General features: G+C 70.8%; 105 protein-coding genes and 2 pseudogenes (2 of these 107 only partly in view). 54 read left to right on the forward strand and 53 right to left on the reverse strand.

Going from position 1 to position 114,464, the window contains the following annotated elements:
- The 5 genes from ACN28F_RS21835 to ACN28F_RS21855 form a co-directional block, all read left to right on the forward strand.
- A protein-coding gene (locus tag ACN28F_RS21835) for a DNRLRE domain-containing protein (protein WP_421359489.1) crosses the window boundary here: on the forward strand, positions 1-4,829 show its 3' portion. It extends 1,405 nt beyond the left edge of the window; the window shows 4,829 of its 6,234 coding nt (coding positions 1,406-6,234); its start codon lies beyond the left edge, outside the window; the stop codon is at positions 4,827-4,829.
- A gap of 81 nt (positions 4,830-4,910) precedes the next feature.
- The gene (locus tag ACN28F_RS21840; protein WP_289209772.1) at positions 4,911-5,282 is read left to right on the forward strand and encodes a hypothetical protein; all 372 of its coding nucleotides are present in this window, start codon (positions 4,911-4,913) and stop codon (positions 5,280-5,282) included.
- A 45-nt stretch (positions 5,283-5,327) separates the two neighbouring features.
- On the forward strand, positions 5,328-6,875 hold the full coding sequence (locus ACN28F_RS21845; protein ID WP_421359491.1) for an RHS repeat-associated core domain-containing protein: 1,548 nt from the start codon (positions 5,328-5,330) through the stop codon (positions 6,873-6,875).
- 276 nt (positions 6,876-7,151) lie between these two features.
- Positions 7,152-7,850, forward strand: coding sequence for an RHS repeat-associated core domain-containing protein (locus tag ACN28F_RS21850; protein ID WP_421359493.1), 699 nt, complete (start codon positions 7,152-7,154; stop codon positions 7,848-7,850).
- A gap of 972 nt (positions 7,851-8,822) precedes the next feature.
- On the forward strand, positions 8,823-9,443 hold the full coding sequence (locus ACN28F_RS21855; protein ID WP_289209776.1) for an NUDIX hydrolase: 621 nt from the start codon (positions 8,823-8,825) through the stop codon (positions 9,441-9,443).
- On the opposite strand, the gene ACN28F_RS21860 is transcribed toward ACN28F_RS21855, so the two are convergent.
- A complete protein-coding gene (locus tag ACN28F_RS21860; protein ID WP_289209777.1) occupies positions 9,440-10,579 on the reverse strand; it encodes an XRE family transcriptional regulator in 1,140 nt (379 codons plus the stop codon). The genes ACN28F_RS21855 and ACN28F_RS21860 overlap by 4 nt on opposite strands.
- Positions 10,580-10,735: 156 nt before the next feature.
- Positions 10,736-10,924, reverse strand: coding sequence for a hypothetical protein (locus ACN28F_RS21865; protein WP_289209778.1), 189 nt, complete (start codon positions 10,922-10,924; stop codon positions 10,736-10,738).
- A gap of 654 nt (positions 10,925-11,578) precedes the next feature.
- Here ACN28F_RS21865 and ACN28F_RS21870 point away from each other — a divergent pair.
- Both ACN28F_RS21870 and ACN28F_RS21875 read left to right on the forward strand, forming a co-directional pair.
- Positions 11,579-11,908 carry a DivIVA domain-containing protein gene (locus ACN28F_RS21870; RefSeq protein WP_421361473.1) on the forward strand — a complete coding sequence of 110 codons (330 nt, stop codon included), beginning with the start codon at positions 11,579-11,581 and terminating at the stop codon, positions 11,906-11,908.
- Positions 11,905-14,115: a hypothetical protein gene (locus ACN28F_RS21875; protein ID WP_289209781.1), complete on the forward strand. Its 2,211-nt coding sequence runs from the start codon at positions 11,905-11,907 to the stop codon at positions 14,113-14,115. The genes ACN28F_RS21870 and ACN28F_RS21875 overlap by 4 nt, the downstream gene beginning before the upstream one ends.
- Positions 14,116-14,209: 94 nt before the next feature.
- Here the strand turns inward: ACN28F_RS21875 and ACN28F_RS21880 are convergent, their stop codons facing one another.
- Positions 14,210-14,521, reverse strand: coding sequence for a hypothetical protein (locus ACN28F_RS21880; protein WP_421359496.1), 312 nt, complete (start codon positions 14,519-14,521; stop codon positions 14,210-14,212).
- Here ACN28F_RS21880 and ACN28F_RS21885 point away from each other — a divergent pair.
- The gene (locus tag ACN28F_RS21885) at positions 14,513-15,445 is read left to right on the forward strand and encodes a methylenetetrahydrofolate reductase (RefSeq protein ID WP_421359498.1); all 933 of its coding nucleotides are present in this window, start codon (positions 14,513-14,515) and stop codon (positions 15,443-15,445) included. The genes ACN28F_RS21880 and ACN28F_RS21885 overlap by 9 nt on opposite strands.
- Before the next feature lie 25 nt (positions 15,446-15,470).
- On the opposite strand, the gene ACN28F_RS21890 is transcribed toward ACN28F_RS21885, so the two are convergent.
- Positions 15,471-16,115 carry a LysE family transporter gene (locus tag ACN28F_RS21890; protein WP_421359499.1) on the reverse strand — a complete coding sequence of 215 codons (645 nt, stop codon included), beginning with the start codon at positions 16,113-16,115 and terminating at the stop codon, positions 15,471-15,473.
- 228 nt (positions 16,116-16,343) lie between these two features.
- Between ACN28F_RS21890 and ACN28F_RS21895 the strand changes: the two genes are divergently transcribed.
- The 3 genes from ACN28F_RS21895 (at position 16,344) to ACN28F_RS21905 (ending at position 19,529) form a co-directional block, all read left to right on the forward strand.
- Positions 16,344-17,630, forward strand: coding sequence for an ABC transporter substrate-binding protein (locus ACN28F_RS21895; RefSeq protein WP_421359501.1), 1,287 nt, complete (start codon positions 16,344-16,346; stop codon positions 17,628-17,630).
- Between the two features lie 79 nt (positions 17,631-17,709).
- Positions 17,710-18,663, forward strand: a complete 954-nt coding sequence (locus ACN28F_RS21900; protein WP_289210851.1) for a carbohydrate ABC transporter permease — start codon at positions 17,710-17,712, stop codon at positions 18,661-18,663.
- Complete coding sequence (locus ACN28F_RS21905; protein ID WP_289209785.1) at positions 18,660-19,529, forward strand: carbohydrate ABC transporter permease; 870 nt, start codon at positions 18,660-18,662, stop codon at positions 19,527-19,529. The genes ACN28F_RS21900 and ACN28F_RS21905 overlap by 4 nt, the downstream gene beginning before the upstream one ends.
- A 69-nt stretch (positions 19,530-19,598) precedes the next feature.
- Here ACN28F_RS21905 and ACN28F_RS21910 read toward each other — a convergent pair whose 3' ends face one another.
- Positions 19,599-20,033: a hypothetical protein gene (locus tag ACN28F_RS21910; RefSeq protein ID WP_289209786.1), complete on the reverse strand. Its 435-nt coding sequence runs from the start codon at positions 20,031-20,033 to the stop codon at positions 19,599-19,601.
- Positions 20,034-20,058: 25 nt separating this feature from the next.
- The gene (locus ACN28F_RS21915; protein WP_282229209.1) at positions 20,059-20,487 is read right to left on the reverse strand and encodes a hypothetical protein; all 429 of its coding nucleotides are present in this window, start codon (positions 20,485-20,487) and stop codon (positions 20,059-20,061) included.
- 725 nt (positions 20,488-21,212) lie between these two features.
- Between ACN28F_RS21915 and ACN28F_RS21920 the strand changes: the two genes are divergently transcribed.
- Positions 21,213-21,407, forward strand: coding sequence for a hypothetical protein (locus ACN28F_RS21920; RefSeq protein ID WP_421359503.1), 195 nt, complete (start codon positions 21,213-21,215; stop codon positions 21,405-21,407).
- A gap of 8 nt (positions 21,408-21,415) precedes the next feature.
- Here ACN28F_RS21920 and ACN28F_RS21925 read toward each other — a convergent pair whose 3' ends face one another.
- Positions 21,416-21,610, reverse strand: a complete 195-nt coding sequence (locus ACN28F_RS21925; protein ID WP_289209788.1) for a hypothetical protein — start codon at positions 21,608-21,610, stop codon at positions 21,416-21,418.
- A 349-nt stretch (positions 21,611-21,959) separates the two neighbouring features.
- Here ACN28F_RS21925 and ACN28F_RS21930 point away from each other — a divergent pair, with 349 nt between their 5' ends.
- Positions 21,960-23,246, forward strand: a complete 1,287-nt coding sequence (locus tag ACN28F_RS21930) for a hypothetical protein (protein WP_421359505.1) — start codon at positions 21,960-21,962, stop codon at positions 23,244-23,246.
- Here ACN28F_RS21930 and ACN28F_RS21935 read toward each other — a convergent pair.
- On the reverse strand, positions 23,221-23,850 hold the full coding sequence (locus tag ACN28F_RS21935; protein ID WP_289209790.1) for a winged helix-turn-helix transcriptional regulator: 630 nt from the start codon (positions 23,848-23,850) through the stop codon (positions 23,221-23,223). The genes ACN28F_RS21930 and ACN28F_RS21935 overlap by 26 nt on opposite strands.
- 62 nt (positions 23,851-23,912) lie before the next feature.
- Between ACN28F_RS21935 and ACN28F_RS21940 the strand changes: the two genes are divergently transcribed.
- A complete protein-coding gene (locus ACN28F_RS21940; RefSeq protein WP_289209791.1) occupies positions 23,913-24,833 on the forward strand; it encodes an SDR family NAD(P)-dependent oxidoreductase in 921 nt (306 codons plus the stop codon).
- On the opposite strand, the gene ACN28F_RS21945 is transcribed toward ACN28F_RS21940, so the two are convergent.
- The 7 genes from ACN28F_RS21945 to ACN28F_RS21975 all read right to left on the reverse strand — a co-directional run bounded on the left by ACN28F_RS21945 (position 24,798) and on the right by ACN28F_RS21975 (position 32,321).
- Positions 24,798-25,430 (reverse strand): hypothetical protein, encoded by a 633-nt coding sequence (locus tag ACN28F_RS21945; RefSeq protein WP_289209792.1) that lies wholly within the window; start codon positions 25,428-25,430, stop codon positions 24,798-24,800. The genes ACN28F_RS21940 and ACN28F_RS21945 overlap by 36 nt on opposite strands.
- Positions 25,427-26,278, reverse strand: coding sequence for a hypothetical protein (locus ACN28F_RS21950; protein WP_289209793.1), 852 nt, complete (start codon positions 26,276-26,278; stop codon positions 25,427-25,429). Before ACN28F_RS21950 ends, ACN28F_RS21945 begins: the two co-directional genes overlap by 4 nt.
- 192 nt (positions 26,279-26,470) lie before the next feature.
- The gene (locus tag ACN28F_RS21955) at positions 26,471-29,134 is read right to left on the reverse strand and encodes a LuxR C-terminal-related transcriptional regulator (RefSeq protein WP_421359508.1); all 2,664 of its coding nucleotides are present in this window, start codon (positions 29,132-29,134) and stop codon (positions 26,471-26,473) included.
- A gap of 92 nt (positions 29,135-29,226) precedes the next feature.
- On the reverse strand, positions 29,227-30,138 hold the full coding sequence (locus ACN28F_RS21960) for an oxidoreductase (protein ID WP_289209795.1): 912 nt from the start codon (positions 30,136-30,138) through the stop codon (positions 29,227-29,229).
- Positions 30,139-30,140: 2 nt separating this feature from the next.
- Positions 30,141-30,728: a TetR/AcrR family transcriptional regulator gene (locus ACN28F_RS21965; protein ID WP_289209796.1), complete on the reverse strand. Its 588-nt coding sequence runs from the start codon at positions 30,726-30,728 to the stop codon at positions 30,141-30,143.
- Positions 30,725-31,702 (reverse strand): oxidoreductase, encoded by a 978-nt coding sequence (locus ACN28F_RS21970; protein ID WP_421359510.1) that lies wholly within the window; start codon positions 31,700-31,702, stop codon positions 30,725-30,727. Before ACN28F_RS21970 ends, ACN28F_RS21965 begins: the two co-directional genes overlap by 4 nt.
- Positions 31,703-31,751: 49 nt before the next feature.
- The gene (locus ACN28F_RS21975; RefSeq protein WP_421359512.1) at positions 31,752-32,321 is read right to left on the reverse strand and encodes a TetR/AcrR family transcriptional regulator; all 570 of its coding nucleotides are present in this window, start codon (positions 32,319-32,321) and stop codon (positions 31,752-31,754) included.
- A gap of 115 nt (positions 32,322-32,436) precedes the next feature.
- Between ACN28F_RS21975 and ACN28F_RS21980 the strand changes: the two genes are divergently transcribed.
- The 4 genes from ACN28F_RS21980 to ACN28F_RS21995 all read left to right on the forward strand — a co-directional run bounded on the left by ACN28F_RS21980 (position 32,437) and on the right by ACN28F_RS21995 (position 35,396).
- The gene (locus ACN28F_RS21980) at positions 32,437-32,838 is read left to right on the forward strand and encodes a hypothetical protein (protein ID WP_289209799.1); all 402 of its coding nucleotides are present in this window, start codon (positions 32,437-32,439) and stop codon (positions 32,836-32,838) included.
- 107 nt (positions 32,839-32,945) lie between these two features.
- Positions 32,946-33,545 carry a DM13 domain-containing protein gene (locus ACN28F_RS21985; RefSeq protein WP_421359514.1) on the forward strand — a complete coding sequence of 200 codons (600 nt, stop codon included), beginning with the start codon at positions 32,946-32,948 and terminating at the stop codon, positions 33,543-33,545.
- 8 nt (positions 33,546-33,553) lie between these two features.
- A complete protein-coding gene (locus ACN28F_RS21990; protein ID WP_421359516.1) occupies positions 33,554-34,303 on the forward strand; it encodes a response regulator transcription factor in 750 nt (249 codons plus the stop codon).
- Positions 34,296-35,396 (forward strand): sensor histidine kinase, encoded by a 1,101-nt coding sequence (locus ACN28F_RS21995; protein ID WP_289209801.1) that lies wholly within the window; start codon positions 34,296-34,298, stop codon positions 35,394-35,396. The genes ACN28F_RS21990 and ACN28F_RS21995 overlap by 8 nt, the downstream gene beginning before the upstream one ends.
- A gap of 68 nt (positions 35,397-35,464) precedes the next feature.
- On the opposite strand, the gene ACN28F_RS22000 is transcribed toward ACN28F_RS21995, so the two are convergent.
- The gene (locus ACN28F_RS22000) at positions 35,465-35,674 is read right to left on the reverse strand and encodes a hypothetical protein (RefSeq protein WP_421359518.1); all 210 of its coding nucleotides are present in this window, start codon (positions 35,672-35,674) and stop codon (positions 35,465-35,467) included.
- 130 nt (positions 35,675-35,804) lie between these two features.
- On the opposite strand from ACN28F_RS22000, the gene ACN28F_RS22005 reads away from it, so the two are divergent.
- From ACN28F_RS22005 to ACN28F_RS22020, 4 genes are all read left to right on the forward strand, one after another.
- Positions 35,805-35,954, forward strand: a complete 150-nt coding sequence (locus tag ACN28F_RS22005; protein ID WP_421359520.1) for a hypothetical protein — start codon at positions 35,805-35,807, stop codon at positions 35,952-35,954.
- A 139-nt stretch (positions 35,955-36,093) separates the two neighbouring features.
- Positions 36,094-36,429 (forward strand): hypothetical protein, encoded by a 336-nt coding sequence (locus ACN28F_RS22010; protein ID WP_421359522.1) that lies wholly within the window; start codon positions 36,094-36,096, stop codon positions 36,427-36,429.
- Positions 36,426-36,560, forward strand: a complete 135-nt coding sequence (locus tag ACN28F_RS22015) for a hypothetical protein (RefSeq protein WP_421359524.1) — start codon at positions 36,426-36,428, stop codon at positions 36,558-36,560. Before ACN28F_RS22010 ends, ACN28F_RS22015 begins: the two co-directional genes overlap by 4 nt.
- Positions 36,526-36,861, forward strand: coding sequence for a hypothetical protein (locus ACN28F_RS22020; protein ID WP_421359526.1), 336 nt, complete (start codon positions 36,526-36,528; stop codon positions 36,859-36,861). The genes ACN28F_RS22015 and ACN28F_RS22020 overlap by 35 nt, the downstream gene beginning before the upstream one ends.
- 193 nt (positions 36,862-37,054) lie before the next feature.
- On the opposite strand, the gene ACN28F_RS22025 is transcribed toward ACN28F_RS22020, so the two are convergent.
- Positions 37,055-38,023: an ATP-binding cassette domain-containing protein gene (locus ACN28F_RS22025; RefSeq protein WP_421359528.1), complete on the reverse strand. Its 969-nt coding sequence runs from the start codon at positions 38,021-38,023 to the stop codon at positions 37,055-37,057.
- Positions 38,024-38,208: 185 nt separating this feature from the next.
- Here ACN28F_RS22025 and ACN28F_RS22030 point away from each other — a divergent pair, with 185 nt between their 5' ends.
- The 4 genes from ACN28F_RS22030 (at position 38,209) to ACN28F_RS22045 (ending at position 48,188) form a co-directional block, all read left to right on the forward strand.
- Positions 38,209-38,952 carry a GbsR/MarR family transcriptional regulator gene (locus ACN28F_RS22030; RefSeq protein ID WP_289209804.1) on the forward strand — a complete coding sequence of 248 codons (744 nt, stop codon included), beginning with the start codon at positions 38,209-38,211 and terminating at the stop codon, positions 38,950-38,952.
- Positions 38,949-39,791 carry a ThuA domain-containing protein gene (locus tag ACN28F_RS22035; protein ID WP_353850521.1) on the forward strand — a complete coding sequence of 281 codons (843 nt, stop codon included), beginning with the start codon at positions 38,949-38,951 and terminating at the stop codon, positions 39,789-39,791. The genes ACN28F_RS22030 and ACN28F_RS22035 overlap by 4 nt, the downstream gene beginning before the upstream one ends.
- Before the next feature lie 82 nt (positions 39,792-39,873).
- Entirely contained in the window at positions 39,874-44,514 is a 4,641-nt protein-coding gene (locus tag ACN28F_RS22040) for a hypothetical protein (RefSeq protein WP_421359531.1), read from the forward strand.
- 32 nt (positions 44,515-44,546) lie between these two features.
- Entirely contained in the window at positions 44,547-48,188 is a 3,642-nt protein-coding gene (locus ACN28F_RS22045) for a hypothetical protein (RefSeq protein WP_421359533.1), read from the forward strand.
- Positions 48,189-48,388: 200 nt separating this feature from the next.
- On the opposite strand, the gene ACN28F_RS22050 is transcribed toward ACN28F_RS22045, so the two are convergent.
- The 4 genes from ACN28F_RS22050 to ACN28F_RS22065 form a co-directional block, all read right to left on the reverse strand.
- Positions 48,389-50,116, reverse strand: coding sequence for a family 43 glycosylhydrolase (locus tag ACN28F_RS22050; RefSeq protein WP_421361475.1), 1,728 nt, complete (start codon positions 50,114-50,116; stop codon positions 48,389-48,391).
- A gap of 429 nt (positions 50,117-50,545) precedes the next feature.
- Positions 50,546-50,872, reverse strand: coding sequence for a DUF397 domain-containing protein (locus ACN28F_RS22055; protein WP_353850559.1), 327 nt, complete (start codon positions 50,870-50,872; stop codon positions 50,546-50,548).
- A gap of 358 nt (positions 50,873-51,230) precedes the next feature.
- Positions 51,231-51,629, reverse strand: a complete 399-nt coding sequence (locus ACN28F_RS22060) for a hypothetical protein (protein ID WP_421359534.1) — start codon at positions 51,627-51,629, stop codon at positions 51,231-51,233.
- A 46-nt stretch (positions 51,630-51,675) separates the two neighbouring features.
- On the reverse strand, positions 51,676-52,563 hold the full coding sequence (locus ACN28F_RS22065; protein ID WP_289209809.1) for a helix-turn-helix domain-containing protein: 888 nt from the start codon (positions 52,561-52,563) through the stop codon (positions 51,676-51,678).
- 77 nt (positions 52,564-52,640) lie between these two features.
- Here ACN28F_RS22065 and ACN28F_RS22070 point away from each other — a divergent pair, with 77 nt between their 5' ends.
- Both ACN28F_RS22070 and ACN28F_RS22075 read left to right on the forward strand, forming a co-directional pair.
- On the forward strand, positions 52,641-52,847 hold the full coding sequence (locus ACN28F_RS22070; protein WP_421359536.1) for a hypothetical protein: 207 nt from the start codon (positions 52,641-52,643) through the stop codon (positions 52,845-52,847).
- Complete coding sequence (locus tag ACN28F_RS22075; RefSeq protein ID WP_289209810.1) at positions 52,831-53,358, forward strand: hypothetical protein; 528 nt, start codon at positions 52,831-52,833, stop codon at positions 53,356-53,358. The genes ACN28F_RS22070 and ACN28F_RS22075 overlap by 17 nt, the downstream gene beginning before the upstream one ends.
- A gap of 37 nt (positions 53,359-53,395) precedes the next feature.
- On the opposite strand, the gene ACN28F_RS22080 is transcribed toward ACN28F_RS22075, so the two are convergent.
- The 4 genes from ACN28F_RS22080 to ACN28F_RS22095 form a co-directional block, all read right to left on the reverse strand.
- Positions 53,396-54,403 (reverse strand): ADP-ribosylglycohydrolase family protein, encoded by a 1,008-nt coding sequence (locus tag ACN28F_RS22080; protein WP_421359537.1) that lies wholly within the window; start codon positions 54,401-54,403, stop codon positions 53,396-53,398.
- Positions 54,404-54,435: 32 nt separating this feature from the next.
- Positions 54,436-55,293 (reverse strand): class I SAM-dependent methyltransferase, encoded by an 858-nt coding sequence (locus ACN28F_RS22085; RefSeq protein WP_421359539.1) that lies wholly within the window; start codon positions 55,291-55,293, stop codon positions 54,436-54,438.
- Positions 55,294-55,363: 70 nt separating this feature from the next.
- A complete protein-coding gene (locus tag ACN28F_RS22090; protein WP_421359541.1) occupies positions 55,364-56,023 on the reverse strand; it encodes a hypothetical protein in 660 nt (219 codons plus the stop codon).
- Between the two features lie 14 nt (positions 56,024-56,037).
- A complete protein-coding gene (locus tag ACN28F_RS22095; RefSeq protein WP_289209814.1) occupies positions 56,038-56,577 on the reverse strand; it encodes a SigE family RNA polymerase sigma factor in 540 nt (179 codons plus the stop codon).
- 514 nt (positions 56,578-57,091) lie between these two features.
- On the opposite strand from ACN28F_RS22095, the gene ACN28F_RS22100 reads away from it, so the two are divergent.
- On the forward strand, positions 57,092-58,132 hold the full coding sequence (locus tag ACN28F_RS22100) for a glycoside hydrolase family 11 protein (protein ID WP_289209815.1): 1,041 nt from the start codon (positions 57,092-57,094) through the stop codon (positions 58,130-58,132).
- Positions 58,133-58,322: 190 nt separating this feature from the next.
- Here ACN28F_RS22100 and ACN28F_RS22105 read toward each other — a convergent pair whose 3' ends face one another.
- Both ACN28F_RS22105 and ACN28F_RS22110 read right to left on the reverse strand, forming a co-directional pair.
- Complete coding sequence (locus ACN28F_RS22105; RefSeq protein WP_289209816.1) at positions 58,323-59,522, reverse strand: RtcB family protein; 1,200 nt, start codon at positions 59,520-59,522, stop codon at positions 58,323-58,325.
- A gap of 233 nt (positions 59,523-59,755) precedes the next feature.
- Positions 59,756-60,397, reverse strand: a complete 642-nt coding sequence (locus ACN28F_RS22110; RefSeq protein ID WP_289209817.1) for a hypothetical protein — start codon at positions 60,395-60,397, stop codon at positions 59,756-59,758.
- 182 nt (positions 60,398-60,579) lie between these two features.
- On the opposite strand from ACN28F_RS22110, the gene ACN28F_RS22115 reads away from it, so the two are divergent.
- Positions 60,580-61,995, forward strand: a complete 1,416-nt coding sequence (locus tag ACN28F_RS22115; RefSeq protein WP_289209818.1) for a GH1 family beta-glucosidase — start codon at positions 60,580-60,582, stop codon at positions 61,993-61,995.
- A gap of 167 nt (positions 61,996-62,162) precedes the next feature.
- Positions 62,163-63,152: a sulfite exporter TauE/SafE family protein gene (locus tag ACN28F_RS22120; protein WP_289209819.1), complete on the forward strand. Its 990-nt coding sequence runs from the start codon at positions 62,163-62,165 to the stop codon at positions 63,150-63,152.
- Between the two features lie 3 nt (positions 63,153-63,155).
- Here ACN28F_RS22120 and ACN28F_RS22125 read toward each other — a convergent pair whose 3' ends face one another.
- Complete coding sequence (locus tag ACN28F_RS22125) at positions 63,156-64,022, reverse strand: DUF3152 domain-containing protein (protein WP_289209820.1); 867 nt, start codon at positions 64,020-64,022, stop codon at positions 63,156-63,158.
- A 136-nt stretch (positions 64,023-64,158) separates the two neighbouring features.
- Between ACN28F_RS22125 and ACN28F_RS22130 the strand changes: the two genes are divergently transcribed.
- From ACN28F_RS22130 to ACN28F_RS22145, 4 genes are all read left to right on the forward strand, one after another.
- Positions 64,159-66,384: a glycosyl hydrolase family 95 catalytic domain-containing protein gene (locus ACN28F_RS22130; RefSeq protein ID WP_289209821.1), complete on the forward strand. Its 2,226-nt coding sequence runs from the start codon at positions 64,159-64,161 to the stop codon at positions 66,382-66,384.
- Between the two features lie 48 nt (positions 66,385-66,432).
- Positions 66,433-67,458, forward strand: a complete 1,026-nt coding sequence (locus tag ACN28F_RS22135; RefSeq protein WP_289209822.1) for a FecCD family ABC transporter permease — start codon at positions 66,433-66,435, stop codon at positions 67,456-67,458.
- Positions 67,459-67,477: 19 nt separating this feature from the next.
- Positions 67,478-68,539, forward strand: coding sequence for a FecCD family ABC transporter permease (locus ACN28F_RS22140; protein ID WP_289209823.1), 1,062 nt, complete (start codon positions 67,478-67,480; stop codon positions 68,537-68,539).
- Positions 68,540-68,684: 145 nt separating this feature from the next.
- Positions 68,685-69,716 carry an iron-siderophore ABC transporter substrate-binding protein gene (locus ACN28F_RS22145; RefSeq protein WP_421359546.1) on the forward strand — a complete coding sequence of 344 codons (1,032 nt, stop codon included), beginning with the start codon at positions 68,685-68,687 and terminating at the stop codon, positions 69,714-69,716.
- A gap of 114 nt (positions 69,717-69,830) precedes the next feature.
- Here the strand turns inward: ACN28F_RS22145 and ACN28F_RS22150 are convergent, their stop codons facing one another.
- The gene (locus ACN28F_RS22150; protein WP_421359548.1) at positions 69,831-71,201 is read right to left on the reverse strand and encodes a PQQ-binding-like beta-propeller repeat protein; all 1,371 of its coding nucleotides are present in this window, start codon (positions 71,199-71,201) and stop codon (positions 69,831-69,833) included.
- Between the two features lie 105 nt (positions 71,202-71,306).
- On the opposite strand from ACN28F_RS22150, the gene ACN28F_RS22155 reads away from it, so the two are divergent.
- Positions 71,307-71,999: a SanA/YdcF family protein gene (locus tag ACN28F_RS22155; RefSeq protein ID WP_289209826.1), complete on the forward strand. Its 693-nt coding sequence runs from the start codon at positions 71,307-71,309 to the stop codon at positions 71,997-71,999.
- Positions 72,000-72,189: 190 nt separating this feature from the next.
- Positions 72,190-73,287 carry a cellulose binding domain-containing protein gene (locus ACN28F_RS22160; protein ID WP_289209827.1) on the forward strand — a complete coding sequence of 366 codons (1,098 nt, stop codon included), beginning with the start codon at positions 72,190-72,192 and terminating at the stop codon, positions 73,285-73,287.
- Between the two features lie 67 nt (positions 73,288-73,354).
- On the opposite strand, the gene ACN28F_RS22165 is transcribed toward ACN28F_RS22160, so the two are convergent.
- A complete protein-coding gene (locus tag ACN28F_RS22165; RefSeq protein ID WP_289209828.1) occupies positions 73,355-73,867 on the reverse strand; it encodes a DinB family protein in 513 nt (170 codons plus the stop codon).
- A gap of 122 nt (positions 73,868-73,989) precedes the next feature.
- Positions 73,990-75,567 (reverse strand): S8 family peptidase, encoded by a 1,578-nt coding sequence (locus ACN28F_RS22170; RefSeq protein WP_421359550.1) that lies wholly within the window; start codon positions 75,565-75,567, stop codon positions 73,990-73,992.
- 444 nt (positions 75,568-76,011) lie between these two features.
- Between ACN28F_RS22170 and ACN28F_RS22175 the strand changes: the two genes are divergently transcribed.
- Complete coding sequence (locus ACN28F_RS22175; RefSeq protein ID WP_289209830.1) at positions 76,012-76,539, forward strand: hypothetical protein; 528 nt, start codon at positions 76,012-76,014, stop codon at positions 76,537-76,539.
- On the opposite strand, the gene ACN28F_RS22180 is transcribed toward ACN28F_RS22175, so the two are convergent.
- The gene (locus ACN28F_RS22180; RefSeq protein ID WP_289209831.1) at positions 76,529-77,515 is read right to left on the reverse strand and encodes an acetylxylan esterase; all 987 of its coding nucleotides are present in this window, start codon (positions 77,513-77,515) and stop codon (positions 76,529-76,531) included. The genes ACN28F_RS22175 and ACN28F_RS22180 overlap by 11 nt on opposite strands.
- Positions 77,516-78,622 (reverse strand): LacI family DNA-binding transcriptional regulator, encoded by a 1,107-nt coding sequence (locus tag ACN28F_RS22185; RefSeq protein WP_289209832.1) that lies wholly within the window; start codon positions 78,620-78,622, stop codon positions 77,516-77,518.
- 299 nt (positions 78,623-78,921) lie between these two features.
- Here ACN28F_RS22185 and ACN28F_RS22190 point away from each other — a divergent pair, with 299 nt between their 5' ends.
- The 7 genes from ACN28F_RS22190 to ACN28F_RS22220 all read left to right on the forward strand — a co-directional run bounded on the left by ACN28F_RS22190 (position 78,922) and on the right by ACN28F_RS22220 (position 88,909).
- Complete coding sequence (locus tag ACN28F_RS22190) at positions 78,922-79,920, forward strand: ABC transporter permease (protein ID WP_289209833.1); 999 nt, start codon at positions 78,922-78,924, stop codon at positions 79,918-79,920.
- Positions 79,917-80,843 carry a carbohydrate ABC transporter permease gene (locus ACN28F_RS22195; RefSeq protein ID WP_289209834.1) on the forward strand — a complete coding sequence of 309 codons (927 nt, stop codon included), beginning with the start codon at positions 79,917-79,919 and terminating at the stop codon, positions 80,841-80,843. Before ACN28F_RS22190 ends, ACN28F_RS22195 begins: the two co-directional genes overlap by 4 nt.
- A gap of 64 nt (positions 80,844-80,907) precedes the next feature.
- Positions 80,908-82,557 (forward strand): extracellular solute-binding protein, encoded by a 1,650-nt coding sequence (locus ACN28F_RS22200; RefSeq protein ID WP_289209835.1) that lies wholly within the window; start codon positions 80,908-80,910, stop codon positions 82,555-82,557.
- 88 nt (positions 82,558-82,645) lie between these two features.
- A complete protein-coding gene (locus ACN28F_RS22205) occupies positions 82,646-84,172 on the forward strand; it encodes a GH39 family glycosyl hydrolase (RefSeq protein WP_421359553.1) in 1,527 nt (508 codons plus the stop codon).
- Positions 84,169-84,858, forward strand: coding sequence for a DUF624 domain-containing protein (locus tag ACN28F_RS22210; RefSeq protein WP_289209837.1), 690 nt, complete (start codon positions 84,169-84,171; stop codon positions 84,856-84,858). Before ACN28F_RS22205 ends, ACN28F_RS22210 begins: the two co-directional genes overlap by 4 nt.
- A complete protein-coding gene (locus tag ACN28F_RS22215; RefSeq protein ID WP_289209838.1) occupies positions 84,855-86,891 on the forward strand; it encodes a beta-galactosidase in 2,037 nt (678 codons plus the stop codon). The genes ACN28F_RS22210 and ACN28F_RS22215 overlap by 4 nt, the downstream gene beginning before the upstream one ends.
- A 311-nt stretch (positions 86,892-87,202) precedes the next feature.
- Entirely contained in the window at positions 87,203-88,909 is a 1,707-nt protein-coding gene (locus ACN28F_RS22220; protein WP_421359554.1) for an FAD-binding oxidoreductase, read from the forward strand.
- Positions 88,910-88,983: 74 nt separating this feature from the next.
- Here the strand turns inward: ACN28F_RS22220 and katG are convergent, their stop codons facing one another.
- The 8 genes and pseudogenes from katG to ACN28F_RS22260 all read right to left on the reverse strand — a co-directional run bounded on the left by katG (position 88,984) and on the right by ACN28F_RS22260 (position 95,933).
- Complete coding sequence (gene katG / locus ACN28F_RS22225) at positions 88,984-91,257, reverse strand: catalase/peroxidase HPI (protein WP_289209840.1); 2,274 nt, start codon at positions 91,255-91,257, stop codon at positions 88,984-88,986.
- The gene (locus tag ACN28F_RS22230) at positions 91,254-91,709 is read right to left on the reverse strand and encodes a Fur family transcriptional regulator (protein WP_289209841.1); all 456 of its coding nucleotides are present in this window, start codon (positions 91,707-91,709) and stop codon (positions 91,254-91,256) included. Before ACN28F_RS22230 ends, katG begins: the two co-directional genes overlap by 4 nt.
- An 84-nt stretch (positions 91,710-91,793) precedes the next feature.
- Complete coding sequence (locus ACN28F_RS22235; RefSeq protein WP_289209842.1) at positions 91,794-92,204, reverse strand: type II toxin-antitoxin system VapC family toxin; 411 nt, start codon at positions 92,202-92,204, stop codon at positions 91,794-91,796.
- Positions 92,205-92,208: 4 nt separating this feature from the next.
- Complete coding sequence (locus ACN28F_RS22240; RefSeq protein ID WP_289209843.1) at positions 92,209-92,436, reverse strand: hypothetical protein; 228 nt, start codon at positions 92,434-92,436, stop codon at positions 92,209-92,211.
- A gap of 184 nt (positions 92,437-92,620) precedes the next feature.
- Positions 92,621-93,517, reverse strand: a pseudogene (locus tag ACN28F_RS22245) (ADP-ribosylglycohydrolase family protein).
- Between the two features lie 63 nt (positions 93,518-93,580).
- Positions 93,581-94,729: an RNA polymerase sigma factor gene (locus tag ACN28F_RS22250; RefSeq protein WP_281551444.1), complete on the reverse strand. Its 1,149-nt coding sequence runs from the start codon at positions 94,727-94,729 to the stop codon at positions 93,581-93,583.
- Entirely contained in the window at positions 94,726-95,133 is a 408-nt protein-coding gene (locus ACN28F_RS22255; RefSeq protein ID WP_289209846.1) for a YciI family protein, read from the reverse strand. Before ACN28F_RS22255 ends, ACN28F_RS22250 begins: the two co-directional genes overlap by 4 nt.
- Positions 95,134-95,258: 125 nt before the next feature.
- On the reverse strand, positions 95,259-95,933 hold the full coding sequence (locus ACN28F_RS22260) for a DNA polymerase beta superfamily protein (RefSeq protein ID WP_421359556.1): 675 nt from the start codon (positions 95,931-95,933) through the stop codon (positions 95,259-95,261).
- 73 nt (positions 95,934-96,006) lie between these two features.
- Here ACN28F_RS22260 and ACN28F_RS22265 point away from each other — a divergent pair, with 73 nt between their 5' ends.
- Positions 96,007-96,432 (forward strand): hypothetical protein, encoded by a 426-nt coding sequence (locus ACN28F_RS22265; protein WP_421359557.1) that lies wholly within the window; start codon positions 96,007-96,009, stop codon positions 96,430-96,432.
- Here ACN28F_RS22265 and ACN28F_RS22270 read toward each other — a convergent pair.
- From ACN28F_RS22270 to ACN28F_RS22305, 8 genes and pseudogenes are all read right to left on the reverse strand, one after another.
- Positions 96,417-96,977, reverse strand: a complete 561-nt coding sequence (locus ACN28F_RS22270) for a GNAT family N-acetyltransferase (RefSeq protein ID WP_421359558.1) — start codon at positions 96,975-96,977, stop codon at positions 96,417-96,419. The two genes, ACN28F_RS22265 and ACN28F_RS22270, sit on opposite strands and share 16 nt — an antisense overlap.
- A gap of 16 nt (positions 96,978-96,993) precedes the next feature.
- Positions 96,994-97,206: a DNA-binding protein gene (locus ACN28F_RS22275; RefSeq protein WP_421359559.1), complete on the reverse strand. Its 213-nt coding sequence runs from the start codon at positions 97,204-97,206 to the stop codon at positions 96,994-96,996.
- A 148-nt stretch (positions 97,207-97,354) separates the two neighbouring features.
- Entirely contained in the window at positions 97,355-98,206 is an 852-nt protein-coding gene (locus tag ACN28F_RS22280) for an ATP-grasp domain-containing protein (RefSeq protein WP_289209851.1), read from the reverse strand.
- 264 nt (positions 98,207-98,470) lie between these two features.
- Positions 98,471-99,002, reverse strand: a pseudogene (locus ACN28F_RS22285) (HAD domain-containing protein).
- A 34-nt stretch (positions 99,003-99,036) separates the two neighbouring features.
- Positions 99,037-99,234: a DUF397 domain-containing protein gene (locus ACN28F_RS22290; RefSeq protein WP_421359561.1), complete on the reverse strand. Its 198-nt coding sequence runs from the start codon at positions 99,232-99,234 to the stop codon at positions 99,037-99,039.
- A gap of 36 nt (positions 99,235-99,270) precedes the next feature.
- A complete protein-coding gene (locus tag ACN28F_RS22295) occupies positions 99,271-99,474 on the reverse strand; it encodes a DUF397 domain-containing protein (protein ID WP_421359563.1) in 204 nt (67 codons plus the stop codon).
- 139 nt (positions 99,475-99,613) lie between these two features.
- Entirely contained in the window at positions 99,614-99,814 is a 201-nt protein-coding gene (locus ACN28F_RS22300) for a DUF397 domain-containing protein (protein WP_421359565.1), read from the reverse strand.
- 26 nt (positions 99,815-99,840) lie between these two features.
- Positions 99,841-100,695, reverse strand: coding sequence for a helix-turn-helix domain-containing protein (locus tag ACN28F_RS22305; protein WP_421359567.1), 855 nt, complete (start codon positions 100,693-100,695; stop codon positions 99,841-99,843).
- A 166-nt stretch (positions 100,696-100,861) separates the two neighbouring features.
- Between ACN28F_RS22305 and ACN28F_RS22310 the strand changes: the two genes are divergently transcribed.
- Together ACN28F_RS22310 and ACN28F_RS22315 are read left to right on the forward strand one after the other, a co-directional pair.
- Positions 100,862-101,419, forward strand: a complete 558-nt coding sequence (locus ACN28F_RS22310) for a hypothetical protein (RefSeq protein WP_421359569.1) — start codon at positions 100,862-100,864, stop codon at positions 101,417-101,419.
- Between the two features lie 244 nt (positions 101,420-101,663).
- Positions 101,664-102,227, forward strand: a complete 564-nt coding sequence (locus ACN28F_RS22315; protein ID WP_289209856.1) for a Uma2 family endonuclease — start codon at positions 101,664-101,666, stop codon at positions 102,225-102,227.
- A 43-nt stretch (positions 102,228-102,270) separates the two neighbouring features.
- Here the strand turns inward: ACN28F_RS22315 and ACN28F_RS22320 are convergent, their stop codons facing one another.
- Together ACN28F_RS22320 and ACN28F_RS22325 are read right to left on the reverse strand one after the other, a co-directional pair.
- Entirely contained in the window at positions 102,271-105,141 is a 2,871-nt protein-coding gene (locus tag ACN28F_RS22320; RefSeq protein WP_421359570.1) for an ABC transporter substrate-binding protein, read from the reverse strand.
- A 133-nt stretch (positions 105,142-105,274) separates the two neighbouring features.
- Positions 105,275-107,350, reverse strand: coding sequence for an alpha-glucuronidase (locus ACN28F_RS22325; RefSeq protein ID WP_421359572.1), 2,076 nt, complete (start codon positions 107,348-107,350; stop codon positions 105,275-105,277).
- A gap of 109 nt (positions 107,351-107,459) precedes the next feature.
- On the opposite strand from ACN28F_RS22325, the gene ACN28F_RS22330 reads away from it, so the two are divergent.
- On the forward strand, positions 107,460-107,960 hold the full coding sequence (locus ACN28F_RS22330) for a DUF456 domain-containing protein (RefSeq protein ID WP_421359573.1): 501 nt from the start codon (positions 107,460-107,462) through the stop codon (positions 107,958-107,960).
- Between the two features lie 28 nt (positions 107,961-107,988).
- Here ACN28F_RS22330 and ACN28F_RS22335 read toward each other — a convergent pair whose 3' ends face one another.
- Entirely contained in the window at positions 107,989-109,002 is a 1,014-nt protein-coding gene (locus ACN28F_RS22335) for an aldo/keto reductase (RefSeq protein WP_421359574.1), read from the reverse strand.
- Positions 109,003-109,092: 90 nt separating this feature from the next.
- On the opposite strand from ACN28F_RS22335, the gene ACN28F_RS22340 reads away from it, so the two are divergent.
- Positions 109,093-109,998 (forward strand): AraC family transcriptional regulator, encoded by a 906-nt coding sequence (locus ACN28F_RS22340; RefSeq protein ID WP_421359576.1) that lies wholly within the window; start codon positions 109,093-109,095, stop codon positions 109,996-109,998.
- Between the two features lie 22 nt (positions 109,999-110,020).
- Here the strand turns inward: ACN28F_RS22340 and ACN28F_RS22345 are convergent, their stop codons facing one another.
- A complete protein-coding gene (locus tag ACN28F_RS22345; protein ID WP_421359577.1) occupies positions 110,021-111,979 on the reverse strand; it encodes a heavy metal translocating P-type ATPase in 1,959 nt (652 codons plus the stop codon).
- A 66-nt stretch (positions 111,980-112,045) separates the two neighbouring features.
- Here ACN28F_RS22345 and ACN28F_RS22350 point away from each other — a divergent pair, with 66 nt between their 5' ends.
- From ACN28F_RS22350 to ACN28F_RS22365, 4 genes are all read left to right on the forward strand, one after another.
- Complete coding sequence (locus ACN28F_RS22350; protein WP_421359578.1) at positions 112,046-112,414, forward strand: ArsR/SmtB family transcription factor; 369 nt, start codon at positions 112,046-112,048, stop codon at positions 112,412-112,414.
- 102 nt (positions 112,415-112,516) lie between these two features.
- Positions 112,517-112,696 (forward strand): 50S ribosomal protein L32, encoded by a 180-nt coding sequence (gene rpmF, locus ACN28F_RS22355; RefSeq protein WP_421359579.1) that lies wholly within the window; start codon positions 112,517-112,519, stop codon positions 112,694-112,696.
- A complete protein-coding gene (locus tag ACN28F_RS22360) occupies positions 112,693-114,006 on the forward strand; it encodes a GTP-binding protein (RefSeq protein ID WP_421359580.1) in 1,314 nt (437 codons plus the stop codon). The genes rpmF and ACN28F_RS22360 overlap by 4 nt, the downstream gene beginning before the upstream one ends.
- Positions 114,007-114,065: 59 nt before the next feature.
- Positions 114,066-114,464: the 5' portion of a choice-of-anchor M domain-containing protein gene (locus ACN28F_RS22365; protein WP_421359581.1), read on the forward strand. The gene runs 288 nt beyond the window's last position; the window shows 399 of its 687 coding nt (coding positions 1-399); the start codon lies at positions 114,066-114,068; the stop codon falls past the right edge of the window.

Consider the following 114,464-nt stretch of genomic DNA (forward strand, 5'->3'; position numbering starts at 1 on the left):
TGAGTTGGAAGCGGTTTCACTCGGTCGAGAACACCAAAGATCCGTACGTGACGTTGGTGTACCAGGTTCCGCCGACGGTGACGGCGAGGGCGACGGTCCCGTCCGTCCCGTGTCACACGTCGACGTCGGGCGCGCCCTATATCAACACGAAGACGCCACAGCTACGGGCACAGGTCACCGACACCGAGGGTTCGCAGGTGACGACACGGTTCGAGTGGTGGGTGCCGGCGACCTCGGCACCGATCGGCGCAACCACCGTCGGCCCTGGCGCGTCCGGTTCGTGGTTGGCGACGGTGGTGCCGTCGGGCGCGTTCGCTGAGGGCAATCCGTACTCGTGGCGGGCGCGCGGCTCGGACAGCACGTCAAACGGACCGTGGACGTCGTGGTGCTACTTCTACATCGACACCGTCGCCCCGTCGGCGATGCCGACGGTGTCGTCGACGACGTACCCGTCGGGACAGTGGGCCGGTGGTGTCGGTACGGCCGGGGCTTTCACGTTCGGTGCGTCGGGGGTCGCGGACGTGGCGGCCTACGAGTACGGGTTGAACGCCAACCCGCCGAACCAGTCGGTGAACGCGGCCAGCCTCGGCGGCGGTGCGTCGGTGTCGATCACGCCGACGCAGGACGGCCCACAGACGCTGTACGTGCGCTCACGAGACCGGGCAGGGAACCAGTCGGCGATCCGCAGCTACACCTTCAACGTGGGCAGCGGCGCCGTGACCGGGCCGAAGGCTGGTGACATCGCAGCGGCCAAGACGGCGATCACCGGTGTCGGCCAGACGGCGGCGACCGGCGTGACGTACCAGTGGCGGCGCGCGGACACCGACACCTGGGTCAACATCCCGACCGGGCATGTGTCCCTCGCGGCGGGCGGTGCCGTGACGTCATGGCCGGTGGCGACGACCGGTGGAGGGGCGTTCCCGAAGCTCAACTGGGACGTGGAGGCGACCCTCGCCGCCGTGGACGCGCAGTCGATCGCCCGCAACGGCCCGCTGCAGCTACGTGGGGTGTTCGTCGGCGGCACGGGCGGCACGTCGAGCGCGGTGACGTTCACCTTTGACCGGGACCAGGCGACCGCGGCTTCCTCCAGCATCGGACCGGGTTCGGTCAACCTGATCACCGGCAACTACAGCCTGTCGGACACGGACGTGTCGGTGGGCTCGTATGGCACAGATCTGACGGTGACTCGGTCGTACAACTCGCGCCGGGCGACGGCGACCGATTCGGCGAACATGTTCGGACCGGGCTGGGTGTCGGGTGTCCTCGTCGAGGAGTCGGAGTCGCCTTACACGTCGCTGACGGTGTACGGCTCGTTGGTGCAGGTGGGCCTGCCCGAAGGTGACACGCTCGGCTTCACCAAGCGGACCGCGACCGACTTCGACTCGGAGCCGGGAATGGAGTTCCTACGGCTGACGTACGCGTCGGGGCCGGATTCGTACAGCCTGACCGACGAGGACGGCAACCTGGTGACGTTCACCCGGGTCTCGGGCAGCGCGGCCGGGAAGTACTTCCCGACGGCGGTGACGGTGCCGGGGTCGAGCCAGACCACGACGATCAGCTGGGAGCGTGTGACGATCGGCGGTACGGAGATCGTCCGGCCGACCAGGATGCTTGCGCCGGTCGCCGACGGGGTGGCCTGCACGACGCTGATCCGGGGCTGCCGGGCGTTGACGTTCACCTACGCCACATCGACGACCGCTACCGGGACCACCGAGGCGGGCTGGGGCGACTACCTCGGACGGGTACGGCAGGTGTCGTTCACCGCGTGGGACCCGGACCTGTCGACCCCGGCGATGCGCACGATCGCGGTCGCCGGCTACGCCTACGACAACGCCGGACGGCTGCGGGCGGTCTGGGATCCCCGCCTCGACTACGTCGACGGCACGACGACGCACCACCTGTGGGAAACCTACTCGTACAACCTGGACGGGGTGCTCGCGTCGGTGCGGCCGACCGCGGAGGAGCCGTGGCAGCTGACCTACACGACGCTGCCGGGCGACTCAGGTCTGGGCCGACTGCACCAGGTGTCCCGCAGCGCGCTGTCGGCCGGTACGGCGACCACCACCGTCGTGTACAAGGTACCGACCTCCGGCACGGGCGCGCCGTACGACCTGTCGTTCTCGCAGACGGTGCGGTGGGGCCAGGTCGAGGCGCCGACGGACGCGACGGCGGTGTTCCCGGCCAACCAGGTGCCGTCGGGCAGCCCGTCGACCGGGGCGCTGCCGTCGTCGTACGAGCGGGCGACCGTCACGTACATGGACGCCAACGCCCGCGAGACCAATGTGGCGGTGCCGGGCGGCGGGATCAGCGCCACCTGGTTCGACCAGTGGGGCAACACCACTCGTACGTTGAGCGCTGGCAACCGCAGACGGGCACTGGACGCCAGCGGCTCGGACGACTCGGCGGCAGAAACCGCGCTGGCGTTCGCGCATTCGACGTTGAACATCTACTCCGACGACGGGCAGCGGCTGATCAGCACGTTGGCGCCGGAGCACGATGTGACGCTGCCGGACGGCACGGTGGTGCGCGGCCGTCAGCACACCCGCAACACCTATGACCAGGGTGCGCCGACCACCGGCGGGCCGTACAACCTGGTCACCACGGCCGAGGTGATGGTCCGCTGGTGGAACACCGCCGGGGTGGCCACCGACTCCGACGTCCGTACGACCACGACGGCGTACGACTGGGGGCTGCGGCAGCCGACGGTGGCGACCGTCGACCCAGCCGGCCTGGCCCTCGCTACCCGCACCACGTACGACCCGATCACCGGTCTCGAAGTGACTACGACCGCCCCAGCGGGAGGCACGTCGACCACGACACCATCGACCCGGCGGACGGTGTACTACCGGGCCACCAGCGGCTCCGGGCACAGCGAGTGTGATCTGCGGCCGGAGTGGGCGAACCTGCCGTGCCGGATCGAGCCCGGCGGGCAGGCCGGATCCGGGCCGGAGCTGCCGGTCACGGTCACTACGTACGACATGTTCAACCAGCCGCGTACGGTGGTGGAGAAGACCAGCGCCGGCACCCTGCGCACCACGACCACCAGCTACGACGTCGCTGGTCGGATGCACGAGGTGGCGGTCAGCACCGCGCCCGGGCTGGGTGCGGCGGTGCCGGTCACCCGCAACGTGTACGAGGCTGCCACCGGTCGGCACCTGCGGACCCAGTCGATCGTGGGTGGGACTGTCACGGCCGAGGTGATCCGTACCTTCGACATGTTGGGCCGGCAGACGTCGTACACCGACTCGGACGGCAACGTGTCGACCACGACGTACGACCTGTTGGGGCGGACGGCGACGAGTTCGGATGGTAAGGCGACCCGGACCTACACCTACGATGGCGGCACCGAGCGGCGTGGTTTGCTGACGTCGGTCGACGACACGCAGGCCGGGGTGTTCACCGGCGGCTACGATGTCGAGGGCAATCTGACGTCGGAGACGTGGCCGTCGGGGATTACGGTCGCCCATGAGTATGACGAGACCGGGACGAGTGTCGGTATCACCTATGTCCGGCCGGGTTGTGGTGCTTCGGATTGCACTCTCTACAGTGGGTCGGTGGCGGAGTCGGTGCATGGTCAGTGGCGGCAGCACGCGTCGACCCTGGCCGAGCAGACCTACACCTACGATGCCTCCGGCCGGTTGACGACGGTCGAGGACACTATCGGCGGCCAGTGCACGACCCGCAGCTACGCCTTCTCGGCCAGCAGCAACCGGGACAGTCTGGTCGAGTACGCCCCGGCAGGTGATGGCACCTGCCAGACCGGGACCGCCGCATCGACGGTGACTTTTTCGTACGACACTGCGGACCGGATCACCACGGCCGGCACGGTGTATGACGCGCTCGGGCGTACGACGACGGTGCCGGCGGCGGACACCGCCACCCCGACTGCCGGCAACGCCACGGTCGGCTACCACGTCACCGACCTGGTGGACACGATCACTCAGGCGGGCCGCACGGTCGACTACGCCGTGGATGTCACCGGGGAGCGGGTGCGGTCGTTCACCGACACCGCTGATGGCACCCCGGTGACGACGGTGCACCATTACGACGACGACGGGGACAACCCGGCCTGGACGCAGGAGAACGTCGACACCTGGACGCGGATCGTGTCTGGTGTGTCGGGGATGGGCGGCATCTGGAACAGCGACAACGGACAGGTGACCTGGCGGTTGGCCAACCTGCACGGCGACCTGGTCGCCACCATCAACCCCGACGATGTCGGGCTGTCGGCCACTACCGACGCCAGCGAGTACGGCACCCCCCGCAACCCTGATGCGATCGGTGGTGAACGGTACGGCTGGTTGGGCGCGAAGCAACGCGCCAGCGACCCCGCCACCGGGCTGATCCTGATGGGGGTGCGTCTCTACAACACGACCACCGGACGCTTCCTCACCGTCGACCCTGTGTACGGCGGCAGTTGCAACGCCTACGAGTACACTTGCGCCGACCCGCTCAACAAGGAAGACCTCGACGGCAAATGGGTCAGCCTGGTGATACGCGGAGCGGCAGCAGCCTGCAAACTCGGTCGGAATTGGTGCAAACGGGCAGCGGTGTGGACTGGCAAACAGGCCTGGCGTGGTGCGAAGTGGGCTGGTCGGAAAGCCTGGAGTAGGGCCAAGAGATCCTGGACCGGGACGCGCAACTTCATTCGGAACACGTCGATCCGCTGCCACCGATTCCCCAACGTCGGTGGGTTCGGCTGCGATCTGCGGTACAAGGGAACGAGGAAATTTGGTGTGCACTATCATCGCGTGAAGGGTAAGTATCGGCCGCACTATCACCGGCGTCCGGGAATTGGTAAGCACCGTCCGTGGGAAGGTGGATGGTAGATAATGCAGTCTCCTAGCGTGCTCCCGCGCTTTCCGCTCCGTTATTCGGAAGTCGATGTTGGGTCGGAGATGCTCCACGACGTGGAAGCCATCGAGACGACGGCGGAGTATGTTGACGACCATGACCCCGAGTATGTCTGCTTGGACATGGAGGGTAAACGAGTCCGGCTCATTGTTTGGGCGCTTGAGCTGTTGGTCTGTCAAACTGTTCCCGACAATTTCGATCCAGCTGGGTTGCGGATAATGGAAGGGGTCGAGGGTTCCGAGCTGCTTCTTGTTGAGTGCTTTGGCTCAACCTCGCTTCGAATGTTGCGGGGTGCGGGAAGCGCACTGCCGGCTAAGTGGGACCAGCTGGGCGATCTTCCTGATATTCCCGCATTAACTGAATCTAGAATCTCAGTGAAGGACTTCCATGAGACGTGGATGAAGGCGAGGCTTGGCAAGCGGTACTAACGTTTGTTGGGTCGGCAGACGTCGTACACCGATGTGGACGGTAACGTGTCGACGACGACGTACGACCTGTTGGGGCGGACGGCGACGAGTTCGGATGGTAAGGCGACCCGGACCTACACCTACGATGGCGGCATGGAGCGGCGTGGTCTGCTGACGTCGGTCGACGACACCCAGGCCGGGGTGTTTACCGGCGGGTACGACGTCGACGGCAACCTGGTCACGGAGAGCTGGCCGTCGGGGATCACGGTCGCCCATGAGTACGACGAGACGGGGACGAGTGTCGGTATCACCTATGACCGGCCGGGTTGTGGTGCGTCGGATTGCACTCTCTACAGTGGGTCGGTGGCGGAGTCGGTGCACGGCCAGTGGCGGCAGCACGCCTCCACCCTGGCCGAGCAGACCTACTCCTACGACGCGTCGGGTCGGTTGACGACGGTCGAGGACACCATCGGCGGCCAGTGCACGACCCGCAGCTACGCCTTCTCGGCCAGCAGCAACCGCACGAGCCTGGTCGAGTACGCCCCCGCTGGTGACGGTGCCTGCCAGACCGGCACCGCCGCCTCCACCGTCACCCGCTCCTACGACGCGGCCGACCGGATCACCACCGCTGGTACGGTCTATGACGCGCTCGGGCGTACGACGACGGTGCCGGCGGCGGACACCGCCACCCCGACGGCTGGTGACGCCACGCTCGGCTACCACGTCACCGACCTCGTCGACACGATCACCCAGGCAGGTCGGACGGTCGACTACGCCTTGGATGTCACCGGCGAACGCATTCGGTCGTTCACCGACGATGCTGACGGCACGCCGGTGACGACGGTGCATCACTACGACGACGACGGCGACAACCCCGCCTGGACGCAGGAGAACGTCGACACCTACACCCGGATCGTGTCTGGCGTCTCCGGCATGGGCGGCATCTGGAACAGCGACAACGGGCAGGTGACGTGGCGCCTGGCCAACCTGCACGGCGACCTGGTCGCCACCATCCTGCCCGACGACGCGGGTCTGTCCGCCACCACCGACGCCAGTGAGTACGGCACCCCACGCAACCCGGACGCGATCGGTGGCGAACGGTACGGCTGGTTGGGCGCGAAGCAACGCGCCGCCGACCCCGCGACCGGGCTGATCTTGATGGGCGTACGTCTCTACAACACCACCACCGGACGCTTCCTCACCACCGACCCTGTGTACGGCGGCAGCTGCAACGCCTACGAGTACACTTGCGCCGACCCGATCAACAAGGAAGACCTCGACGGCAAACGTTCATGCAAGAGGTTTCGGTGGCATTGTCGAGTATATAAAAAGGCCAAGTCCCGAGTGCGTAGCTACTATCAACGCGCCAAATTCGGCGTGAAGGTTTCCTGGAAATCGGGTGAGTGTCGGCGGTTCAGGTGCGCACATGGAAGCCCGCATCACTACCGCCGCACTCGGGCTGGCGCTAAGCGTTACGAAAACTGGTATTGCAGTAGGGGGGCGCGGACGCGTTCGTATATAACAGTTGCTAGCTTTGTGGCCGGATTCTCTATTGCAGGGATTCCTTTTGCGGCGCATGTAACCTTTATGGAAGTTAGGTGTGCGCATCGATGATCGAGGGTGACGGATTTGAGAGTTGAAAGAAAACTCAAGTGGGCCATCTTCCTGTTCGGTCTTGTTGTTTGGGTGATATGTATAGTGCTGGCCGAATTCGAGATTATTGCCTGGGAGACCGTGATCTGGATTGGACTGGTTTGCAGCGTGCCGCTCTGGCTTGTCACACTCATCGGCACAGAGCGGAACTGAACATCTGGGTTGGATGGCCATCGACGGCACGGTCTGTTAGGCGGTCGCACGGTCGACTACGCCTTGGATGTCACCGGGGAGCGGGTGCGGTCGTTCACCGACACCGCTGACGGCACGCCGGTGACGACGGTGCATTACTACGACGACGACGGGGACAACCCGGCCTGGACCCAGGAGAACGTCGACACCTGGACGCGGATCGTGGCCGGTGTGTCGGGGATGGGTGGTATCTGGAACAGCGACAACGGGCAGGTGACGTGGCGGTTGGCCAACCTGCACGGCGACATGGTCGCCACCATCCTCCCCGACGATGCCGGTCTGTCGGCCACCACGGATGCCAGCGAGTACGGCACCCCCCGTAACCCCGACGCCATCGGCAGCGAACGCTACGGCTGGCTGGGCGCGAAACAACGCGCCACCGACCCCGCCACCGGCCTGATCCTGATGGGCGTCCGCCTCTACAACACGACCGCCGGACGCTTCCTCACCGTCGACCCTGTGTATGGCGGCAGTTGCAATGCCTACGAGTACGTGTGTGGCGACCCGGTGAATTCATTCGATTTGGACGGACGTAATTGTCGAACCTGGAAATGGGTAATAACCTCGTCCTGTCGTCCGTCCGGCAGTCACCGCGAGACGATCCATGCTCATGTTTCTCTAGCTGCCTGGGTCGTTCCCGGTGGTGCTGCATATAAGGGCGCCCGGTTCGCCTATAAGTTCGGAAAGGCTTCCTGGAAGGCAAAGAAGAGATTCACGAAGGCGAAGTGGAAAAACTGCAGGTAGGGATGGCAGAATTGTGCAAGGAAAGCATCTTCGGGAATTGGAAAGGCTGCCTTCCAGGCGTATTTTGGCGGCGACTGGGATAATGCAAAAACTGCCGGTCGTTTCTGGAGGGATTCCACGCATGACAATCGCGCGAAAGCGCAGAATGTAATATGTGGGTCGCTTTACAACTTGACTCGAGGGACGTCGCGAACCTCGTGCCCGATGAGGAAATATAGGAGGAATTGGCGATGGTGAAACGCGAGAACTCGAAGAGTGGGGTGATCACAACTGGTGTGATGCTCCTGCTGGGGGCTTGCCTGCTTCCAGAAATCATCATTGAAGGCTCGTGGCGCGCATGGGGTGCAGTGCCGACAATGATACTGGTTCTATATCTATTTCTTCACGAGGTTTCCGTCCTGGTGCGAAAACGGAGGCGACCGCCATCGGCTGAATGAGATCGGCCATGGTGCCAGGGCCTTGTGTAGTTGAATGAGGTGTCTCTGACCTGGGCATGCGCGATCTCGTTGCCTGATTGAAAGGTGACGTGGGACTGGTGCGGCCCAAAGGTGATCATAGAGTTGCTAAGACCGCATGATACTGACAAGGACCACGCTCGCGCGTGTCATCGATCGCTGATCGACGTGATCCGTCGGCACGTCCCAGCCCGGGCTCTTGTGGAGGAGATTCAGTATCGCCGCCAATGGCAGTCGCCAAGGTAGTGGGGATCACTCGGTCGAGGGCGGTGCGCAGCCAGTTCCGGCTGGGTGCTCCGAGTGCGGCGAGCACGAACGGCGCCTTGACGATGTTGCGGCGGGCTACGCCCAGACTTTCCGGGGTTGGACATGAGTTCGCATCCTCTCCATGGCTACTTCGGACGGTGCAGTTCATTCCCCTACATGGATATGGCCGTGTGAGGTCCAACGTTCGACGTCCTTGTTGCGGATCGGGCGCATGGCTGGTGTGAACGGCTGCGTCGATAGGCTGGCCGGTATGGGCGATGCGACGGGTGGAGCCGATGGGCTGCTGTGGGGTCGGACCGACGACGGCACCAGCCCCGAGCAGTCCGATGCCCATCGCTGGCAGGTGTTCGGGGCGCGGACCGTGTATGAGCGGCGGCCGTGGGTCAGCCTTGACCTGGTCGACGTCCAGCCGCCCGGCGGCGAGCGGTTCGAGCATCACGTCGTACGGCTGTTTCGGGCTGCGATCGGCGTCGTTGTCGACGATCGGGACCAGGTGCTGATGCTGTGGCGGCACCGATTCGTGTCGGACCAGTGGGGCTGGGAGCTTCCCGGTGGCATCGTCGACGACGGCGAGAGCCCGGCGGTAGCCGTGGCCCGCGAGGTCGAGGAGGAAACCGGCTGGCGGCCGACGACCATGCGGCACCTGATCTCGTATCAGCCGATGGTCGGCATGATCGATTCGCCGCACGACGTCTACTACGCCGAGGGGGCGACGTTCATCAACCGGCCAGCGGCATCTGACGAAGCCGGCGAGGTCGCGTGGGTGCCACTCGCCAGTATCCGAGGGCTGCTGGACCGGAACGAGATCCTCGGCTCCGGCTCGATCGTCGGACTGCTACACGTGCTGGCGTTCGGCGTACCAAAGGGCTAGACAACTGCGGTGATTCGGGTCATCAGTTGGTTGAGGCGTCGCTGGTTCCTCAGCGATCCGGTCCGGCTGGCCAGCGCCCGCGCACGTCGTGCTTCCTGCTCGGCTTCGCGCAGGTCGCCGCTGGCCAGGTGGGCATGAGCGAGACCGATCCGGAGACCGGCCTCGGCGCGAGTGAAGGTGCCGTCCATCGCGGCGAGGGCGGCATGCAGGTCTTCGACCGCTGCGCCTTCACCCAGTAGGGCATGGGCGTTACCGCGCCAGCGGGTCAGGTGGGCCTCGTTGAGGAAGATTCCGGCGACCTCCTCGTCTCGCATTTCCGCACCGCTCGGCAGTGTCGCGGCGGCCCGGTCGAGTGCGGCGTGGGTTGCCGGTGCGTCCGACAGCATCGCGGCGAACTCGGCGTGGGCGGCATGCAGCCAAGCCAGCAGCCGGGCGGGGGCCTTCCGCTCGGCCACGGCCAACGCCTCCAGGATCAGCGCGCGGGCAAGCTCCGGCTTTCCGGCATCGACCAGGACGTACGCCTGTTCGCCCATGGCGTGCGCGACCAGTGCTGGGCTCGCGGCTTCGACCGCTGCTCGTCGCGCCAACTCGTAGCAGCGCCAGGCGCGGTCGACCGCGCCGACGTCGAGCGCCTGCCAGCCGGCCAGCGTCGCGGCACCGGCGAGCGCCCGCGCGACGGGCCGTCGCGCAGCCGGCAGTACGGAGTACGCCAGGGCATTCTCCAGCGTCTCGACGTGGGTGCGCATCTGATCGCCGAGCGTGGGAGCGCCCATCTGGCGATCGATGGAGCGAAAGAGCTCGGTCTGCTGCGTCAGCACGCCGACCAACCCGACGTCGACCGACTTGGACGCCTCGATGCGCTTGGCCAACTCGGAGTACGCGTTGTCCAGCGTCTCGCCTGGCGTTGCGGTCGGTCCGAACAGCTCGGCGTCGGTCAGCCCGAAAATCGCTCGCAGGACCGCGCGATACTCGTCGCTGACCGACCGTCGACCGTTCTCCCACTCGGAAACGTAGACCTTGAGGCTTGCCCGCGTGGCCGTAGCTGCGCCAGCGGCGGCGCGCCGCCGAGCGATTTCATGAACGAGCCGTGCCTGCGACCATCCGCGCGACTCGCGTGCTGCCTTGAGCGCGTTCATCCCGCCTCCGTCCGGTCACGCTCATGATGCCTCACCTGGACCGGGAACGACAGGGGTTAACAGGGAGGAGTTAACCATTGTGGTCTGTCCTCTTGCGGTGCTGAGCCGGTTTAGTCGATGACGACAGACAGCGTTGGTCGGCCACAAGATCGAAAGCTAATCGTCGAGTTGGGAAGGGCGATGCTGCATGATCCACTCGGCAACCGCCTCGCGGGACCAGATACGCCCGGTGGTCAGGGAATCCAGGGGTGCAGGGAAGGTGGGCCGTTTGACGATCTCGGATGCACGCTGACGCGAGATCCCGCCGAGCATTTGTTGTATCTCCGCCATGGCAGCCAACCGCATGCGGAGAAGTTAAGGACTTGACGGGCGTCAACCCCGTCAACTTGACAGCCCTTACATCTGCGTCGACGAATGTCTAATCATACGCTGAATCCACGAGCGAGCATCACCAACTGATGGGAGGCGAGCCCCACCATGACCCAGATGGACGACGACCGGTGGCGGGAGTGCGGGTCGGACTGGCGAGACCCGGGCAGTGGCCCCGGAGGACTGCCAGACGACGCACCTGTACCCGCGCCCGTGCCCGTGCCCGACGACCGGTCCGCTGACGACGACCCGAGCAGCCGCTTCGGCACCCGTACCGCTGCTTGGAGCGCGACCGGACCGACCAGCCCGCGCCCCGACCTGGGCGACTGCGCCTGACCCGGCACTGACACAGCGCACGTAATCGCAACCCATGATCTGCCCCGGTCGCCGTACCGCCAAGGAGGGCTGCGGTGATCGGGGCGGGGGTGGCCCTGCCCGAGTCGGCAAGGGGCCGGGCCACCCCCATCCAGTAGGCACATCAGCACACGCAGCAGGGGAGGAGCATCGATGATGCGCAGGATGTGGCAACGAATCCGGGTCCGCTGGGGACGCCGACGGATGGCGTCGACCCCACCCAGCCAGTGGCCGGCCGGCAGCAGCCCCGGCGTGCACCGGGTGCCCGGCACCAACATGCGCTCGGCGGCGTACCGGCCGATCCGGCCCTGGCAGGTGCGCAACCAGCGGTTCCGCCCGGCCGGCGTCGCGACCCGCGGCCTCGACCCGGCCGACGTCAGCGCGTTCCTCGACCGCGTGGCCCACGACCTCGGGATCCTGTACGCCGAGCTGGACCGCACCTGGGAGCAGAACAACCGGATCAAGGAGGCACTGCGCCGCTGGCAGACCACCCAGGCCATGATCAGCCAGGCCGCCGCCAACCACACCGCCGCCCAGCAGGCCGCAGCCCAGCAGGCCACGATCGGTCAGGCCGCCGTCCACTACAGGGCGGGTGCCGCCCGGTGACCGACCAGAACGACAGTGACGCCACCGTCGTCGACTGCACCAGCTGCGACGGCGGTGGCGTCACCTCCCACCGGTGCAGCTGCACCTGGTACGGCGACACGCTCATCGTCGACGACGACCGGTCGAGCGCACCCCCGGGCGGGTCGGCGTACCGCGATTGTCAGGTCTGCGGCGGCACCGGCGCGACCTGCACGACCTGCCTGTCCTGCGGCGGGCTCGGCCGCCGCCGCGCCCAACTGGTGCTGACCGTCGCCAACGTCGACACCGCCGCCGTCGCCTCCGTCACCGTCGTGCCCGGCGCGCTCGACCCGGTACGCCGCGACGGTGACTGGCTGCTCGACCTCGACGCCGTCGTCACCGACCTGGCCGGCCGGGTCGACGCCGCGCACCTCTACGAACCGGACGCCCCCGACCGCGTCATCTACGCCGGCAGCCTCAGCCTGCCCCACGAGTGGCGGCCCGACCTGCCCGCCGCGCGACGGCACGCCCTGGAAGCCGCCGCGATCGCCGAGCGTGCCACGTACCCGTGGCGGGTCTGGCTCGGCCGCACCACCCGGCCGCCGCGCCCCGAACCGGCCCGCCACCTCGGCGAACTCTGCGCCCTCGCCGAACTGCTCTGCCTCGACCTGGTCGTCGAAACCCGACCAGACCCGTACGGCGACGGCCGCCACCGCTGGCAGCTGCGCCTCGAACTGCCCGACACCGACGTCGGCGACACCTTCGCCGGCAGCATCGCCGGCGCCGACACCCTCGACGCGGCGATCGCCGCCGCCGACCTCACCGGCCTGGCCGCCGGCCTCGCCGACCGCAGCCGCGACGCCCCCGCCCACTTCCTGCACCCCAACGAGCGCGGCGGCCTGCCGATCGGACCGCCGAAACTCGACCTCGACCAGCTCGAACGCCGCATGATCGCCGACTGCACCACCCTCGTCACCGGCGCGCCGACCCCGGGCGCGCAGGCCATCTGGCGCGACGGACGCTGGTGGCACACCAGCCTGCGGGTGGTCGCCGTCGTCGAGGAACTCACCGAAGGTCAGACCGGTCAGATTCGCCGCCGTACGGTCGACAAGCTCGCCCGCTCGTGGCAACCGCCGCCGCCCAGCTGGCAGGGGCCGGCGATCCCGTACGAACCGTGCCCGTACTGCGTACCCGAGCAGGGGCTGCGCCGCTGCATCTGCACCATCGGTGCCGCCACCGCCGACCCGCAGTGCCGCCACTGCGGCGGTGCCGGGCTCAGCGGCCGGCACGGCTCCGGCCTGCTGCGCTGCTTCAGCTGCGGCGACACCGCCCAGATCCGGCACGGCGTCGTCGTCACCGTCACCGACGGGCAGCACTGGGCGCGGCACCTCAACTGGGCCGTGCCCGCCGCCGGCTCCGCCGTGGCACCGCAGATCGGCAGCCAGCCCGGCGGTAAACCCATCCACCAGGTGCCACCGCCGTACCGGCTCCCCGCACACCTCGGTGGTCTGGCCGTACGCGGACAGCCGGTCAGCCTGGCGCAGCTCACGCCGCTCGACGACCACGCCCGCGTCTACCCCGAGGAGCTGTGGCACGGCTGGACCACCCTCGACCACCCTGGGCAGGACCCGCTCACCGCGTACCTGGCCGACGTCGCCAACGGCCACCCCGGCGGCCGGCTGCTGCTGTACGCCGCCGAGCCCGACGCGCCGTCGCTGGCGCGGGTGCTCGCCCTCGCCCACGGGCTTGGGCTCGCCCTGGTCGTCACCGTCGCCGACCACCGGCACAACGCCGGTACGCCGTACCAGGTGCAGGGGGTGTCGTGGGGTGCCTACTTCGCCCCGCCCGGTGCGGCCGGCGCGTCCGGCGCGGCTTTCGGTCTCAAGGCGTACCCGGACCGGCGCACGATCGGGCAGGCGTTGGCCCGTGCCGTCGAGTATCTGTCGGTCGACACCAACGCGGCGGTGCCGGCCGAGCCGGGCACCCCGATCGCCGTACCGCAATCCGCGCCGACGCCTGCGGTCTACGGTGGTCCTGCTGTCGACGACGCTGAACCGGACGACGGACTGGTGCCGTTGTTGTCGCTGCTCGCGGCGCACTACGCCGGCGAGACGGTGATCGTCGTGCTCGCCGCGTCCCACTGCGCGGTGCACGTACGCGAAGGTCCGGAAAACACCCGTTGTCTCGTCACCGCGGCCGACCTGCGGGCCGCCGTCACCGCACTACGCCTGCACCCACCCGCAACCTGACGCCCCCTGCCCGCTGGGGGTCTGCGTCGATGTGAGGCTGAGATACCCTACGCCGCAATCATTCGGTATCTCAGCCTCACATCGACGAGGTGGTTCAGCCGAGCACCGCCTCCCAGGCACGGAGAATGCCCAAGTGATCGATGCACAGGTCCCCGACCGCGCTGCACTGGCCGCACGGTCGCCAGCGGAGCTTGCCTTTTACCTCCGCACGCAGGGTTGGACGGCGCAGAACCAGTCGGACACCGGCGTTCAATGGATCAAGGTGGTGGACGGCGAGGAGTTCGAAGCACTCCAGCCGGGGAAGTCGATGCTTCGTGATTACCCGGCCCGGGTGCGAGACGTCATCCAGGTGCTCTCCGTCGTTGAGGGCCGATCGCCGGTCGATATTCTCGCCGACATGGCCCACACACCCCACTCGCTGTTCGGCGGAGGGTCGGACGGGCTGCTGCTGTTCGGCATCACCCCGCCGCGTCGCGACGCCGCACCAGAGCGGATGCGCGAGATCGCCCAGGTCACCCTGGATCGGCTCGCGTCGCTCGACCTCGACGCCCTGGTGCTCTACGACATCGACGACGAGGCGGACCGTAACCCGGACGAACGGCCGTTCCCGTACCTGCCGACCGCCGACCCGGCGGAGTTCCACGCCGAACACCTCGGTGCCTGGCGACGTCCGGTGATCATCTACCGCTGCGTCGGGAAGTACCAGGAGTCGCAGTTGCGGTCGTGGTTGACGTCGGCGGACACCGACCAGGTCGGCGCGGTCTTCGTCGGCTCGTCGTCGCGCGACAAGCCGGTGCACACCAGCCTGACCCGGGCGCACGAGGTACGCCGTGAGACTCGGCCGGATCTATTCGCCGGCGCGGTGACCATCACCGAGCGGTACACCCGTGGCCGCGACGAGCACCTGCGCATGTTGGCCAAGCAGGAGCAGGGCTGCGCGTTCTTCATCTCCCAGGTCGTCTACGACGTCGATGCGACCAAGAGCATGTTGTCGGATTACTACTACGCGTGCCTCGATCGAGGTGTGGCGCCGCGTACGGTCGTGTTGACCATGTCGGTGTGTGGGTCGCTCAAGACGTTGTCGTTTCTCCAGTGGCTCGGCGTCGACGTTCCCCGCTGGCTGGAGAACGCGCTGCGGCGCGCCGATGACCCACTCGCCGAGTCGTACGCCCAGTGCCTGCGCAACGCGAGTGACCTGCTCGACTTCTGCCGCCGTCTCGGGTTGCCGTTCGGCTTCCACGTGGAGAGCGTGTCGATCCGCAAGGTCGAGATCGAGGCCGCGGTCTCCCTCGCGACTGAACTGCGGGCGATGCTCGACCGGAACCGTTGACGACTCAACTGACCGATTACCGGACCTAGCTGACCGCCTGCCAGGCGAGGCGGACGGCGAGTAGCCCGATGATGCCGTTGCCGACCAGTGCGGTGATCAGCCGGCCGCGTGGACTGGTGAGCACGCGGCCGAGGATCGCGCCACCGGTGGCCAGCAGCAGTTGCCAACTCGCCGAGGCGACGAACGCCGCCACGACGAACACCGTGCCGACGAGCACTCGACCATCGGCCGAATCCGCCGTGTGCCCTTGGTAGCCGACCACGAGGGCGGCGAAGTAGACGATGGTCATCGGGTTCAGCAGCGTCAGCCCGACGAAGACGGCGTACGTCCGGGCGGCCGACCCGGTCGGCACCGGCTGCGTCGCGTCGGCCGCCGCGTGACGGGCCCGCACTGCGGTGAGGATTCCCCGTACGGCGATCGCGACGAGCACCACGGCGGCGGCGGCCCGCAGGACGCCGATTGCCGGTTGGAGCAGCCGGGCGATCGCCGCGCCGCTGACCACGGCGGCGACGGCGTACAGCCCGTCGGCGGTGGCGGTGCCGAGCCCGGCGGCCGCACCGTGGCGCAGCGACACCTGTGCGGCAAGGGTGACGATCAGGACCCCGATCGCGCCGACCGGGATCGCGATGCCGTAGCCGGCGAGCAGCCCGGATGTCAGTGCCTCGATCACGGCAGGACTATGCCGACCCGCCTGATCAGGCGGCAACCAGTTATGCCGCCCCGTCCGGTCCGGGGCGGCGTACGGGTGCCCGGCCAGGGGCCCGGCACCGATGCGTTGACGAGGTGGACTGTATTGACTAACGTCACTCCCAGTCTGGGGATGTTAACGTTCGTCAATGTTTTGCGCGTAGGGGTGATCACGACAATCGCTCAAGCCGCCGCAGTTGACGACCACCGTATGGAGGGCCGCTTTAAGCGCGTCGTCACCACCGCCACCGCCGTCGCTGCGGCGGCGGCCATGATCCTGACCGCCGGCTGTACGCCAGGGTCAGGCGGCTCCGGATCATCGGACCCGAACACCTTCGAGTTCTGGTCGTTCACCGGGATCAACCAGCAGGCATCCGTCGATGCGTACACCAGCGACCATCCGGACATCGAGGTCAAGCTCACCGAAGTGGGCGACACCAGCGAAACAGCCCAGGCGCTCACCGCCGCACTGGCCGGTGGCAAGGTGCCCGACCTGGTGCTGATCCAGGGCGACAACATGCCGAAGTTCATGCAGGCCCCGGAGAACTTCGTGGACCTGACCACGCCCGGCGCCGACCAGATGACCGGCGACTACCTCGACTGGGTCATTTCGCAGTCGACCACCGAGGACGGCAAGGTCATCGGAATACCGACGGATGTCGGTGGCATGGCGATCGCGTACCGGACCGACCTGTTCGCCGCCGCCGGCCTGCCCACCGACCGGGACGAGGTCTCCGAACTGTGGCCTACCTGGGACGCGTTCCTGGAGGTCGGCAAGCAGTACGTCGCGGCAACCGGCAAACCGTTCCTGGACAACACTCCGACGAGCATCTTCTTCCAAGCGGTCAACCAGGGCTCGGAACGCTACTACGACGCCGACCGCGAGCTGTCGTACGACAAGAATCCGCAGGTCAAGGCGGCGTTCGACCTGACGCTGGAGATGTACGAGGCGGGCATCTCCGGTCGGATCGCCTCCTGGACGCCCGGCTGGACCGCCGGAATGAGCAAGGGCGACTTCGCGGTGATGTCGGCACCGTCCTGGATGCTCAACGCGATCAAGACCAACGCCCCGGACAGCGCCGGGAAATGGGACGTCGCCACCATTCCCGGTGGATCCGGGAACTGGGGCGGCAGCTACCTCGCCATCCCCGCGCGGGCGCAGAACCCGGCGGCGGCCTGGGACTACATCGCCACGATGCAGTCACCCGAGGGCCAGCTCGCGCACTTCCTGGAGCACGGGGCGCTGCCGACCACGCCGTCGGTCTACACCAACCCGCAGTTGATCGCGAAGACCGACCCGTTCTTCTCCGACGCGCCGATCGGCCAGATCTACACCGAGTCCGTGGTGAACATCGAGCCGTTCTACATCGGCCCCGACGACGCCACCATCGGCACCGAACTGCTCAACACGCTCACCAGCGTGGAGCAGGGCCAGGTCGCACCCGACGAGGCGTGGGAAACCGCGCTCACCAACGTCAGGAACGCCCTCCGCGGCTGAGCAGACGACCCACGTGCGGCGGCCGCCGGAGCATCCGGCCGGCCGCCGCGTGTCACGGAAGGTGAGCGCTGTGACCACCATGCTCAGCCCGGCCACGGCTCGCCGGACCGCCGGCCGGCCGGGCCGGTCCCGTCACATCCAGCAGGGCGTACGGGAACGACTGGCGCCGTACGTGTACGTCGCGCCGTTCTTTCTGCTCTTTTTCGTCTTCGGGCTCTTCCCGCTGCTGTTCACGTTCTACATCGCCCTGTTCGACTGGAATCCGATCGGCGAACGCAGCTACGTGGGGCTGAAGAACTTCTCCGACCTCGTCGACGACCCACGGTTCTGGGGTGCACTGCGCAACACGTTCAGCATCTGGCTGCTGTCGACCGTTCCGCAGCTGCTGATCGCGCTCGGCATGGCGCACGTGCTCAACCACGTACGGCTGCGGGCGGCCACCCTGTTCCGGATGTCGATGCTGGTCCCCTACGTCACCTCCGTGGCCGCGACGACCATCGTCTTCGCCCAGCTGTTCGACCGCGACTACGGCCTGCTCAACTGGCTCATCGGGCTGCTGGGATTCGAGCACGTCGACTTCACCGCGTCGCCGTGGGGCAGCCACTTCATGATCGCGGTGATGGTCGCCTGGCGGTGGACCGGCTACAACACCCTGCTGTACCTCGCCTCACTGCAGGCGGTGCCCCGCGACCTGTACGAGGCCGCCGCAGTGGACGGCGCCAACGGCTGGAAGCAGTTCCGGCACATCACCGTTCCCTCGCTGCGGCCGATCATCGTGTTCACCGTCATCACCTCGACGATCGGCGGGCTGCAGATCTTCACCGAGCCGCTGCTGGCCAACCCGGTGGGTGGACTCACCTGCGGCGCGGCGCGCCAGTGTCAGACCCTCACCCTGTTCCTCTACGAGCAGGCCTTCGGCCGGTTCCACTTCGGCTACGGCGCGGCCATCGGCGTCGCGCTCTTCGTGATGGTCGTGATCATCTCCGCGATCAACTACCTCCTGGTCACCCGGATCCGCTCGGAGCGCCCATGAACCCCGCCCCCTCGACCAGCGGGCGCACGCCGCACCGGCGGCGTCGCGCCAACCGGATCCACCCGGCCGTGTACGTGGCGCTCTGCGGCATGGTGTTCTTCAGCGTGTTTCCGCTCTACTGGATGTTCGTGGTGGCCACCACCGACTCGGCCACCGCGTACAACCTGCCGCCGCGTGTGCTGCCCGGCGGCAACTTCTTCCACCTGGCCAGCCTGGTCTTCGAGATCGTGCCGTTCGTGCAGGCGCTGATGAACAGCCTGGTCGTGGCCACCTCGATCGGCGTGGGTCAGGCATTCCTCTGCGCGCTGGCCGGGTTCGCCTTCGCCAAGCTGTCCTTCCGGGGCCGCAACACGTTGTTCCTCATCGTCGTGTTGACGATGACGGTGCCGACCCAGCTCGCCGTCGTACCGCAGTACCTGATCATGTCCCGCTTCAACTGGGTGGACACCCTGCAGGCGTTGATCGTCCCCGGGCTGGTGAGCGCGTTCGGCATCTTCTGGATGCGGCAGCACATCGGCAACGTGGTCGACGACGAGCTGATGAACGCCGCCCGGGTGGACGGGGCGACGACCTGGCAGATCTTCTGGCGCATCGCTTTCCCGGTGGTCCGCCCGGCGGCGTTGATCCTGGGCCTGTTCGGCTTCGTCTACGCGTGGAACGACTTCCTGTGGCCGTTCATCGTGCTGAAGTCCCCGGAGCGCTACACCGTCCAGATCGCCATCAAGGCACTGCAGAACAACCGGGACATCGACCTGGGCCTGGCCATGTCCGGCTCGTTCCTGGCCACGTTGCCGGTGCTGGTGTTGTTCGTCTTCGTCGGCCGGCGCCTGGTGCAGGGAATCATGGAAGGGGCGTTCAAGGGCTGACCAGTTCCCGGGCCGCTGCCAGGTCAGCGGCGGGTGGCGGCCCCGGTCAGCGGCGGGTGGCGGCCCAGGTCAGCGGCGGGTGGCGGCCAGCGCCCCGGCGGCGGTGGCGCCGAACCCGACCGCCATCAGCGGTAGGCCGAGCCCGAACGGCAGTTCCCCGACCCAGTTGATGTTGCTGCGCTCCGGCAGGCCGCCGAGGGTCACCGCGACGACGGCAGCGGCCATGAACAGGCCGGCGACGGCGGCGCCGGCACTGAGCAGAGCGAGCTCGACGCTGCGCCGGGCCCAGAGACTGGCGAGAATCGCGACGGCCAGGAAGACCACGACCCACCAGACCCAGCCGCCCCCGCTGCTGACCGTCAGGTAGCTCCAGCCCGAGTACCACCACTGGCGACGTTCCGTGGCCTTGAACCAGGGGAGCAGGAAGCCGAGCAGTGCGGTGACCGTCCCGACCAGCATCAGCGCGTCCGGTGCGGGGCGGTACGACTTCTGCGGTGTCTCCACGAACGGCGACGTTAGCAGCGTGGTGCTATTTCTTCCGCCGGGTCCTGCGGGCTCGCCGACTCCGCCGGCTGTCGGTCCTGCCGCTGGTGGCGGCGGTCTCGGTGACGCTGCGCCGGATGCGTTCGACGGTGTGCCAGTTGAAGGTCATGCCGGCCGCCAGCATGATCAGGAACGCTGCGGCCGCCGTCAGCATGGTGGCGACGTAGCCGCCATCGGCGGCGATGCTGATCGTGGCGAAGATGGCGCTGGCGGCGAGGGCGAGACTGGCGATGACGCCGAAGGCGAGCGAACCCTGGAGGCGGTCCGCCGTCCGCAGACCCAGTGACAGTCGCACGATGTCCCGGACGCCGAGTTTGATGTCCACGGTGGTGGGCGTGCGGCCGATGTACGGATCCTTTGGTGCGGGCTCACTCTGCAGGTCGATCGACCGGGTCACCCTGGCTCGTGCTGCCATCGTGCCACCTCGCTGATCGGCGGGGTGGAGGTGTCTGCGCGGCCACCTCCAGGTCGGTGATCCAGCCGACCTGCTCTCACGTTAGCAGCATGTGAGTGATGTAAGCATTAAGCGAGTAGCATCTGATGGTCATGAACTGGCAGACATGCACACTGCTGGGCAAACAATGGGCTGGCCTTTGCTAGGGTACGGCGGTCGGTGGCGATCCGGCAATGTCGGTTTTGGCCGGTGATGCGAAGCTGTACCCTGCTATCTACCAGGCATGTATCCTACCTTCAGGGGAGAGGTGTTCCGCTGATCGATGGATAGCGAGGTACCTGCGTGCAACTTGACGACTACCAGCTTGAGGGGCAGCATTGCTACATGCATCGTGGTGATAGTACGCAGACGCCGAGGTCGCGCCAGACCTGACCCATCCGCGGGAGCCGGCCCATCTGACCACCCAGGTCGAGATGGCGGTGAGCCGTGGCTTCATGCGTTCATGGACGTATGGTCGACAAGGCAATCAGTGTGGCGGTGAACCGTGACCGCGCGCCGGAAGGCGCACCCGGTCGGGCGTACCGCCGCCGACGGAGGTGAGAACTGTCATGAGCTCTAAGAGTCGCCCTGCGGCGGTCAGGGAACCCGCCACCAGCTCACCGCACACCGATCCTCCGCACGGTTCTCCGGCAGCGCCCGAGCCGCCACCGCCTGCCGCGCCAGGTGGGGCAGGCGGGCTCGTCCGGGTGACGGTCAACCTGACGCCACGCTCGGCGGACGCGCTCGACAAGATCAGCGTGACGACCGGCCTGTCGAAGACCGACGTGATCAACCGGGCCCTGCAGATCTATCAGGTGGTCGAGGATCTGCTCGACCGTGGCGAGGGCAGCATCCTGGTACGCCACCCCAACGGCGAGCACGAGCGGGTGTACATCATCTGACCCGTTGGTCAGTCGTCCCGGTCGACCCGATGTCGGCGCAGCCGGACTTCGGCGTCGCTGCTGGGCCGTTCGACGTCGGCAAGGTTCAGCTGTACCCCGGGCCGACCTGTCGTCCGCCGTCGCGACGAATGATCGACGACAATGTCCGCCCGAGGAGTCGGCTCCTCGTCGGAGAGGTCGATCCGGCCGGTACGTTCTGGCATGGGTCGTCCTTCCGTCGGCGAGCGTTGCTGCGGGGATTCGACGATCGTCGTCGCCACACTGTGCCAGAACTGGGCCGGCCGGTCGGTGCTCCTTCCGGTGCGACGTAACGGACTTTCAGCCGGTGCGGCCGGCTACCCGGGTGTCCTGTCCTGACAGTCGTCTGTGTAGACATCGTGGTTCGGCCCGTCGTTCCGGGTGTCAACGGCATCGGCTGATTGTCAACTCTGTCGATGTGACGACGGTGTCGGCGTACCGGTGCGAGGAGCATCTGGCGTACCGGCGGCGGTCGCCGATGCGCGAGAGGTGCGCGCGAACCGACCGCCGCGACGAAGACAGGGGTTGGTCGCCATGCTGCGCACACATCGACGACGACTGCGGCGGCGCACGCTGGCCGCCATCCTGGCCGGCGTACTGCTGGCCGCCGGCCTGACGCCACTTGCCGCGACGGCCGCGCCGCAGGCGGCCGTATCGCAAGCGGTGTGGCAGGTGGATCGGCTCGGCTCACCGGTGCCGGACCCCACCTCGATCCTGCTCGTCGGGGCGGTCGCGGTGCGGGACGCTCCAGGTGCCAAACAGCGGCCGTACGTGTTCAACGTCGTCGACGGTGAACTGTGGCTGAACTGGTGGAACGGTGACCAGTGGATCTGGACCGGGTTCGGTGGCGTGCCGTCGGGCAGCCCGATCGCCAAAGCCGTCGGGGCCATCACGGTCCAGAACAGGTCGAACGGGGCGGACTACCCGTACGCCTTCGTCAGCACCGCCGACGGGCACCTGTGGGTCAACCGGTGGACCGGCGACAGATGGCTCTGGCAGGACCTGGGCTTCCCGTTCGACGGCGTCCGGGTCGGCACGCCAGTCGGCGTCCTCACGGTCCAGCAGACTCCGGACGGGCCGCAGGTGCCGCAGACCTTCGTGGTCGGCTCGGACGGCAACCTGTGGCTGCACAACTGGATCAGCGGCACGGGCGACTGGCTCAACTACGGCACCCCGCGTACCGGCACGTTCGACAACCTCCGGGACAGCCGGGTGGTCGGCGTCGCCAACCTGCGTACCACCGCCGCCGGCCCGGACCGGGCCCAGACGTTCCTGCTCGACCGGCAGGGCAACCTGTGGCGCGGCGCGGACACCGGCTATTCCTGGGCCTGGACCAACCACGGTCTGGCGCCGTTCCCGAACGCCGGGGCGACCAACGGCGTCGGCGCCGTGACGATGCTCGGCGCACCGGGCGAGGGAACGTTCCCGTCCGCCTTCGTCGGCAACCTCAGCATCATGTACGCGTTGAGCTGGACCGGCAGCGAGTACAAGTGGACGGCGCAGGGTGGTCCCGGCTCCGTGGTCTATCTGCGGCGCACCGGTGCGGTCGCCGTCGCGGACACTCGGCTGGTGCGGCAGCGGCCGTACGTGTTCACCGTCGATCTGGAGGGTGGCGTGATCGAGTGCAACTGGTTCACGCCGCAGCAGCAGTGGACCTGGTCGGCGCAGGAGGGTACGGACGCCCTCGGTATCGACCCGACCGCCGGGGTCGCCGTCGGCATCCAGGACGCCCCGCTGCTGCCGCAACGGCCGTACGTCTTCTACTGGTCCCGGCAGGGCCCCACCCAGCTGATGGTCAACTTCCGGGGCCTGGTGCCCTGACCTGCCGGTCGGCGGCGGTGCCCGAGGTGGCCGCCGCCCAGTCAGCGAGGGCTTCGCCGACCCGGTGGAAGCCTTCGCCGGCGGCGCTGAAGGCGTAGCTGCCGTCGGCGAGCCGCTGGATCAGCCCGCGCTGCTCCAGGTCGGCCAGGCGCTGGGTCAGGGTGACCTGGTTGACGCCGGTGTCGCGGGCCAGGTCGGTGAAGCGCCGTGGGCCGACGAGCAGCGCGCAGTGCAGCTCCAGCATCCAGCGTTCCTGCATCAGGGCAAGGAGACCGTCGAGCTGGCGGTCGCGGACGTCCGGGTCGCTGGTGTCGCCGGCCCAGGCCGCCAGCTCGGCGAGGACCGGGCGCAACCCGATGCCGGTCGCGGTCAGGGCGTAACGGGTGCCCGGTGGGGTGGTGTCGATCACCGTACGGCTGACGATGCCGGCCGCCTCCAGCTCGCCGAGCCGGCGGGCCAGGGTGCTCGGCCCGACGGCCGGGACGGCCCGGCGCAGGTCGTTGAAGCCGGCGGGTCCGTCGAGCAGTGCGTGCACGATGTGCAGCGTCCAGCGGCCCCGCAGTCGACCCACGGCGGCCAGCAGTACGCCCGCATCGGCCTGCACGTCGCCACTGTATCCAGCGGCACACTTGTTAAAGCGCGGTAGCTAGTACTATTTTTTTAGTCATGACCGAATCAATCAAGCAGGCCCTGGTCACCGGCGGCACCGGCGGGATCGGCCTGGCCACCGCCCACGCACTGGCCGGACACGGCTACGCCGTCACGATCGTCGGCCGCGACCCGCGCCGCGGCGACGCCGCCCGCGACCAGGTCAGCGCCGCCGGCCCCGCCGCTGCCCGATTCATCCGGGCCGACCTGTCGTCGCTGGCAGCCGTGCGCGCCCTGGCCGACGAGATCCGCGCCGCCGGCCCGCTCGACCTGCTGGTCAACAACGTCGGCGGGGTCTACCGCCAGCGCTGGTACACCGCCGACGGCATCGAGGCGACCTTCGCCATGAGTCACCTGACCGGCTACCTGCTCACCGAGCTGCTGGTCGACGACATGATCGCCGCCGGCCAGGGGCGGATCGTCAACCTGACCTCGGGTGCGATCCGGTTCGCCGACCGCACCCCGCTGGACCGGGTCGAGGTCGCCGGGCGCTACTACGGCTTCGCCGCGTACGGGCGGGCGAAGCTCGCCAACCTCGCGTACACGATGGGTCTGGCCGACCGACTCGCCGGCACCGGCGTCACGGTGCTCGCCGCCGACCCGGGGGCCAGCGCCACCGACATGGGCCGGTCGATGCGCGCGGACCTGTTCCCGATGCCGGCCCGGCTGGCCTTCCCGCTGATCTACCTCAACCTGTTCCGGACCAGGCCCGGCGACGCTGCCCGCAGCTCGATCGCCGCCGCCATCGGCGGCCTGCCGGCCGGCGGCTTCCCATCCGGTACGGTGCTCGGCCCGAAGGGCACACCGGTGCGGCCGGACGCCCGCGCCACCGATCCGACGGTGATCCGGGCCGTCACCGCGCTCAGCCAGGCGACCTGCGGATACGCCCGCACCGACAGCCGGTCAGTGGCTGCGGGAAAGGATGCGTTGCCCGAGTAGCGTCACATGGATCAGGTCCGCGGTCTCGTCCGTGCCATCGCCGGTCTTCACGGCGAGCAGCAGGCCGGTGTCGGCGGCGGTGAACGCGGCCGTGACGCCGCCGCGTTTCGCCACGCCGATGCCGACCGTTCCCGGGAAGGTCACCGAGCCGGCGCCCAGGCCGGTCACGCCGTCGCGGGCAGTGAGCTGGTCGATGTAGTCGGCCTGCAGGTTCTCCGGTGGCACCACACTCAACCGGACGAGTTGCCCGGCCGGGTCCTGCCACACGCATTCGGCGAAGCCCGCCCCGTAATCGGTACCGGTCGGCTCGGGTACGCCGTCGCCGAAGACGGTCGCCAGCTCCGGCCGGGTCGGCAGGGTGCACGGGTCGCCGAAGTCCGGCCCGTCGTCCGCGTCACCGCCGACCGGCGCCGAGTTCGCAGTGGAGCCGACCGGTGCCGAGTTCGCAGTGGAGCTGGCCGGCGGTGACGGCCGCTCCCCACCGGCTGGCCCGCTCGCAACACCGGCCGCCGGGTCCGCCGCGTCGGTGCCGCACGCCGTGAGGGACGCCAGCAGGGCAGCGAGCAGACCTGCGGCGAACCCGCGTGCCGGAATCATCGGTCACCTGCCACGAACCGGATGCGCCGCCGGTGCAGCCCGGCGACCAGGGCCAGGCCGGCGGCGACCAGGGCGACACCGCTGACCGCGTACGCGATGCCGGCCGTCCCGGTCACCGGTAGTTCGCCGCCCGCGCCCCCGCCGCCCGGCGTCGCCGCAACGGTCGGCGAGGCCGGCGCGGGTGACGTGGTCACCATGGTCGTCGGAGTCGGGCTCGGTGCGTCGCAGGCCGAAGGACGGGTGTACGTTCCGGCCATCCAGGTCGGAGCGTCGAGGGCGAACGGCCCGGTGATCAGTTCGTACCTGGCGCCGTCCGGCAGCGCGAAGGCCAGCTCGGTGGTGCCGGGCGGGACCGGTGCCAGTGTTTCCCCGACCGGGAACGTCTCGGCCGTGACCAGCAGCAGGTCGTCGACGGACCCGGTGCCCAGGTTGGTCACCGTCAACTCCGGCCCGGCGCACCCGTCGTCGGCGCTGACCTGCAGGACCGGACTGTCGGCGCAGCCGTCCGGAGCCCGGAACGGTACCGGCGGGGTGTCCCGTTCGCCCGCGCGACGGATCACGAAGATGTCGCCGTCTGCCGCACCGTAGCGCCGGAATCCGCTGCCGAGCATGGTGAACTGCTCCACCACCACGTCGTTGCGCAGCACCACGGTGTCGACCGGCTCCACGTCGTCGTCCAGCGGGTCGGATGTCCACCGTACGTCCAGCGCACCGCACACCATCTCCACCGCCAGCTCCGGCGGGACGGCCTGCGCCGGGGAACCGGCACCGAGCACGAGACCGGCGGTGGCGACCGCGACTGCGCCGCCGACGGCGGGCAGCCGTCGGATCAGCTGACGTGAACACATTGCGGTACTACCTCTTCCAGATAAGAGACTGTCAGGCAAACGACCGGGACAGCGGCCCACGCCGGCGGCCGGTCGACGAAGTTGATCGAGCGGAGGACACAGTCCAGCACGGCGGATACCGGCCCGGCGTGAGCGATGGTCTACTCAATTTGCCGGAGCGGGACACTCAGCACGGCCGTCCGGGGTGTCGGCTCACCGGGGGGTGAGCACCGCATGCAGCTCGGCCCGACCGGCGATGCCCAACTTGCCGTACGCACGGTGCAGGTGGTTCTCGACGGTCCGGGTCGACAGGTGCAGTCGAGCGGCGATCTCCCTGGCGGACTCGCCACCGGCGGCTGCGAGCACCACTTCCCGCTCCCGGCTGGTCAGCCCGGCGGTCGGCCCGCCCTGGCGCAGGGCCGGGCTGGTCGGCCGTTCACATCGGGCCAGCTCCCGGTCGGCGAACAGGCGGGCGACGGCCGTCACCCGGCCGTCCCCGCCACCCGCCGCGCCGGCGGCCGCCGCGAGCGTCGCCGCCTCGGCCGCATGCAGCGGCATGTCGTACCCGGCGAACGTTCTTGCGACCCGCAGCAGGACCTCGGCGTCGCGGGTCGCGGCTGCGGTGGCGTAGTCGACCACGGTCCGCCCGAGCACCCACCCGTGCGGTGGCTGATGGTCAGCGAGGAGCCGGACAGCGACAGCGGCACCGCCGAGCCTGATCAGGTCGAGAGCGCCGAGGGTGCCGGCTCCGACAGCTCCGGTCGTCCCGTGCCGCACCACTTCCTGTTCCAACAGCCGCAACGCCCGGTCGGTGTCGCCGGTCAGCGTGGTCAGCCAGGCCCGGCCCCGGGCGAGTTCGATGTCGAACAGACGCACCCCGTGCGGCCCGCCCGGATGTCGGTCCAGGTCCGCGGCCGCCTGTCCGGCGGCCGCCCGGTCGCCGAGCTGGGCGGCGGCCTGCAGCCGCAGCCCGGCCGCCCACCGGCGTACCCCGCGCAGCTGGACATCGTCGGCGACCAGGTACGCCTCGTTCGCCCAGCGGAGCGCGGTCGTCGGCCGCCCGCGCAGTAACGCGATCTTGGCGAGGAAGAACGCCGCCAGGGCCTGACCGACCCGGTCCGGCGGTTGCAGGCTGGTCTGGTACGTCGACTCGGCGGCGGCCTGTGCGCCCGCCACGTCGGGCAGGTCGACCAACAGCGACGCGATGGCGGCCGGGAAGCCGTCCGACTGCACCTGGCCGGGCCCGATGTGTCGGCGCGCCACCGGGACCACGTCCGCCAGCAGTTGTTCGGCTTCGGTGAACCGCCCGGCGAGCAGCAGTCCGCAGCTGGCCGCGCCAGCTGCGGCCAACCGCAGCTCGACCGGCCCGTCGGTGTGGAACAACGTCAGTGCCGGTGCCACGACGGAGCAGTCAAGCTGGTACGCACGCAGATAGAGCCGGACCGCGTCGATCTGCTCGCGGCAGCCCGGATCCGCCGCCGCGACCGCGTCGAGGGCGGCGTGCGCGGCTGCCACGTCGTCGGCGCCGTGGACCAGGATCACCGCCAGTTGTATGGCGATCTGGGTCCGTTCGGCGTCGCCGTGCCCCGCACCGCTGGTCGCCGAACTGCTCAGCGCGGCGCAGCGGCGTACCGCCTCGTCGAGCCGGCCCAGTTGGAACAGTGCGCGTACCGCCGCGAGTCCGGCGGCCACCTCCCCGCCGGCCTGGTACGCCCGCTGGGCGAGCCGCGCCGCCAGCTCGTACTCCCGCAGGTAGGCCGCTTCCCGGGCGGCGGCCAACATCAGGCCGACGTCGACGGTGCCGCCGCCGTCGAGACGCCACAACGCGACCCGCATGACGTCCACGCCGCGCAGTTCCCCGGCAGCTTCGATCGCGTCGGCGAGTTGGCGGCTGTGCCGCAGCCGGGCAAGCTCCGGCGTGCCGGCCCGCAGCAGCTCGGCGTACAACGGGTGGCTGAGCTGGACAACCTGTTGCCCGTCCGTGGTGATGACGGCGACCAGGCCGCGCCGCTCCAGCGTTTCCAGCGTCACCGACCCGGCTACGGCTACAGCAGCCGGCAGCGGCAGATGCTGGCTGAGGGCGAGTAGTTCCAACGCGTCGCGTTCGGCCGGGTCGGCGCCCGTCAGTCGGCTGCCCAGCAGCTCGGTGAGGCGTGGCGTCGCATCCAGCGGCCCGGCCAGCCGCCAGAGGCCGGCCGGACGGTCGAGCAGTCCGGCCTCCCGGGCCGAGGCGATCAACTCACGCAGCAGCAGCGGGTTGCCGGCGGCCGCGTCCCTGAGCCGGCGCAGCGTCCGACCCTCCACCGGACCGCCCAGCACGGCCACCACCAGCGCCTCGGTCTGCGGCGGGCTCAGCGGCGCAAGATCGATTCGGTGTACGCCGGCGTCCTTCCACAGTGCTGTCACCGCCTCCGGTACGGGCTTGTCGGCGCGTACCGTGACCAGTACCGGCACGGTCCCGTCTGCCACCAGCTGGTGTACGACGGCGGCGGAGGCCTCGTCGAGCAGGTGCGCGTCGTCGATGACCAGGACACTTCGAGCCCTGGCTGCTGCTGCCCTGAGCCCGGCCAGCGCGTGCCGCACCGGGGTGGGCGGCGGCAGCGGTGTGGCCGATGCCGGCGGTGGGATCAGGCCGGCGAGTGCGGCCAGCGGCAGGCCGGTGCCCGAACCCGAGGCGTGGGCCCGCAACAGCCGCCAGCCGGCGACGGCCAGACCCGCTGTGACCTCCTGCGAGAGCCGGGACTTGCCGACACCGGCCGACCCGGCGATCAGTGCACCGTGCCTGCCGGCGGGCGGGCCGGTCAATGCGGCCCGGACGGCCCGCAACTCGGCCTGCCGGCCCACCATGGGCGGTTGATCCACCTCCTTGTGACTCATGTCAACAGGCTCGCAGGTGGCGGCCACCGCCGACTACCTGACCGGCCCCGGCAGGTGCGGAACCCGCTGGCCCGGCCGACAGCGTCCGGAGTCTAGGCGGGGGCCGGGAAGCTGACGCCGGTCAGCTGCTCGCTCTCGGTCCACAGGCGGCGCGCGGTGGCGTCGTCGCGGGCGGCCGCGCTGCACCCGACGGCGACCGGCGGTCCGCTGAGCCCCAGCGGCCTGCCCGGCCCCCAGTAGCTGCCGCCGGCGGCGGTCGGGTCGGTCGCGGCCCGCAGCGTCGGCAGCGCACCGTCGTGCGGGGTCATCGCCACCAGCTGGCCGATCCGGGCGGCGACGCTGACCGTGTGCCGGGTCAGCTCGGTCGCGGTCCAGCCCGGGTGGGCGGCGGTGGCCCGCACCGGTGACCCGGCTCCGGTCAACCGGTGCTGCAGCTCCCGGGTGAACAGCAGGTTGGCGAGTTTGCTCTGCCCGTACGCCGCCCACCGCCGGTAACGCCGACGCTGCCAGTTGAGGTCGTCGAAGTCGATCCGGCCGGCCCGGTGGGCACCGCTGGACACGGACACCACCCGGGCACCCGGGCCGGCGGCCAGCAGCAGCGGCAGCAGCCGGCCGGTGAGCGCGAAGTGCCCCAGGTGGTTGATCCCGATCTGCAGTTCGAAGCCCTGCCGGGTGCGCCCCAGCGGCGGAGCCATCACCCCGGCGTTGTTGATCAGCAGGTCGAGCCGGTCGTGCCCGGCCCGGTACGCCTCGGCGAACGCGGCCACCGAGTCGAGGTCGGCCAGGTCCAGCGGGGCGCAGGTCACCGTACCCGGCACCCCGGTGGCCCGGATCCGTTCGGCCGCGCCGGCGGCCCGGTCGGCGTCCCGGCAGGCCAGCGTGACCTGCGCGCCTTTCGCGGCGAGCATCCGGGCGGTCTCGAAGCCGATGCCGGTGTTCGCCCCGGTGACGACGGCGGTCCGGCCGCTGTGGTCGGGGATGTCATCGAATGTCCACTGTGCCATGGTCACTCCTGTTCCACTGCGGTGCCGCCATCGAGGACGATGGTCACGGCGGTGTTCAGACCGGCACGGTACTCGTCGATCGACGACACCTTGTGCTTGAGGCCGAAGGACGTCGCGTGCAGATGGTCGGCCAGATCGCGGGCGGAGAGCCCGACCGACCGCCACCGGTCGGCCGCCCCGCTGTCGGCCAGCACCTGCTCGATCCCGTCGACCAGCCCCGCCTCGATCCGGCCGGCCAGCGGGCAGTTCAGGGTCGCGGCGGCGCTCAACAGCTCCTCGAAGTTGCCGTGCACCGCGGCCCCCACCCCCGGTGCCTGGCAGGCTTCGAACGCCCCGAGGATCCGCTGCCGCACGTCGAGGTCGGTGCGGTCGAAGGCGGCCCGGGTCGCCGTGCACACCGCGCTCACCATCCGCTCCACAGCGGCGACGAACAGCTCTTCCTTGGTCTTGAAGTGCAGGTAGAGCCCCTGCCGCGAGATGTTCGCCGCCCTGGCCAGGTCGTCCATCGAGGTCTTCTTGAACCCGTAGCGGATGAACACGTCGATGGCGGCGTCGGCGATCGCGTCCCGGCGGGCGCTGCCGGAGGTCACGCCGGATGCTCCGCGCGCCCCACCGCCGCGAACGGGTACGTCACGCCGGTCAACCGTTCGCTCTCGGTCCACAGCCGGCGGGCGACGACGGTGTCCCGGGCGCGGGCCGAGGCGCGGGCGGGTGCCGGGGGCCCGTACGTGCCGAATCGTCGGGCCGGCCCCCAGTAGCTGCCGCCGGTGACGGTCGGGTCGGTGGCGGCCCGCAGGCTCGGCAGCGCCCCGTCCGGCGGCTGCATCCGGATCATCCGGTCGATGCGCGACGGGTTGTCGCTGGCGGCGCGGCCCTGGTGGCGGCCGATGTCGGTGGAGGTGAGACCCGGGTGGGCGGCGACCGCCCGGACCGCCGAGCCGGCCTCGGTCAGCCGGTGCTGCAGTTCGAGGGTGAACAGCAGGTTGGCGAGCTTGCTCTGCCCGTACGCCGGCCACGGCCGGTAGCGGCGTTGCCGCCAGTTGAGGTCGTCGAGGTCGATGCCGCCGGTCCAGTGCGCCACGCTGGAGACGGTGACGACCCGCACGGCACCTGCCCGGTCGGCTCCGGACCGGTCGGCGCTTGCGGCCGCGTCGAGCAGCGGCAGCAGCTCACCGGTGAGCGCGAAGTGCCCCAGGTGGTTGGTGCCGAACTGCAGCTCGAAGTCCTGTCGGGTGCGCCCCAGCGGCGGCACCATCACCCCGGCGTTGTTGATCAGCAGGTCGAGCCGGTCGTGTGCGGCCCGGTAGGCGTCGGTGAACGCCCCGACCGAGTCGAGGTCGGCCAGGTCGAGCAGCGCCCCGGTGACCTCGCCGGCCGGTTCCTCGGCGCGGATCCGCTCCAGGGCGGCCGCGCCCTTGCCGGCGTCCCGGTAGGTCAGCGTGACGTGGGCGCCCTTGTGCGCCAGCATCCGGGCGGTGTGGAAGCCGATGCCGGTGTTCGCGCCGGTCACCACGGCGGTCCGGCCGGTCTGGTCGGGGGCGTCGTTGTACGTCCAGTGCGTCATTGCCCACCTGTCTTTGGTTGACTGATGAGACGAGCTTTACTCAATAGCTCTAATCTGTCAACCGCGTCTGATCCCTGAACAGCAGGCGGAGCACCCCGGCGGCAGTGCTCGAGGCGTCCTCGTCGGGGTCGTGCGGTACCGCGCCGGACAACCAGAGAGTGGCGAAGCCGTGCGCGATCGACCAGGCCGCCAGCCAGGCGCTGTCCCGGTCGTCGGCCGGGACGCGGGGGTCGGCGAGGGCGTCGCGCAGCGCCTGGCCGGCCCGCTGGCGGGCGGCGGTCAGTTCGGGCGCGTCGAACTGCAGCAGGCCCGGCTGGAACATCACCTCGAAGTGCCCGCGGTGCTCGACGCCGAACCGGACGTACGCCTGGCCGGCCGCCAGGATGTCGCCGCCGGCCGCGTCCAGCCGGTCGGCGAGCAGGTGCAGGCCCTCGGTGGCGATCGCGGTCAACAGGCCGGTCTTGTCGCCGAAGTGGTGGGTCGGCGCGGCGTGCGAGACGCCGACCCGGCGGGCCAGGTCCCGCAGGCTCAGCGCGGCCGGACCGCTCTCGGCGATCGCCTCGGTCGCGGCGATCAGCAGCGCCCGGCGCAGGTCCCCGTGGTGGTACGGCTGCGGCATCGGCCGAACTCCCATCTTGTCGTTGACAAGATGCTACCCGACATGGCTATCTTGGCAGTGTCAAGATTTGACCGTACGCCCGCGCACCCCGCGCCGACCCCGAGGAGAAGGCCCCATGAGTACGGCCGACAAGTGGCTGACCGTGATCGCACTGGTCAGCGTTCCGACGGTGATGTTCGGCGGCTACTCGCTGATGCGGCTGACCGCCGCCGGCAAACTCAACGACTTCCAGCGCTCCCTGTTCAAGGCCGGCCACGCCCACGCCGGGGTGCTGCTGGTGCTGACCCTGACCGCGCTGACCATCGCCGGCCGCGCCGGGCTGTCCGACCCGTACACCTGGGTGGTCGGCGGGCTGCTCGCCGCCGGCACGATCAGCCAGTCCGGCGGGTTCTTCCTGCACGCCGCGATCGGCCAGCCCGGCAAACGCTCGTTCGGCACCACGCTGACCGTGCTCGGCGCGGCGGAGCTCGCCGTCGCCCTGCTGCTGCTCGCCTGGGGCGTCGCCACCGCGCCGTGAGACAGCCACGCCGCAGGACGCTCGCGCCGTCAGGCGTTCGCTCCGTAAGACTTTCGCAAGGTGCCGACCGTCCCGGGACCGGCGGCGCCGGCCGTAGGCTGACCGGCGTGTGGAAACGCCTCGCAACCAAACCACTGACCTGGGTCCTCGCCGTCGCCCTGCTCGGCGCGGTGGCCTTCGGCGGCTACTGGTTCCAGCCCTGGAAGCTCGTCACCGACGAGGTCGTCGACGAAGCCGTACCGGTGGCCCAGGTGCCGGCTCCGCAGACCACGGAGCCCGACACCGACCCGGCCGACCCGGCCTCGGCCAGTCCCGAGCCGACCAGTTCCGCACCGGCCAGCCCGTCGCCGGCCGGCAACCAGCTGATCGCCGCCGGCGAGTTCGTCACCCACGAGCACGAGACCACCGGCACCGCCCAGCTGATCCGCCTCGCCGACGGCGGACACCAGCTGGTGCTGCGGGACTTCGCCACCTCCAACGGCCCGGACCTGCGGGTCTGGCTCTCCGACCAGCCGGTGATCGACGGCCGCGACGGCTGGTTCGTCTTCGACGACGGTCGGTGGGCCGAGCTCGACCGGCTCAAGGGCAACCGGGGCAACCAGGTGTACGACATCCCCGACGACGTCGACCTGGACGCGTTGACCAGCGTCAGCATCTGGTGCAAGCGGTTCTCGGTGTCGTTCGGCGCCGCCGACCTGAGCGCCTGAGCCAGCCGATGACCACCCCCCTGGCCGCCGGCCCGCCCGCCCGGATCCTCGTCGTGGACGACGACCCCACCGTCTCCGACGTGGTCCGCCGCTATCTCGAACGGGCCGGCTGCCAGGTCGACCAGGCCGCCGACGGGCACACCGCGCTGGCCACGGTCGACCGGCACCGGCCCGACCTGGTGGTCCTGGACCTGATGCTGCCCGGGCTGGACGGGCTCGAGGTGTGCCGACGACTGCACCTGCAGGCCCGCGGCGTACCCGTGATCATGCTGACCGCCCTCGGTGAGGAGGCCGACCGGATCGTCGGCCTGCAGATGGGGGCCGACGACTACGTCACCAAGCCGTTCTCCCCCCGGGAGCTGGTGCTGAGGGTGCAGTCGGTGCTGCGCCGCGCCGGAACGGTGACCGGCCCGGCACCCGCCCCCGTCGCCGCCGACGGGCCCGTGCTGGTCGGCGACGGTGACCTCACCCTCGACGTGCGCCGCCGGGCCGCCTGCCGGGGTGGCACCGACCTGGCGCTGACCGTCCGCGAGTTCGACCTGCTGCTGCACCTGGTCCGCCATCCCGCACGCGCGTTCCGTCGCGACGAGCTGCTCGCCGAGGTGTGGGGCTGGAACTTCGGCGACCAGTCGACGGTCACCGTCCACGTACGACGACTGCGGGAGAAGATCGAACCGGATCCGGCCCGCCCCCGGCGGATCGTCACCGTCTGGGGTGTCGGCTACCGCTACGAACCGGCGGGAGCCGACCATGCCTGACCTGCCCGTCGGTGACATCCTCGCCGTTTTCGGCATCGGGCTGGCCGCGTCCCTGCTGGTCGCCGTGCCCGGCGCGGCCACGCTGCAGGTCCTGCGTCGGCGCAGCATCGTCGTGCACCTCACCATTCTGCTCACCGTCACCGTCCTGGCCGTCCTCGCCGGGGTCGTCGGTGCCGCCCAGGCAATGTTCCTGTCCGCCCACGACCGCGATGTCGTCGTGCTGGTGCTCGTCGCGTCCGGAGTGGTCAGTCTGGCCGTCGGCGGATGGCTCGGTGCCCGGCTGGCCCGCCAGGCGGTCTGGGCCGACCAGCTGCGCCAACGCGAACGCCAGGCCGAGGCGAACCGGCGGGAGCTCGTCGCCTGGGTGTCACACGACCTGCGGACGCCGCTGGCCGGGCTGCGGGCGATGGCCGAGGCACTGGAGGACGGCGTCGTGGCGGACCCGGTCACCACCGCCGAGTACCACCGGCGGATCCGGGTCGAGACCGACCGGATGACCCAACTGGTCGACGACCTGTTCGAGCTGTCCCGGATCAACGCCGGGGCGCTGCGGCTGTCGCTGCGTCCGGTGCCGCTGGCCGACGTCGTCTCCGACGCCCTGGCCTCCGCCGCGCCGCTGGCCCGGCTGCAGGGCATCCGGTTGCGGGCCGCCGAACACGGCTGGCCGGCGGTCGTGGCCAGCGAACCGGAGCTCGCCCGCATCGTCGGCAACCTGCTGCGCAACGCGATCCGGTTCACCCCGTACGACGGGGTGGTGCAGGTCAGCGCGGGCAGCGCGGACGGGTGGGCGTGGCTGGCGGTGGACGACACCTGCGGCGGCATCCCGGAGGCCGACCTGCCGCGGGTGTTCGACGTGGCGTTCCGCGGCGAACCGGCCCGTAGCCCGGCAGCGGTCGGCGCGACGCACGGCCCGGCAACGGTCGGTGCGGTGCGTGGCCCGCTCGGTTCGGCCCGCGCCGAGCCGGTGCCGGCCGGCGGCGGGCTCGGCCTGGCGATCGTCCGGGGTCTCGTCGAGGCACACGGCGGCCGGGTCGAGGTGACCAACGCCGGTCCCGGCTGCCGGTTCCTGGTCCACCTGCCGGCCGCCGGTTGACCAACGGTGGCCGGCCGGCTGCCGGCTGCCGCCTGTTGGCCTGTTGGCCTGTTGGCCAACGGTGCGGCTCAACCGACCGGCAGGTCGCGGCGGCGCAGCCCGACCAGACCGGCGGCGGCGAACCCGGCGGCCAGCAGGACCAGAACGACCAGCGGTACGGCGGACACCTGCCCGCCGGGCAGGGTCGGCAGATGGCTGAACGGGGAGAGGTCGCGCACCGCCGACGGCAGTCGTAGCAGCGCGCCGAACAGGGTCAGCCCGACGGCCACCACCAGCACCGGCCAACCGGGGTGCCAGCCCCACCAGAGCGAGGGCGAGCGCCGCGAGCAGCCACACCGCCGGCAGCTGCACCAGCGCGCCGGCCAGCACCCGGGCCACCTCCCGGCCGGAGTCCGCAGCGACCAGGGCATGCGTCGCCCCCATCGCCAGCCCGGCACCGGCCAGCACCACGACCGGACCGAGCAGGACGAAGATCAGCTGGCCGGCCGCCCAGCGGGTCCGCGACACCGGCGCGGCGAGCACCGGCTCGACCCGCCCGCTGGTCTCCTCGACCCGTAGCCGCCCCACGACGGCGATCGCGTACCCGGCGGCACCCATCCCGAACAGCCCGAGCATCGCGGCCAGGAACAGATCGACCAGCCCGCCGGCCCCGCCGAGCCGGGTGAACAGCTCGCGCAGCGTGGCATTGTCGGTCAACATGTCCCCGACTCCGCCGGCCACCCCACCGAGCACCACCCCGGTGAGTGCGAAGCCGACCGTCCAACCGACGAGCGGGCCCCGGTGCAGTCGCCACGCCAGCGTGACCGGGCCGGTCAACCGGGGTCCGGCCGTGGCCGGACCGCTGCCGGCCGCCAGCAGGCCGGACCCCAGGTCACGGCGGCCGTGCAGCACGGCGGCGACCGCGACCAGCCCGGCGGTCGCGGCGACGACCGGTCCGAGCATCCACCAGGCGTCGTCGGCGTACGGGCGCAGCCGCAGCACCCAGCCGAACGGCGACACTCCGCTCAGCCAGCCCAGCGGACCGCCGGTGTGACCACTGACGTCCCCGGCGACCCGGCCGAGTACGGCGGCCCCGAACGCGGCGACGGCGATGCCCCGGGCAGCCGGGGCGGTGGCGGCGAGCTGGGCGGTGACCGCGCCGACGGCGGCGAACAGCCAGCCTGACGCGGCGAACTGGGCTCCGAGGGCGAGCGACCCGGCGACCGGCAGGCCCTGGCCGGCCAACCCGGCGGCGACCGCGCCGGCGAGCAGCAGGTTGGCGGCGAAGACGACGGTGAGGGCGGCGGCCGGGCCGGCGTACCGGCCGGTCGGGGCGGCGCCGAGCAGCTCGCGCCGGCCGGCCTCCTCCTCGGCGCGGGTGTGCCGCACGACGGTGAGCAGGCTGATCAGCGCCACGATAACCGTGACGATGCTGATCCGCCAGGCGACCAGGCCACCGGGGTCGGCGGTGTGCACCGGACCGTAGAGCGCGACCAGCGCGGCGTTGGCGTTGCTGGTCTGCGCGAAGGCCGACCGGTCGGCGGCGGTGGGGTAGAGGGCGGGAAAGGCGGCGGCGAAGTTCGCCGGCATCACCGACAGCCAGACGATCCACAGTGGCAGGATCAGCCGGTCGCGGCGCAGGATCAGCCGGACCAGTTGGCCGGTGCCGGTCAGCGCGCTCACCGCCGTACCCCGCTGCTCTGGTAGTGCCGCAGGAACAGTTCCTCCAGCGTCGGCGGCTGGCTGACCAGTGTCCGTACGCCGGCCTCGGCGAGCTGGCGCAGCACCGGTGCGAGCGCGTCCGGGTCGACCTCGCACCGCACCCGGTGGCCGTCGACGGTGAGCCCGTGCACCCCGGGTACGCCGCCGAGCCCGGTCGGGTCCGCCCCGGCCGGGCTCAGCCCGGCGTCCGCCCTGGTCGGTCCCGCGTCGGCCGCCTCCGGCAGGGCGCCGATCTCCGGCAGGTCGGCGACGATCGTGGTACGGGTCAGGTGGCGCAGTTCGGTGAGGGTGCCGTTGGCGACGGTCCGTCCATCCCGGACGATGGTGACCCGGTCGCACAGCGCCTCGACCTCGGCGAGGATGTGGCTGGAGAGCAGGACGGTGCGGCCCTGCCGACCCGCCTCGGCGACGCAGTCGCGGAACACCGCCTCCATCAGCGGGTCCAGTCCGGAGGTGGGCTCGTCGAGCAGCAGCAGCTCCACGTCGGCGGCGAGGGCGGCGATCAGCGCCACCTTCTGCCGGTTGCCCTTGGAGTAGGTGCGGCACTTCTTCGTCGGGTCCAGCGCGAAACGTTCCAGCAGGTCGGCGCGGCGGTGCCGGTCGAGGCCGCCGCGCAGCCGGCCGAGCAGGTCGACGACCTCGCCGCCGGTCAGGCCGGGCCAGAGGCTGACGTCGCCCGGGACGTACGCGAGGCGCCGGTGCACCGCGACCGCGTCCCGCCACGGGTCGCCGCCGAGCACCTGCGCCTGCCCGCCGTCGGCGCGCACCAGGCCGAGCAGCACCCGGATGGTGCTGGTCTTGCCGGCCCCGTTCGGCCCGAGGAAGCCGTGCACCTCGCCGGCCGACACGGTCAGGTCGAGCCCGTCGAGCGCGGTACTGCGGCCGTACCGTTTGGTGAGGCCACGGACCCGGATCGTCGTTTCCATATTCAGAAAGCTAAGTTGCGTTTGCTCTTCCGTCAATAAAGAACCTGGTCAACGACACAGAACGCGAGCTCGCGGGCGCAAATCGTTGCAATGACTCTTGCGGCTAATGCAATGGAAGCAGAGGATGAGTTGCAATGGAATGGAACTGAACGCAGTGGAGGGCGGGGCGGATGCCCGGAGGACGGTTGACCTATCAGGACCGGCAGCACATCGAGCAGGCTCTTGCCGACGGCGCCGGCTACGCCGAGATCGCCCGGCGACTGGGGCGGCCCACCTCCACCGTCAGCCGCGAGGTGGCCCGCAACGGCGGGTCCCGCGGCTACCGGGCCCTCGCGGCCAACCGGGCCACCGCGCACCGGGCCCGCCGGACCGGCCCGGTCGCCCGGCCGCCGGTCGAGCAGACCACCGGGTACGGCCGGGACCCGGCCGCCGTGGCCGCCTTCGAGCAGCGGTTCGTCGCGATGATGGTCGAGTCCGGCTTCCCCCGGATGACCGCCCGGGTGCTGGTCAGCCTCTTCGTCAGCGACAGCGGCGCGCTCACCGCCGCCGACCTGGTCGCCCGCCTGCGGGTGAGCCCGGCATCGATCTCGAAGTCGATCGCGTTCCTGGAACGGATCGGTTTCGTCGCCCGGCAGCGCACCCCCGGCCACCGCCGCGACCGGTACGCCGTCGACGACGGCCTCTGGTACCGGGCCTGGTCGCTACGGGTACACGTCTTTCGGACCTGGGCGGACGCGGCGGCCGAAGGCGCCGGGGTGCTCGGCCCGCAGACTCCCGCCGGTGACCGGCTGCAGCTGATGGGCGAGTTCTTCGGCCTGGTCGTCCGGGACGTCGAGCGGATCACCGCCGAGTGGCAGGCGTTCCTGTCCGCCCGTGGCCAGCCGTTGCCGCCGCCGGCCGCCGCACCCGTCCCGGAGGCGGCCCGGTGACCGCGTGGAGGCCGTCTGCCGTCACCCGTCGCGGGGTCGGCGCCGGTCTGCTCGGCTGCCTCGCGGCGTTGATGATGCTCGGCTGCACCGGGCCGGCCGGCGGCCCGAGCGACCCGCCGACGTCAACCGGCCCGGCCCCGACGGCGACGAACGCCGCGTACCGGGTGCTGGTCTACAGCCGGACCACCGGGTACCGGCACGAGTCGATCCCGGCCGGGATCGCCGCTGTCGGCGCGCTCGGCGCGGCGCACGGCTTCGCTGTCGACGCCACCGAGGACCCGGCCGCCTTCACCCCGGACAATCTGCGCGGCTACGCCGCCGTCGTCTTCCTCAACACCAGCGGCGACGTACTCGACGACGCCGGCCGGGCCGCGTTCGAGGGCTACATCGGTGCCGGTGGCGGATTCGTCGGGGTGCACGCGGCCGCCGACACCGAACACCAGTGGCCGTTCTACGGTGAACTCGTCGGCGCCTACTTCGCCCGGCACCCGCCGGTGCAGCCGGCCACCGTCGAGGTCGTCGACCGGACCCACCCGGCCACCGCGCACCTGCCGGCCCGCTGGGAGCGTACCGACGAGTGGTACGACTACCAGGCCGACCCGACCGGCGCGCGGATTCTCGCGGTGCTCGACGAGACCAGCTACACCGGCGCCGGTACGGGGACCGCGCACCCACACGCCTGGTGCCGGTCGTACGCCGGCGGCCGCGCCTTCTACACCGGCGGCGGCCACACCGTCGAGGCGTACGCCGAGCCGGCCTTCCGCGCCCACCTGCTCGGCGCCATCCGGTACGCCGCAGGTCAGCTGCCCGCCGACTGCAGTCCGGCGGACTATCCATGATCTGATTGAACACGGAGTGTGATCTGGCGCACGCTGCATACCGGCCACGTCCGACAGCAGCAGCCTCCCCGAGGAGCAGCGCGTGTCAGAGCCATTCCGTACCGCCCTGCACCATCTCGCGGCGTCGGTCGCCGCCCGGTCCGCCGCGCAACTACCCCGGGACGCCCGGCTGGTGCACCGCCGCGACGAACGTGAACAACTCCTCGCCGGCAGCTTCGTCGACAGCCTCACCGGGCTGGCGCCGGCCCGCCGGGTCGGCCCGCTGCGTACCCCCGGCGGCGTCGACGTCTGGTACGAGGCGTTCGTCGCCGCCCGCCGGCTGCAGGTGCGCGAGGCCGGTGCCACCGCACCCGCGTTCGTGGTAACCCAGGCCCGGCCGCCGGTCGTGGGGCGGACCGGCACCGTCGTGGAGATCGAAGCCGGCACCGTCTGGATCCGGGGCGACCTGTTCGGCGGCCTGCCGGCCGGCGCGTACGCCGGCCTGCGGGTCACCGGCGGGACCCTGACGCTGGGCACCGCGACGGTGCACGGCGACGTCATCGAGGTGCCGGCGCCACTGAGCGCCGTGCTACGGCTCGACCCGGCCCCTGACCCGCCGCCGACCGGTGCGGCGGACGGCTGCCGCGGCGCCGAGGCCGGCACCGCGCTGCCCGCGTCGGTGACCTTCCGGTTCCGGGCCGGCGCGGTCGAGATCGTCGGCGACCCCGGTGCGGCCAAGGCCTGGCGGCAGGAGTTCCGGTTCGGTCCGGCCACCGGGCGCACCACGTTCGTCGAGCGGCTCTGGACCCTGGTGCTCGGCTACGTCGTCGAGCCGACCACGGTGGACGGTACGCCGATCGGTGCCGACCCGGCCGGCGACCCGTTGATCGGCGTCACCGGCACCGGCACGGTCCGCGACGCCGGGCTCGGCCTGCCGGTGGTGGCTGCCACCGACCCGGCGATCCTCGGCGAGGCGTCGACCGCGGCGACCTGGCTGCTGCAGGTCACCGGGCTGGCTGCCCGCTGGTACGCCCCGGACCTGCGCGAGCACCCGCTGGGCGACGCGTGGATCGTGATCGCCGCGTCCGGCGCGACGGTGCTCGCCGACCCGGTCGCCCCGTTGGCGCCGCCGGTCGCCCATGACATCCAGTTGTGGGCGATCGCCGGCGGCGGCGGGCACCGGCTGCCCTGGCGACAGCGCTACGCCGCACCGTTCTGGCTGTTCTACCGCTGCGACGCCGTCGACGGTGAATACCTGATGGTCACCGGGCACAGCGAGGTGGCCCTGGACCGGCCGGTGACCACCGCCGGGCAGCCGGTGCCGACCCTGACCGACGCCGGCACCCTGCTTCTGCACCGCCACGGCGGCGGGACCACCGCCCTGCTCGGCGCGGCGATCCCGGCCAACGCCCGACGCCACCATCAGTTCGCGTTGCGCAACGTGCTGCTGTGGACGACCGTACCGGCGTTCGTCTACGTCCGGGGAGCCCTCGCGGGGCCGGCCGGGCCGAGCGCCGACGGGCCGCTGCTGATCGACACCGGCAGCGCCCAACTGGCGTTCGGCCTGCACGGCTGGGCACCGACGCTGCCCGACCCGTACGTGTCCAACGGCGCCCTGACCGCGCCCCGGATCGGCCGGGAACCGCCACCGGCGGCGCTGGTCTGCCGGATCGACTGGACCACGCCGGACGACGTGACCGTGGCCTTCGACGGTCCACTCGGACCGGCGGTGGCCGTCACCGGCCGCCCGGCCTCACCGGGCACACCGCAGCCGCCGCCGAAATCCTCCGGTCCCGATATCGGGCCCAGCCAGGTCGAGCAGGGCAGCGTCGGTCTGGACAAGTCGACCGGTGCGCAGTGGGACGCCGCCCGCCGGCTGGAGCTCGAACTGCGCGGCCAGCGGATCCAGGCCGCCGCCCGGTCCGACGCCACCTCCACCTCGATGGTCGACGGCTACCTGGCCGAAGTGGTCGGACGGGTGCCGAACCTGCTGCTGCTGGACGTCTCCACCAACCAGGACCTGCTCGGCGTCGGGCTCGGCGTCGGTCCGAACCACCCCGACACCCACTACACCGTCGCCGGCCTGGCCAGCCAGGCCGAGGTCGGTGCGCTGCGGGTGACGGCACTGCCCCAGGTGCAGTGGGAACCGGTCCGCACCCTGGACACCGACCAGGACATCATGACCCTCGGCTGGTTCCCCACCCCGCTCGCCTCGGCCACCGACGGTGGGGCCACCTCACTCGGCGCCCGGTCGCAGCGGCTCGTCCCGGTGGTGCCCGCCGACGCGGTCGACGGCACCCTGGACGCCTTCGGCGACGGTACGCCGGTCGGGGTGCGCACCACGTTCCCGTTCGGCCTGATCGCGGCGGTGCTGGTGCAGCCGCACGGCAGTGGGCCGCGCCCGGCCGACCTGCTCGGGCTGACCCGCCCCGAGTTCGGTGACGCCCGGGGCGGCATCCAGATCACCGCGCGGGCCGAAGGCGGCCGGCCCGACGGCGGCGGTGTGTCGGCGACCTTCGCCGGCCGGATGCGACAGCTGATCAACGGCGTGGACCTGCCCAGCGGTGCCCCGCTGGGGCTGTCGGTGCTCGGTGCCACCGCCGACCCGGGCGGCAGCGTCGAGACCGTCTTCAACACCGACATGGCCACCGACCCCCGGGTGCCGGTGACCCGGATCGACCTGTCCGGCTACGGCGGTTCGAACTTCAGCGACTGGAACAACCCGTTCGCCGCGTTCGCCGAGGCCGCCAAGGTGCAGTTCCGGGTGATGATCGGCCGGACCGCGCTGGAGGTCGTCAAGGTCAACAGCGTGCTGCACCCGTGGGGCATCCGGGTGACCCGCTCGGTCACCGTGGAACGCCGCCCCGGCGGCGGGGTGATCCGCCGCGACAGCGGCTGGCAGCCGTTCACCCCCGGCCTGTTCGACTACCGCTACCGCGACGCGGGGGCGGTCACCGTCGCCCCGTACACCTTCGACGCCGGAGTGTTCCGGGGCCTGTTCGGGGTGCGCAACATCCGACCGGCACCGGGTGCCGAGTTCGGCCACGGCGGCGCGCGGCTGGTGCCGTACCACTTCGACGCGGACCTCGCCCTCGACGGCGCCGCCACGACGACGCCGGCGCTCGGGGTGCTCGGCTGGCTGCAGGTCGCGCCCAGCGGGGTACCGGCCGGGCCGGACGCGCTGCGGGCACTGATCGAGGCGCAGGGGCCGGTCGGCGGGCCGGTCGACACCGTAGTCGACGTCGGCGGCAGCGGCCTGCCGATGCGCGCCCAACGGATCGAGGTCGGCCTCGCCGACGACGCCGGCACCCCGGTGTTCGTGGCGACCCTGCGCGGCACCCCGCAGCTGCCGACGACCGGCTCCTGGTCGATGGCGGTCCGCCCGGTCGCCACCGCGCCGCCCGGCGGCGGCGAGGCGACCGGAGTCGCCGACACCCGGGGTACGCCGTTGATCCGCCGCTACCCGGTCGCCTACCCGGCCGACGAGACGCCGATCGGCGTACCGCCACTGGCCGGCACACCGGGGGAGTACCGGTTCGCCGACGCCGCCGACCTGCTGCGCCCGACCGACCCGGCCACCGAGTACGCCTTCGTGCAGTCGACCCCGACCCACGCGTTCCTGTTCCCCCGCCCGGTGGTGCCGGCACCCGGGGTGCCGCGCATCGAGTCGCGGCACCGGCCCGCGCTGGCCGACATCCTGGCCCGGTCGACCTCCAAGGGGGCGTTCCCGCCGCCGCCGAACACCCTGGAGACCGCCCCCGGCACACTGCACCTGGACGTCGGACCGGCCGGCACCCTGGCGTTCAGCAACCCGTTGACCTTCACCAACCCGCCGACCGCGCTGCAACTGGCCGGCACCCCCGGACACGGCTCGGCGCTGCGCTACGACGGCGCGACGCTGCGGCTGGAGGTCACCGGGGACCGCTGGTCGGCCGACTTCACCGGGCTGCGGATCTGGACCGACGTGGCCGGCCTGGCCGAACTGACCGGATCCGAGCTGCACATCGTCGGCGGCACCGACCAGCGGCCGCAGGTCGCCCAGCTGCGGTCGCTGCTGCTCGCCGAGATCGAACAGATCCTGCAGTACCTGCCGTTCGTCGCCGACCGGGGGGTGCAGGGCCCGATCGACCTGGCGGCGGCCAACGCCAAGCACGAGCTGAAGTTCGAGACGAAGCTGAAGGTCGACCTGCCGGACACGATCGTCCCGCTCGGCGACTACTTCAAGCTCAGCCTGGCGGTGGCGCTCAGCGCCGGGGTCAGCCTCACCGACGGCAAGGCCAAGGGGGCGGCCAGCCTCGGGATCGGCCTCGAAGGCAAGATCCCGGTGCTGTCGGTCGGCGTCGCGAAGGTCTTCATCATCGTCTCCGGCAGCATCACCTTCTCCATCGCCCTCGTCTCCGGCACGGTCACCAGCGAGAAGCTCGAACTGGTCGCGTTCGCCGGCGTCGGGGTGCAGGGCCAGATCGGCCCGTTCAAGGCGTACGCGTTCCTCGGCATCGGCTTCGTGCTCGTCTACGACGCGATCGCCGGCCAGACCAAGTACGGCGGACTGGTCGCGCTGGAAGCCGGGGTGGACCTCAAGGTCGTCAAGGTCAAGATCCGGGCCGAGCTCAAGGGCCTGGTGTACGACGACGCCGGCACCACCAAGTGCGACTACTCCGGCTCCGTGAAGATCCAGGTCGATCTCTTCCTGATCATCTCCATCAGCGCGTCCTACCAGGTCACCGAGACCGCGACCCTGTGAGCCAAGGGTCGGGTCGGCGAAGGAGTCGGACAATGGCAACCCCGCACAAACTCACCCTGGTGCCGTACCTGCGGCGCTGGGACCACACCGGCCGCACCCTCACCGTACGGCTGCTGGTCGCCCCGGCCACCGACCCGCTCGCGCCTCTGCTGCCCGCCCCGGCCGGGGTGCCGGCCTTCGCCGACGCCCACCTCGCCTTCGCGGTGTCCATCTCGGACGCCGTCGGAGCGCTGCCGCAGCGGGACCGGGTCGACCAGACCGTCGCGCTGCCCGCCGCACCGGCGACCCGGCACGCCCCGCACGCCCGGCCCATCTTCACCGCCATCGGCGCCGCGCTGGAGATCCCGGCCGGACCGGCCGGTGACACGTTCGCCCCGCAGGGCCGCGACACCACCCGGCAACTGCGCAAGTACCTGCCGGGCAGCTACCGCCGGTCGTTCGGGTTCGTCCGCCCACGTACCCCGCTCGCCGTCACCGACGCCAGCTACCACTGCCTGATGAAGTGCCCGCCGGACGCGGCACCGCCGGCACCGCCGATGGTGATCGGCTGGGGCGAGGCGATCGCCTACGCGCTGCGCCGCCCCCGGCTCGCCGAAGCCCTCGGCCTGGTCGTCACGCTCGACGTACCGGTCGACGCCGATCCGCGACTGGCCGCCGGCGGCTGGCTCTGGGTCGACCTGGCCGACCACAGCGACTACGCCGACGCCGTCACCGCCGACCCGACGCTGCTGCGCGCCTTCGCCACCCGGGTGCCGCCGCTGCCGGCCGACGGCACCCGGCCCATCTTCACCCCGGTGACGTTCCCGGTCAGCGCCGACGCCACCGAGTCCGCCACCCTCGGCAACTACGACAAGGTCTTCGCCGAGGCGCTGCGCTTCGACGACGGCTTCGCCAAGATCGTGCACGCCCGGCAGCCGGTCAGCGCCGACCTGCTCGACGAATCCGGCGACGGCGCGCCGATCGCCCGCGACGAAGGCGTCCAGCTCGGCTGGGACGACGAGGACATCCTCGAAGGCCAGAACCGGGCGCTCGGCGCCCCACCCGACGGCGAGGACCCGGTGCTCGCCCCCCGGGGCGTGCTCGGCTACCGGGTCGACGTACGCCCGGCCGGCGGCACCGACTGGACGTCGCTGTCGTTCGTCGACGCGCCGCTGACCATCGGCGTCGACCTCGGGACGGCCCGCGAGGAACGCTGGAGCGAGGTCGCCCCGGCCGAACACAGCGGCCAACTGTGGCTGCCCGCCTGGTTCGTCCGCTGGCGCGGCGGTTCCCTCGTCGTCGACACCGACGACGAGCAGCGCCTGATGGAGGTGGCACCCGGCCCGCCGGAGGAGGCGGTGCCGGTCGACGCCGACACCGTGACGCCGCGCTACGGCCAGTCGTACGAGTTCCGGGTCCGCCTCGCCGACACCACCGGCGGCGGACCGCCGGTCGACGCCGCGCCGAGCGGCGTCGGCGAGGCCCCGACCGCGCTGCTGCACCTGCGCCGGCACCGGCCGCCGGCCCGGCTCAGCTACGAGCCGTACGCCCCGGAACCGGACGGAACCCTCGCGGCGCTGCGGGTGCACCGCCCGCGTCTGGGCTACCCCGAAGCGGTGTACGCCGCCGGCCCGGCGGCCCGCGCCGACCTGCTCGCCCAGATCGCCGCCAACGACGCCGCCCCGCCGGAGGCGGTGACCGTGCCCGGCATCGCCGACCCGGACGCCGTACTGCTGCAGGTGCGAGTGCTGCTGAAAGCGCCGGCCTTCGACCCGGCCGCCGACGCCGACGGGTACGCCGAGTGGTACACCACCACCCGGCTGTTCCCCGACGACCCGGCGTCGGCGTACGACCTCGAACTTTCCTGGGTGGACGCCGGCGACTACCGGTCGGTCGACGTCACCGACCAGCTCGGCCCGGACGGGCTGGTCGACGGCCCGGTCACCGTCGTCACCGGGCGGGACCTGCGGCTGGAGGTCCGGGCCCTCGGCCGCGACGACCTCGGCTACTTCGGCAGCGACGCCGCCCGGCACGGGCCGGTCGACCGGATCGACCTGCACGGACTGGCCGACCCGGCGGCCGACGCCGACCTGCTGCGCCCACTGCCGCCGGCGGACACCCTGCGCTCGGTGTTCCTGCGCCCCGACCCGGCCGGTGCCCCGCCGGCGGCCCACGCCGTCGCCGCCCAGGCCGCCCCGACCCCGGCCCTGCTCGGCCGGCTGGCCGGCGCGCTCGGCCTGGTCGCCGACGGCCCGACCCTGCTCGGCGTGCCGGGGGAGCGGGTGGTGTTCGGCTGCGCCGGGCTCGGCCACCACCTTGCCCCGGACGGTGGCAGCGTCGAGTTCACCGACCCGACCGCACTCGCCGGGCAGTGGCTCAACGCGGTGACCCTGGTGATCGACCGGGACTGGACCTGGCGCGGTGCCGGCTCGCCGACGGTGACCCTGACCCGCACCGTACGGCTGCCGGACGTCCCCGGTTCTCCGGACCAGGTCACCGAGGTCGGCGTGCTCGAACTGGTCGGATCGGTGAACGTGCAGGCCACCCGGGGCACACCCGACCGGGGCCACGTACGGATGATCTTCCTGGACGCGTTGGCCGCACCGCCGGGCCCCGACGGGCTGCCGTACGAGCCGCAGGTCGAGTACCAGCTGGCGGTGCGCCTGGAAACCGGCGACGTGGTGCGACAGGCGATCTCGTCGACCCTGCCGATCGTCACCCCGCCCCGGCAGGTGCCCCGGGTCGTCGCCGCCGGTGTCGCCCTCACCCCGTACGGTACCGACGCGGCGTACGCGACGACCACGCCCCGGATCCGGCGGCTGTGGCTGGAGTTCGCCGAGCCGCTGGCCGACCCGCGCGACGCCTACTTCGTCCGGCCGCTGACCGTCACTCCGGACCCGATGCTGCTGCCCGGCACCGAACCGGTGGCCGACCCGGCCACCGTGCCGACGCTGCCGCTGGACCCGGAGACCGTCCGGGTGATCACCCCGGGCCAGGTCCAGGACCTCGCCGGGTACGCGACCATGCAGCGGATGGAGCCGGCCGCCGACAGCGACCGGCACTTCCTGGTGCCGTTGCCGCCGAACACCGACCCCGGCTCGCCGGAGCTGTTCTCGTTCTACACCTACGAGATCCGGGTCGGTCACGACCGTGGGCCGGCCGACGATCCACTCTGGTCCACCGCGCAGGGCCGGTACGGCGAACCGCTGACGCTGGAAGGCGTGGCTCACCCGGCACCGGAGCTGGCGGCCACGGTGCTCGCCGAGCCGGACGGGGCGGTCCGGGTGCGGGCCCCGTACGCCACCCCGTACGTCGGACTGCGCCGGGCGCTGCCGTCACCGCCGAACACCCGGCTGTGGGCGGTGCTGTACGCACGGGTGGTGCAGGCCGACGCGAGCACCCGGCGCAACGTGCAGATCGGCCTGCGCCAGCTGACGATCCCGCGACGCCGGGTCGAGCTCCGCTCGGTGCCGCTGCCGGTGGAGGGGGAGACCGCCTGGTCCGGCGCGGAGGTGCGGGCCGCGTTGGCAGCCGCCGGGCTGCCGGCCGGGCTGCCGGTCAGCACCCTCGTCGTCGAGGTGCTGCCGGAGCCGAACGGCAGTTTCGCCGACCCGCTCGGCGGTGACCTCGGCCAGGTGCGGATTCTGCGGACGTCGCCGCTGTCCGCCGTCGAGCGTGACTGCTGCGTGTCCTGACCCCGTCGACCCCGCTGACCCCGTCGACCCCGTCGACCCCGCCGGCCGGTGGTCGGCGGTCGGGCGGATGGTCGTGGTGGTCGGCGGCGGGTAGGTCGCGGAGTTCCCGGGCCGGGGCGGTCGTCGGCGTCGACCGCCCCGGCCCGGGAACTCCGCTGGCTCATCGGGTCAGCTGGCCGGCCGGCCAGCTGACCCGGGGGTCAGCTGGCGGTGCAGGTGACGTTGCCCGGTGGCGGACCGCTGCTGCCGCCGGTCGACGCGATGAAGCCGGCGGTGGTGGACGACCCGGGTGCCAGCTGCCCGTTGTAGCTGGCATTGGCCACCGTCACCTGGGTGCCCTGCTGACTGAACGTGCCGCTCCAGCCCTGCGTCACCGTCTGCCCGGCGGGCAGGCTGAAGGTCACCCGCCAGCCGTCGATGGTCGCCGCGGTGCCGTTGGTGACCGTCAGCCGCCCTTCGTAGCCGCCCTGCCAGATGGCCGGGACCGTCACGGCGGCGGTGCAGGACGTTCCCGGATCGCCGGGCGTCGGGGGTGCGGTGGTCGGGGGTGCGGTGGTCGGGGGTGCGGTGGTCGGCGGCGTGGTCGTGGGTGGTGCCGTGGTCGGCGGCGGGGTGCCGCCGGTGGAGAACTGCCACCAGTCGGCGTTGAGCAGATACCCGCTGCCTCCGGTGAACCGCAGGTACAGGTCCTGGGTGCCGGTGGTACCGGTGACCGGGCAGCTGACCGTGGTCCAGGTCTGCCAGCCGCCGGTGCCGGGCACGGCGCAGGTGCCGACCCGGGTGCCGGTCGGGCCGCCCAGGCGAAGTTCGATGCTCCCGCCGCTGGAGCCGGAGGCGACCCGCGCCGTGAACGTGCTCGCCCCGGTGCCGAAGGCGACGCCCTTCACCTTGATGTAGTCGCCGTTCTCGAGCCAGCCGACGTTCATGGTGCCCTCGCTGGACGGCTCCGTCTCGATCCCGGCCGACCAGGCGACGGTCTCGGCCTCCTGCCGGACGTACGGGTTCAGGGTGCCGATCTGGGGAGCGCCGGCGGTCGTCATGTTCATCGTCGGGATCGTGCCGTCGGCACGGTAGCTGAACTTCTCCACCGCGACGGACCGGGTAAATCCGCCGCCGCCGGGCAGCGCCCGGTTGTGGTAGAAGAAGTACGACCCACCGGCGAAGTCGACGACACCGGGATGGTTGGTGAAGCTGGCGCCCTGCCGGGGCATGACCGTCCCCCGGTAGGTCCACGGGCCGGTCGGCCCTGGGGCCGTCGAGTAGCCGATGAACTCGGAGCAGCATTCGGCGGCGAAGACGTTGTAGTAGATCCCGTTGCGTTTGTAGACCCAGGGGCCCTCTTCGTACAGCGTTGGTCGGTCCGGATTGCCGGTACGGGTGCCGAAACCGGCCGTGGTCAACGGGATCCGGGTGGGGCTGCCCGAATACGAGATCATGTCGGCGTTGAGCCGGATGTACCACAGGTTGGGGTTTCCCCAGTAGAGGTAGGCCTGCCCGTCGTCGTCGATGAAGGCGTGCGGGTCGATCTCGCCGTTGGCCACCAACGGTCGGCCGAGGGCGTCGCGGAACGGGCCGGTCGGGCTGTCCGCGACCGCCACCCCGATGGCCATCGAGTTGGTCGCCCTGGCCTTCACCGGTACGTACCAGTAGAACTTGCCGTTGCGTTCGATGACGTGCCCGGCCCAGGCATCGGTGCTGGCCCAGCTGAACGTGGTCAGGCTCAGCGGCGAGCCGTGGTGGGTCCAGTTGACCATGTCCGCGGAGGAGAACAGTTGCCAGTCGCGCATCGTGAAATACGTCGAGCCGTCCTCATCGTGGCTGGTGTACAGGTAGACCCGATTGTCGGCCCGGGCCGGCGTGGCGACGAGGAACGTCGCCAGGCACAGCAGGCTCGTGACGACACCGACGGCACGGTTGCGTCTCGTGATAGTCACCGGGACTCCTTGGTGGAGCGTCGATGTGGGCGCGGAGATCGACCGGTACGACTGCCGGCGGACGGTGCCGGCCGTCGGGACCACTACCTGGTCGTATCGACAGGGGTGCCCGGACGCCATCGGGCGATGCCGTCGACGCGTACGGTCCGTCGGTCGTGACCGCGGTGCGTCGAAGCGTGCCCTCGCTCCCGCAGCCGAGGATAGCTGTTATCGATAACATCAGCAATCCATCGACGATGACCTGTCTTCTGTTGGAGTCGACGCGGCGCTGCGGGTGGGCTGTGGAAGGGGCTGGTCGGCCGGTACGAATTACCGATGTTTTCGCTAACACGGCACCGGGCCGGCGGTCGTGTCGGGTGGGTGCGGACGCACGACAAGGGCGCCCGCTCCGGGGTCGGGCGGGCGTTCGGGTGGCTCGGGGAGCTACCGCAGCGAGTGCAGCAAGCGTGTCCACTGTGGGTGGCCGAACCGCAGGGTCGCCGTGCGGCTCTTCGAGTCACGGACGTACACCAGGCGACCGTCGTGCGCGACCTCGACACACGCGTCACTGCCGCTGTAGGTGCTCGTCCGCCAGTTGACTGGTTGCGGTGTGCCTGCCACGGTCTCTCCCGACTTGTCGCGAGGGATCGACCCGCCGTGTGTGGGTGTCGACCCACGCATCATGATCCGGGTCGCCTGATGTGCTTGAGCCGCTCGGCATCGAGCAACCAAAGTATAGGCAGTCGCGTATATGTGTGCCATCGGGCACATCGAGATCAACTGGCGAATCGCGATTGATTGCGCGTCATGTCCAATTTGCAGGGGCTGAAAATGCTAACATCAGCTCCGCCTGGCCGCTGTTCGGCCGCGCTTGTGGTCCACCGCGACGCTGTTTGACCGGATCATGTGCAGGGTGAGGAGGGTGCCGGTGGCCGGTGACGACCCACGGATCGGTTCCGGTGCCGATGTCGGCCCATCGGCCGGTGCCGGCGATGGCGCTACGGTGGTGCCATCGCGACGCAGACTGTTGACGTACGCGGCCGTCGCGGCGCCACTGGTGGTCGGCCTCGCCGCCGCCGCCGGAGCCGGTGCCCGACTGATCGACGGGCGGGCCGAGTGGCCGGCGCAACTAGTGGTCGCCGGCGTACTGGTGATCGCCGCTGGTGGCGTGCTTCACCGCCTGGCCGTCCGCGCGGGGCGCGGTGGACCGTCGTGACAGTCGCCCGGCGACGGCCGGCAGCACCCGACTGGCAGTCGGCCACAGTCGCGCGCTGAAGTAGACGGCGACCAGCGTCACGGCGGTCCACGCCCACCGGGCGGGATGCAGCTGGAGATAGAGCACCACGGTCAACAGGCTCGTCATGGGCGTCGCGGTGAGCGCCACCGGCTGCCACTGCACGCGCAGGCGAAGCGCCGTGGGCAGGCCACGTACCGTAGCCCACGACGCCCGGCCAGCGTGCGTGCCCGGAACCAGGCCGGCAACGGTCGACGGTTCCATCTGCTCATCCGCCGGGCGTGAGGACGTCATCCGCGTTCCCCTTAGTCGACCTGGTCGCACCCGGTGCCACCAGTTGTCAGTTGTCGGCTGTCGGTGTCAGTTTCCGATTGCGCTGCATCTCTGCGATGAGCTCATCCATGACCTCGTTCAGCCGAGCCTTCGGCGTGGCGAGATCCTCGATCTGGAAATACTTCTCGATGTAGACCGCAGCGGATTCACCGCTGAGTGTCTGCGCGGTGGCCGACTCGAGGTAGACCAGGTCGTCGTCGGCGGGGTCGGGGAAGTCGAGAATCGAGAACGGGCCCTGCATCCCAGGGTGCTCACCGGCGCTGAACCGCACGATCTGGATCGAGATGTTCGGCTGCGCGTTGAGGTCCTTGAGCTTCTGCAGTTGCCGGACCATTACGCTCGGCTTGCCGACCGCCCGGCGGACCGCGGCCTCGTCCATCAGGCAGGAGATCTCCGGCGGGTCGTCACGGGTCAGCAACTCCTGGCGTTCCATCCGGGCCTGGAGGATTCGATCGACGTCCCGGTCCGACCGCGACGGCGGGGAGTAGGCCCGGATGATCGCGCGGGCGTACTCCTCGGTCTGCAGCAGGCCGGGGATCAGCAGCGGCTCGAACTGGCGGATCCGGGACGCGGAGCTCTCGTAGCCGAGGTAGAGCATCAGTGCGGGGCTCAGTACGTCCCGGTACGACGACCAGGTCTGGTGCTTGGCGGTGCGGGCCATCCCGACGAGTTGCTCGACGAGGTCGGGATCGGTCACCTCGTAGTGGGCGAGCAGGGCGCGCAGGTCGCTGACCGCGATGCTCGACTCACCGGTCTCGATCCGGATGAGCTTCGACGTCGACCAGTCCAGCTCCCTGGCCACGTCCTTCTGGGTCAACTGCCGAGTCTGCCGGAAGTCGCGCAGCTGGATCCGCAAGCGGCGACGCTGCACCTCGGGATCAGCACTCTTGATCATCGCGGTTCCCCTAAGATCAACTAATGTGTGATGTAGCACCAGGTTAGCTGTCCCATCACCGGATCGCACTCAGCGACATGGTGGAGCATGGCGTCTCCTGGCGCTGGCACGCGCAGGAAAAGCGTCTCTTTACGCTCAAATCAGGGCACGAACAGCCGCCGACCCATCACATCGCTCTGCACTATCTGAGAATCTGCGACATCGCAGAAGACTCGCTCGTCTTCGGAGACATTGCCGAAGGTGGCGTACGGTCGTTACCGTTGGCCTATGAGCCGGCAGCATGACGTCACCGTGGACCCGCCGCATGGCGCTGTCGCGGACCAGCCGCAGCCGGTCGGGCAGGACAGCGGCAACCTCGGTCGGAAGCTCGTGGTGCTCGCGGTCGGCGGGATGCTGGTCGGCCTGGCCATCACCGTCGCGGTCGACCGGGAGCAACCAACCGCCAGCTCATCCTGGGTCAGCACGATCCTGCTGCTCCTGGCGGTGGTCATCGCCGCCGGCGCCGGATCGTTGATCACCCGCACGGTGGCGGTCACCGGCCAACGGGCCCAGCGGGCAGCGGTCGAGCTCGGACAGGCCTCGCACACCCTGGACGACGCCCGGCGGGAGGTCGAGGCGGCCACGGTCGACGGTGCCGCCCCGACGGTCCAGGCCGAGGTGGACGCCGTCGCCCGCCGACTCGACGGCCTGAACGAGGAGCTCACCGCCCTGCGCCGATCGGGTAACCGCACCGCCTGGGCGACCTTCCTGCTCGGCACCCTGCTCGGCGTGGTCACCCAGGTCACGCTCGGTTGACCGCCGACCGGCTCACGCCCAGGCCCGGCTGACCGGCTCAGTCCCAGGCCCGGCCCAGGGCACGCAGTTGGTCGGCGTACTCGATGCGGTCCGACCACGACGACGGCCAGGCCGCCATGCCGTACGCGGCACCGACGAACGCCCCGGCCAGACAGGCGATCGAATCCGAGTCCCCGGTGGTCGCCGCGCCCCGGGCCAGCGCCCCCACCGGGTCGTCGGCGTGCCACAGGGCGCACAGCAGCCCGGTGGCCAGCGCCTCCTCGGCGATCCAGCCCTCCCCGGTCAGCCGGCAGGCGTCACCGCCGTCGTCCCCGGCGGCGAGTGCCGCGTCGAGCCGGTCCAGTGCTGCCAGGCACTCGTCCCAGCCCCGTGAGATGAACCCGGTCGGACTGTCCACGCCGGGCCGCTGCCACAACGGGCCGAGCCAGTCGACCCGGTAGACCTCCCGCTGCCGGTGACAGTGCTCCCGCAGCGCCGCCGGCAGGTCGGCCAACGGCGTACCGGTGCGAAGCAGTCGGACCGCGACGGCGGTCAACTCACTGGCGGCCAACGCGGTCGGATGCCCGTGGGTCAACCCGGCCTGCAGTTGGGCCAGCCCGGCAACGGTGTCGTCGTCGTAGCCGGCGACCAGGCCGACCGGGGCGACCCGCATGTTCGCCCCGCAGCCCTTCGAACCGGCGACGGTCGCCTGCTGCCACGGCACCCCGGTGGACAGTTCGCCACAGGCCCGCAGGCAGGTCATCCCCGGTGCCCGGTCGTTGTCCGGGCTGGCCGCCCAGGCCAGGAACCGGGCCCGCAGCAGCGGCTCGACCACCTGCGGCGTCGCCGTCGGGGCGTCGTGCAACGCCCAGCCGACCGCCAGCGTCATCTGGGTGTCGTCGGTGACCAGCGCCGGCTCGCCGACCAGCTCGCGCGGGCCGGTCGGGCCGTACCGCTGGCGGATCTCGGCGGCCTGCATGAACTCGGTCGGCTTGCCGAGCGCATCACCGTACGCCAGCCCGAACAGACACCCCGACGCCCGGTCCGCCGTCGCCACACCACTCACCGCGCTACCTCCCCGCCCCGACCGCCGGCAGCCTAACCGGCATGGTCAACAGCGGCACCGGCCGCAGCGAGGTCGACGACGGTGCCGGCCGCGACGGTGCCGGCGGCGAGCAGATGTGCGCTGGCACCGAGCAGCGCCGGCTCGTGACCGTAGATCCGGGCGAGGGCGAGCGCGTGGTCGAACACCACGTCCGCGTCCGGAGCGTCGGCCGATGCCTCGGCCGCCGTCCATCCGGGGCCTTCGATCCCCTGTACGGTGACCCGCGTCAGGCCGGCGGCCTGCAGCTCGCCGGTCAACTCCTCGACCCGGTGGAAGTAGGCGACGGTGAATCCGATCCCGGGGTCGTTGCGCCCGTCGGCGGCCAGCGCCCGCGCCTCAGCTGCCATCGTGTCGCTCCACCGGCGGGTGGCGGCGAAGTGCAGTGGTCCGGCGAACCGGGAGATCGCAGCGGCCACCACCAGGCCTCCGGGTCGGGTGACCCGCACCGCCTCGGCCAACGCGGTCCGCCGGTCCGCCGGCTCCGGCAGGTGGTACAGCGGCCCGAGCAGCAGCGTCACGTCGTACGCGTCGTCCGGCTCGGGCAGCGCGCGGGCGTCGGCGACCGCGGCGTCGATCGCAGGCCGGCCGGCGCGGGCCTGCGCGACGTGCGCCGGGACCAGGTCCAGCAGCCGGACCCGGTGACCGGCGGTGACCAGCCGGCGGGCGTACGCACCGTCGGCACCGCCGACGTCGAGGATCCGGGCCGGAGCCGCCGGCAGCAGTTCGTCGAGCAGTTCGCAGGTGCGCCGCCACTCCAGGCGGTTGCACGGGCGCGACCGCAGCCGCTGGTCCTCCCGGTACCGGAACGTGTAGTAGTCGACGATGGTCGCCGTCGATGCGTTGTCGGCCATCGACTCATCATCGGCGAGCGCCGGCGCACCGGCGACGTAATATCCCGCCGGCACCTGCCGCCCGTGGAGGTCAGCCGTGGGTGATCTTGGCATCCTCGTGTACGTGGACGCCGGCGGCGAACTCGACGATCTCGGCCTCGGTCCAGTTCAACCCGTCCCAGAACTGGACGGTCAGGTAGCGATCAGGGCCCACCTCGACGAAGAGGGTGCCGGGATGGGTGGTGTCGCGCATCGTGGCCAGAATCCCCGGTCGACCGGCCACCTGCACCTGGCTGCTGACCACGTCGGTCGGCACGAACTCCTGCAGCCAGAGGCAGATCTTCCCGACACAGCTGCGGACATTCTGATCTGCCGCGTCGGTACTGGCCAGGACCACTGTCCATTCGTCCTGGCCCTGCACCTGCCAGCCGTCCGGCACCCGGTCGAGGGTGAAGCCACTCGGCTGCTCGCCGGTGTAGGCGACGAGCTGGGTGATCGCTCCACCGCCGGTGCTGACGCGGCCGGGATCGCCTCCGGGACCGTCGCCGGGCCGGTCGAGAACGGCTGCCGGCAGGGCCAACGCGGCGGTGAGCACCGCGGCCACGGCGACCGCGGAGCCGGTGACCAGTTGAGCGGTACGGCGACGGCGCAGCGCACGCCGCCCCCGGGCAAGGTCGGCGTCGAGCATGGTCGGCGTCGGCGGGGCGACCGGCCCGGCGATCGCCTGGAGACGGGAGTGCAGGTCAGTCATTGGTCGAACACCTCTCAGAAGGCCGCAGGCAGGCTGGTGGTGGGGGAGGAGAGCCGGTGGCCGTCGGCGCTGCCGAGTGCGGCGCGCAGCCGGTCCAGTCCACGGGCGGTCTGGCTCTTGACCGTGCCCTGCGAGCAACCGAGCGCCTCGGCGGTCTCGGCCACGTCGAGATCGTGGAAGTAGCGGAAGACGATCGCGGCGCGCATCCGTGGCGGCAGCGCGCGCAGCGCACCGCGCAGCCGCTCGTCGGGGCCGCCGTCGCCCACCGGTGAGTACGCGTGTTCGGGCAGGTCGGGTGTTGTTCTCTCGCGGCGCCGCCAGGGTCGTCGCCACTCGTCGCGCAGGGTGTTGACCAGTGTCCGGTAGACGTACCCACCGGGGTTGCCGGATCGTCGGAAGGCCGGCCACGACACGTACAGCTTGGTCAGTGCCGACTGGACCAGATCCTCGGCGAGATGCGGGTCGCCAGCGGTCAACAGCGTCGCGGTCCGGACCAGATCGGTACGCCGGGCCAGGACGAAGTCCCGGAACTGCTCGTCACGCTCGCTGCTCAAGAGGGTCTCCTTCCGCCGTGACACCCTAGTGACGGAACCGGCCGCCGAGAGGTTGCACGGGCGAGCCGGGTGGCCGTACGAGGTTGCACGGGCGGGCCGGGTGGCCGCCGCAAGGTTCCGGAACTCTTCCGGAACCTTGACCGACATCGACCGGGCCACGTGATCGCCCAGCCGAGGTGGAGGCTGCTGCCCGTCGGATCGCCCGCCGGTACTGGACAGTGGGAACGCCTCGCTCACGCAGGGTCTGTCGGTCGACGGTGTTTCCGTAATGTTTCCGAAAGTCGTTGACGAGTCGGTCGATGGACCAATACTCTCGGCCATCGACAGTACTCAATCACTGTCGATGCCACCCCACGGCGATCCACTCCGACCGGTCGGGCAGCACGACCGGTCCCCTCACCACCACCGCGTGGTGCGACGCCGATGACCGGGGCCGTCACCTGGCCGCGGGGAGCTGTCGGGTCGTACCGCATCGCTGGCCTCCTGCCAGCCGTCACGAGAAGGACGCGACTACATGAACGACATCCCCACCACCCGGAGGCGCCGCGGTCGTCTGCGGCTGCTCCTCGGTGCCGCCTGCGCCGCGGCGCTGGTCGCCGGCGGTCTGGTGATCGCCCCCAGCGCGCACGCCGAGGCCGACCGGTACCTCAGCTCGAACCAGACCGGCACGCACAACGGATACTTCTTCTCGTTCTGGAAGGACAGCGGCAACGCCAGCATGACGCTGCGCGAGAACGGCCGCTACTCCAGCTCGTGGGACCGCAGCACCAACAACTGGGTCGGCGGCAAGGGCTGGGCCACCGGTACCCGCCGGACGATCAGCTACTCGGGCAGCTACAACCCGGGCAACAACAACACCTACCTCGCCCTGTACGGGTGGACGCGTAACCAGCTCATCGAGTACTACGTGGTCGAGAACTTCGGCAGCTACAACCCGAGCAGCGGCGCCACCCGGATGGGTTCGGTCACCACCGACGGCGGCACCTACGACATCCTGCGCAGCCAGCGGGTCAACGCGCCGTCGATCGACGGCACCCAGACGTTCTACCAGTACTGGAGCGTCCGGCAGCAGAAGCGCACCGGCGGCACCATCACCACCGCGAACCACTTCGACGCCTGGGCGCGTGCCGGCATGCAGCTCGGCTCCAACCACAGCTACCAGGTGATGGCGACCGAGGGCTACCAGAGCCAGGGCAGCTCCGACATCACCGTCTGGGAAGGCGGCACCGGCAACCCCGGTCCCAGCCCCACCGGCAACCCGGGGAACCCTGGCAACCCGGGTAACCCGGGTCAGAGCAACTGCACCGCCGTTCTGTCGGCCGGTCAGCAGTTCGGCGACCGGTTCAACCTCAACGTCTCGGTCCAGAATGTCAGCAACTGGACGGTCACCCTCAGCCTGCACGGCGGCCAGAGCCTGCAGAACAGCTGGAACGCTGCGGTCAGCGGCACTACCGGAAACATCACCGCCAGGCCGAACGGCAGCGGTAACAACTTCGGTGTGACGATCATGCACGGGGGCAACTGGACGTGGCCTACGGTCACCTGTCGAACATGATGACCCTGACCGACTGAGGAACGAGACATCCCGTACGTGAGCGGGCCGACCCTGCTGGGGGGTCGGCCCGCTCCGCGCTGCGTACCACCGGCACCGCCTGCTCCCCGGCGATCTTGCGCTTATCGTGGAACAAAGTGGACAAATACTCTCGATAAGCGCAAGATCGTCGGGAAGGGGGGTGGGTCAGCGGTCAGCCCTTGACGCAGACCACCTGCCGCAGGTGGGCCACCACCTCGACCAGGTCGGCCTGCTCGGCGATCACCTGGCCGAGATCCTTGTACGCCGCCGGAATCTCGTCGACCACGCCGGCATCCTTACGGCACTCCACACCGGAGGTCTGCGCTGCCAGGTCGTCGACGGTGTAGGTCTTTTTCGCCTTCGACCGCGACATCCGCCGACCGGCACCGTGCGACGCCGAGCAGTACGCCGCCTCGTTGCCGAGACCACGCACCACGTACGAGCCGGTACCCATCGACCCGGGGATGATGCCGAGCTCACCGCGCCCGGCCCGGATCGCCCCCTTGCGGGTCACCAGCAGCGGCACCCCGTCGTAGGTCTCCTCGGCCACGTAGTTGTGGTGGCAGGAGATCGGCTCGTCGAAGCGGGCCGCCGGCACCGCCCCACGCAGCACCCGGCACAGCAGCGCCAGCATGATCGCCCGGTTGCGGGCCGCGTACTCCTGGGCCCAGGTCAGATCCCGCCGGTACGCGGCCATCTCCGGGGTGTCGGCGAGGAACACCGCCAGGTCCCGGTCCGGCAGGCCGGCGTTGTGCGGCAGCGTGCGGGCCACCGCGATGTGCCGCTCGGCCAGCTCCTTGCCGATGTTGCGGGAGCCGGAGTGCAGCATCAGCCAGACCCGACCGGCGTCGGCACCGCCCTGCTCGACACAGACCTCGATGAAGTGGTTGCCGCCACCGAGGGTGCCCAGCTGGCGCTGCGCCCGTGACTCCAGCGCGGCGACCCCGGAGTGCAGGCCGGTGAACCCGGACCAGAACCGGTCCCAGCCGGCGGTCGGCAGCCCGTGCACCCGGCGCGGGTCGACCGGGTCGTCGTGGGCCTGGAATCCGACCGGGATGGTGGCCTCGATGGCGTTGCGCAGCGCCCCCAGGTCGTCGGGCAGTTGCGCGTCGGTCAGGTTGGTGCGTACCGCCGACATGCCGCAGCCGATGTCGACGCCGACCGCGGCCGGGGCCAGTGCCTGACGCATCGCGATCACCGAACCGACGGTGGCACCCTTGCCGTAGTGCACGTCGGGCATCACCGCGACGCCGTGCACCCACGGCAGCGCGCCGATGTTGCGCAGTTGCTGGCTGGCCTGCGGCTCGATGGTCGACGGATCGGTCCAGACCTTGACCGGGGCCCGGGTGCCGGACAGCAGGGTGGGACTCATGGGGACTCCCGTGAGTGGACGGTGTGGGACGGCGACGGCCACCGGCACCGGCATCGCCGGGCTGGTCGGTGTGCGGGCGCCGCAGCGGACGGAGCAGGCTCAGCCGCGTGCAGCGGCGGCGGGTTTCGCCAGTTGGCGCATCGGTGGCTCCTCGTCACTCGCTGTGCGGTCCACGCTAGGCGGGTACGGTCGACGGCCGCAACCGGTTTGATCGCTGCGGCTCGCCGCCAGGATCACGGCCGGCGTCGCGGGTCGGGGGCGATCAGCACCTCGGCGCCGATCGGGATGAAGCCGGCGGCCAGGAAGGCACGCAGGGATCTCGCATTGCCCGGGGCGACCGCGGCGAAGACCGGCTCACCGGCCGGCACCAGGGTCAGCGCGTCGGCGAGCAGCGCCCGGCCGGTCCGCCGGGCGGGTCGGGTCACCTCGATGCTGAGCTCCCGGCGGCCGGCCAGCCCGTCGGCGAGGGTGACCACGCCCCGGTCGTCGCCGTACGCGACGACCCGCTGGCGCAGCCGCCGCGCCCGGCGTACCCGTGGATGTTCCGCCAGGTCGTCGCGGGCAACGAGCCGGTCGGGCCCGCCGTCGGCGCCCCGGCCCCGGGCGACCAGGGTGACGTCGAGACTGTCCAGCCAGCCCTGCGGGCCGGCAAGCCAGCGCAGGAAATCGGGGGCGTGGGCACCGCCGAATCCGTCGGGGGAGTGGGCGAGGACCTGCGCCGGCGGTACGGCGGTCGCGACGATCGCGTACCCGGTGAGGGCCAGGACGCACTCCCAGCCGCCGGGCAGTGCCCCGGTGACGTCGACGCCGCCGGTGTCCGCCGGGAAGTCGCCGTCGACTGCCCGGTGCAGGACGGCGAGCAGCGGGTGGACCACGTGTCGACGATATCCGCGCTGACATGTACCGGCTGAGCCGGCTGGCACCGGGGCGCCGACGGCGCCGTGTCCGAGGTCACCTGGGTCGGACGGCGGATCCGGGGCCGGTACGCAGGCGGTCGGCAGGCATCCTGGGAGCCGAACAGCTCGAGATCGTGCTCAGCGCGTAAGGGGAGTCCCACATGTCAGCATCCGTACCGTCCGGTCGCACCTTCCCGGGAACCTTCCTCTGGGGGACGGCGACCGCGTCGTACCAGGTCGAGGGGGCTGCCGCTGTCGACGGCCGGACGCCGTCGATCTGGGACACCTTCGCGCACACCCCCGGCCTGGTCACCAACGGCGACACCGGCGACGTGGCCTGCGACCACTACCACCGGCTGGAGGCGGACCTGGACCTGCTGGCCGACCTGGGTGTCGGTGCCTACCGGTTCTCGATCTCCTGGTCGCGGGTGCTGCCGCACGGCGGCAGCCAGCTCAACCGCAAGGGTGTCGACTTCTACTCGGCGTTGATCGACGGCCTGCGGGCCCGGGGCATCGCGCCGGTGGCCACCCTCTACCACTGGGACCTGCCGCAGGAGCTGGAGGACGCCGGCGGCTGGCCGCACCGGGACACCGCGCAGCGCTTCGCCGAGTACGCCGGCCAGATGGGGGAGGTGTTCGGTGACCGGGTGCACACCTGGATCACCCTCAACGAGCCGTGGTGCTCGGCGTACCTGGGTTACGGCTCCGGGGTGCACGCGCCGGGGCGGACCGAGCCGGCCGCCGCGCTGGCCGCCGTACACCATCTCAACCTGGGTCACGGTCTGGCGGTACGGGCGTTGCGCGCCACCATCGACCCGGCGGCGCAGGTCAGCGTGACGCTGAACCTGCACCACGTCCGGGGCGAGTCGGCGGCCGACGCCGAAGCGGTACGCCGGATCGACGCCCTGGCCAACCGGGCGTTCCTCGGCCCGATGCTGGACGGTGCCTACCCCCGGGACCTGATCGACGACACCGCCTCGGTGACCGACTGGGCGTTCGTGCGGGACGGGGACGAGGCCGCCGCGCACGCGCCGCTGGACCTGCTCGGGGTGAACTACTACAACCCGGTGCTGGTACGGCAGTGGGACGGTGTGTCGCCCCGGTCGACCGCCGACGGCCACGCCGACGGTGCCGCGTCGCCGTGGATCGGGGTGACCGACGTCGAGTTCGTCGCCCAGCCGGGCCCGTACACCCAGATGGGCTGGAACATCGACGAGACCGGGTTGACCGAGTTGCTGCTGCGGCTGCACCGCGACTACCCGGGGCTGCCGTTGATGATCACCGAGAACGGGGCGGCGTTCGACGACGTGGTCGACCCCGACGGTCGGGTGCACGACCCCCGGCGGATCGACTACCTGCACCGGCACCTGACCGCGGTGGCCGAGGCGATCGAGGGCGGGGCGGACGTGCGGGGCTACTTCGTGTGGTCGCTGATGGACAACTTCGAGTGGGCGCGGGGCTACGCGAAGACGTTCGGCATCGTGCACATCGACCGCGAGACGCTGCGGCGGACCTGGAAGGAGAGCGCGCACTGGTACCGCCGGGTGGTCGCGGCGAACGCGCTGCCGGCGGCCTGAGGCGAACGCGCTGCCGGCGGCCTGAGGCGAACGCGCTGCCGGCGGCCTGAGCCGGACGCGCTGCCGGCGGACTGACCGGGAATCGACCTGATCCGGTTTACCTATCGCCTTGATAATCCCGATCGACAAGCTAGACATTGCCGGTCCGGTCCGGCACCCTCGGTGGGGTGGACTGGGTGTTGGTGCTCGCCGGCTGCGGCATCGGGATCATCGTCGGGCTGACCGGGATGGGCGGCGGGGCGCTGATGACCCCGATGCTGGTCATCTTCTTCGGCGTCCCGCCGCTCGCGGCCGTCTCCAGCGACCTCGTGGTCAGCGCGGTCATGAAGCCGGTCGGTGGGCTGGTGCACATCCGACGTCGGACCGTGCACTGGTCCCTGGTCGGCTGGCTCTGCCTGGGCAGCGTGCCGTGCGCCTTCGCCGGCGTCCTGCTGCTGCGGGCGCTCGGTGACGGCGAGAGCCTGCAGCACGGGATCAAGGTGGCCCTCGGGGTGGCCCTGCTGCTGGCCGCCGCCGGCCTGGTCTTCCGCACCTACACCCGGATGGTCGAGCACGCCGCCCGCCGCCGGGCGGTCGCCGCCGGCACCGAACCGGCGGTCGCCGCCCCGGCTGAGGCCCCGCTGAAGGCCCGCCCGCTGCCCACCGTGGCGATCGGCGCGGTCGGCGGGCTGATCGTCGGGATGACCAGCGTCGGCTCCGGCTCGCTGATCATCATCGCGCTGCTGATGCTCTACCCGCTGCTGCGCCCGGCGTTCCTGGTCGGCACCGACCTGGTGCAGGCGGTTCCGTTGGTGATCGCCGCAGCCATCGGCCACCTGCTCTTCGGCGACTTCCGCCTCGACCTGACCGCCTCGCTGCTGCTCGGCGCGGTACCGGGGGCGTGGATCGGTGCCCAGCTCTCCTCCCGGGCCCCGGGTGGGCTGGTCCGCCGGGCGCTGACCCTGGTCCTGCTGGCCAGTGCGCTCAAGCTGCTCGGCACCCCGGACATCGCCCTGCTGGCGCTGCTCGTGGTGGTCGTGGTCGCCGGCTCGGTCGGCTGGATGGCCGCCCGCCGCCGGCACGGGCTGCCCGCCCTGGCCCGTACCGAACTGCGGATGTCGCCGCCGGCCGACGACCGGTCCGCCGAACCGGCGCGGGTCGGTAGCGGCGGCCCGTGACGGTCAGGACGGCCGCCAGGGGCCGCTGACGAACCGGCCGTCGACGTCGAACGGGTACGGGTTCGGCAGGCAGCCACCCAGGTCGGTCGTCTGCAGCCCCATCACCGGGGCCAGTTGGCCCGCGCCGGCGCACCCCATGTGGTCGAAGCCCAGGTAGTGGCCGACCTCGTGGTTGATCACACTGGTCTGGTAATCGTCGATGGTCACCGGGTAGCCATCGGCCCCCTGCAGCCACCGGCGCAGGTTGATCATGATCGTGGTGCCGGTCCGGCAGGAGAAGACGCCGGCGGTGTCCAGCCCGGCCCGGCCGCACAGCCGGTCGACGGTCTGCGGGGTGGCCAACCGGATCCGGACGTCGTAGCGGTCCCCGCCGACCCGTCGGAACGACCAGGACGCCTGGTTCAGCCCGACGCTGCGGTCGGTCACCGGGTGGAACCCCGACTCGGTCCAGCCCTGCGACGCGGCGAGGATGCCGTCCACCCGGTCGGCGAACCGGCTCACCGTCCACGGCTCCAGGTCGCCCCAGTCGATGTCCCGCTCGACCTCCACCCGGTAGGTGACGATCCGGGTGCCGATGCCGATCCGGCCCGGCGACCCGGCGGCGGCGTCGAAGCTGCCGGCACCGGAGCGGGGGATCGCCGAGTCCGGTGGTGTCGTCGGCGTCGGGCTGGGGGTGGGGCTCGGTGGTGCGGTGCTCGGTGGTGCGGTGCTGGGCGCGCCGTCGCTGGGGGCGGCCTGGCCGCCCGCCGCGCCCGGTGCCGGCTGCCACACGGGCGTCGCGGGGGCGGTTCCGCATCCGACCAGGACGCCGGCAGCCAGCAGCGCCGCCAGCAGTCCGGCGGTCGTGCCCCGATTTCGACCGATGTGCACCGATATCACTCCCCTCGGTGACGTCAGGCCACCTCATCACAGAACGGATCCGGCGCCGCAACCGGTGAGTGCACAGGTCCAGATGGCAGGAACACTAGGCGGTTGCCGTGTGGCGGACGTTGGCTAAGGTCGATCGGTGCACCGGATCGAGGACACCGCGCCAGCGGCCCGCTGGGAGGACGCCTTCCTCACCGGCAACGGCGAGTACGGGCTGATGGTGCACGGCGACCCGGTCGCGGAGCGGATCGTGGTCAACCACCACCGGTTCGTGCTGCCCAACGGCACCCGCGACCGGCGGCCACCGGAGCTGGCCGGCGTCATCGAACAGGTCCGCGAGCTGATCCTGGCCGACCGGCGGGCCGAGGCCGGCCGGCTGCTCGCCGACGGGCGACAACTGGAGTGGACCCAGTCCTACCACCCCGGGTACGCGTTGACCATCGACAGTGTCGCCACCCGTGCCGACCCGTCGCCACCGGCCGACTACCGGCGTACCACCGATTTCGCCACCGGCGAGGTCAGCGCGACCTGGGACGGCGACCGCGCCCGGCGGGCCTTCGTCTCCCGCGCCGACGCCGTCGCGGTGGTCGCGCTCGCCGCCGGGCCGTGCCTGCTCGGCGCGACCGGCGACCTGCCCGGCCGGCCGGTCGCCGTCGGCTACGACGTCGCCGCCTACCGGCACGACGGGTACGCCGTCCTGCGGGTCCGGGGCAGCTACCCGCCCGGACTCGGCGCGTACGGGTTCGAGGGGCTGACCCTGGTGGTCGGCGACACCGAGATCGTCGGCGACCGGATCCGCATCGGCGGGGACGCGCTGACGCTGACCGTGCTCGACCGCTACGACACACCAGGCTGGGGCACGGCGGCGCTGCACGCCCGGCTGACGGCGCTCGCCGGCGACGACTACGACCGGCTGCTGCGACGCCACGTCGCGCTGCACGCACCGATGTACCAGCGGCTCGACCTGCGGCTGCGCGTCGACGACACCGACCGGCACCATCCGGTCGGCCAGCTGCTCGACGCCCAGCGCGCCGACGACCAACGACTGTCACCGGTGCTGCTGGAGCGGCTGTTCCACGCCGGCCGGTACCTGCTGATCAGCTCCAGCGGTGTGCTGCCGCCCCGGCTGACCGGCCTCTGGCTGGCGTCCTGGGACGCGGCCTGGGCCGGTGACTTCACCACCGACGCCAACCTCAACCTGCAGATGGCCGGGGCCGCGATCGGCGCCCTGCCGGAGGTGACGGCGGCGTACCGGCGGCTGATCGCCGGCCAGGTCGACGACTGGCGGCGCAACGCGCGGGCGGTGTACGGCGGCCGGGGCCTGCTCGCCCCCGGCCGCACCGACGGCGAACACGGCCACCTGTTCCACTTCTGCGACGAGTGGCCGTGGCCGGCCTGGCTGCCCGGAGCCGACTGGCTGCTGTACCCGCTCTGGGAGCATCACCTGGTCACCGGGGAGCCGCTGGGCGCGGCCGCCGGGTGGCTGGTCGAGGCGGCCGAGTTCTTCGCCGACTTTTTGACCCGGGTCGACGACGACGGGGGGTTCGTGTTCGTGCCGTCGTTCTCCGGCGAGACCGGTCCGCTCGATGAGAACGACCAGCCGGTCTACCTGGCGGTCAACGCGACGATGGACATCGCCGCCGCCCGGCACGCGATGGGCCTGGCCGGCGCGCTGACCGGGTCGCCCGAGTGGGCGGAGCTGGCCGCACGGCTGCCGGAGTACCTGGTCGACGACCGGGGAGCGCTCGCCGAATGGGCCTGGCCCGGCTACCGGGCCGACGACGACCACCGGCACGTGAGCCATCTCTACCCGGTGTGGCCGCTGCACGAGATCACCCCGGACGGCACGCCGGAGCTGGCCCGCGCGGCGCACCGGGCGCTGGCCGTACGCGGTGACGAGAACCTTTCCGCGCACGGCAGCCTGCACCGGGCGCTGGTCGCCGCCCGGCTGCGCGACGCCGACGGGGTCGCTGCCAACCTGCGGAAGATCATTTGTGCGGACATGTTCTTCCGGTCGCTGATGAGCGCGCACAACCCGGGGCTGCAGACGTACAACGCCGACGCGGCGCACGCGCTGCCCGGCGTACTGATCGAGGCGCTGGTCGACTCGCGGGTCGACCCGGCGGACGGGTCGGTGGCCCTGCACCTGGTGCCGGCCTGGCCGGCGCAGCTGCCCGGCGGCACCCTGCGGGGGGTCACCTGCCGGGGGCGGATCACCGTCGAGGAGCTGACCTGGAACGCGGCCTCGGTGCGGGTCCGACTCCGCTCGGCGCTCACCCAACGGGTCACGGTCACCAGCCCGTACGGGGTGCTGCCGGTCGACCTGCCCGCCGACGAGCCGGTGACCCTGGACCTGCATACTTAGGGAATGCTTACCTCACCTCGGCGCGGTCGAGGTGAGGTCGACGACTCCTTGGTTACCGAAAGTCGGCGACGATTCACCATCGGTCGAAGGCTCGGTGGCCTGCTGATCGCCGTCGCGCTGCTGGCCGGCACCATCTTCGCCAGCCTGGCCCTCGGGGCCCGCGACATCGCCCTGCCGATCGTGCTCGACGCACTGGCGCACCGGGATCCGACCATCGCCGACCACGTGGTGATCTGGGATCTCCGGCTGCCCCGGACCGTGATCGGGCTGCTCGCCGGGGCGGCCCTCGGCCTGTCCGGCGCGCTCATGCAGGGGCTCACCCGTAACCCGATCGCCGACCCCGGGCTGCTCGGCGTCAACGCCGGGGCGTCCCTCGCCGTCGTCGTCGCGATCACCTGGCTCGGCATCGGCACCACCGTCGGCTACATCTGGTTCGCCTTCGCCGGGGCCGCACTGGCCGCACTGGCCGTCTACGGCGTCGGCTCGATGGGGTGGGGCGGCGCCACCCCGGTGAAACTGGCCATCGCCGGTTCCGCGTTGACCGCGGTCCTCACCTCGCTGATCACCCTGGTGCTGCTGACCAACCTGCAGACCCTGGAACGCTACCGGTTCTGGCAGGTCGGCTCGCTGGTCGGGCGGGACCTGTCCGCCGCCCGTACGGTGCTGCCGTTCCTGGTCGTCGGCGCCGTGCTGGCGGTGGCCTCCGGCCGGCTGCTCAACGCGCTCAGTCTCGGCGACGACGTCGCCCACGGGCTCGGGCAGCACGTGGTCCGCGACCGGGCGTCGATCCTGCTGGCGACCGTGCTGCTCTGCGGGTCGGCGACCGCGCTCGCCGGCCCGATCGTCTTCGTCGGTCTGGTCGTGCCGCACGCCGCCCGCTGGGCCACCGGGCCCGACTACCGGTGGATCCTCGCCTACAGTCTGCCGCTGGGCGCGGCCCTGCTGCTGGCCGCCGACGTGGTCGGCCGGCTCGTCGCCCTGCCCGGCGAGGTCGAGGCCGGCCTGGTCGCGGCGTTCCTCGGCGCTCCGGTGCTGATCGCCCTGGTCCGCAAGGCCCGGATGGCCGCGGTATGAAGGCATGGATGGCTGTGGAATGACCGTCACCGGAACCCGCCACGCCGAGGGGGAGTGGCCGGCGCTGCGCCGGCTGCGCTGGCGTCGCCGCGTCCGGGCCGCCGTGGTGGTGTCGACGCTGGTGGTGGTCGCGCTGCTGTTGGCGGCGCTCAGCCTCAGCCTCGGCTCCTACCGGGTCGCGCCCGACGATCTGCTGCGCACCCTCGCCGGGCAGGGCACCGGCCGTGACGAGTTCATCATCCTCGACCTGCGGCTGCCTCGGCTGATCGCCGGGATCCTCACCGGGGCGGCGTTCGGCCTCGCCGGCGGGATCTTCCAGACCGTGCTGCGCAACCCGCTGGCCAGCCCGGACATCATCGGCGTCACCGGTGGCGCCAGTGTCGCGGCGGTGGCCGCGCTGACGATGTTCGGTGTCGGCAGCCTGGGTGTCTCGGTCGCGGCGTTCGTCGGCGCGACCGGTACGGCGACCGCCGTCTACCTGCTGTCCTGGCGGAACGGACTGACCGGATACCGGTTCGTGCTGGTCGGCATCGCCGCCGCGTTCATGGCCCACGGAGCGCTCGGCTACCTGCTGACCCGGGGCGAGGTACGCGAGGCGCAGACCGCACTGGCCTGGATGGTCGGCAGCCTCGGCGCCGCCCGGTGGCCGGAGATCGTCGTCCTGGCGGTGACCCTGGCCGTGCTCGCCATGGTGCTGTTGGTGGCGCGGGCGACGCTGGAGCTGCTGCAGTTCGGCGACGACACCGCCACCGGGCTTGGCGTACGGCTGGAACGCGGCCGGATCGTGCTGCTCGTGGTCGCGGTGACGCTCGCGGCGGTGGCGACGGCGACGACCGGTCCGATCGCGTTCGTGGCCTTCGTCGCCATGCCGATCGCTCGGCGGTTGATGCGCTCCGGCGCTCCGGTGCTGCTGCCGGCCGCGCTGGTCGGCGTGGTCGTGGTGACCGGCTCGGATCTGATCGCCCAGCATCTGCTGCCCGGCAACGTGAAGGCACCGGTCGGCATCGTCACCGCGGTGCTGGGGGGCCCGTACCTGCTGTGGCTGCTGGCCACGACGGGCCGGGAGGGGCGCGGGGCCTGATCGTGCGCCGGGACGGGCGCGGGGCCTGGTCCGGTACGGGCCGGTATCACGGCTGGGTAACCGCGATTACAAAGGCTAGCCAAACCTAACTTACCCATGGTTGCATGGGTCGACTCGCGGACCGACCGCGCCTGTAGGAGAGACAGTGAACAGCAGAATACTCAGCCGCGTCCTTGTCGCCGTACCGCTCGCCCTGACCCTGGGCCTGGCCGCCTGCTCTTCCGGCGACGACTCCACCGGCGACACCGACAACGGTGGCGGCACCGCCGGTTTCCCGGTGACCGTCTCGCACGCGTTCGGCGAGACCACCATCTCCGACGCCCCGACCCGGGTCGTCGCGTGGGGCTGGGGCAGCGCCGACGCGGCCATCGCCCTCGACGTGGTGCCGGTCGCCATCCCGTTCCAGAGCTACGGCGGCGATGCCAACGGTGTACTGCCGTGGATCGCCGAGAAGCTCGACGAGATCGGTGCCGAGGTGCCCACCGTTCTGCCGGACGCGCAGGAGCCGCCGTTCGACGAGATCGCCGCCGCCGAACCCGACCTGATCCTCGCCGTCTACTCCGGCATCGACCAGGAGCAGTTCGACCTGCTCAACAAGATCGCGCCGACCGTCGCCTACCCGGACGAGGCGTGGGCCACCCCGTGGCGCGACCTGATCACCACGGTAGGTACCGCGCTCGGCAAGAGCGCCGAGGCGCAGGCGCTGCTCGACGACATCGACGCCCAGATCGCCACCAAGGCACAGGAGAACCCGCAGCTGGCCGGCAAGAGCGTCGCGATGGTCTGGGACTCCGCCGACACCTTCTACGTCTACAAGGAAGCCGACCCGCGGGTGGAGTTCGCCCTCGATCTCGGCATGACCGGCGCCCAGAGCGTCAACGACCTCGGCACCGACGAGTCGACGTTCTACTTCACCATGAGCTACGAGCAACTCGACCAGCTCACCTCGGACGTCCTGGTCTCGTTCGCCACCACCCAGGAGGAGCAGGACGCCTTCCTGGCCTCGCCGGCCGCGCAGACCATGCCGCAGGTTCAGTCCGGGGCGGTCGCCTCGCTGGTCGGGGCCGAGTTCATCGCCTCGGTGTCGCCGCCGACCGCGCTGTCGGTGACCTGGGGCCTCGACGACTACGTCGCCGCCCTCGCCGCCGCCGCGGAAAAGGTCGACGCCGCCTCCTGACCGCTCCCTTTCCCGCCCCCTTTCCCGACGATCTTGCGCTTATCGAGAGGATATGTCGTATTCGTCCAACGATAAGCGCAAGATCGTCGGGATCTTGGAGGGCGTGGTCGGGGGTCAGAGTTGGTAACGCCAGATGGTGATGCCATCGGCGCCGCTGCGGCAGACGATCGTGGCCTCGTCGGCGACACATCCGCCGACCGGTCCGGGCGCGACCCCGACGAGACGTAACACCTGGGTGGTGGGGGTGAGCACGGCGAGCCAGGCCGGGCCGTCCTCCACCGGCTGGCGGTAGCCGACGAACGTGGCATCGCCCCGCCCCTCCAACTCGGTGTACCACGCGCTCATCGGCAGCAGCGTCCGCCCGGTCGCCGGGTCCACGATCCGCCCACTGCCCGCCCCGGCCCCGCTGGTACCGCCGCTGCCACCGCTGGCGCCGGAGCCGCCGTCCGCCGCCGGCACACCCGCCACGCTGTACGCCACCAGATAGCTGTCGAAGTCGACGACCAGGTCCGCGTCGATGCGCCACACCAACTCGCCGGTCAGCGGATCGACCGCCTCGATCTGGGCCCCGGCCGGGAAACAGATCAGCTCGCCACACTCGGTGATCCGGCCGGGCCCGTACGGCACCGGCCGCTGCCAGAGCTGCCGCAACGTCGTGGGGTCGTAGCCGACCATGCCCAACTGGCCGCCATTGGACTGGCGCATCACCAGGGTGCCGCCCATGCTGTCCGGCCGGGACACCGCACCCAGTTCGGCGGTACGCCGTACCGCGCCGGTGCGCCCCTCGCGGACCTCGGCCCGCCCGTCGGCGCCGACCAGCAGCACCTGACCGGCTGCCCCGGCGAGCACCTCGGTCGAGGCAGCCAACCCGGTGCTCCACAACTCGTCGCCGCTGCCGACGTCGACGGCGACCAACGTCGACGGGACGCCGGTGGACTCACCCGGCTCCGGGAGCAGAGCGGTGCGGCCGTCGTCGGTCAGCACCAACCCGTCCGGGGCGACCCACCGGGTCTGCCCGGTGGCGGCGTCCAGGACCATCGTCGCCCCGGCGCCCGGCGTGGAGCGCGGATCCACGAGCACCACGTCACCGGTACGGCGTACCTGGCGCAGCCGCCAGCTCGCCGCGTGCAGCGGTACCGTCCAGAGCAGATCGCCGGCGGGGATCGCGTACGCCGAGAGCTGCCACGTCGTGGTCGAGCCCTGGGCGGCGGCCGAGGTGACCAGCAGTCGGTCCCCGGCGAGCACGATGTCGCGGGCCTTCACCTGGTGCGCGGCGACCGGGACCAGCAGCGGGCCGTCCGGCGGCGCGGCACCGGTCAGCCCGAGCAGCATGGCCAGGCCGGCCAGTACGGCGTACGGGCGCGCCCGGCGCACGGGCGACCAGCCGCCAGCTGCCGGGCCCGACGGTCGCCGCCGCCACCAACCACCGGCCGTCGTCGGCGGCGGTGCCTGCGGCTCGCGGGTCAGGCCCAGCTCGATGACCATGCGTTCCACACTTCTCTCTGCCGCTGCGGGTGTCCAGCATCCCGGGTGCCTGGACCGGGATGTCCGCGTCGGGGCGCGACGGAGCCCGTCGACAATACTTACGGGATGGACGACGCCCCGGCTCATCAGTCCCGACGCTCACGTTGGCTGCGCCGCAAGTTTCTTCTCGTCGCCGTGGTCGCGGTCGCGGCGGCGCTGCTGGTCACCGCCAGCGGGTACTGGATCCGGGCGTCGGCCGCCGCGCACGTGTACGACCTGGCGGACGTGCCGGCCGCGCCGGTGGCCCTGGTCCTCGGCGCGCAGGTCCGCCCGGACGGTACGCCGTCGGAGTTCCTTGCCGGCCGGTTGGAGGTGGCCCGGCGACTGGTCGAAGCCGGTCGGGTGCGGGCGGTCCTGGTCTCCGGGGACCACCGCGAATGGGACTACGACGAGCCGGGCGCGATGCGGCGCTGGCTGATCGAGCGGGGCGTGCCGGCGGAGCGGATCGTGCAGGACCACGCCGGCCTGGACACCTACGACTCGTGCCTGCGGGCACGGCAGGTCTTCGGCGTACAGCAGGCGATCGTGGTGACACAGAGTTTCCACATCGACCGGGCGGTGACGGTCTGCCGGCGGGTCGGCGTCGACGCGGTCGGCGTCGGTGACGACTCGGTACGCCGCTTTGAGCGGGCCTGGCGGTGGGGGGCGTTCCGGGAGCGGCTGGCGGCGGTCAAGGCCGCGTACGACGTGCTGGTCGGCCGGGAGCCGGCGCTGCCCGGACCTCGTGAGACCAGCCTCGACGACGCCCTGCGCAACTGACGGCGCGACCTGCCGGTGCTGCTGCCGGTGAACGTGCCCGCTGGTGAGTCGTACTCCTGCCTTTCTGCTGTGCTGTGCCGCTCGGCGCAGGGTGCCGGCCGTTCGTCGCCGGACCGTCGGGACGCGTCGCTGCACTCCACAGGAAAGCGTCTACATTCACGATCTTAGATGTTTTCGGAAGGAGTTCTTCATGACCGTGTCCATTCGTCGATGTACGGCGGTGTTGGCGGCCGTGCTGCTCGCGGCGGCCACCTTGCTGGTCGGCAACAGCGGCCACGCCCAGTCGGCCACCCCGGTCCGGGTGATGCCGCTCGGTGACTCGATCACCGACGGTTTCAACGTGTCCGGTGGCTACCGCATCGACCTGTGGCAGAAGTTCCAGGCCGGCGGCCACTCGGTGGACTTCGTCGGCTCCCAGTCCAACGGGCCGGCCAGCCTGCCCGACCGCAACCACCAGGGCCACTCCGGCTGGCGCATCGACCAGATCGACGCCAACATCGTCAACTGGCTCCGGGCGTCGAACCCGCAGACGATCCTGCTGCAGATCGGCACCAACGACATCACCCAGAACCGTGACCTGCCGAACGCCCCGAACCGGCTCGCCGCGCTGATCGACAAGATCACCACCAACGCACCCGACGCGTACCTGTTCGTCGCCACGATCATCCCGGCCGGCTTCGCCGACGCTCAGATCCGCAGCTTCAACGCGGCCATCCCGCAGATCGTGCAGAGCCGGGCGAACGCCGGCCGCAAGGTGCACCTGGTGAACATGTACGCCGCGCTGACCACCGCCGACCTCGCCGACGGCGTCCACCCGAACGCCACCGGGTACGGCAAGATGGCCACCGCCTGGTACAACGCGCTGACCGCCGTACCGGGCAGCCTCAACCCGGGTGGGGTCACCCCGTCGCCGTCCACGCCGGGGCCGACCACCACGCCGGACACCTCGCCCGCGCCGTCCACCCCGCCACCGGTGACGACCCCACCACCGGGCAACGGCGGCTGTACGGCGGCCGTCACGCTAAATCAGTGGAACGGCGGCTTCGTCGCCACCGTACGGGTGACCGCCGGCTCCGCCGGCACCAACGGCTGGACCGTCGCGATGACCCTGCCCGGCGGGGCGGCCGTCACCAACGCCTGGAACGCCGACCGTAGCGGCAACAGCGGGGCGGTCCAGTTCCGCAACGTCAGCTACAACGGCAGGATCGCCGCCGGGCAGTCGACCGAGTTCGGCTTCCAGGGCACCGGCAGTGGTTCCGGCATGACCCCGTCCTGCACCGCCAGCTGACCTGACACGTTCGTACCGGTGTGGGTGGCCTACCGTCCCCCGTCACGCACACCGGCGGGTCGGCAGGTCAGTAGTAGCCTTTGCGCCCGTCCAACAGTTCCCGGATGACGTCGAGGTGACCGGCGTGCCGACCGGTCTCCTCGACCATGTGGATCAGCATCCAGCGCAGCGACGCCGCCGCCGAGCGGAAGTCCGGGTGCCGGCCGGTCTGCTCCAGCGGATGCGCGGCGACGATCTCGTTGGAGATGGCGCACTGCCGCTCGTAGTCGGCGAGCAGCTGGGCCAGCGGCACACCGTCGACCAGCATGTCGGCGTCCTCACGGGTCTCGTCGAACTGCGGCCCGTCGGCCGGTCCGCCGAGGAACAGCACCTCGAACCAGGTGTGTTCCACCCAGCGCAGGTGCGAGACGATCCCGGCGACGGTCATCAGCGGGGACGACGGCAGCAGCGGCCGGTGGGCGTCGTCGTCCGACAGCCCTTCGCACTTGAGGTGCACGATGGCGCGTTGCAGGTCGAGCCAGCCGACCAACTGGGTGCGCTCGTCGGCATCGAACGGCGGCCGGACGCGTTCAGGTGTCATGCGCGGCAGGCTAGCCGTCGGGCCGCTCGGACCGCACCGCGATTACCGCTGTCGGGAGCCTGGTCGGACCGGGGCCGTACGCCGTCCGCGTACGGCCCCGACCATCGTGAGCGACCGTGGGATCAGCTGGTCAGGTAACCGAGCAGACCCTCGACGATCTGCCCCTCGCAGTTGCTGGTGGTGGAGTCGAAGTGGTCCCCACTGGACATCCGGCACCGGCGTACCGTGAGATACGACCCGGCCGGCGGCGCGGTGTACGCGTACCCGATCAGACCGACGACCCGCTGCCCTTCACAGTTCGAGTCGAGCGACGTCATGTAGTCCCAGCCGGAGACGAGGCACTGGTAGAGCGGGCGGGTGCCGGCCTCCGGGCTGGTACGGACCGAACCCAGCGGGCCCTCCCGCTGGTACCCGGCGATCGAGGTGGCGGTGCTGCTGATGTGGTCGCGGCCGTTCCAGAAGCGGTAGAGTACCGACGCCGGCGGCGGTGGACCCTGGGCGACGAACAGCAGCAGGTTCGGCGACCCGGTACCCGGGTTGGTGATCTTGTTCGGGGTGGCGGCACCGAGCAGTACCCTCGCCACCTGCGCCGGGGTCAGGGCCGGGTTGTCGGCGAGGATCAGGGCAGCAGCGCCCGCGACGTGCGGGGCGGCCATCGAGGTGCCGCTGATGGTGTTGGTGGCGGTGTCGCTGCTGGCCCAGGCCGAGGTGATCCCGTCGCCCGGGGCGAAGACGTCGGTGCAGGTACCCCAGTTGGAGAAGGACGCGCGGGCATCGGTGCGGGTGCTCGCGTTGACGGTGATCGCCTCGGCGACCCGGGCCGGGGTGAAGCCACAGGCGTCGGCGTTGCTGTTGCCGGAGGCGATCGCGTACACGATGCCGTCGGCGATCGAGTTGCGGACCGCATCCTCCACGACGGCGCTCGTGCCGCGCCCACCCAGGCTCATGTTGGCGACGGCGGGCGCTCCCGGACCGTGGTGGGCGGTGACCCAGTCGATCCCGGCGGCGATTCCGGCGAAGGAACCCGATCCGGCGCAGTTGAGCACCTTGACGGCGATCAGCGAGACCGCCTTGGCCACGCCGTACTGGGAACCGCCGATCGTACCCGCGACGTGAGTGCCGTGGCCGTGACAGTCGGAGTTGTTGCCGTCGCCGGTGGTGTTGGTGCCCCACGAAGCGCGGCCGCCGAAGGTGGTGTGGGTGGTGCGGATGCCGGTGTCGAGGACGTACGCACGTACGGCCGGTGCCGTCGTCGGGTAGGTGTAGCTGTTGTTCAGCGGCAGATCGCGCTGGTCGATGCGGTCCAGGCCCCAGGACGGCGGGCTGGGCTGGGTGTCGGTCACCTGGACCAGGCCGTCCTGCTCGACGTAGGCGACGTCCGGTCTGGCCGCCAGCCGCCGCGCGGCGGATTCGCTCATCGTCGCGGCGAAGCCGTGCAGGGCGTGCGAGTAGACGTGCCGGATCTTCGCCCCGTACCGCCACGCCACATCGGTGCCGTGCGTCCGGCTGTCGGCCGGGACACTGTCCTTGAACACCACGATGTAGCTGCCCGCGATGGCGTCCTGGCGGTCCGCCCCGAGGATCTCGCCGGTGGCGGCGAAAGCGGGTGACGGTGCTGCCGAGATCAGCGTGGCGGCCGCTGCGGCCACCGCGCTGTGTCTGGCGGCCCGGCTGAGCCAGGGCGAACGGGATCCACGCATGTGCATTCCCTTCTCGAGGTGTCGGCGACGCCGACCGACCTGTGCTGCGGTTGTGCCAACCGAAGGCAGGGACGGGCCAGGCGATCAGGTCGCCTGGCCGGAACTGCTGAGGGAGAACGGGACGCGGTGTGAGACTTCGATGTACGTCTCTGAGTGATCGCAGATTATCTCAGCGTGACTTCGATGTCCAGCGGGGTGAATATGTGGTGGATAGTGCCAGAAGGAGTCATTTCCCGCGCGGCGTTTCGTTTGCCGGCTGGCAGTGGAGGCCAGCCGTTATGCATTAACTGCCGGAAATGCGGCGGAACCGCTGGCTCGATGCCGTTCCGCCGGCCGCCCTCGACGTAATTCTCGGCACCTACCCGTAGATCCGGAAAACGTCGTGGCGGCGACGTCCTACCATCAGCCGGGCAAGCATCCGGCCAACTACAAGGGATCGTGAAGGTGGGTCACTGGCGTGGCGTCGGCTGCCTGGCCGCCGGCCTACTGTTCGCGGCGATCGGTCTCACCGTGCTCGGCGCCGGCACCGGCGGGTTGGGTGTCGGTGCGTTCGGGGCGCAGACCGAGACGTTCACCCGGATCGAATGCAACGAGCAGCGCGTGGCCAAGGGCGGCAGCGCCTGGCACTGCTTCGGCGAGAGCCCCGAGCAGGCAGCGGCGAACGACGAATCGGCCCGCCGGGCGACCCTGCCGTGGATCGTCGCCAACCCGGATCAGCGGGACCGGCCGCCCGTGCAGCGCCAACGCACGCGTATCACCTTCGCGGCACCGGACGGGCGTACCGATCCGGACCAGATCACTGCCACCAGGATGGCCCCCTTCGGCGACCGCTGGATCGCTCATTCGGCCGGCGTGCGTTCCGCCGGGTCGCTGCTCCTCGTCGTCGGCGTCGGGCTCGCGGCCGCCGGTACCTGGCTGCTCGGGCGAGGCCGGCCGCGGGGCGCAGCCATCGCGAGGCCGGTCAGCCGATGAGGGCACGCAGCCAGCGCAGCTGCCGACGGACCTGTTCGGCCTCACCGCCCTCATGGCCGTTGAACGGGTAGACGTGGATCTCCCGCCGTGGTGGCTCCGTCAGCTTGTCGCCGTAGTGGTTGTACGCGGCGAAGACGGTGCTCGGCGGGCAGACCGTGTCGCGTAGCCCGACACCGAAGTGCGCCGGTGCCGATGCCCGCCGGGCGAACGTCACTCCGTCGAAGTAGGACAGGGTCCGGCGTACGCTGGACTCGGCGTTGCGGTGTACGGCCAGGTAGCGGGCCACGTCACCGTACGGCTCGTTGTCGGTGATCTCGATCGCCCGCTGCCAGTGGCAGCCGAACGGCGCGGTGCTGACCAGTGCGGCCAGGTCGTCGACCAGGCCGGCGACGGCAAGGGCCAGCCCACCGCCCTGGCTGTTGCCGGCGGCGGTCACCCGGGTCGCGTCGACGCCGGGCAGCGCCCGGACCGCCGCGACGGCGCGCACGGCGTCGGTGATCAACCGTCGGTAGTAGTACCGGGACGGGTCGGTGATGCCCCGGGTCACCGGACCCGGCCCACCGGCGGCGGCCGGGTGCGGGTCGGGGGTGTCGCCGCCGTTGCCGTACTGGTCACCCTGGCCGCGGGAGTCCATCAGCAGGTGGGCGTAGCCGGCGGCGGGCCAGGTGAGCCGCTCGTGCGGCAGGCCCCGCCCACGCCCGTAGCCGAGGTACTCCACGACCGCCGGCAGCGCGGTGTCGACCCCGGCTGGGCGGGTGTACCAGGCGTGGACCGGGTCGCCGCCGAACCCGGTGAAGGTCACCTGCCAGGTGTCGAACAACCGCAGGTCGGTCGGCTCGGGTCGGACGTCGACCAGGATCTCGTGCGCGGCCACCTCATCGAGAGTGGACTTCCAGAAGGTGTCGAAGTCGTCTGGTTCCGGCAGCGACGGGGCATAGGACTGCAGTTGTTCCAACGGCAGGTCGAACTGGGGCATTCATCCTCCTTGACGGACAGCTCGGGCGGGGGCGGGCGGGGCGGTGCTCTCCCGGATCACCAGCTCGGTGACCAGGTCGATCCGGCTGGTCGACAACTCGGCGCCACGGGCCAGGTCGAGCAGCATCTGGGCGGCGGTGCCGGCCATGTCGCGCAGCGGTTGATGGACCGTGGTCAGGGCGGGGACCGTCCAGGCAGCCACCGGCACGTTGTCGTAGCCGATCACGGACAGGTCGCCGGGCACGTCCAGACCGAGTTGCCGGGCGGCCCGCAGCACTCCCAGCGCCTGCATGTCCGAGCCGGCGAAGATGGCGGTCGGCCGGTCCGGCCGGTCCAGCAGCGCCATGCCGTGTGCGAAGCCGGCGTCCACGTAGAAGTCGCCGTGCCGGATCAGGTCGGCCGGGACCGGCAGGCCGGCTTCGTCGTGGGCCGACCGGAATCCGGCGGTACGGGCCTGTGCGCACAGCACGTCGCTGGGACCGGAGATGATCGCGATCCGCCGGTGGCCCAGTTGCAGCAGGTGCCGGGTGGCGATGAGTCCACCGTTCCAGTTGTTCGAGCCGACCGTCGGTACCGAGGCCGAGGTCGCGCTGTCGGTGTCGATCACCACGAACGGGATCAGCTGGCGGGCCAACAGGTCCCGATGTCGTTCGCTGAGGTGACAGAGCACGAAGAGCACCCCGAGTGGCCGACGCGCCAGGGTCGCATCGAGCCACTGGTCCGGCGGCGTGTGCCGGCCGCCGAGTTGGCTCAGGTGCAGGCCGATTCCGGCGGCGCTGGCCACTGTTTCGACCGCTTTGATGATCTCCATTGCCCAGAGTGAGTCGAACTGGTGGAAGACCAGGTCGAGCTGATCGGTACGGATCGGTGGGCGACGGGCCCGCCGCCGGTACTGGTGTCGATCGAGACTTGCCTCGACCCGGGCCCTGGTCTGTGGCGCGACGTCGGATTTACCATTGAGGACCTTGGATACGGTGGTGACCGAGACGCCGACCTCGTCGGCGATGGTGGCGATGGTGGCCGGCGACGGCTGTCCGCCGGCGTCGTGCGATGCCCGGGTTGGTGGGCCGGCTGGTGGCGGCGGGGTGGCCGGTGGTGCCTCTGTCATGCGTACCTCACGAAAAGTTGCCGAAACTTCCGGAGCTCATTCTGCTGGTGGACCCGGTTCCGCCGGCCCGAAGGCGTGGTGCGCGTGCGACGATGAGACCTCCCGGACGACCAGGCACACACTCTATGCAGTTGAAGGTCCGGTTCGGCGACTCTTGACACAACGATGCCGGGGAATCTAGGTTCCCCGCAAGGTAACGCGCCTATTTCCGAAAGTTTCGAGTTTCGTGTCGCGTCGGGGTGTCTCCTGCTGCCCGGAGACTGTCCGACGCGCACTGGACATGAGGGGTGGCGACTGGGATGAGTACACCCAGCGCGGTCGATGCGTCCCCGCAGGCGCAGGTGCCCCTGCCGCCCGTCGACGACCTGCCCCGACGGGGGCGGAGCCGACCCCGGTCACGTACCTGGCGACGCGCGCTGCGGCGGGACTGGCAGCTCTACTCGTTGATCGTCCTGCCGTTGTTGTTCTTCCTGATCTTCCGTTACCTGCCGATGCTCGGCAACGTCATCGCCTTCCGTCGGTTCCAGCCCGGCGGCAGCGTCTTCGGCGAGTACTGGGTCGGCCTGCGCTACGTACGGATGTTCCTCGCCGACCCGACCTTCTGGCAGGTCTTCACCAATACCCTCATTCTCGGCACACTCACCCTGGTCATTGTCTTCCCGCTGCCGATCGTCCTGGCGCTGCTGCTCAACGAGGTGCGGGCCCGGCGGTGGAAGCGCTTCGTCCAGTCGGTGTCGTACCTGCCGCACTTCCTGTCGATCGTGATCGTCGCGGCGATGGTGATGCAGATCCTGTCGATCGACGGCACGGTCAACACGATGATCCGGTCGCTCGGCGGCGAGGCGATCCCGTTCCTGCAGCAGCCGGGCTGGTTCCGCACCATCTACGTCTCGTCCGAGGTGTGGCAGACCGTCGGCTGGGGAACGATCCTCTACCTCGCCGCGCTCACCACCATCGACGAGGACCTCTACGAGGCCGCCCGGATCGACGGCGCGAACCGGTGGCGGCAGACCTGGCACGTCACCCTGCCCGGTATCCGGCCCACCATGATCACGCTGCTGATCCTGAACATCGGCACCTTCATGGCGGTCGGGTTCGAGAAGATCCTGCTGCTGTACAACCCGCTGACCTACCCGACCGCCGACGTCATATCGACGTACCTCTACCGGATGGGTGTGGTCTCCAGCAACTTCAGCTACGCCGCCGCCATCGGTCTGTTCGAGGCCCTGATCGGGCTGACCCTGGTGCTGTCGGCCAACCTGATCGCCCGCCGCGCAGTAGGGACGAGCCTGTGGTGACCGTCGACACCTCGCGCAAGCTGTTCCCGCCGACCCGGCGTCGACCCCGCGGCCCCGACGACACCCGTGGCTACCGGATCTTCCGGATCGTCAACACGGTCGTCCTGACCGCCGTCGTGATCGTCACGCTCTACCCGTTCGCCAACATCGTCGCCCGCTCGCTCAGCGAGGAGGGCTACATCCGCTCAGGCCAGGTCAGCATCATCCCGCGCGGGTTCAACCTGGACACCTACCGGCTGGTGATGTCCGACTCGATGTTCTGGACCAACTACCGCAACACCATCGTCTACACCGTGGTCGCCACCGTCATCTCGATCGTGCTGACCACCTGCTACGCGTACGTGCTGTCGAAGAAGGACCTCAAGGGCCGGGGTGTGCTCGTCGGCATCGCCGTGTTCACCATGTTCTTCTCCGGCGGGCTGATCCCCAACTACGTACTGATCACCAGTCTCGGACTGAAGAACAGTCTCTGGGCGATCGTGCTGCCCAACGCGATCAACGTGTTCAACCTGCTGGTGATGAAGGCGTTCTTCGAAAGTCTGCCGACCGAGTTGGAGGAGGCCGCCGCCGTCGACGGGCTCAACACGTACGGCATCCTCTGGCGCATCGTCATCCCGCTGTCGAAGGCGATCATCGCCACGATGGTGCTCTTCTACGCGGTCTCGTTCTGGAACTCGTGGTTCTCCGCGTTCCTCTACATGGACCGCTCCGAACTGTTCCCGGTGACCGTCTACCTGCGCAACCTGATCGCCGGGGCCACCACCGCCACCTCCACCGGAAGCAGCAGCGACAGCCTCGCGCAGGCCGCCGCGAACATCCAGTCCGTCACCATCATCCTGACCGTTCTTCCGATCATCATGGTGTACCCCTTCATCCAGCGCTACTTCGTGTCCGGCATCATGCTCGGCGCCGTCAAGGGATAGCGCTGCGGGACAGGATCGCCCCATTCACCTGAATGCCTTTCCCCACGCACCGAAAGGAAGTCCGATGTTCACACGATCCCGGCGCCGCTACGCAGCGGTCGCCGCCGGGCTGCTCGCCCTCTCGCTCAGCGTCGCCGCCTGCGGCAGCGACGAGGAGCCCGATGCCGAGGACCTGGACGGCAACAGGGTCGGCGCCATGGAGAGCTACGGCGTCGGTGACCAGTTCACTGCCACCGAGGCACTGAACTTCTCCCTGCTCTACAACAACCACCCCAATTACCAGATCGACAAGGAGTGGATGTTCTGGGAGGAGCTGGCCAAGCGGACCAACGTGTCGCTCGAAACGGTCGAGGTGCCGTTGAGCGACTACGAGCAGAAGCGTGGCCTGCTGATCGGCGCCGGCGACGCACCGTTCATCATCCCGAAGACCTACCCCGGCCAGGAGTCGGCGTACGTCTCCAGCGGCGCGATCCTGCCGGTCAGCGACTACGTCGAGCTGATGCCGCACTTCCAGGACAAGGTCGCCAAGTGGAACCTGCAGGGTGACATCGACTCGCTGCGCCAGCAGGACGGCAAGTACTACCTGCTGCCCGGCCTGCACGAGGACGTCTGGACCGACTACACCATCGCCGTGCGTACCGACATCCTCGCCGAACTCGGCCTCGAGGAGCCGACCACCTGGGACGAGTTCCGGGACATGCTGCGGGCGATGAAGACCGCCTATCCGGACGTGTACCCGATGTCGGAGCGGTGGAGCATCCCCACCCCGCTCGGTGCGTTGCAGAACATCATCGGCCCGTCGTACGGCTACGACACGATGGGTGGCTGGGGCTACCAGAACGCCAGCTTCGACCGGGAGGCCCAGGAGTTCGTCTTCACCGGCACCATGCCGGAGTACAAGGAGATGGTGGAGTTCCTGCACTCGCTGGTCGACGAGGGGCTGCTCGACCCGGAGAGCGTGACCCAGGACGACGACACCGCGATCCAGAAGCTCGCCACCGGAAAGTCGTTCGTCATCAGCACCAACGCGCAGACCCTGGTCAACGACTACCGGCCGGCGCTGGCGCAGAACAACCCGAACGCCACCATCTCCAAGATCACCCGGCCGGACAGTGACGTCGGCTCGGTGAAGGCCGGGTCCCGGCTGGAGAACGGCATCATGATCTCCAGCGAGGCGCGCAAGAGCGAGAACTTCGTCGCGATGATGCAGTTCATCGACTGGCTCTGGTACTCCGACGAGGGCCAGGAATTCGCCAAGTGGGGCATCGAAGGCGTCACCTACACCACCGACGCCGACGGCAAGCGGGTCCTCGACGCCGACATCGACTTCATCGGGCTCAACCCCGACGGAAGCAAGCACCTGCAGAAGGACTTCGGCTTCAGCAACGGCGTCTTCGCCTACGGCGGCACCACCGACCTGCTGCAGTCCACCTTCTCCGAGGAGGAGCTGACGTTCCAGGAGGCGATGGGACAGAAGGAGACCCTGCCGGTGTCCCCGCCACGGCCGTTCAGCGAGGAGGAGCGCGAGCAGGCCACCCTCTGGGAGACCCCGCTGAAGGACTACGTCCAGCAGCAGACCCTGCAGTTCATCCTCGGCCAGCGGGACCTGTCCGAATGGGACGCCTACGTCGCCGAGGTCGAGGGCAAGAACGCCCAGCAGTTCATCGACCTCGTCAACGGTGCGTACCAGCGGTACAAGGAAGAACACGGCTGACCACCCGTACCGCCCCCGCCGGTGCCGGTCGCGTCCGAAGCGAGGACGCGACCGGCACCCGGCACCAGCACGTGAAACAGGAGTACGGATGCCCCGGACCGTCGTACCCGAGCAGAGCAGCGGCCCGCTGCCGGACGCCTGGCGCGCCTGCGTCGGCACCGGCCGGCTGGAGCTGGCGCTGCGCCGCGACTACCAGGAGTCCCTCGCCCTGGTGCAACGGGAGATCGGCTTCCGCCACATCCGCGGCCACGGGCTGCTCAGCGACGGCGTCGGCATCCACCGCCCGTACGAACACGCCGGCCGGCGCGGCGTGCACCACTCGTTCACCTACGCCGACCAGATCGTCGACACCTACCTCGACCTCGGCATCGCCCCCTTCATCGAGCTCGGTTTCATGCCCGAAGCGCTCGCCTCCGGCGAACAGACCGTCTTCTGGTGGCGCGGCAACGTCACCCCGCCCCGCTCCGAGACCGAATGGGCCGACCTGGTCCGGGCCACCATCGGCAACCTCGTCGACCGGTACGGCCTGGAGCAGGTCCGCACCTGGCCGATCGAAGTGTGGAACGAACCCAACCTGGACATCTTCTGGGCCGGTGCCGACCAGGCCGCCTACCACCGGCTGTACGAGGTGACCGCGCACGCCGTCAAGGACGTCGACGCCGGCCTGCAGGTCGGCGGACCGGCAATCTCGCCCGGTGCCGACGAGTGGCTGGTGCCGTTCGCCGAGTACGTCACCGACCGCGAGGTGCCGGTCGACTTCGTCAGCCGACACGCGTACACCTCCGGGCCGGCCCAGCACGTGCCGTTCGGTACCCACCAGACGCTGATGCCCGCCGACCACCTGCTGGAGCAGTTCGCCAGCCCGCGCAAGCACCTCGCCGGCACCGCCCTGGCCGACCTGCCGGTGCACATCACCGAGTTCAACTCCTCCTACCGGCCGGACAACCCGATCCACGACACCGCCTTCCACGCCGCGTACCTGGCCCCGGTCGTGGCCGCCGGCGGTGACCTGGTCGACTCGTTCTCCTACTGGACGTTCAGCGACGTCTTCGAGGAGGTCGGCATCCCGGCCGCGATCTTCCACGGCGGCTTCGGGCTGCTCACCCACCGACAGATCAGAAAACCCACCTACCACCTGTACGCCTTCCTGGCCCGGATGGGCCGTCAGGTGCTCGCCCGGGGCACCGACCACCTGGTCACCCGCGACGACACCGACGGCCGGGTCACCGTGCTGGCCTGGGCGCCGGTCGACGTCACCGACCTGGAGGGCTCGCCGCAGCGGCACACCGTGCAGCTGTCGGTGCCGGTCGCCGCGTCGGCCGGCTCGGCGTTTCTGCTGCGCGCGTCGGTCAGCGACGAGGCCGGCAACGCCTGGCGGGCCTGGTGCGAGATGGGCCGCCCCCGCTCACCCCGGCCGGCGCAGCTCGACGCGCTGCGTACCGCCGCCGAACCGGCCCGCAGCCACCGCGCGCTGCCGGTCGTCGCCGGCCGGGCCGACGTCGACCTGACCCTCGCCCGGCACGAGGTCACCCTGGTCGAGATCACCCCGGTGGTCGACCAGACCCCGCCCTGGTGCGACGACCGGCGGCTGCTCGGCGGGAACGGCCCGGCATGAACGACCTCGTCGCCGCGCAGCGGCAGTTCGGCACCGGCCCGCTGTCGCGGGTCGCCGCCATCGTCTACCGGCTGATCGTCGTCGAGCTGCTGCTGCTCGCGGCTGTCGCGCCCGGACTGGTGCCGGCGCTGCTGCTGGCCCGCGACCCCAGCAACATCCCGCTGTACGCGCTCTGCGCGGTGCCGCTCGGCCCGGCACTGTCCGCCGCCCTGTACGCCCTCGCCCAGCACCGTCCGGACATCACCGACCTGAACCCGGCCGCCGACTTCTGGCGCGGCTACCGCACCAACCTCGGCGCGACACTGCGGCTCTGGCTGCCGCTGCTGGGCGGACTGACCGTCGTCGCGGTCAACCTGGCCTACTTCGACGCGGCCGGCGTACCGACCTGGTGGGCGGTGCTGCTGGTGCTGATCGCGCTGGCCGCGACGGTGTGGGGCGGTACCGCCCTGGTGATCACCTCGCTGTTCGCGTTCCGCACCCGGGACGTGGCCCGGCTCGCCGCCCACTTCCTGACCCGTACGCCGAGCACCTCCCTCGGGGTGCTGGCGCTGACGGTGGTGGCGGCCGGAATCACCGCGTACACCTCGGAGGCGGTGCTGGCGCTGGCCGGTTCGGTGCTGACCCTGCTGCTGCTGCGCACCAGCCGACCGATGACCACGGCGATCGAGAAGGAGTTCGTCCGGTGACGCTGCCCGACGTCGCGAAGCTCCCGTACGGCGGCGACTACAACCCGGAACAGTGGCCCGAGGACGTCTGGAAGGACGACTACCGGCTGTTCGACGCCGCCCGGATCGACACCGTCACCATCGGGGTCTTCGTCTGGGGGCTCAACCAGCCCGGACCCGGGGTGTATGACTTCTCCCGCTTCGACCGCATCGTCGAGCGGGCGGTCGCCGAAGGCCGGCAGATCTGCCTGGCCACCGGCACCGCCGCCCACCCTGCCTGGATGGCCCGCGCGCACCCCGACGTGACCCGCGTCGACTTCTCCGGTCGCCGGCACCGGTTCGGCCAACGACACAACTCCTGCCCGTGCTCGCCGACGTACCGCCGGCTCTCCACCGAGCTGGCCCGCCGCGTCGCGCAACGCTACGCGCGGACCCCGGGCCTGGTCGCCTGGCACGTCAACAACGAGTACGGCGGCGCCTGCTACTGCGAACTGTGCGCCGCCAACTTCCGGCTCTGGCTGCGCGAGCGCTACGGCAGCCTCGACGCGCTCAACGCCGCCTGGTACACCACTTTCTGGTCGCACACCTTCACCGAATGGGGCCAGATCGAGCCGCCGTCGGCGTTGACCGAACACTGGCGCGGACCCGACCACACCGCCTTCCAGGGCATCACCCTCGACTACCTGCGGTTCATGTCGGACGCGATGCTGGCCAACTTCGTCGACGAGAAGGCGGCGATCCGCGAGGCCAGCCCCGACGTCCCGGTGACCACCAACTTCATGGGCATGTACCGGCCGATCGACTACCACCGGTGGGCCGAGCACCTGGACTTCGTGTCCTGGGACAACTATCCGCCCGACGACCGGTCGGCGGCCCGGATGGCGCTCACCCACGACCTGATGCGCGGGCTCAAGGGCGGCCAGCCGTTCTGGCTGATGGAGCAGACGCCGAGCGTCACCGCCTGCCGCGACGTCAACCCGCTGAAACGCCCCGGCATTCTGCGGCTGTGGAGCTGGCAGGCGGTGGCGCACGGTGCCGACGCGGTCCTCTACTTTCAGCTGCGGGCCGGCCGGGGCGCCAGCGAGAAGTACCACGGCGCGGTGATCGGCCACGCCGGCCGCGCCGACACCCGGGTCTTCACCGAGGTGGCCGCGCTCGGCGCCGAGCTGGACCGGCTCGGTGGGGCGACCCTCGGTGCCCGCACCCCCGCCCAGGTGGCGATCCTGTTCGACTGGGACAGCTGGTGGGCGTTGGAGATCTCCGACGGCCCGTCCCGGCTGGTCCGCTACCAGCAGGTGATGCTCGCCTACCACCGGGCGCTGTGGGACGCCGGGATCGACGTCGACGTCGTCCCGGTCACCGCCGACCTGACCGGCTACGACGTGGTGCTCGCGCCGGCCCTGCACATGGTCAGAGACGATCTCGCGGCCCGCCTGGCGGAGGTGGCCCAGCAGGGTGGCACCGTGCTGGGAACCTACCTGTCCGGGCGGGTCGACGAAAACGACCAGGCGTTCCTGGCCGACGTGCCGGGGCCGCTGGCACCGCTGATGGGAATCCGGATCGACGAGTGGGACGCCCGCGACGCCGACGTGGTCAACCCGGTGGCGTTGACGGTGGACGGCGCGGAGCCGATCGTGGCTGCCGCCACCCTGCTGTTCGAGTTGGTCGTCCCGCAGGGGGCCGAGGTGGTCGGCACCTATCAGGCCGATTTCTACGCCGGCACCCCGGCGGTCACCCGCAACCGGTTCGGCGCCGGCGAAGGCTGGTACGTGGCCACCGGGCTCGACCAGGCCGGGGTGTCCTGGGTGGTCCGCCGGATCCTCGACCGGCACGGGCTGCTCGGCCCGTACGCCGAGGTGCCGCAGCTGGAGTCCACGGTGCGGGTCACCCCGGACGGTGCCCGGATCCGGTTCCTGCTCAACCACGGCGAGGAACCGGTCGAGCTGTCGGCCTGCGCGGCCGGGGTCGACCTGTTGACCGGGGACCGGGTCGCCGCCGGCGCACCGCTGCACCTGGACCGGTACGGCGTACTGGTGCTGCGCGAGGAGAACTGACTGGTCGGACCGGGTCCCGCCGTCGCGGCGGGTGGAAGGTGGTGCACCCTACCGCGCCAGCTAGGGTGCACCACCCTCCACCCGCCGCGACGACCCCGCGACTGGATGATCCACATCGCCCTTTCGAACCGACACGCCGAGGCCCGGTCAGCCGAAGCGCTGTGGATCATGAGCGCTGTGATCGGCGTACGCCGGACGGGTGACGTGTGGTCTGCGGGGCGGGCGGGACAGCTGACCGGTGGCAGGGTCGGTGCGGTGGCCGGGGCGGCAGGGACCGCACAGACCGGATGATGCCAGCGGGGGAGCAGACGATGGTGAGCAGACGGACGGCGTTACGGGCCGGAGCGGTGGCGGGTCTGGTCCCGACGGTCGGGCTGCTCGGGCGGCCCGCCGGGGCCGTACCGACCCCGTCGGGTGCACCGCTGCCGGCCCCGTCGGACCAACCGTCGCAGGTCCGGCCGCAGGACCCGGACATCGGGGTCCGCCCCGGTGACCGGCCGTTGCCAGACCTACCGGAGGCGCAGTGGGACGCGCTGCAGCGGCGGCTGTCGCCGGCCGCGACCCTCTACCGGCGGGGCGGGGCGAGCTACGAGGCGCTGAGCATCCCGTTCAACCACCGGTACGCCAACGTCCGACCGGCGGCGATCCTGGCCGCCGGCACCCCGGACGACGTCGCGGTGGCCGTCAACTGGGCCCGCGACGTCGGCATGCCGCTGGTGCCCCGGTCGAGCCTCGGCCACAACTACGCCGGCTACTCGACCACCCCCGGCCTGCTGCTGGTGGCGAGCCGACTGCGCGACATCGCCGTGGCACCGAACCCGGCGCCGGCACCACCGCAGCGGTACGGCCCGGTCGAGGTCACCCCGGACGCCGGACTGCTGACCGTGGCGGCCGGTGTCGTCAACGCCGATCTGCGTCCGCTGCTGCAACGGCAGGGCATCTTCGTACCGGCCGGCCGCTGCCCGACGGTCGGGGTGGCCGGGCTGGTCCTCGGCGGCGGCATCGGGTTCAGCGACAAGATGTTCGGGCTGACCTGCGACCGGCTGGCGGCCACGGCCGTGGTGCTGGCCGACGGCACGACGACGACCTGCGACGAGAACACCGAACCGGACCTGTTCTGGGCCTGCCGGGGCGGGGCCGGCAACAACTTCGGCGTCAACACCGCCTTCACCTTCCGGTACGTGCGGTTGCAGGGCGAGGTCGCGTACTTCCAGCTGCGCTGGGGCGCCGACAGCATGGCGGCGGCGTTGGCGGCGATGCAGCACGTCGCCGCAGCCCGGGTCGCCGACCGGCGCTTCGACTGCCGGATCGGCGCCGGGGTGACCCTCGACGCGGACGGCAACCGCCAGGTCTTTGCCGACGCGCTCGGCCAGTTCTACGGGTACGCCGACGAACTGGCCGCGATCCTCGCCCCGGCGTTGGCGATCGGCACCGCGGCCGAACGCACCGCCAACCGGGCCAGCATCCGTCAGGTCACCCCGGCCCAGGCGGCGGAGCTGCTGTCGGCGACCACCCCGGTGCAGCAGTTCGCGGTCAAGTCGGCGGTGCTACGCGCCCCGCTGGACGATGACCGGTTGGCGACCCTGGTGGCCGGGCTGCGGCAGTGGCCGGGCAGCCGTAACCCCGACGGTGCCGGGGTGGCACTGTTCTGCATGGGCGGGCGGATCAACGACGTACCGCCGGACGCGACCGCGTTCGTGCACCGCGACGCCCTGTTCATCATGGCCGCCGAGGCCAGCTGGGCCGACGACGACCCGCCGGCGACCGAGGTGGCCAGCGTCAGCTGGTTGACCGCGCTGTACGACGCGCTGCTCGTCGGGCAGCCGCCGCATGGTGCGTACCAGAACTTCCCGGACCCGGACCTGGCCGACTGGCGGCGGGCCTACTACGGCGACAACTACCAGCGGCTGGTCGAGGTCAAGCGCAAGTACGACCCGACCGACTTCTTCACCTATCCGCAGGGCATCGGTTCCTGTGGTTCCGTCGACGGCTACGCCAACCGCTGGTGTCCCCGGTGAACCGACGTCGCAACGGCCGTCGCCCCGCCGACCGGGGGCCGGTCGGCGGGGCGACAACTGGCAGATGCGCGGGATCAGGCCAGGTCGAAGCGGTCCAGCTCCATGACCTTGACCCAGGCGGCGACGAAGTCGGTGACGAACTTCTCCCGGGCGTCGCTGCTGGCGTACACCTCGGAGAGGGCCCGCAGCTGCGAGTTCGAGCCGAAGATCAGGTCGACCGCGGTCGCGGTCCACTTCACCTCGTCGGTGGCCAGGTCGTGGATCTCGTACACGTGCTCGTCGGCCGACGCCTTCCACCGGGTGCCCGGGGAGAGCAGGTTGGTGAAGAAGTCGTTGGTGAGCACGCCGGGCCGGTCGGTGAGCACGCCGTGGCGGGCACCACCGACGTTCGCCCCGAGCGCACGTAGACCGCCGACGAGCACGGTCATCTCCGGCGCGGACAGGCTGAGCATGTACGCCCGGTCGACCAGCAGCACCTCCGGCTGGGTCTTCTCACCCGGCCGCAGGTAGTTGCGGAACCCGTCGGCGCGCGGCTCCATCACCGCGAACGACTCGACGTCGGTCTGCTCCTGGCTGGCGTCGGTGCGACCCGGGCGGAACGGTACGGTCACCTCGACACCGGCGTCGCGGGCCGCCTTCTCCACGGCGGCCGAACCGGCCAGCACGATCAGGTCGGCGAGCGAGATCTTCGCCCCGCCGGCCGCGTTGAACTCCTGCTGGATGCCTTCCAGGGTGCTCAGCACCGTGGCGAGCTGCTCCGGCTGGTTGACCTCCCAGTTGCGCTGCGGCTCCAGTCGAATGCGGGCACCGTTGGCGCCGCCACGCTTGTCGGTGGAGCGGAAGCTCGCCGCCGACGCCCAGGCGGTGCTCACCAGCTGGTCGACGCTGAGACCGGAGTCGAGGACCTTCGCCTTGAGGGCGGTGACGTCGGCGTCGCCGACCAGCTCGTGGTCGACGGCCGGCACCGGGTCCTGCCACAGCTGCGCCTCGGGAACCCACGGCCCGAGGAAGCGGGCGACCGGACCCATGTCGCGGTGCAGCAGCTTGTACCAGGCCTTGGCGAAGGCCAGCGCGAACTCGTCCGGGTTGGCCAGGAACCGGCGGGAGATCTTCTCGTACGCCGGGTCGAAGCGCAGCGACAGGTCGGTGGTGAGCATCGTCGGCTTGTGCTTCTTCGCCGGGTCGTGCGCGTCCGGAATGATCGCCTCGGCGTCCTTGGCCACCCACTGCTTGGCGCCGGCCGGGCTGGTGGTCAGCTCCCACTCGTACCCGAAGAGGATCTCGAAGAAGCGGTTGCTCCACTGCGTCGGCTTGTCGGTCCAGGTGACCTCCAGACCACTGGTGATCGTGTCACCGCCCTTGCCGCTGCCGTACGTGCTCAGCCAGCCCAGGCCCTGAGCCTCCAGCGGTGCGCCCTCCGGCTCCGGGCCGACGTGCTGGTCGGCGTTGCCGGCACCGTGGGTCTTGCCGAAGGTGTGGCCGCCGGCGATCAGCGCGACGGTCTCCTCGTCGTTCATCGCCATCCGGGCGAACGTCTCCCGGATGAAGTGCGCTGCGGCGAGGGGGTCGGCGTTGCCGCGCGGACCCTCCGGGTTGACGTAGATCAGACCCATCTCGGTGGCACCGACCCCGGTGGACATCTCCTTCTCGGAGAGGTAACGGGCGTCGCCGAGCCAGGTGTCCTCCGGACCCCAGAAGATCTCCTCCGGCTCCCACACGTCCTCCCGGCCGAAGCCGAAGCCGAAGGTCTTGAAGCCCATCGACTCCAGGGCCACGTTGCCGGCGAGCACCAGCAGGTCGGCCCAGGAGATCTTCTGGCCGTACTTGGCCTTGACCGGCCAGAGCAGTCGGCGGGCCTTGTCCAGGTTCGCGTTGTCCGGCCAGCTGTTGAGCGGGGCGAAACGCTGCCCACCGTCGCCGGCGCCGCCACGGCCGTCCTCGATCCGGTACGTGCCGGCGGCGTGCCAGCTCAGCCGGATCATCAGGCCGCCGTAGTGGCCGAAGTCGGCCGGCCACCAGTCCTGCGAGGTGGTCAGCACCTCGACGATGTCCCGCTTGAGGGCCTCGACGTCGAGCTTGGTGAATTCGGCGGCGTAGCTGAAGTCCGGGCCGAGCGGGTTGCCCTTGGGGGAGTGGGCGTGCAGCACCGACAGGTCGAGCTGGTTGGGCCACCAGTCCCGGTTGGTCCGCGGCCGACCGCCGGTCTTCGGCGTCGGCGAGTCGATCGCCGGGTTCTCGCTCTCGCTGCCGTGCGAGGTGACCGAGTCGTGGGCGACCGGGCAGCCGGCCGCCGACATCTTTTCCACACCCTGGGCGCTGGTGGGAGCGTTGTCCTGCATGTCGCTCATCTGTTCCCTTCCGGATTGGTCGATGACGAGGGAGCGCTTTCGGTCGTGCAACCGGGGCAGGTGCCCCAGTAGACGACCTCCGCCTCGTCGACCACGAAGCCGTGGTCGTCGGAGGCGGTGAGACAGGGGGCGGAGCCGACGGCGCAGTCGACGTCGGTGATCGCGCCGCAGGAGCGGCAGACGAGGTGGTGGTGGTTGTCCCCGACCCGCCGTTCGTAGCGGGCGGTCGCGCCGGCGGGCTGGATACGGCGTACCAGACCGGCGTCGGTGAGGACCCGCAGCACATCGTAGACCGCCTGGTGGGACACGGTCGGATGATCGGCGTGCACCAGGTCGATCACCGTGTCGGTGTCGACGTGCGGGTGGTCGTGCAGCGCGGCGAGGACCGCCAGCCTCGGTCGGGTCACCCGCAACGAGGCCGCCCTCAGCTGCGCCTCGAGGTCGGATGTCACCGGGCCACGATAGGCCGTTTTCTGGAATCATTCAAGTTTCGGTACGGGGTGCCGTCGACCTGCGGCGACCGGTAAACCCGCAGGTCAGGGCAGTAGAGTGAACACCGGGGTGTGGGCCGGTCTGACAACGGTGAAGTGACGACGGTCCAGGGTCGCGACCTGCCTGACTGCGAAGCGTTCGGCTAGCGCGATGACGCTGGCGTCGGTGCCGCCGAGTGGAAGATCGCGGTATCGGTCGACCAGTTCGCGGATCCGTATCCAGTCCGTGCGCGTCAGGGTCTCAACCCGAAGGTCACCCTCGATGATCGCTGTGTAGAGCGACTGCTCAGCGGTTGGGCCGAGTTCGCGGGTGATGAGATATGCGGCTTCGGCGACGATCATCGGCGAGGTGACCAGCGGGCCCGCTGCGGTCTCCAGGAGTTGCGCACTTGACTCGTGGTGCGGGTCGTTGCGGTCTGCGGCCGCGACGATGACGCCGGTGTCGACGATGAGCACGATGTCAGTCTCGACCGAACCCCTCGTCGAGTAGTTGATCCATTCGGCTGGTGATGCCGGACGTGGAGGCACCCGAGCCGACAAAGGCGATACGTCGGCGGGAGGGCTGATCGGCTGGAAGCAGACGCGTCGCGAGATCCGCCACCACGTCAGCCAGCGCGACACCCCGCCGCGTCGCCTCGGCAGTCAGCCGTTGCAGCGCGTCATCGGGCAGGTCCAGGGTCACGCTCATGTCGACGAGTTTACGCCCGTGAAGGCCGGGCGTCTCTTACCAGACGGGAGTCTCTGCCTGCGATGGGCGAGGTCGCCGGACCGGAGGAACGTCGTAGCCGACTTGGCGTAACCGAATGCCCTGTACGTTGCGCCGCCTGCTGCGGCGGCCGGATCCGCTGCTCGCCGTGTGACAGGCAGGCCCATCACCGGCGTACGCGGTCGGGGAGTGGCTCGCGGCGGGCCAGCCACCGCGCCGGGATCCCGCCCGGTCCGGAGCAGGTGTACGCGGCCACGACGCCGCCGACGATCGCCGCGGTCGTGTCGACGTCGCCGCCGGCCTCGACACAGGCGTGGATCGCCGCCGGGTAGTCGTCGAGCCGGGTCGCGGCGACCCACAGTGCGAACGGGACGGTGTCGAAGGCCAGCACCTGCGAGCCGTTGCCCAACTCGTACGCCGCCTCGGCGACGCCGACCCCCAGCAGCTGCCTGGCCCGGACGATGCCGGACATCAGCCGGCCGTCGATTAGATGGCCCAGCACCACGTCGAGCAGCTCGGCCGGCTCGGGCCGGGACCGGGGCAGCCGGGACCAGCCGGCTTCCGCCGCCGCGACGGCGACCGCGACCGCACCCAGGATCGCCTCGGGGTGGGCGTGGGTGACCTCCGCCGACCGCCAGGCCTGCAGAGCGGCGGTACGGTTGTCGCCCGCGTGGAAGGCGCCGAGTGGGGCGACCCGCATCGCCGCACCGTTGCCCATCGACCCCTGGCCGTCGAACGCCGCACCTGCCGCGTCCCGTCAGGCGACGCCCTGCCGGATCTGGCGTAGCAGGACCACCGCGCCGGCACCGTAGCCACGGTACGGCTCGAAGCGCTCGGCGAACCGGGCCGCTAGGCGGTCCTGGTCGATACCGTCGCGCTCGCGCAGCTCGGCGACGATCGAGCAGGCCATCTCGGTGTCGTCGGTCCACGGCCACGGCCCGGCCGGTGGGTCACCATCAGGTAGCGCGGCGGAGCTGGTGCCGGGGACGAAGAACTGGGCGCCGAGGGCGTCACCGACGGAAAGGCCGTCAAGACTGTCATAGCAGAGGTCGAGCATCGTCATGTCGCAGCAGACTCTGCCAGTTGCGGCGGCCGTCGGGAAGGCCGGAGCCACTGCGGGTCACCGTCAACTTCGCAGCTGCGCGTTGAGCCGGGCGGCCTGTCGCGTGAGGTGGTCGCGTTCGGGCAGGTTGGGCGCTGACCGGGCGGCCTGCGCGTACAGCCGTGCCGCGGTCGCCGGATCCCCGTCGCGCTCGTGCAGGTGTGCCGCAACGGCGGCGTACCGGGGCAGGGCCGGGTCGAGCTCTGCCAGGGCGGCCAGACCGGCTCGCCCGCCGTCGGCCTCGCCGAGCGCGACGGCCCGGTTGAGTCGTGCCACCGGGTTGTCGGTGAGGCGTACCAGTTCGTCGTACCACTCGACGATCTGCACCCAGTCGGTCTCCTCAGCGGTCTGCGCGTCGGCGTGCAGCGCGGCGATGGCAGCCTGGGCCTGGAACTCGCCCAGCCGGTCGCGGGTGAGGGCGGACTGGAGCACGTCGACGCCCTCGGTGATGAGTGCGGTGTCCCACCGGCTGCGGTCCTGCTCGGCGAGCGGCACGAGCCGACCCTCGGGACCGGTGCGGGCCGGACGCCGGGCGTGGTGCAGCAGCATCAGCGCCAGCAGGCCGGCGACCTCCGTATTGTCGATCATGCCTGCCAGTTGGCGGGTGAGCCGGATCGCCTCGGCGGCGAGGTCCACGTCACCGGAGTACCCCTCGTTGAAGACCAGGTAGAGCACGCGCAGCACGGTGGCGACGTCACCGGGCTGGTCGAACCGGACGCCGGCGACGGTCCGTTTGGCCCTGCTGATCCGCTGGGCCATGGTCGCCTCCGGCACCAGGTAGGCCTGCGCGATCTGCCGCGTGGTCAGCCCGCCGACCGCGCGCAGCGTGAGCGCGACCGCCGAGGCCGGGGTCAGGGCCGGGTGCGCACACAGGAAGTACAGCGCCAGCGTGTCATCCGTCGCCGCCGCCCCCTGCTCGGGCGCGGGCTCGGCGTCGACCAGCTCCTCCCGCCGCCGCCGGGAGGTGTCGGCGCGGACGGCGTCGAGGAACCTGCGCCAGGCCACCGTGACCAGCCAGCCCTTGGGATCGCGCGGCAGGTCGTCGGGCCATCCGCGTACCGCCTCGACCAGGGCGTCCTGCACGGCGTCCTCGGCCGCCGCGAAGTCGGCTCCGCGGCGGACGAGGACGCCGATCACCGCGGGCACCAGCTCCCGCAGCAGGGACTCGTTCACTCGGTGGCCGTGGGCTGCTCGGCGTAGAACGGCCGCACCTCGATCCACTCGTGGATCGGCTTGCCACCGGCACCGGGAGCTGCGGACAGCTCGCCGGCCAGCTCGATCGCGCGCTCGTAGTTCTCCACGTCGATCACCATCCAGCCGGCGATCAGGTCCTTGGTCTCGGCGAACGGGCCGTCGGTGACCGGTGGCCGGCCTTCGCCGTCGTAGCGGACGAAGGTGCCCTCCGGGGAGAGCGCCTGACCGTCGACGAACTCGCCGGTGCCCTCCAGCCGGGCGGCGAAGTCATTCATGTACTGGATGTGGGCCGTGACCTCCGCCGGCTCCCACTTGTCCATCGGTACGTCGTTGACTGCCGCCGGCGCGCCCCGGTAGTGCTTGAGCAGCAGGTACTTGGTCATCATGTTCTCCTTGGTGAGGTACGGCCCATTGTGGCCGTGTTCGCACCTGGGACGGAGCCGCTCCCGGGTTCTCGACATGCCGGCGCGGAATTTCTCCGGGAAACTTCAACGACCCCGCGCGCCGGTCACCGCAGGTGCCTTTCCCGTACGGCGATGAGCAGCCGGTCGACGGTGGCCCGGTCGGGTTGTTCCGGTAGTGCGGTGCCGGCCGCCGCGTCGTCGAGCTCGGTCAGCAGGTCCGCTGCCCACGCGGTGACCGCCGCCCACGGCAGCTCGCCGCGCCGGAGGGCGAGGAGCCGGTCCCGCAACGGTCCCACGTCGACCAGGACCTGCCCGGTCCGCAGCACGTGCGCACCGGCGGTCAGCAGCCGGATCATGTGCATTGCCTGCTTGTGGTTCGTCTCGCCGGTGCGTTCCCGGCGGGCCGCCACCCGGTCGAGCTGGTCGCGGGCATAACCGCCGTACGTCTGGGCCAGCCGCGTCGACAGGAACGCCTGCCGGGCGGCCCGCAACTCCTCGCCGTCTTCGCGCAGCGTCTCGACCAGCGGTGACCAGAGCACCTCCAGGACCGTCGGATTACCCTGCAGCGCCAGGGTGCAGAAGCGTTCGAACTCCCAGGAGAACTGCTCCGGCGCCGGCCCGTCGAGGTGGGTGGGCGGCTTGTCCAGCTGCCAGAACGCCCGGGTCGGGGCCACGTACACGCCGCGCCGGTCGTAGTCGGAGTCCGGCCCGTGCAGCCCGTACGCCCGGGATCCGACGACGACGGCGAGTACGGTGTGCCGCTCGACAAGCTCGCTCACGCCCGGCACGTTACTCCTGGCCAGGTGGTGCCCCGGCGGACCCGGTGTTGCTCGACCGGGCGAGGATGGGGCGATGGTGGATTCGTCCTGGGCGGCGGTCGGCCCTCGGCCGTATCTGGACCGTTTCCTGTGCGAGTACGGGCTGACCGAGGCAGGCCTGGGCGATCGGCTCCGCGCCCGTCCGGCGCGGTCCTGGATCGACGGCGAGACCTTCGACGACGAATATCTGGTGCACGATTCGGTGTTGCATCCGCACGGCGAGTTCCCGTGCGCCGGTGACGCGGAGGCTCTTGCCTTCTGCGAGGAGATCGCGGACCTGATCGTCTCCCGGTACGGGTCGACGCGGGACGCGGCGGTGGCGGTGGTCAACCGGCAGTGGTCCGAGGCCGAACCCGGGGAGCGTTCACCACGGGTGTGGATCGTCGGCTCCGACATCGTCTACCACGAGACGCCGGAGTACTGGGCCGAGTTCATCGTCAACCGTCACAGCGTGAGCTGAAAATAGCGGTATCGGGTGTCGCCCGGGCCGGGGCGGCTGTGGCCGTCGGGCCGCCAGCCCCGAGCGGCGTAGAAGCGCTGGCCCCGATCGTTGTGTTCCCACGCCTCCAGCACCCCGCCGGTCCGACCGGTCCGGCGCAGGTACGCGATGAAGGCGTCGTGCAGCAGCCCACCGATTCCTCGGCCCCAGCAGTCGGGAAGCACGTGGATCTGGTACAGCTGACCGACGTGGGCCGGGTCGACATGACCGGCGAGGGCAGGACCCATCGCGGCGCAGCCGACGACCCGGCTGTCGAGGACCGCGGCGACGGTGAACCGTTCCGGTGAGGTGACCGCGTTGGCCCAGGCGGCACGGCGTTCGGCGTACGCCTCGGGCGACGACAACGACGGGTCGGCCGGGTCGAGCCCACCTGTCGCCGTGTAGTAGGCGGTGCGGGCCAGCGTGTGCACCTCGGTCAGCTGATCGACATCGGCGAGCGTCGCTTCTCGTACGAGTGCCGATGCGGGCTGGGGGTGTGGGAGGTGGACGCTGTCAGGCGAGGTCATCCGGCATCTCCTCTGGTCAGTCGGCGAAAGCGAGGCCGCGTTCGGCCAGCGCGGTGGCCAGGATGCCGACGGCCTTCGGGCCGATCCCGTGCATGGCCAGCAGGTCGGCGCGGCGGTAGGTGGCGACCTGGGCGAGGGTGGTGACGCCGGCTGCGAGCAGGGCACTGTTGGCGGGCCGCCCGATCGGCGGCAGGTCACCGACCTGGGCGGGCAGACGGCGAGTGCTCATCGACCCACCGTAGTCCGTCCTGCGTCGCCGGTGCCGCGCTGCATCGAGGTGAGGGCTATCCACGTCATCTGTGCCTTGTGAGGTGGATGAGCCTCACCTCGATGTGACTGTCGCTCGGCGGTAGCGCTCCTGGGCGGCTGCCTCAAGCTCACCGAGCCTCGTCGAATGCTGCCGCGATGAGCATGGCTGGATCGATGCTGACGGGTCGGTCGCTGACCTGCCCGTCGCCTACCTCGATGACCCGCCACACGCCGTCGGCGCGCAGCGCCAGATCGGCCGTCACGAACGGCAGACCCAGAGCATCGATCAGTGGGGCGAGCCAGCCGAGGTCGATCCCTTCCGGCGGGTGATCGTGTGGGGTGTCCGGATGCGGCCCGACCAGGACACATCGACCGTGCACCCACCAGGTCCGTACCTCCGCAGCCGTGAACTGCTCGAACTCGCGCAGCACGAATCCACCGACGAAGTCGTCGTCCCGTAGTTGCCGGAAGCGGCTCGCGACCCTCCACACGGCGTCGCCGTCCTCGACGCTCGCGATGAAGGCGGCCTCGCTCCAGTAGTGCTTCATCGACTTCACGTAGTCGCGGATGACGGCAGGGCCGTTGCCGAGAGCGAGTCGGGCCTGGTCGAAGTCTGTTCGGGATGCGCCGACAGTCCAGGCCGAGCGCGGAGTCACCGTCGCCAGCGTGGGGTACCAACCAGGGAACTCGTGGGCCTGTCGGTACTGCTCGGCGGTGGTACGTAGCGTCACGCCTCGCGCGGCGAGTGCGTCGACGAACCGCGCGTACCGGTCAGCCTCCAGCATCCAGCCTCGGTAGATGGCCATGCCGTCGCCGGCCACCGACGCCACCGCCCGTACCGCGTCATCGCCTCTGGCCAGCTTGTCGTGGTCAACCACCGCGACGGCGTAGCCGGCTTCCCGGGCGGCTCGGGCCTCCGGCGCGAAGTGCTCGTCCGGGCGGGTCGGCCGCAGCGGGTCGCCGGGCACGAGGAAGATCATGCGTCCGATGCTGCCCGACTCGACGGTGTCGCCTCCAGCGGTTATCGGCCATCGCGTGCCGTCGGCATGAGCGTCTCGGGCGGCTGGAGTGCTTCATCGATGTGAGGCACAGATACCTTACGAGGCGCTCGTAGGGTATCTGAGCCTCACATCGGCGTGGCACTCGCGGGATCAGGCAGGGCGGCTACCGGCAGCGACTCACCATGATCAGTTGATGTCCTGCCGGGCGACACGCCGGCGATCTACTGGCAGGACATCAACTGATCATGGTGCTGGGGGAGAGGCGGCCTTGCTGGCGTTGACTGCGAGCCACTGGCGGACGGTGGAGAAGTCGGCATCGGTGAGGCCGAGATGTGGGTCGACGCGGTGCAGCAGGGCCTCGCCCGGGTGGTGCGCGGACACCCAGTGCCGGTCCCGGTCGGTGACTTCGTCGTCGAGCCAGACGAAGGTGCGCCCGGCCGCCCACCTGATGAGGAACGCCGTCTTCCAGTGCACGCCGCGCAGGGGGCTCGTCGCCGGACTCCGGCCAGAGGACGACCGGCAGCTCCGGCAGGCCGAGTAGCGGCGCGACGACGTCGTTCGCCTCGGCCATCCACGTGGTCGCCCAGACCAGCTGGCAAACGAGCGCCAGCAGCCGGCGTCCGTCCTCCGGATCGAGTCGCTCCAGCAGCGGATTACCGATGGCCTCAACGTCAGCTGCAACGTGGGGCGAAGGTGACCGGCCAGTGGCACGGGCGGCGAAGGGAATCAGTACGCCGTCGACGTCGAGGAAGACGTACGGGCGGTCGGCGGGCACGGGTGTCGATCGTCGGAGGAGTAGACCGGTCGGGTCAGCGGCTGGACACCGTTGTGAGGAACGTCGTCCAGGTGCCGGCGGGGAAGAGGAGCGCCGGGCCATTCGGGTCCTTGGAGTCGCGTACGCCGATCGTGCCGCCGGCCAGCGCGGCCACCTCGACGCAGGAGCCGCCGTTGTCGCCGCTGTAGCTGCTCTTGCGCCACCGGGCGCGGGACAGCTCTGGCGTAGTCATGCCACGTCCATCGGAGGTGGTTGCGCGCAAGCCGGATCAGCCCTTCGTGGACTCGCGGTCCTTGAGGCCGGACAGGAAGTTGGTGAAGGCAGCCGGGCTGAAGACCAGAGCTGGTCCGGTGGCGTCCTTGCTGTCCCGTACGCCTACGGCGACGTCAAGGTCAGCCACCTCGACGCAGTCGCCGCTTCCGCCACCGCTGGACCGGCTGCTCTTTCGCCAGATCGCCTTGGAAAGGTCCATTGCCGCCACCCCTACTCGATGCTGTCCCGTGCGCGAGCGATCAACTCCCGTGACTCCTCGACACCGGCCGCTGTGGCCTGAAGGCCGTCCGCCTGGCGAATTATAGCGACAACCATCGATCATCTTGTCAGTGCGACGGCTATGGCTGACAGGGGAGTGCGGTGAGGAACGCCGTCCAGGCCCCGGCGGGGAAGAGCAGCGCCGGGCCGTGTGGGTCCTTGGAGTCGCGTACGCCGATCGTGCCGCCGGCCAGCGTGGCCACCTCGACGCAGTCTGACCCGCTGGCGCTGCTGCGGCTGCTCTTGCGCCAGTGGGCGCGGGAGTGGTCTGGGGCGGTCATCCCGCGTCTCCTCTGGCCGGTCGGGGTCAGTCGGGAAGCTCCTCTGCCGCCCGAGCAAGGAACCGACCGGACTCGTCCGGGTCGAGAGCCTTGGCGCACAGGTGGTCGAACATGAGTCTATATCGCGCCACGTGGGCATCCTCCTCCAGCAACAGGGTGTTCGCATCGTTCTCGATGTAAACGATGGGCGGGTCGAGGATCGGGTCGGCGTAGCTGAGGATGGTGAACGGGCCGGCCATTGCGGCGTGCGCACCCGCGCCGAACGGCACGACCTGCAGCTCGATCGACGGTTGGGCGCAGGCGTCGATCAGCCGGGTGAGCTGGTTACGCATCACCTTCGGGCCCCCGACGACCCGGCGGATCACCGCCTCGTCGAGGACGATCCAGAGTCTCGGCGGCACGTCGCGCGAGAGCAGTGACTTGCGGGCGAGCCGGGCGGCGACCCGCCGGTCGATCTCGTCCGCGTCGGCGGTGCTGCGCCCGGCGTGGATGATGGCGCGGGCGTACTCCTCGGTCTGCAACAGTCCCGGCACGTACAGGCTCTGGAACGTGCTGATCGCGGTCGCTTCCGCCTCGAATCCGACGTAGTCGTCGGGCAGCACGTCACCGTACGCGCTCCACCAGCCCTTCTGCCGGGCCTGCTTGGTGAGCGCGGTCAAGGACTCGTGGTCCTCATCGGACGCCTCGTAGAGGGCCAACAGTTGCTCGGTGTCCTTGAGTGTTATCCGCGAGTGGCCGTGTTCGAGCCGGATGACCTTGGTGCGGTGCCAGCCCAGGCGGCGGGCCACGCCCTCGGCGGTCAGGCCGGCCGCGTCGCGGAGTCGACGCAGCTCCCGGCGTAGCCGGCGAGCGCGGATCGTCGGGCTCGGAACCTGTGCCACGAGAACACCTCCGGGGCATGCGGGTCTGGCAGCGGCGACGTGAGTCAGAACGAAGTATGTACGACAGATCATCTGAACGGAAGTTGTTTGCGACGTTGTATTTTCAGCCACGTGGATGCATGCTGAGGGCGGATGATGTCGTCGCCCACTGCCCTTGGAGGTGTCCGTGACCGACAACCGTTCAGCACGCTGGACCGACCCGACCCTCGATCCGACCGAGCGAAACCGGGACCTGTTCGCCGTACTCGATCGGGCTGACCTGTCCGAACCGGCGCGGGCCGCCGTCGCGCACGCCCTCGGCCCCGGGGCCGGCCCGGCCGGGCACGCCGAAGCGCTGGTCAACCGCTACCTCAACGAGCGTGAGCGTCGCCGCCCGGCAGCGCGGGTCAACGGCAGCGGGGACGGTCCGGGCGGGATCGGCAACCTGCCGGACTGGCTGCGGTACGACCGGCGTGGCCGGTACACGCTGCACCTGACGTTTGCCGCCGTCGACTTCGACACCGCCCGCGAGCAGGCCGTCGCGTACGCCGAAGGGCTCACCATCCTGTGCCCGGAGCTGGGGGAGCACGCGCCGCTGCTGTCGCGGGCGGAGGCGTGGAACTTCAACGAGCCGCTGTTCTGCGGGGTACGTGGTCCGGACGGTGAGGTGTGCGCAGAGGTCCGCCACCACCCCGGGGTTCCACCGGGCGGCCGGGCTCGGCGGACTGGGCTGGGGCGACGGTGACGGCGACGCAGACAGCACTGGCGACGCCCCGTGACCGGCACACCCGCCACACCGCCGTACCCGAGGGTCGCGCCGTGCCGGCACTGCGGCCGGCCGGTGCTGCGCGACAACGACAGCAGGTGGATCCACGCCGACCTGGCGTACGTCTGCCGGGACCGTTGGGGCGGGATCACCGCCACCACCGCCGCCCCCGAGGGGCAGATGGCAGACTGGTGGAGGCATCAGTCTGGAGGTGAGTCTGCCGGTGAGCGTGGCCGTCCTTGATCACGTGGGGCCGTGGAGCGAGGAGGAGTACCTCGCCCTCGGTGAGACTCCCAACCGTATCGAGCTGATCGACGGAGGTCTGTGGGTGAGTCCGGCCCCGAGCAAGCCGCATCAGCAGCTGTCGTTCCTGCTGATGTCGGCGCTGTACCCGGCAGCCCGGGCGGTCGGCCTGACCGCCTACGAGGCGATCAACGTTCGGTTGCGCCCCGACCGGATCGTCATCCCGGACCTCGTCGTGGCCGACACCAGCCGGGACGGGTCGGTGACCGATGCGGCCGAGGTGGTGCTGATCTGCGAGATCACCTCGCCGAGCAACGCCGCCACCGACCGGCTGCTCAAGATGCAGTTCTACGCCGCCGCGCGGATCGGGTGGTACCTGCTCGTGGAGCCGGAGCTACCTGCCTTCTCCGCTGTCACCCTGCGGCTGTTCCGACTCGACGGTGAGCACTACGTCGAGCATGCGACCGCGACGAAAAGCGAGGTGTTGGCCGCCGAGCGGCCGTTCCCGTTCCGCATCGACTCCGGCGCACTGCTCGACGGGTAGCGCAACCCACGGGCACCCCCGGATGTGGGGGACCGAGGGCGGTTCAGTCGTCCGGTGCTACGGGGCAGCCGTTGCCGGTGTCGCTGCCGGGCTCGCCGACCCGGTACAGGTCGCCGATCAGGAACACACAGCTAGGCTCGGGCTCGCGCGACTGTGGATCGCCCGACGGCGGGATCGCCAGCTCCAGGATCGCGATGTTGCGCGAGTCGCCGATCCGGGAGGCACTGAAGCTGATCACCCCGCTCGCGCCGAGGAACTCGTACCCCGGCTCCCGGAGCAGCTGGACCAGCGCGGCGCGGTGCCACCGGTGCCGGCCGCCGAGCCGGACCAGGTCCACCAGCATCCGTACGGTGTCGTAGGCGACGCCGACCCGTTCACCGGGGTACGAGGTGGCGGGCAGCTCCTCCGTCGGCAGGTCGGCGGCGAGCCGCGCCCGCAGCCGCTGATAGCCGGAGCAGAACGACTGCATCGGCTGCATGTCGGACAGCGCGGGGGCGGGCCTGCCGTACGTCACGCAGTCCCGGCCGCCGAGCACCACCAGGCTGCCCAGGCCGACGTAGCGCACACGGGAGCCGGCGAACGTGTCGTCGGTCCGGAAGCTGGCCTGGGCGACCGCCCGGGTGACCGCGTCGTCGGCGACGATGTGCGGCGTACGGTCCGAATCGACGCAGCCGTCGTTCATCGTCCGCAGAAAGTCCCGGTAGTGGTTCTCCCGCCCGGCGTAGAAGAACAACTCCCGTTGGTACGCCTGCGCCCAGTCCGGCCGGCGGCACGGCGGCGGCAGTTCGTTGACGTCGTCGCGCCAGTCGACCAGCTCGACGGCTTCGCCCATCCGGTCGGCGATGGCGTCGCGCAGTGTCTTCACGTACTCGTCGGGGTGGTCCGGGTCGATCGGCGGGTGGTACACCGTCACCTTGTCTCGTCCAATGTGTGCGGCGTAGCGGGCCACCAGCTCCGCCTGCCGGGTGTTGTCCGGCACCAGCTGGAAGTACAACTGGGACAGTTCGGCCAGCCCGGTGCCGGTGAGGGTGGTGCCGAAGACCGGGATGCCGGCTTCGCCGAGGATCCGGATCGCCTCCTCGGTCTCCGGGACGGTGCGGTCCATCCCGATCACGCCCTTGATGCTGTCGTCGGCGTCGATCAGCGGGATGAGGTGCTGCTGCGCGACGTGGTGGGCCTGCCGCATGCCCCGGCCGGCGTTGGCGATCACCACCCGTACCAGCGGTTCGGACAGCGACGACGCGGCGTGCTGTTGCTGCTGGGCCAGTGCGATGCCTTCGAGTTCCTCGGCGACCGCGTGATCGGTGTCGAGGTCGCTGCCGGCGTGGGTGAGGCCGGCGAAGTACACCAGGCTGATCATCGGCCGGTGCGGGATCGCGGCCAGCTTGCGCGCCGCGGTCTCGTTCCCGGCGAACACCCGGAGCTGCGCCGCCCGCAGCCGGGCGTTGGTGCCGAAGACCTGCGCCGCGCTGTCGCTGTGTCCGACGCACTGCATGTCGTCGGGCCCGAAGCGCAGCAGCTCGACACTCACCGCAGCGTCCACCTGGGACCGTAGCACCGAGCAGTGTTCCTGCCAGTACTGCCGGACGGTGAGCAGCGGGGCGGCCAGCACCGCGACCAGGGCGACGGCGAGCAGCCCTTCCACGGCCCCCCGCCGGGCCAGCCGGGGCGGCGGCGGTAGCCGCCAGGTGGTCTCGGACGGATCCCAGGCGGCCGCGTCGTCGGCGGCGAGTGCACCGACACGGCCCGGTGGGACCGGCTCAGGCAGGTCGAGCACCAGGTAACGCGCGTCGGTCGCCAGTAGCTGACGTCGATGGGGCAGCCCGCGCCGCCACAGCTGCAGCGCACGGTCGGCGTCGTGCGCCGGCATCGGTCGGCCGTCGGTGCCTCCCGACCGGTCCGGTGGACGGTCGCAGGCTGCCACGACCAGCAGCGGATCGAGCTCGCCGGTCTCGTTGCGCACCGCGTTGATCAGGCGCAGCAGTTCCCAGCCGCCGTTGTCGTCCGTGGCGTTGCTGACCAGGACGGTCACGTAGGCGGTGCGCCGCCAGCCGGACCGGCGGGGGAACCACCGCCACCGACGCCGCCGGTACGCGGCGCGTAGATCCTCCAGGAACGCGTGCACCAGCAGCTTCTTGACCTGTTCGGCGTTTTCGAAGCTGCGTCGGTCCAGGGTCAGCCGTTCGGCGAAGCCGAGGAAATCGGTGGAGTGCCGGGGCACCATGTACGGCTGGCGGCGCATGAACCACCGCGCCTCGCGGCCCAGCCCGGCCGGCCGCTGACTCAGCCAGCGCCGGAACGCACCCTGACCGACCCACATCAGCAGCCACAGCCCCAGGCGGGTCCACACCCCGGATGCCACCTCCGCCACCGACACCGACGGGTCGGTGCCGGCGGCGCCGACCGGCTGGGGGGCGCGGCCGCTCCACGTACGCAGCAACGCCAGCACCGCGGACCGGTCGTCACGGCCCCGGGCCGGCGGCAACCGGTGTCCGGACAGCCAGTCGGCCAGCCGGTAGTGGTCGAACCGGGTCAGTCGGCCGGCACCGAACGAGTCTGCGGCCAGCCGGAAGCTGAGTTCGTCGAGCAGCGGCAGCAGCGGCGGTTCCCGGGCGGCGGCGGCAGCGGCCGGATCCTCGCCGGAAAGCCCCCACCGCGCGGCGCTGCGGGTGCCTGCGGTGTCGGCGTCGACCAGGGCGTGCGGGATCCGGGGCGAGGCGTCACCCAGGGTCGATTCCAGGGCGGTGAGGAACCGGTCCGGGGCCTCGCGGCCGACCAGACACACCAGCGGCAGCGGTTCGTCGCCGCGTACCTGCAGGTCCGGTGCGCGGTGGGTGAACGGCGGTCGGGTGGCGAGCTGGCGGATCAGCGACAACAGACGGTGTACGCCCGCGAACCGGGGTCGTGCCGTCATCGCTGGAATCGCCGTCTCCTCACTTCCGAGTGGTATCGATGCTAGGCGCCGATGTCCACTGCAGAGTTCGCCCGTACGGCTGCTGTGACTGTCTGTTGCGCGACTCGGGTCGGGTCGGACAGGTGGGTCCGGGTCAGTGGATGCGGCGGCCGTGGGCGTCCAGGACGCCGGACTTGCGGAAGAAGTACGTGTTGATCTGGTCGCGCCATTCCCGCGCGGAGCGGACCTGTTCGTCGAGGCGCTCGGCGACCCGGGCGTACAGGGCGGGGTCGAGGCCGGCGTCGGCGACGTCGCGCCACCGGTCCCGCATGGCGATCGCCTCGTCGGCCCCGGCGAAGTGGGTGTCGTAGATGTGCTGGATCACCGTCGACCCGCTGTGCAGCACGTGGCCGTACGGCACGTGGTGGAAGAAGAGCAGCAGCTCGTCGGGGCAGTCGGCGAGCGACTCGTACACGTCCGACCAGGGCTTCGGGTACTGCCCGGCGTAGCCGGTGCCGGTGGCCCTGGTCCGGTCCACGCCGACGCCGTCGCGGTCGGCGAAGTGGTACGTGCCCCACTGGGAGTACTCGTACCCGTCGACGGACGGGCCGTAGTGGCCGGCGGGGTTGACCATCCAGCCGACGCCGAGCGGCGCGGTGTGCCGCTCGTAGGTACGCCACGAGTCGTCCATGATCGCGTGCAACGTCTGCCTCAGCAGCGCAGGATCGTCGCCGGAGCCGGTCGGGAAGGTCAGGTCGATCCACTCGTCGAGCAGCGCCGCCGGGTCGGCGGTCGGGTCCCAGCCGAGCCGGCCGAACGCGTACAGGTTGGCCTGGGCCAGCGGATGACCGCACCAGAACGGGTCGTCGCCGACGTTCGACACGGCCGCCAGGGTGCCGCCGCGGGCGGTGATCGCGGCGACCGACGCACCCCGGTCGCCGTCGGCGTCGCCGTCGGCTTCCAGGCTGTCGCCGTCGAACCGGAAGCCGAGCACCTCACTCCACAGCGGAGCCAGGTAGCAGACGTGCCGCTGCTGACCGGTGTACTCCTGGGTCACCTGCAACTCGACGGCCAGCCGGGTCGCCGGCATCGCGGCGATCACCGGGGACACCGGCTCCCGGGGCTGGAAGTCGACCGGACCGTACTTGACCTGCACGATCGCGTTGTCGCGGAACTGGCCGTCGAGCGGGGCGAAGTGGTCGTACGCGGCCCGCGCCCGGTCGGTGGAGCGGTCCCGCCAGTCCCGCCGGTGGTTGTAGACGAACGCCCGCCAGTGGACCACCCCGCCGTGCGGGGCGAGGGCGTCGGCGAGCAGGTTGGCGCCGTCGGCGTGGCTGCGCCCGTACGCGAACGGGCCGGGCTGGCCCTCCGAGTCGGCTTTCACCACGTACCCGCCGAAGTCGGGCACCGCCCGGTAGACCTGTGCGGTGGTGGCCGCCCACCAGTCGCGGACCGCCGCGTCGAGCGGGTCGGCGGTGGCCAGACCGCCGAGCACCATCGGCGCGGCGAACGTCACCGACAGATGCATCCGGATGCCGTACGGGCGGAAGACGTCGGCGAACGTGGCGACGTCGTCGAGCCGGTCGGTGAGCAGCCGTGCCTCGGTGCGCCCCACGTTGACGTTGTTGATGGTGAGCGCGTTGACGCCGCTGGCGGCGAGCAACCGGGCGTACGCCCGGATCCGGTCGAGGTCGTCGGTGATCGCGCCGTCGCGCCAGAAGATCGACCCGCCGGCGTAGCCGCGCTCGACCTGCCCCATCACCGGGTGCACGTCGACGTTGTCCCAGTGGTCGAGCATCCGCCGCCGGATCGCCGGCCGGTGTGCCTGCGTCGGGATGTCGTCGGCGAACGCCGACTCGCCGAGCCGGACCACGTGGAACAGCCCGTACAGCAGGCCGGCGGGGGCGTTGGCGCTGACCGTGGTGAGGCCGCCGGCCCGGCCGAGTGCGTAGCCCTCGTCGCCGAGGCCGCTGCCGGTCCCGTCGTCGGTGTCGCTGGTGTCGCCGGTCAAAGCGAACAGCAGGTCGGCGTCGCCGTCGATCGACAGCCGGGTCACCGACCCGCCGAAGCGGGCGCAGGCCGCCCTGACCTCGGCGTGGACGGTGTCGACGAGCAGGCCGTCGCCGGCGACCAGGACGCGCCGTGACCCGATCGCGCGGAACACCTCCGCCGGCAGCCAGGCCGGATGGACGTTGATCGTACGGCGGCCGGACGGTGGTGCAGCAGTCACAGCGAATCCTCCCCAGGCTAGGGGACATTCTTCCCGATCAGTACGCCGATCGCAGCCTCCGGCGCCGTCGGATCTCGCGCGGGTGGCGATCGTCGGTCACCCTGTCGGTGTGGATCTCAACGACACACAGACGCTTGTCACGCTGCTCAGCGGGCTGGCCATCCTGGTCGGGCTGATCGGCGTGGTCGTGCCGATCCTGCCCGGTCTGCTGCTGTGCTGGGCCGGCGTGCTCGGCTGGGCCATCTTCAGCGACGCGGGCGGCGGCCGGTGGCTGATCGTCGCCGTGGCGACGCTGGTCGCCGTCGGCGGTACGGCGGTGAAGTACCTGTGGCCGGGGCGGGATCTCAAACGGGCGGGCGTGCCGAACCGGTCGCTGCTGATCGGTGGCGTGTTGGGCCTGGTCGGGTTCTTCGTGATCCCGTTCATCGGGCTGATCGTCGGTTTCGTGCTGGGGGTGTGGCTGGCCGAGCGGCTGCGGCTCGGTGACTTCGCCGCCGCCTGGCCGGCGACGAAACGGGCGGTGCTGGCGGTGGGCCTGGCGATGCTGATCGAGTTGGGTGCCGCGCTGGCCATCGCCGGACTGTGGCTGCTCGGGCTGCTCGTGGCCTGAACCACGAGCAGACCGGGCAGCGGGGAGTTCACCAGACCGGCATCCGGGCCGCCGGGTAGCGGGAGCCGGCCGCGCCGTGCGGCAGGAGCGCGCGGATCCGGTCGACCTCGGCCGGGCTGAGCGCGATGGACGCCGCCGCCGCGTTCTCGGCGAGCCGTCGTGGGCTGCGGGTGCCCGGGATCGGCACGATGTCCTCGCCCTGGGCGAGCAGCCAGGCCAGGGCGAGCTGGGTGACGGCGACGCCCTTGGCAGCGGCGATCGCGGTCAGTTCGCGTACCGCCGCCAGATTCTGTTCGTAGTTGCCCGGCTGCCAGCGTTCGTCCCAGGTACGCATGTCACCGTCCGGGTATTCGGCGGCGGGCCGGACCGCGCCGGTCAGGAACCCCCGGCCGAGCGGCGAGTACGCCACGAACCCGATGCCAAGCTCGCGGACCGTCGGCAGCACCCGCTGCTCCACCGCCCGCTCGAACACCGAGTACTCGGTCTGCAGCACCGACACCGGGTGGACGGCGTGCGCCCGCCGGATGATGTCCGGGCCCGCCTCGCTGAGCCCGAAGTAGCGCACCTTGCCTTGGGCGATCAGCTCACCGACGGTGCCGGCGACGTCCTCGATCGGCACGTCGGGGTCGACCCGGTGTTGGTAGAGCAGGTCGATGTGGTCGGTGCCGAGGTGGCGCAGGCTGGTGTCGGTGACCTCGCGGATGTGTTCCGGACGGCTGTCGAAGGCCATGCCGAACCGGCCCGGGTCGGTCAGGTCGTAGCCGAACTTGGTGGCGATCACCACCTCGTCGCGGAAGGCCCGGACGGCCCTACCGAGCAGTTGTTCGTTGCTGCCGCTGCCCATGCCGTACACCTCGGCGGTGTCGAACATGGTCACACCGAGTTCGTACGCACGCCTGATGGTGGCGATGCCGTCGGCCGGGTCGCCCGGCCCGTACGCCATCGTCATGCCCATGGTGCCGAGCCCGATCGCGCCGACTTCGAGCCCCTGCGATCCGAGTTTGCGCCGGGGCAACCGCCGGCTGTCCGCTTCTTCTGTCATGCGTCGACGCTATGCCCGCCGTGGACCTGCCCGCATGGGGCGGGTCGCGCGTACTGTTGCCTGATCCTCTCATCGACAGCGGAGCGAGCGATGATCGACGAGCTGGCGCGGCTCGTGGCCCGGCACTGTCCGGCGCAAGCGGTCGAGACCGCCGTGCCCCGGTTGCGGCTGGTCCGCTTCGACGTGCGGGTCGGGCCGACCGATCTGCTGTACGAACCGATGGTCTGCTTCGTGGCGCGGGGTGCCAAGCGCAGCACCGCCGGTGGGCGCAGCTGGCTGGTCGGCCGAGGGGCGATGTTCCTCAGCTCGGTGGAGCTGCCGGTGACCGCCGTGTTCGAGCAGGTGCCGTACCGGTCGGCGGTGCTACGGCTGGACATCGGGCTGCTCGCGGACCTGCTGCTGGAGCTGGACGGGCCGCCGCCGGCAGCCGGGTCGCCCGACCCGGTCGCGTTGACCAGCGCGACGATGCCCCCGCGCGTCGTCGAGGCGGTCACCCGGTGGGCGCGGCTGCTCGACGACCCGGTCGACATCCGGCCACTCGCCGCCCGGATGGAGGGCGAGCTGCTGTACCGGTTGCTGGGCAGCCCGATCGGGCCGGCGCTGCGTCAGCTCACCGTCGCCGAGTCCCGACTGTCGCAGGTCCGGGCGGCGGCCGGGCTGATCCGGTCCCGGTACGCCGAGCCGTTGACGGTCGAGGAGGTCGCGGCGGCGGCCAACATGAGCGTGGCGACCCTGCACCGGCACTTCAGGGCGGTGACCGGGATGAGTCCGATGCGGTTCCAGAAGTCCCTGCGGTTGCAGCAGGCCCGGCGGTTGATGGTCACCGGCGCGGGCACGGCCGCCGCAGTGGCCAGGGCGGTCGGGTACGTCAGCGCCACCCAGTTCAACCGGGAGTACCGGCGGGTGTACGGCGTACCGCCGGGTCGTGACGCGGCCCGGCTGCGCGCCGGCGACCTCGCGGCGGCAGCGGCTGGGCGGTCACCGACGGAGGGCTGACCGCCGACCCGCGCCGGCACCGTCACCGTTGCCAGGCTGATCGGCGCAGCAACCGCATGCCGTTGAGCGCGACCAGCACCGTGGATCCTTCGTGGCCGGCGACGCCGAGTGGCAGCGGCAGGTGGCCGACGATGTCCCAGGTCGCCAGGACCACGATGACGGTGCCGGCGATCGCCAGGTTGGCGACGACGTAGCGCCGGGCCCGGCGGGCGAGGGCGACGACCGCCGGGATGGTGGTCAGGTCGTCCCGGACGATCACCGTGTCCGCGGTCTCCAGCGCGAGGTCGGCGCCGACGCCGCCCATCGCGATGCCGGTGTGTGCGGTGGCCAGCGCGGGTGCGTCGTTGACGCCGTCGCCGATCACCAGCACCCGTCGGCCGCCGGCCTGCAGCTGCCGTACCGCCGCGACCTTGTCCTGAGGTAGCAGGCCGGCCCGTACCTCGTCGATGCCGACCGCGCCGGCCAGTCTGGCGGCCGCCTGCGGGTTGTCGCCGGTGAGCAGCACCGGCGATCGCCCGGTGAGATCGCGCAGCGCGGTGGTGACCGAGGCCGCTGCTGGGCGCAGCCGGTCGGCCAGCGCGAGGACGGCTGCCGGCGTGCCGTCGACGGCGACCACGACGGCGGTCTGCCCGGCGGACTCCACCTCGGCGACCAGCCGCCGGGTCCCGTCGCCGGTGATGGTGGGCAGTAGTTGGGCCGGGCTGGCAACGGCTACCTGCCGGTCGCCGACGTGGGCCGTGACGCCGCGACCCGGCAGCGCGACGAACGCGGCCGCGGGTGCGATCGCGAGCTGGCGGTCGCGGGCCGCGGCGACCACTGCGGTGCCGATCGGATGCTCGCTGGGTAGTTCGGCGGCGGCGGCCAGGGCCAGCAGTCGGTCGGCGTCGTCGGTGGTCGGATTGCCGGGTACGGGGTGGACGGCGGTGACCCGGGGTCGGCCTTCGGTGAGGGTGCCGGTCTTGTCGAAGGCGACCAGGTCGGTCCGGCCGAGACGGTCGATCGCCCCGGCGGATTTGACCAGTACGCCGTGCCGGCCGGCGGTGGCGATCGCGGCGAGCAGCGGCGGCATGGTCGCCAGCACCACAGCGCACGGCGAGGCGACGATCATGAAGGTCATCGCCCGGAGCAGTGCGTCGGTGAGGCTGTCGCCGAGGGCGAGCGGGATGCCGAACAGGGCCAGGGTCGCCACCACGACCCCTACCGAGTAGCGCTGCTCGATCCGTTCGATGAACAACTGGGTGGGTGCCTTGCTGGCGGCGGCCTCCTCGACCATGGCCGCGATGCGGGCGACGACGGTCTCGCCAGCGGGTGCGGTCACCCGCACGCGGAGGGTGCCGGTGCCGTTGAGGGTGCCGGCGTACACGTCGTCACCGGGGCTTCGGTCCACCGGTAGTGGCTCGCCGGTGACGGTGGCCTGGTCCACCTCGCTGGCACCGTCGACGACCTGTCCGTCGGCGCCGATCCGCTCGCCGGGGCGGACCAGGATGATGTCGCCGACGCGCAACGTGACGGTGTCGACCCGCTGTTCGGCGTCGTCGACGATCCGGGTCGCCTGGGGTGGGGCCAGGTCGAGCAGGCTGTGGACAGCGTCGGCGGTGCGTCGGGTGGCGAGCGCCTCCAGCGCGCCGGAGGTGGCGAAGATGACGATCAGCAGGGCGCCGTCGAAGACCTGGCCGACGGCGGCGGCACCGATCGCCGCGACCACCATCAGCAGATCGACGTCGAGGGTGCGTTCGCGTAGTGCCCGCAGTCCGGACCAGCCCGGTTCCCAACCGCCGGCGACGTAGCAGGCCAGGTAGGCGGCCCACCAGCTCCAGGCCGGGGCACCGGCCAGGTGCAGCGCGCCGCCGAGGGCGAACAGCGCGGTCGCGGCGGTCGCCCAGCGGACCTCGGGCAGGGCCCAGATCGGCGTACGGCGGGTGGCGTCGGCCAGGCGCTCGGCGCGCGACGGGGGCGCGAGTGGCGCAGTTTCGGTCAGCACGGCAATTACAATAGCTGCGTAGCTATGCAGATAGGCAAGTAGGCAGCCTCGGTTAGGCTGACCGGCATGCACACCTCGATTCCGGATTTCCGGATGCCGGTCGAGGAGCAGGTGCACCTGGCCGCGGAGACGTTCCGCCTGCTCGCCGACCCCACCCGGATCAAGATTCTCTGGGCGCTGCTGCAGGGTGAGTCGTCGGTCGCCTGCCTGGCCGAGCTGGTCGGCGCCGCGCCGACGGCGGTCAGTCAGCACCTGGCCAAGCTGCGGCTGGCCGGACTGGTCCGGGGTCGACGGGAGGGCACCTTCGTCTACTACTCGGCCGCCGACGTGCACGTCCGGCAGCTGCTGGCCGAGGCGCTGTTCCACGCCGACCACGCCGATCGTGACCTGCCTGATCACGGGCCGGGGGAGCGGGTCTCCGACCACCACGGATGACCGGCCGTCGGCTTCCGGCCGGCCGGTCGTCCCGACACGCCGGCCGATGAGCTTAATGAAAACGGCTTCCGTTATCTTCTGACCTGAGGAGAGGAGGCCGTCATGGCCGTACCGAAGCGCCGCACCTCGCGGTCGAACACCCGCCACCGTCGCGCCCAGTGGAAGGCGGCGGTGCCGACGCTGGTCACCTGCCCCTGCCCGCGACAGGAGAAGATCCTGCCGCACCGGGCCTGCGCACACTGCGGGCTGTACCGGGGCCGCCAGGTCGAGGACCCGCGATGACCGGAGCGGTGGCCGGCGGGCCGACCGGCGAGGTGGCCGAGGACCGTCGGCTGCCGGTGACCGTGCTGTCCGGATTCCTCGGCGCCGGCAAGACCACGCTGCTCAACCACATCCTGGCCAACCGGGAAGGGCGGCGGGTCGCGGTCATCGTCAACGACATGAGCGAGATCAATATCGACGCCGCGCTGGTGCGCGACGGCGGCAGCCTGTCGCGGACCGAGGAACGCCTGGTCGAGATGACCAACGGCTGCATCTGCTGCACCCTGCGCGACGACCTGCTGGTGGAAATCGCCCGGCTGGCCCGGCAGGGCCACTTCGACTATCTGGTGATCGAGTCCAGCGGCATCTCCGAGCCGCTGCCGGTGGCGGCCACCTTCGCCTTCGGCACCGACGATGGCGGAGTGCTGGACGACATCGCCCGGCTGGACACCATGGTCACCGTGGTCGACGCGCCGCACCTGATCGCTCAACTGCGGGCGGGGGAGTCGCTGGAGCAGCGGGGGCTGGCCGCGTACGACGACGACGATCGCACCATCGCCGACCTGCTGGTCGACCAGATCGAGTTCGCCGACGTGATCCTGATCAACAAGACCGACCTGGTCGCACCGGCCGACCTGGCGACGGTCGAGGCGCTGGTGACCAGGCTGAACCCGAAGGCCCGTCAGCTGCGGACCGTGCGGGCGCAGGTCCCGATGGCCGAGGTGCTCGATACCGGACGGTTCGACCTGGATGCCGCCGAGACCGCGCCGGGCTGGGTCGCCGAGCTCAACGGCGAACATGTGCCGGAAACCATCGAGTACGGCATCAGCAGCATCGTCTACCGGGCGGTCGCCCCGTTTCATCCGCAGCGGCTCTGGGATCTTTTCGCCGAGCTGGACGGCTTCGGCGTCGTACGGTCGAAGGGTTTTCTCTGGCTGGCCACCCGGCCGGACGTGCAGGCCCTGTGGTCGCAGGCCGGCCCGTCGGCGCGGTGCGACCCGGCAGGGGTGCCGGTGGCCGCGTCCGGCGAGTGGCCGGACGACCCGCACGAGCGGGCCGACCTGGAGCGCCGGTGGGATCCGGTCTTCGGCGACCGGCACCAGGAGCTGGTGTTCATCGGCATCGGACTGGACGCAGCGCGGCTACGGGCGGCGCTGGACGGCGCGCTGCTCACCGGCGCGGAGCTGGCGGCGGCGGGCGCGGGGCTGACGGCCGGGCTGGCCGCCTGGAGCGCGCTGGCGGATCCGTTCCCCGAGTGGGATCTCGGCGAGCTGGACGAACATGGACATGTGTCGAGCCCGACAGCCGGGACCACTATCGCAGTTAGATGAAAACGATTACCGTTGGCTCCCGGTGATCCAGCGGGGATCACCGGGAAGGAGTCTGTCCTGTGTTGACCGCAACCCGCCGCCGGGCCACCGGAGCGCTCGTCACCGGAGCGGCGATGATCGCCGCACTGGTCGTCTCGGCAGCTCCGGCACAGGCCCACGGCGCCGGCCTGCCGGTGCTCCTGTCCGCCGGCCACGTCGACGTGATCGAGGTCGAGTACGAGGACGGCGAGCTGGAGCTCGGCGTCCACGACGACACCGTCGAGCCCGGCGAGCACCGGCACCACGACGACGTGATCTTCGTCGTCAAGCCCCAGGCCAAGACCACCGTCCCCAGTGATCCGGCCTTCGCCTTCCTCGGCACCGCCGGCTCGCCAGTGTGGATCCTGCCGCAGGTCGAGAACGAGGATCTGCTCTTCGCCGGCATCGCCACCGAGGAGCTGGAGTCGGGTGTCTTCGCC

The organism is Solwaraspora sp. WMMA2101 (assembly GCF_049179175.1).
GTDB lineage: Bacteria > Actinomycetota > Actinomycetes > Mycobacteriales > Micromonosporaceae > Micromonospora_E.

Excerpts from the sequence above, each read along its gene's own strand:
- ACN28F_RS22070 (WP_421359536.1), top strand. The coding sequence starts at position 52,641 with ATGGTGGAGCATGGCGTCTCCTGGCGCTGGCACGCGCAGGAAAAGCGT.
- ACN28F_RS22295 (WP_421359563.1), bottom strand. The coding sequence starts at position 99,474 with ATGGACCTTTCCAAGGCGATCTGGCGAAAGAGCAGCCGGTCCAGCGGT.
- ACN28F_RS21870 (WP_421361473.1), top strand. The coding sequence starts at position 11,579 with ATGCGCTCGGCGGCGTACCGGCCGATCCGGCCCTGGCAGGTGCGCAAC.
- ACN28F_RS21895 (WP_421359501.1), top strand. The coding sequence starts at position 16,344 with ATGGAGGGCCGCTTTAAGCGCGTCGTCACCACCGCCACCGCCGTCGCT.
- ACN28F_RS21905 (WP_289209785.1), top strand. The coding sequence starts at position 18,660 with ATGAACCCCGCCCCCTCGACCAGCGGGCGCACGCCGCACCGGCGGCGT.
- ACN28F_RS22055 (WP_353850559.1), bottom strand. The coding sequence starts at position 50,872 with ATGTGCCCGATGGCACACATATACGCGACTGCCTATACTTTGGTTGCT.
- ACN28F_RS21995 (WP_289209801.1), top strand. The coding sequence starts at position 34,296 with ATGCCTGACCTGCCCGTCGGTGACATCCTCGCCGTTTTCGGCATCGGG.
- ACN28F_RS22240 (WP_289209843.1), bottom strand. The coding sequence starts at position 92,436 with ATGAGCGTGACCCTGGACCTGCCCGATGACGCGCTGCAACGGCTGACT.
- ACN28F_RS22155 (WP_289209826.1), top strand. The coding sequence starts at position 71,307 with ATGGACGACGCCCCGGCTCATCAGTCCCGACGCTCACGTTGGCTGCGC.
- ACN28F_RS21900 (WP_289210851.1), top strand. The coding sequence starts at position 17,710 with ATGCTCAGCCCGGCCACGGCTCGCCGGACCGCCGGCCGGCCGGGCCGG.
- ACN28F_RS22165 (WP_289209828.1), bottom strand. The coding sequence starts at position 73,867 with ATGACACCTGAACGCGTCCGGCCGCCGTTCGATGCCGACGAGCGCACC.
- ACN28F_RS22180 (WP_289209831.1), bottom strand. The coding sequence starts at position 77,515 with ATGCCCCAGTTCGACCTGCCGTTGGAACAACTGCAGTCCTATGCCCCG.
- katG (WP_289209840.1), bottom strand. The coding sequence starts at position 91,257 with ATGAGCGACATGCAGGACAACGCTCCCACCAGCGCCCAGGGTGTGGAA.
- ACN28F_RS22170 (WP_421359550.1), bottom strand. The coding sequence starts at position 75,567 with ATGCGTGGATCCCGTTCGCCCTGGCTCAGCCGGGCCGCCAGACACAGC.
- ACN28F_RS22025 (WP_421359528.1), bottom strand. The coding sequence starts at position 38,023 with ATGGAAACGACGATCCGGGTCCGTGGCCTCACCAAACGGTACGGCCGC.
- ACN28F_RS21865 (WP_289209778.1), bottom strand. The coding sequence starts at position 10,924 with ATGCGGTTGGCTGCCATGGCGGAGATACAACAAATGCTCGGCGGGATC.
- ACN28F_RS22300 (WP_421359565.1), bottom strand. The coding sequence starts at position 99,814 with ATGACCGCCCCAGACCACTCCCGCGCCCACTGGCGCAAGAGCAGCCGC.
- ACN28F_RS22290 (WP_421359561.1), bottom strand. The coding sequence starts at position 99,234 with ATGACTACGCCAGAGCTGTCCCGCGCCCGGTGGCGCAAGAGCAGCTAC.
- ACN28F_RS22085 (WP_421359539.1), bottom strand. The coding sequence starts at position 55,293 with ATGGCCGACAACGCATCGACGGCGACCATCGTCGACTACTACACGTTC.
- ACN28F_RS22220 (WP_421359554.1), top strand. The coding sequence starts at position 87,203 with ATGGTGAGCAGACGGACGGCGTTACGGGCCGGAGCGGTGGCGGGTCTG.
- ACN28F_RS21955 (WP_421359508.1), bottom strand. The coding sequence starts at position 29,134 with ATGAGTCACAAGGAGGTGGATCAACCGCCCATGGTGGGCCGGCAGGCC.
- ACN28F_RS21945 (WP_289209792.1), bottom strand. The coding sequence starts at position 25,430 with ATGATTCCGGCACGCGGGTTCGCCGCAGGTCTGCTCGCTGCCCTGCTG.
- ACN28F_RS22185 (WP_289209832.1), bottom strand. The coding sequence starts at position 78,622 with ATGACAGAGGCACCACCGGCCACCCCGCCGCCACCAGCCGGCCCACCA.
- ACN28F_RS22010 (WP_421359522.1), top strand. The coding sequence starts at position 36,094 with ATGTCCCCGACTCCGCCGGCCACCCCACCGAGCACCACCCCGGTGAGT.
- ACN28F_RS21970 (WP_421359510.1), bottom strand. The coding sequence starts at position 31,702 with ATGACGCACTGGACGTACAACGACGCCCCCGACCAGACCGGCCGGACC.
- ACN28F_RS22320 (WP_421359570.1), bottom strand. The coding sequence starts at position 105,141 with ATGACGGCACGACCCCGGTTCGCGGGCGTACACCGTCTGTTGTCGCTG.
- ACN28F_RS21855 (WP_289209776.1), top strand. The coding sequence starts at position 8,823 with ATGGGCGATGCGACGGGTGGAGCCGATGGGCTGCTGTGGGGTCGGACC.
- ACN28F_RS22255 (WP_289209846.1), bottom strand. The coding sequence starts at position 95,133 with ATGACCAAGTACCTGCTGCTCAAGCACTACCGGGGCGCGCCGGCGGCA.
- ACN28F_RS21915 (WP_282229209.1), bottom strand. The coding sequence starts at position 20,487 with ATGGCAGCACGAGCCAGGGTGACCCGGTCGATCGACCTGCAGAGTGAG.
- ACN28F_RS22150 (WP_421359548.1), bottom strand. The coding sequence starts at position 71,201 with ATGGTCATCGAGCTGGGCCTGACCCGCGAGCCGCAGGCACCGCCGCCG.
- ACN28F_RS22005 (WP_421359520.1), top strand. The coding sequence starts at position 35,805 with ATGCGTCGCCCCCATCGCCAGCCCGGCACCGGCCAGCACCACGACCGG.
- ACN28F_RS21860 (WP_289209777.1), bottom strand. The coding sequence starts at position 10,579 with ATGAACGCGCTCAAGGCAGCACGCGAGTCGCGCGGATGGTCGCAGGCA.
- ACN28F_RS22045 (WP_421359533.1), top strand. The coding sequence starts at position 44,547 with ATGGCAACCCCGCACAAACTCACCCTGGTGCCGTACCTGCGGCGCTGG.
- ACN28F_RS22200 (WP_289209835.1), top strand. The coding sequence starts at position 80,908 with ATGTTCACACGATCCCGGCGCCGCTACGCAGCGGTCGCCGCCGGGCTG.
- ACN28F_RS22100 (WP_289209815.1), top strand. The coding sequence starts at position 57,092 with ATGAACGACATCCCCACCACCCGGAGGCGCCGCGGTCGTCTGCGGCTG.
- ACN28F_RS21930 (WP_421359505.1), top strand. The coding sequence starts at position 21,960 with ATGCTGCGCACACATCGACGACGACTGCGGCGGCGCACGCTGGCCGCC.
- ACN28F_RS22160 (WP_289209827.1), top strand. The coding sequence starts at position 72,190 with ATGACCGTGTCCATTCGTCGATGTACGGCGGTGTTGGCGGCCGTGCTG.
- ACN28F_RS22105 (WP_289209816.1), bottom strand. The coding sequence starts at position 59,522 with ATGAGTCCCACCCTGCTGTCCGGCACCCGGGCCCCGGTCAAGGTCTGG.
- rpmF (WP_421359579.1), top strand. The coding sequence starts at position 112,517 with ATGGCCGTACCGAAGCGCCGCACCTCGCGGTCGAACACCCGCCACCGT.
- ACN28F_RS22115 (WP_289209818.1), top strand. The coding sequence starts at position 60,580 with ATGTCAGCATCCGTACCGTCCGGTCGCACCTTCCCGGGAACCTTCCTC.
- ACN28F_RS22335 (WP_421359574.1), bottom strand. The coding sequence starts at position 109,002 with ATGACAGAAGAAGCGGACAGCCGGCGGTTGCCCCGGCGCAAACTCGGA.
- ACN28F_RS22360 (WP_421359580.1), top strand. The coding sequence starts at position 112,693 with ATGACCGGAGCGGTGGCCGGCGGGCCGACCGGCGAGGTGGCCGAGGAC.
- ACN28F_RS22340 (WP_421359576.1), top strand. The coding sequence starts at position 109,093 with ATGATCGACGAGCTGGCGCGGCTCGTGGCCCGGCACTGTCCGGCGCAA.
- ACN28F_RS22090 (WP_421359541.1), bottom strand. The coding sequence starts at position 56,023 with ATGACTGACCTGCACTCCCGTCTCCAGGCGATCGCCGGGCCGGTCGCC.
- ACN28F_RS22350 (WP_421359578.1), top strand. The coding sequence starts at position 112,046 with ATGCACACCTCGATTCCGGATTTCCGGATGCCGGTCGAGGAGCAGGTG.
- ACN28F_RS21980 (WP_289209799.1), top strand. The coding sequence starts at position 32,437 with ATGAGTACGGCCGACAAGTGGCTGACCGTGATCGCACTGGTCAGCGTT.
- ACN28F_RS22075 (WP_289209810.1), top strand. The coding sequence starts at position 52,831 with ATGAGCCGGCAGCATGACGTCACCGTGGACCCGCCGCATGGCGCTGTC.
- ACN28F_RS21885 (WP_421359498.1), top strand. The coding sequence starts at position 14,513 with ATGGCCCACACACCCCACTCGCTGTTCGGCGGAGGGTCGGACGGGCTG.
- ACN28F_RS22205 (WP_421359553.1), top strand. The coding sequence starts at position 82,646 with ATGCCCCGGACCGTCGTACCCGAGCAGAGCAGCGGCCCGCTGCCGGAC.
- ACN28F_RS21950 (WP_289209793.1), bottom strand. The coding sequence starts at position 26,278 with ATGTGTTCACGTCAGCTGATCCGACGGCTGCCCGCCGTCGGCGGCGCA.
- ACN28F_RS21990 (WP_421359516.1), top strand. The coding sequence starts at position 33,554 with ATGACCACCCCCCTGGCCGCCGGCCCGCCCGCCCGGATCCTCGTCGTG.
- ACN28F_RS21975 (WP_421359512.1), bottom strand. The coding sequence starts at position 32,321 with ATGCCGCAGCCGTACCACCACGGGGACCTGCGCCGGGCGCTGCTGATC.
- ACN28F_RS22060 (WP_421359534.1), bottom strand. The coding sequence starts at position 51,629 with ATGACGTCCTCACGCCCGGCGGATGAGCAGATGGAACCGTCGACCGTT.
- ACN28F_RS21940 (WP_289209791.1), top strand. The coding sequence starts at position 23,913 with ATGACCGAATCAATCAAGCAGGCCCTGGTCACCGGCGGCACCGGCGGG.
- ACN28F_RS22210 (WP_289209837.1), top strand. The coding sequence starts at position 84,169 with ATGAACGACCTCGTCGCCGCGCAGCGGCAGTTCGGCACCGGCCCGCTG.
- ACN28F_RS22140 (WP_289209823.1), top strand. The coding sequence starts at position 67,478 with ATGACCGTCACCGGAACCCGCCACGCCGAGGGGGAGTGGCCGGCGCTG.
- ACN28F_RS21960 (WP_289209795.1), bottom strand. The coding sequence starts at position 30,138 with ATGGCACAGTGGACATTCGATGACATCCCCGACCACAGCGGCCGGACC.
- ACN28F_RS22270 (WP_421359558.1), bottom strand. The coding sequence starts at position 96,977 with ATGACCTCGCCTGACAGCGTCCACCTCCCACACCCCCAGCCCGCATCG.
- ACN28F_RS21925 (WP_289209788.1), bottom strand. The coding sequence starts at position 21,610 with ATGCCAGAACGTACCGGCCGGATCGACCTCTCCGACGAGGAGCCGACT.
- ACN28F_RS22265 (WP_421359557.1), top strand. The coding sequence starts at position 96,007 with ATGGTGGATTCGTCCTGGGCGGCGGTCGGCCCTCGGCCGTATCTGGAC.
- ACN28F_RS22190 (WP_289209833.1), top strand. The coding sequence starts at position 78,922 with ATGAGTACACCCAGCGCGGTCGATGCGTCCCCGCAGGCGCAGGTGCCC.
- ACN28F_RS22280 (WP_289209851.1), bottom strand. The coding sequence starts at position 98,206 with ATGATCTTCCTCGTGCCCGGCGACCCGCTGCGGCCGACCCGCCCGGAC.
- ACN28F_RS22275 (WP_421359559.1), bottom strand. The coding sequence starts at position 97,206 with ATGAGCACTCGCCGTCTGCCCGCCCAGGTCGGTGACCTGCCGCCGATC.
- ACN28F_RS22065 (WP_289209809.1), bottom strand. The coding sequence starts at position 52,563 with ATGATCAAGAGTGCTGATCCCGAGGTGCAGCGTCGCCGCTTGCGGATC.